The organism is Photorhabdus khanii NC19 (genome assembly GCF_000517265.1).
Lineage (GTDB): Bacteria > Pseudomonadota > Gammaproteobacteria > Enterobacterales > Enterobacteriaceae > Photorhabdus > Photorhabdus khanii.
On record NZ_AYSJ01000015.1, the window covers coordinates 51,905 to 146,825 of the forward strand.

Below are 94,921 nucleotides of genomic sequence, written 5' to 3' on the forward strand. Positions count from 1 at the left end.
CAGAGAAAGTGCAACCCATCGTTCATAGGGACTCCTTATTTCGGGTGTTACTTTATGTATTGATAATCGACTTCTTGTATTCGTTTGGACTGCATCATTGATAACAACCTGATATTAATGTGGCTAACAAAACCAATAAGCCTTGCTTGATATTTTTCATGGTCAGTTTCCCCGATAAAATTACTTTATATACCGATAATCGATTTCTTGGGTATTGGTTTCAATGTGCCCATTTGGATATTCAACCCACTCCTTTTCTTTAGTCACGGTGATTTTAGGCATTTTGGTTTCATCCAGTTTAGGCTTAAAGGTGATTTTCCATTCCGCTCCCGGAACTAACGTTAATCGAAAAGGGCGCATTCTCACTTCGCCCTGTAAGAATATTCTGTTCGGATGTTTTTCAACCATCTTCAAAACAGGGTAAATAATGGGACTGTAATGAATGGTATTCGATGCTGCCGTTTCGCTAAGATTTGTTTGGATTGCATCGTTGATAAAGGCGGTTAGACCCGTTCCTCCACCTCCCTCATATATAACAACATCTTTCATCAGATGACTAACATCGGTATAACCCACCGATACAAAGGCCCGGTCAATTTTCCATTTACACCAGCCTCCGCCATTGAAAGGTAATTTCGCCTGAAAGTAACCCGTTTTCGGATCGGCCTTCACACTCAGACGTAATCCGTGATAGGTCGGTACCTTATAAAGAGATATATCTGCATGCCATTGATATTTTAGACAATATTTTGATATATACACAGCAGACACATTCGGTTTTGTGTATTTCGGAGCGACGCCTTCTACCGTGATCCACTGATTCTTTTTAGGGGGAGAAAGCGGCTCATTTGGGTCAGCACAACCTGATATTAATGTGATTAACAACACTAATAAGAATTGATTGATATTTTTCATGGTAAATCTTCCTCAATACCTACCCCGTTATCCGTATAGCGTATTAAGGCTATATTTCCCCATTTATTTTTCTGGAAGCTTTGATGACGTTATTTTCCAGTAATCTATTGATTGCCGATTGAGATCGATTCGGCCATTTGGATATTCAACCCATTCACCTTTCTTTGTCACCGTCACCTTCGGCATTTTGGTCTCATCCAGTTTAGGCTTAAAGATGATTTTCCATTCTGCTCCTGGCGTTAATTTCAACCGGAAAGGATACATATTTACTTTGCCTTGTAAGAATATGCGTTTCGGGAATCCCTCCACTAGGTCCAAAACAGGATAAATAACCGGGCTGAAATCAATGGTATTTAAGGCCGCGATTTCGCTAATATTCGTCTGAACTGCGTCGTTGATAAAGGCAGTTAAACCTGTTCCCTCTGCTCTTGGATTCTGGATAGCATCTTCAACCAAGTGACGTACATCGGTATAGCCTACTGTCACGAAAGCCCGGTCAATTTTCCATTTGCATCGACCGCCACCATTGAAAGGTAATTTTGCCTGAAAATAACCGGTTTGTGGATCGGCCTTTACTTTCAGACGAAGGCCATTATAAGTTGGCACCTTATAAGGCGACATATCGGCGTGCAGCTGATATTCAAGGCAATCTTTTGAAATATACTCTGCTGATACATAGGGCTTTGTATATTTAGGTGCTACACCTTCAACTGTAATCCATTGATTTTCTTTAGGAGGAGAAAGCGGCTCATTTGGGTCAGCGCAACCTGATATTAATGTGATTAACAAAACCAATAAGCTTTTCTTGATATTTATCATGATAAATCATCCTCAATTCCTACAGCATTATCCGTATAGCGTGTTAAGGCCAAAGACCCTTGTTTATCTTGTTGAGTGCAAATCAGTGCTTGTTTCAACTGATGATCCATTTGTAAAAATAATGCATCGCGCTGCCGAATACCTTGAACAATATCGATTCTTTCATTCAGAGTTTTTTCAAATAATTGTTCCTGATCCCGGAAAAAATGGTATTTGTCCGGTGCAACCAGTTCAGCAAGTCTCGCACCAATATAACGAGCATATTTCAGAGAACTATGATCAGGAAAACCCAGCGCATCCTTTACGGTCGGATTCTCATTCGACGGAAACCATTTGGCCTTATCCGCATCATTTATCTGCTTAAAAAATCCTTTCTGAATCTCGCCAGCATCTTTCAGATTATTTTCTGTTTCACTGTTGAGTGACGGAATTAAATACAGTTTTGTTTTGGTGGGTAAGGTGGTCCTCAGCCGAACATGATTACTGGGGTTACGTTCTTCCAACCATTCAATAACCAAATTAATTTTACAAAAGTGTACTATTTTTCCGTGATGCAAGAAAATTTCACCGCTGCTGGTAAAATCGAGCAATTCAACAGGGCTAAATAAATAGCCTAGTGGCCCCCAGCAATCATACAGCCAGTTATCCAGATTTTTCTCCGGCGGTAAAGAGGGGATAGGATCATCTTCATTCACATGGCGGTAATGGGTGATATCTACCAGTTCCCGTACCGCACTAAGGGTTAACACTCGCGGCATTCCGTAGCTGTAAAAACACGGATCATATTCTTTCAGTTGCGCGCAATGCAGTAATGCCAGTGCACCGCCCAGGCTGTGACCACAGACAAATAACCGTTTGCTTGTAACCAGCCTGATAATATCAGGAAATACTTCTTGATTCTTATCACTGGGAACGCTTAGCTTACCAACCAGATTAAAGGCCTCCCAGAACCCTGCATGCACTTTGCCACTGTGAATAAACTCACTGCACAGTGTTTTCTCATCACAGCCCAACCCCAAAGGCTGGTACGTCGCATCCGTAATGGCATCCGTCATATTGGTTGTGCCCCGCCAGCTGACAATCACATCATGCTGACTGGCCGCATAAAACAGCTGAGTATTACCCTGTTTATTATCCTCTGTTTTTGAGTTAATAAACTCCACCCGGGTATAACGCTCACTAAACGGCACATCGTAAACAATGGGCGTTGCCGACAATTCCTCCACTTTATAGGGAAAGGTTGAAACATCCACCATTTGCCGGTTAAAAAAATGTTTAACAGAACCTTCAACATCAACATCCCCACCGGCATAAGCCAGCACACTCATTAAACACTGGTTATGTGCATTGACAATGGAATACTCTTTTTGATGATGTAGCTGTAATACCCAAGCCCGGAACGGGCATATTTCCAGAACATGCCGACAGTTTAGATGGCGGGAATAAAACCCTTTGGGTTCCGGATCTGGAAAATGATAGGGAGGTGGAATTTTTTTAGGATCATTCCAATCATCAATCACCGGCAGCCCATCACTGATCTGCCCGATAGTCACATAGTGATAGTAATGGCCTTCCGCTTCCGCTTTCGGCTTCACCATCGACGCCGCTTCACCGCGTATTTCCCGCAACGGGCGCTGTTCCATTTCATCGGCCAACGATTGGGCGTGGATATACAAGGTCACTGGATAAGCTGACAGGTCTTCTTCCCTGAGCACCCCGAAACCATCCGTCGTCCCCTTGCGCACATGATCCGGTAGTCCCCGGCTTATCAGGCCATAAGGCACATTGATGAGCGGTTTTCCCTGCTCATCCACCAACTGAAATTCCACCCAGTGTTTCAAACGCCTGCAATCAAGACATTCACGCGGATCTAATTGACTCATCAGTGTTGTTTCCTCTGCTTGCTATTAAAGGTAGCAAAAATCCTATTACCACAGACAGAAAACCCAGCTCTATGCGGTGAGTAATAACAAATTGAACGACAGGAAGACAGCAATGTATTCCAATCGATTAATCCCTTTGAATAAAGGGAACAGAAGTTGAAATTCCCTTCATATTGTTCATATGATGGAAATTAAAGTAATAGTTATTAAATTTTCATCAGATAGCAAGCGTTTTTTATAAATTTACAAAAATATAAATTTGTAAGGAAATGTTACAAACTCAGTACGGATTCAATTATTTTCAATCTAATAAGCTATAAAAAGGACAGTAATATACTATTTTATCAGAAAAATAATCCACGATAGATAAAACAGTTTCTCATTCATTTAAATTCCGTCAAATTATCATTTTGGTAGAATAATACATTGATTTTTAATCAAAAAAATATACTTTCCCCAACCTGTTGTGATAACCAATAACGTTATCTATTTAATTGTTTCACTAATATCTCATTATTCATTAAATACCGGGGGTAAGTAAGGATATTACCCTTTGGTGATGACAGTAGAAACAGGAGTAAAAATTATCCACCCTCTTGAAATAAAATAGCCGGCAGACGCCGAAAGTCATCCTGTCGGTAATAAGGATTCTGAGGTTATCTCATGTATTTTCGTGGAGAGAAATACAGATAACCTGAGATTGGTTGCCGTGCATAGCACAATTTACGCTGAAAGCAATGGCGGCTTGTAAGAAAAGTCATCGATGAAGCAAAAACGGATGCCAATGAATTCTCATCCCCGTGGACGCGAGGAACAGTATTTGAAGTCAATCGAATTATCACATCATTTATGGTTCATCTCCGTTGATTCGGATAACATGTCATTCATAATTCATATGGATTCCTTTATCGTAAATCTGATGAAGTATGAAAATGATAATAATAACCTATTAAGTAAAAAACAATCTGCGAGATATAAAAATCTTTTGTTGATCTAATGACGTCTCTTTCATGGTATTTTGATGAATCTGATTTATCTTTAATGATGATAGTAAAAACAATGAAAGTTATCGGCGATTTATACACTATTATTTAAGAAACTTTAACAATAGGTGAATTATGACATTATATGATATAAAACCAAAGTTTCAAAACTTACTCAGACCTTGGGTGATACGCCTTTATCAACGTGGTGTTACTGCTAATCAGGTGACGCTGTGTGCAATGATAACCTCGGTGATTGTAGGTGGAATTCTGGCATTTTTTCCTTATCCACATCTTTTTCTTCTCTTACCTCTTTTTCTATTTTTCCGTATGGCGCTTAATGCTATTGATGGCATGTTGGCAAGAGAGTTTAATCAGCAATCCCGATTGGGTGCCGTATTAAATGAAATAGGTGATATCGTGTCTGATTTTGCGTTATATTTACCTTTTGCTCTTTTAGCGAATACATCGCTTTGGTTAGTTATTTTTACTGTGATATTTGCCATATCTACTGAGTTTTGTGGTGTTGTTGCGCAGACCTTGACTGGTATACGCAGTTATAAAGGACCTCTAGGGAAAAGCGATCGGGCTTTCTTACTGGGTGTTTATGGGATATGTATCGCACTTTGGCCGCAATCATTGGTTCATTCCAATTATATTTTCATTGCAGCAATATTATTACTGTTCTGGACGTGCATTAATCGTTGTCGGGATGCGATTGGGCAGCCTAAACAAGAGGAATGACGATATATCTCTTTCACATCGCTATGGAAGGTATGACGCTGTGTAAAGTGCAGGTGCAGTTTGACTGGCAGTAATCTGAAAACACCACTGAAACTGCACTCGATACTGAATTATGTATCACCTATTCCGTGAGAAAAATAAGTTCAAATTAAGCACCAGTGTCCGTAGTAGTGATTCATCTGAAATTTTTCTCTGTGATGATAGGTTTATCCTATGATTAGGCTTCGTAGTTCCATAAGGGATAGTGACGGTCTCGTGACCAGCGATAATAGAGCGCTAAAAAGGCATTAATATTGTCCGGATAGAATTGCTCTGGGTCGAAATGTTCATTTTCAGGCAAACCAAGCGATTCATTTATCCATTGTAGTGTTTCTTCATATTCTTCATGGTCAGGATCATTAAGTATTTCTATTTGGTTTTCATAGCCATAAATACCACCGGTATCTTCAAGAGGACATGCGCGGGCACCATCCAGACAGTAAAAAGGCAGCGGAAGATCATTCTCAGGATAATGACTGTTTTCTAAAACAATTTCATGTTCCCAGTTATCGCCAAAATCATAGAGATAGGTAAACGCTCGACCTTTTTGTTTAATCAGATCAACCAAGCGATATAAACATTCTTCCTTGCTATCAGACGGGCTTTCTGGCATTTCTGTTAGTCGCAGTTTGCCAATACGAAATTCATGTAGATGGCTATCTTGCCATCCCATAACAATTTGTATCACATCATGCAGCCTGTCGAGTGAAATAGAGGCGGGAACGACAAATTGTCGCCAGATAGCGGGTTGTGAGTCTGTAAGCGTTATTTTTAACTGATAGAATTTCTCGTTCATTACTAATCTCCTATAGTTGTAGGATTATTCTTTCAATGTGTTCCATCTGTTGTCAATATTTCGTTGAATTTCTCTGGCTAAAATTGCTGGAATACCAACATGTTCTGCTTCTGTATGAAAATCTTTGGCTATGTCATAAATTTCAGCGGCTATATTCATAATCGCTTTTGCGCCTGCTAACCCGGCCTGACCTGCCATTAATCCCATTGTCTGTTTTGTTATTGTCGAGCCATAGCCATTGAAAGCGGTCATATGTTCATTATAGCGTGATGGACTATACATAATGTCGTAGAAAGGGGAAATACGCCAGTTATCATTATCGTCGGCCAGGAAAGCGAAGTTCTTTGCATGGTCATCTTGGTTTATCATCAGATAGTTAAATATGGCTCTGTAGAGAAATTTCTTGGCTTCATTAGTGTTACATAACATTCGGGTCGCTTTGATCAATTCGATATAATCCAGCGAAGGTTCTCTGAAAGGAGCATCCAGTAACCCGCAAGCAGAAATCATATGAAAACGCCTTTGTTCACCTATACAGTCAAAACGGGATTGCTGTAACCAATATTGCCCATTCCCGGCATCAAATAACTCAAAATCGGAAACTTCAATATTTACGCGTTCTGCTATTTTCATATAGATATATTCAACAAGGCTTTCATGATGCCCTAGCGCAAATTTTTCTGAGGTCAATTTGATAATCAGTTTTTCGCCAATAGCATCTTGTTTTGTGGTAAAAGTCCCATTTGCCAGTTTGGTTACATTAAGTTTTGGTCTTGCACCACCTGAACTCCCTGCGTTCATTAGGTGTGCTATTAGGTGAGATTCCGTTCCTTCAAATTCTTTAACGGCTTCTGTACCTAATGTAATGAGTTCTATATCTTGATATTTGTCTCTGTTTTCAATTTGTATTTCAGGCTCATAGGATAAAGCGCCAGGGCCACGATTGCCGATAAACGCCAGTCTTTCCAATGCTGTGATATTTTGGGGAATATAACCATTTTGGCGGAAAACGCGATTCATCAAATATAATCCCCATCCATCGGGCAAGCTATCACCAAAAACGCCATGTAATCCGTAGTGAGGTTGATAGGGTGCTTTTTGCAATGAATCATCGTACTCAAGATTAAATGGAGCAATAGAGCTTTTATGTGCTGATAAATAATTATCATCGTATTGAAAGTAAACTCCGCTGCTGTTTTCAGCTAATTTACCGACGTTCTCCACGTTTCCATTACTGAATCTGCGCTTTACCAGTAAAGGGATATTAAGCATGTTTTAAAACCTCTTCGATACTTTGGGGATGGGGTTTTATTTTGGTTATCTGATGAATATCATTGAGATTGCACAGTGCATCATAAAGCATTAAGAATTGTCTTAAAGAGATATTACCTGTTGCTTCAAACTTTCGAATCGTACTGTTAGGGACACCGGAATGTTGCGCTAGTGCCTCAATGGATAACTTACGGTTTTTGCGAACTTTCTTCAGATATGTCTTAAACGCAATCTGAGTGTCGTATGGGGTATTTAGTGATAGCATTTCAGCACCTATTGAATTGGAAATATTGCTACTATGATAGCAAAAATAGGGTATTTTTGCCATTTTTTGCTATCATAGTGGCAATTTTGTGATGGTGAACGCCAGGGCTTTTAGATCTTATGGATTAAGTACATTATTTATCTTTGATTTTGACCCTTTTTTCTACTATTTGCAGCTGTTTTCATAACACACTCCAGATCATAATTTATGTGCATAATTATAGCTCACAGATAATGAGCACAACCAGAAAATCCCAGAATTTTTGTTATTAATAGGAAAACGCAATTTATTTACATATTTTTAATCAAATATTGCAGATCAATAACTAAAAATCTTATATCCTAACTGGCTAAAGAAGTTCTGAACTAAACGACAGCGAGATGATAAAGTGTTTTTTAGGTATTCGTTTTACTATTTAGTATAAAAATCTGAGTGATGTCGTTTAAAGTTGCATAAAGAATAGATGATATGTGGAATATAATCGTGTTGAACAAAATATTAGCACAACGGATTGCATTCAAGCTGGGGATTGATCAACCATAGATATTTTAATTTTGCAAAATTATCCATATTGGTAAGAAAAAATTATAAATTTTTGAGTATCTCTTCTATAAATTAAGGAAACGAGTTAGTTATGTTATTAAGTAAAAAATTCCGAGAAGCGTTCACTTTGGTGTGCTTATTTAGCTTTCTCACCTTAGCCCATTTAAGTCTTGGGTATCAGTTAAAGTTTATATATGTATTCAGTGCTTTTTCGATTCTAATATTGTTATCTAATTTTAGCTTCTCTATATATTGTATCTTTATACTTGCTATTGGATTAACTGGTGTGGTTTATTCTCCAGTAGGGTTGACTTATGGTTATCCTGATATTAATTCAGTAGGATCTTTAATTTATACCAACAAAAATGAAGCTATTGAATTCATCAGTGGGCTTCCTTTGTTTACCTATTTAGTTGCGTTGGCAATCATTGTCTTAATGTTTTTTTCTTTCAAGCTAAAAATAACTTTTAAGCGAAATAGTGTCATATTTCTGTCTCTTTTTTTTGTATTGTCAGCTTTTTGGTCACCGGTGAGAGGATATATAAAGTCTGATTTTAATCCTGATTTTAGTATATTAGCTTCTGGTTTACCTGAAGTCAGGTTTTTTAGCGATCTGGTGGAGAGCTATAATGAAGTTAATTCTGAAAGGGTTAAATTTGCTGAAATAATAAAACAGAAGGATTCATGGCAGCCGGTGGTGGAAGAGGATAAATATGAAACATATATAATGGTAATTGGTGAAAGTGTTAGAAAAGATTTTATGAATACATATGGTTTTCCTTATAATAATACGCCGTGGCTGGACAAAGCCAATGGCAAGATATTTACAAATTATATTTCATCATCGGCGTCTACCCAGCTGTCTTTGACGAACTCACTTGCTCTGAAAGACGACAATACTATCAATTTAAACAACAGTGTCATAACGTTGGCGAAAAAAGCAGGGTTTTATACTTATTGGATATCTAACCAAGGTATGAAGAGTGCTTTTGATTCTCCGGTCGCTTTAATTGGGCAGCAGGCAGATAGTTTTAATTTTCTGAAAAGCGGCAGTTCTGATGACAGGCTTTATTTACCTGATGATAAATTGATGCCTTATATTAAAAAGGCGTTAATGTCAGAAAAGAAGAAAAAGCTGATTGTTATTCATCTGATGGGGTCTCATCCACAGGCATGCGTCAGAACTAATGGAAAATATGATCTGTTTTTACAATCGAAAGAAATTTCCTGTTATATAAAAAGTATCGCTAATACAGACAAGCTTCTTTCTGAAATTGTGTCTGAGGCGAATGATAATCATTTAAAATGGACTATGATGTATTTTTCAGATCATGGTCTTTCTCATGTTGATGAAGGAACCGAGCAGGAAAATCTGACACATAATGACAAGAATAAACAGAGTTTTCAGGTGCCTTTTTTTATTACCGGAAACGATTATTTTCATCGTGAAAAAATAACAGCGCAAAGAAGTGGATTACATTTTCTAACTTTATTTTCTCAATGGATTGGAATAAAGGAAAAAAAGATCCCCGATGATTGCAATATGATATCTAATAGCCAATGTAGTGGGCAAGGTAAGATTATTACATTTGAAAATGAAGTTAAAGATTATGATGAGTTGAATGAAGATTTCCTCGATACACAATTCGTCTCGGTGAAAAATAGTCATTAATCTATTTTTAATTATTTTAAATAATAATTTTATTGATTATTAAACTGTTGTGTAAAATTAAATGAGGTGAGCGGGTTTTCTCCTTGAATAAAATTCAGGGAGAAAAAGTCCTCTTACCATCATCCGCATTTTGTTAACACTATGACTTGAGCCAACTTTTCTTGCGTTAATGGAGATTAGTCGAGCCCTTTTGAAGGTGTTTCCCATATTCTGGAGAACCGTTTTACATTACTTGCTGTGTAAATAACGGTATGAGATATATTTCTGTGCCCGAGGTAATCTTGAATAAGGCGTGTATCTTTTCCCAAATCAGCGAGAGCATAACCGCAAGCATGTCTTAACATATGTGGGTGAGGTGAAATATTAACTAATGCTTGCTTGCCATAACGTTTTAATAAACCGTAAACTTGCTGGCGTGAAATCGCACCTGATTTTTGCGATAAAAAGACCCACGATGTATCTGATTCTCTCCACTGCTTCCTTATGTTAAGCCATTGATTTAACGCGCTGATTTCTTCTGGAACCAGTGGATGTGTTGTTGATAATCCTCCTTTTAGCCGCCTTACATGAATAATTTCCGAGTTAAGATCAAGATCGGATAGCATTAGATTACAGAGTTCACTGACTCTAAACCCATGAATGAAGCACATGAGTATCATGCAGTAATCTCTCTCAGCGTGACGACCTTGACGTGCTTTTTCTAAAATCGCATTAATTTCATGTCTTGTTAAGAATTTACGCTTCTTCATGAAAATAGTTCCTGTGAAATTTGAGCAGATAGTTATTGGTAGAAAATAATATTAATCTACCGGAATATATCAATTAATAGAGCTTTTATAAAATTATTGGCTGGTAATTCTATTTATTTTGGACAAAATCTATAAATACCTTTTTCAGATAGTTATAAATCGTCATTTTTTAATAGAAAATATCAGCTTGTAAACTTTGTAATTATATATTTGGAAACTATTAGACAATAAAAAGAAACTAAACAGAATGCACCAAACTGTAAATATGTTCCTACAAAACTACCTCTTAAGTCAAATTTAGTGTAATTCCAGATTGCCAATATTTAACTATTTATAATATATATATTTTCTTAGATATTTTTTACTATTTTCAGTAAGTAATTTAAATTACATTGTAAAATATCAGTCAATTCATCTGAATTCAGTCAGATATTAATTAATTACTTGGGTTATTAATTTTAAATAATATGAAATTTTGAATTTTTACTCTAAATTATTATGTCTTATTAGTATTTTTAACCAAATAAAACAGTTTGGTGCATTTTGTTTGGTTTTAAAAAATATTAATCCGAAATTTTGAAACCCTATTTTGTGCCGGATATCGGGTGCATGGATCGGGAATCCTGCGCTGCTATTTTTTTATGGTTATGGGTATTTTATCCTTAAATTCAAGGAATTAATTTACATGAAATTGAATAAATTGGTTATGGCTCTGGGATTGGGCATGGCTTTGGTCGCGGGTTCTGTAAATGCGGCTAATCCTAGCCAAGGTCATGGGACTGTGACTTTTACGGGTTCTATCATTGATGCGCCTTGTTCAATCACCCCGGAAACGGTTGATCAGATTGTACCATTGGGTTCTATCTCTAACGCGTCTTTGAAAAACGGCGGTCGTTCTTCTTCTAAGTCGTTCAAAATTTCTTTAGAGAACTGCACGACTGAAACGATAAATACAGTAACAACCACGTTTACCGGTGCTAAATCCAGTATCACTGGCGGTGATGATCTGCTGGGTATTGAAGGATCGGCTAAAGGCGCAGGTATTGCGATCACTGATGGGGGTGGCAATAAGATTAAACTAGGTACCCCTTCTCCCGCAGTAGCACTGCATGATGGTAGTAATGATCTGAACTTCGCTGCTTATCTTCAGGGTGATACCGGGCCTGATGCAGTTGTTCCGGGTGATTTCACCGGCATTGCCAATTTCCAACTGACTTATCAATAACTCTTTCATGCATGGAAACGCCTACAGGGAGGCAGGTGTTTCCTAATCAAAAATTTTGAATAAATTTGGTCGGAGAGAAGTCATGAGCCGATATTCTGCCGTTGTGGTGGTGCCCTGCCTGCTAATGTTTTCCTGCATTGCTGTCGGCGCTGAAGCGACTGTACCACGAGGAACACAAGGGCATGGTCGCGTTAGCATGCAAGGTGCCATTATTGATTCGGCCTGTGCGATTGACGCAGGTAGTCGTGACCAGACGATTGAGTTAGCCACGGCCCCAGTAAGCCAGATGGTCCTTGATGGACAGGGACCAATGAGCCCTTTTTCCATCCACTTGATTAATTGCGTACTGACCTCTGCCACATTGGGTAAGTCTGACTGGCATCGCTTTCAGATGACGTTTGACGGCATGCCGGATGGGAATAATTTTCGATTGGATGGTGTGGCACGAGGTGTCGCGTTGCAAATTACTGACATATACGGCAATCAGGCCTATCCGGGAACGCCATTACCTGTGGGGGATTTACAGGAAGGACATATGACTCTTAGTTACGCGATGCGATTGGTGGGTAATCACCAGTTATTGCAGGCGGGGCAGTATCGAACCACTGTCCGGTTCAAGCTGGATTATCACTAATCATCGATCAGAGAATGTTATGGTTTTGTTTTTTGGTTTGACCGCCGAACATGACAGGGTGGTCCCGGTTCGGCGTGTCCTGAATTCTTTTACTGTTTTGGGATTGCTTGCCTTGGTTGGGACTCATGTTGCGTATGCGGAAGAAGAAATTGAATTTAATACCGATGTATTGGATGTTCAGGATCGTTCGCGGATTGATTTAAAAGAGTTTTCCCGTGCTGGTTATATTATGCCGGGGGATTACCAGATGATGATACGCCTGAATAAAAACGAGCTGTCTGAGATGCCGGTGACTTTTATGGTGCCACCGGATGATCCGAAGGGCAGTGTGGCCTGTCTGCCGCCTGATATGGTGAAGCAGCTAGGACTGCGGGCGGAATGGGAATCAAAGATTACTTGGTGGAACAATAATCAGTGTCTGGAAATTAACACGCTGCCAGGAATGATGGTGCGCGGCGATTTGGGCAGCGATACGTTATATCTGAGTGTGCCGCAAGCTTATCTTGAATACAGCTCATCAGACTGGGATCCGCCATCACGTTGGGATGAAGGGATTTTGGGAATGATGTTTGATTATAACGTCAACGCTCAGGTATCTAAGCCGGCTAAGGGAAATGAGAATCATAATATCAGTGCCAACGGCACAACCGGGATAAACTTTGGGGCGTGGCGTCTGCGGGCAGATTGGCAGTCACAATATAACCACATCACTGGACGGGAAGGGAGTACAGAGAGAAATTGGGATTGGAGCCGTTACTATATGTATCGGGCGATACCGCATTGGCAGGCCAAACTGACACTGGGTGAGGATTATCTCAATTCAGGTATTTTTGACAGCTTTCGTTTTACCGGGGCGAGTCTGGTGACGGATGACAATATGTTGCCGCCAAACCTGCGTGGTTATGCGCCGGAGGTGACTGGCGTGGCGAAAACCAATGCCAGAGTGACCATTCGTCAGCAGGGCCGGGTGTTATATGAGACTCAGGTTGCGCCTGGCCCATTCCGTATTCAGGACATCAATGATGCGGTCAGTGGCAAACTGGATGTCCGGGTGGAAGAACAGGATGGTGGCATACAGGAATTTCAGGTCGATACAGCGAGCATTCCTTATCTGACCCGTCCGGGCCGGGTGCAGTACAAACTGGCGGCGGGTAAGCCGACCAATTGGAAGCACCATAGTGAGGGGAACGGCTTTGGGTTGGGCGAATTTTCCTGGGGGATAAACAACGGTTGGTCACTGTATGGTGGGTTATTGGGGGCCGGAGATTATAACGCGCTGTCGTTGGGGGTAGGGCGTGATCTGATGGCCTTCGGTGCGTTGTCGTTTGATGTGACTGAATCCCGTGCCCGCTTACCGGATGAGGGTAAAACTTTGACCGGCGGCTCTTATCGTCTCAGTTATTCCAAGCGTTTTGAGGAATATGACAGTCAGGTGACGTTTGCGGGTTATCGCTTCTCGGAACGTGACTTCATGAGCATGAGCCAGTATTTGGATCGCCGTTATCACGATGGGGATGCGGAGAGTAATAAAGAACTTTATACCATTATGTTGAATAAACAGTTCACGGATTTAGGGATCAGTACTTATCTGAACTACAGCCACCAGACTTACTGGAACCAGTCGAACAATGATCGCTACAACATATCGGTATCACGCTATTTCGGTATTGGAACCATTAAGAATATTAACCTGAACCTATCGGCTTATCGTAATAAATATGAAGGTAAGAATGACGATGGCATGTATATGACGTTATCCCTGCCGTGGGGGAATTCAGGAACGATCAGTTATAACGCGATGGTCAACCGCAAAGGTAATTCCAATACGGTAGGTTATTACGACCGGATTAATGAAAACAGCAGCTATCGTTTAGCGGCGGGTACCAGTATTGACGGTAAGGCAGCGGCTAACGGCTATTTAACCCATTATGGTGATCTTGCCCAACTGACGACAAGTGCGAGTTATCAGGATGGGCGTTATACCTCGGCGGCGCTTGCTGTTCAGGGGGGGGTGACTGTCACGTCAGAAGGTGCGGCATTGCATCGCATCAATACGCCGGGTACGACGCGTCTGATGGTAGATACCGATGGTGTCGGGGGTGTCCCGGTGAAAGGCTTCGGTGCGATTACCCATACCAATATGTTCGGTAAGGCGGTGATCTCTGATGTAAACAACTATTACCGCAACAGTGCGAGTATTGATTTGAATAAGCTACCGGACAATGTGGAAGCAATACGGTCGGTACAACAAGCGACGCTGACGGAAGGGGCGATTGGCTACCGTAAATTTCAGGTGATATCCGGTGAGAAAGCGATGAGCATGATCCGTTTGTCGGACGGGAGTATACCTCCGTTTGGGGCCACCGTATTGAATCAGGATAAACGGGAGATTGGCATCGTCAATGATGGTGGGAATACCTACCTGAGCGGGATAAATCCGGGGGAGAAACTGGATGTACGCTGGGATGGGGAGTTGCAGTGTGTGATTGAACTGCCGCATGAATTATCAATAGTCGAAGAGATGGCCTCGTTATTACTGCCTTGCCAGTTGGCTGGCGGTAATAAGCAGCCATAGTTTCAACTAACAGGCAGCGTGAAAACCTTGTTGCTGTCACCAGAACTTATCGCGGTGACCCGTAATGACGCTGAAATGACATATTCTGAGAATGAGTAATTGAGCATGAAATTGAAGAAAACAATGAATGCAGTAACGATCGCAGCCCTGAGTTTGTCAGTGGTCAGTGAGTCAATGGCGGCCATTGCACTGGATCGTACCCGGATAGTGTTTAACGGTGAGGATAAATCCACCAGTATGGATATCAGCAACCAGAACAAAGAGTTGCCGTACCTGGCTCAGGGCTGGATAGAAGATGAACAGGGTAACAAAATCAATGGTCCGTTAGTGGTGACACCGCCGGTGCAGCGAGTGGAGCCGGGGGCAAAGAGCCAGGTGAAAATACAGTCACTGCCGGCAATAGCACAGCTGCCACAGGACCGGGAAAGCCTGTTCTATTTTAATTTGCGTGAAATACCGCCGCGCAGCAAGAAACCGAACACATTGCAAATTGCGCTGCAAACTCGGATAAAATTGTTCTATCGGCCAAAGGCGATTTTTGCCAGTCGCACTGATCTGGATAACCCGTGGCAGGAGAAGATGACACTGACACGTCAGGGGGATCAATATCAGGTGAACAACCCGACTCCGTATTACATCACCGTGGTGGATGCGTCGAATCAGCTTAAAGGGAAAACTGTGGCGGATTTTAAGCCATTGATGGTGGCGCCAAAAAGCAGTGCGGTGCTGAGTGGGAGTGCGGGGGCTTTGGGAAGTGCGCCGGTACTGACCTACGTCAATGATTTTGGTGGCCGGCCACAACTGACTTTTAGCTGTGCAGGAAACCAGTGTCAGGTGGCTGAACGTTCGTCGTAACGGGCGAAGCCGCGAGGAGCGACGATGAACATAAAGCGGGCAGGTTGCGCACTGGTGTTGGCGATCTTACTGATACCGGTGACGGTGAGTCAGGCGGTGGAGAACCGGGTTGCGGATATAGATAGTCACCACGGTGAACTGCATGTGTTTGGTATGTTAACTGAGGCGGCGTGCCGTCTGGATATGACTTCTGAGTGGCAGGAAGTGAGTTTGGGCACGACGCTGAACAGTGATTTACGCCAGCCGGGAGATAAAGGCACGCCGATACCGTTCACCCTGAAATTCCGCGACTGTTTACGGACCAAAGGGGCGGTGCGAGATACCCGGACAGGCAATCTGACGTGGAGTAACTTGCAGCCGGTGGTGACCGTCAGTTTTGTGGCTGCGGCGGATCGGGATTATCCCCATCTGGTACGGGTGGCGGGCATCACCGGGTTGGGATTGCAGATCACAGATACTGCTAACAATGATGTCCGATTGGGAGAACGGGGACGCCCGCATTTTGTGACAGCGGGGCAGGATAGTCTGGTGTATTACGTGACGCCGGTGCGAACGTCGGGAGCATTGGAGGTCGGGCATTACTGGGCAGTGGTGGATTTTAGGGTGAATTATGACTAAGCCTCTGCGAATAAGAAAGCCATACCGCAGGCGAAAAAAATGGGTTGTATTACTGCTGGGTTGTTTGCTGAGTGCTGGTGTTCAGGCTGATTTACCGACAAAAAGGGTAAACGTCGCAGCAACGCCAGTGAGTAGTCTTTCGGGTAAAACGCCGGTCAATATTTATGGCGTTGTTATCGCGCCTCCACCTTGTGTGATTAATAATGGTAATACTATTGATGTGGATTTTGGTGAAGTGATGATTACTCGTATTGATGGGGTTAATTACATGAAGCCGGTTAAGTACACGGTGAAATGTGAAAAAATGCCGGCCAATGCGATGAAAATGATGATATCGGGTAACACTGCCAGTTTTGACCGGGCAGTGTTACAAACCAATCACTCTGGGCTTGGTATCGCGGTTATTCATAACGGACAGAGATTACTCGTCAATGACTGGATGAAATTTACCTACCCGGATTTTCCTGAGTTACATGCGGTGCCGGTAAAAAATATGACGGCAGTATTGAAAGGTGGTGGTTTTGGCGCAGCTGCCACGATGATGGTTGAATACCAATGAACAGGAGACACTGATGAAACATTTGATTTATCGTGCTTTCTGGACGGTTTTCCTGGGATTGATCAGCGTGATGCCGGGGCAGGCGGCAGAGAATATGTGGTTTCATGGCACACTGCTTGAACCGCCCCCTTGCATTATTAATGACGGTAATATGATTGACATCTATTTCGGTCATAACGTTGGAATACATCAGGTGGATGGGGTGAATTATACCCAACCGGTGAATTATCAATTGGTGTGTGCGCCTAATGTTTCAGGCTGGAGTTTAGGATTGACGGTGATTGGCCCACAGACTTCATTTGATGCTGCTGCTTTGAAAACGAATATCACCAATTTGGGTATTCGTCTGACTTTGGATGGTAAAGCATTCACTCTTAACAAACGTGTTCCGGTGACATCACAGAAACTGCCGGTGATACAGGCTGTGCCGGTGAAAAAACCGGGAAGCACGTTACCAGAAGGGGCATTTGAAGTGACGGCGACATTACTGGCGGAATACCAGTGAAAGGAAAGCCAATGAACTATTTCAAGTTATTCGTGTTGCGCGTTAGTTTTATGATTGTTACTACGGCGGTTTATGGCAATCAGCTGGTACAGGCTGCGGATAATATGCGTTTTTACGGCGCATTGGTTGAAGAACCCTGCACGATTAAACCGGGTGATGAAGATACCCGGCTCGATTTGGGCACGATTGCTGAAAAATATTTGTATATGCATGGCAGGACCCATAGTGAGCCTTTTCAGCTAAAGCTGTCTGGCTGTGATATGAGTGTGGGGAAATCTATTAAACTGACATTCAATGGGGTGGAAAATACACAACTTCCGGGTTTATTAGCATTAGGCGCGGGTAGCCAGGCTTCCGGGATTGCCATTGGTATCGAAACGGCTGAAGGCAAACGGTTGCCGTTGAATAAAGACGGGGATGCCTATCCGCTAAAAGAGGGTGAAAACGTGATTATCCTGAAAGCGTATGTGCAGGCTGAACCAACGGCGTTGGTTAACCAGACGATAAAACGGGGCGTGTTTCATGCTATTGTGACATTTAATCTCAACTATGACTAATCGCACAGTTTTGGTTTTATTTTATTAGGTAAGTAAATGAAAAAATTATTCTCTGCTTGTCTGGTATTTTTATCGCTGTTCTCATCAGGTGCTGCGGCATCAATATTTTCATATATCACTAAATCTGAAGGTGTTCCGACAAATGCCTATTATACTTTTGTGATTGAACGTTGGGACGAAGAAAACGATTTTACGCCAAATCCTTGTTATGGTTATTCTGCGTGTTGGGTGTCTGTTAACCATCGTCATAGTGTAGACGGTTATTCAGGGCAGCCATATAAACTATTCAATATCCGTGTAGAGAGATACAGGACGATGAAACAAGTTCAGGCTCAGATATTGAAACAAACCAGTTTTCCAATTACCGGAATTGCAAAACATGTTGGCCCGGCTATTCAGTTTCATCAGGAATGTGTGGGGTTGTTTTATGAAACTGATCGAAATGGTTTTAGAGGGAGACTATTGCCGGGATCTTTATGTGGTGTTGCACCCCCTCCGATAGGTTTTTGTCAAGTAAGTGAGGGGTCAGTTGAACTTAATTACGGTAATATTGATGAAGCAGAATTGGAAGGCGCAAGCAGAACTGAGAATATTAATGTGACCTGTAATAGAGATATAGAGATTGTTGTGACAGCGACGGGTCCTGATAGGGGATTCGTACCGTTGAGAAGTGATGGTAGTTTAAAAGCCCAGTTGTTATTAAATAATAGAAGAGGCGAAGAGGGTGTTTCTGTTTTTGTACCGGCTGGAGGAAGCGTACCAGTTATGGTGAAATCAGTTTTACAGAAAAATGGCAAAGTAGAAGCCGGTCCTTTTTCTGGATCAGGGGCAATAATTTTGGCAATGCCATAAAATAGGGTGTTATTTTAAGCTAAAGGTTGGGATGAAAATGAGACAAGATCATCTATTAGTAGGGAAGCGTATTCAGAAAAGAAGGAAAGAATTAGGCATAACCGCAGTAAAATTGGCGGAGCAAATAGCTATCAGCCAACAACAACTTTCACGCTATGAGAGAGGGATAAACCGCATTAATTTATCCCATTTGGTGCAGATTGCTTCAATATTGGATACACCGATAAACTGGTTTTTCCTTGATTGTTGTTATCCTGCAACCAATAACAGCGTCAGTAAATTAACAGACCAATATATTCCTATTGCGGAAGCGACATTGGGTAAATTTGGATGTTAACTGATTATGGCTTAAATAGGGGGAAGATATAAACCGGTTGATGGCTGAGTTTCGTGACCGACGGAACGGTCACTTTAATGGTTTTTTGTCAGTGATATCGCCACAAGAAATGAATAGTTTATTCTTATCTATTTATTTTATTTTTTTAACAATCATTAATGCTATAACTGAAATATTTATTGAAATTTTAGAATAAAGTCACCACCAACGTGTAACTCTCTTGCGCCTTCCCATTCTGCTCCTTTTAACTCATGATCGAGATATTTTTCCGGTAACTCTTTATCTGAAAAAATCAGTTTCATAACCTCAATCATATCGTTCATATTTCTACGACCAGCCCGATTATAACGTTCCCAAGACTTTGCAAAAGTACGTGTATACTCTATCCGTCGGGGTAATTTACTCCGTTTGTTGTTTATCATTCAGTCCCTTGAGCATGGTTTCTACAGAGTGATAACGATGTTCTGCTTTTATTTCCAGTTCTTTGGCTTCTTGTAAGGCTGCCAGTGTCTTAGTAGAGGGGCGTCGTTTAACTTCAAAGGGTAACCCTTGAGATTGCACAACTTGTTCTAAGAATAGACGAATGGCACTGCTGACGGTGAGGCCACAATCATTCAGGACAGTCATAGCGTTGTTTTTCAGCTCTTCGGAGATCCGTGTCTTAATACTTGTTTGCATGATATCCTCCTCATTATGTTGTGAGTACATTGTGCCCACAAATAAACTTGAATTCAACTTTTTCTTACTTGCCAATGGTGAGGAAGCAGTTAAAGAGTATGATACGGATGTTGATTTATTTAATGATATAACTGAAAGATTCATTGAGATTTTACGACACCCTCTTTACGGCGGGGAGCAGTCACAAGAGTGAAAAAATTAAGAGTATTATCAATTTTTTTTAAATTCATAGAAGCAATTATTGGTTTTTTGTTGGTTGTTCTATTTTATTGAAATTCCACGATAAAATTAGAAAGCTTTTAGTTTTAAAGGTTTTTTGTGATGAGTGATACTCAGCGTGTTTATCTGACATTCCCATCATTAAAAAATGTGTTCTCTGACTACGGAAGCACCCATTTCAGATACAGGTGCTTCCGTATTTGCAACAGTATTAATTACATAAAATATACATTATACCAATAACACCGCATCTAACCCCGCATTTCTGTTATTTCAATTTCTTTATCGAAACGTAAATGCTCATCGGCAGCCATTGGAATTAACCAACGTAAGTTATAGATAACATTATCGGGTAATGCATTTGTTTCATAGATATTGACGATCTCTTTTTCAATAGATTTTGCAGAATAAACCCGATCATCACACATAGAGAGAAAATTTACCCGATAAATGTCAGGGCGAGTTAAGATAGTAAATAGTCGCCATTCTTCAGGGCGTGTTTCAATTCCTGCTTCTTCAGCGAATTCTCTTGCCATTGCCTGTTGAGGGTTTTCACCTGCCTCTATTTTACCGCCAATCCCGTTAAGTTTCCCTGTTTGCCAACTGGGTTGTAATTTTGAGATTAAAGCGACATGTTTTTTATCTTTAGAAAACATAAATCCAGTTACATAATGAATCATTATTTTTTCCACTATTATTATTGAATGACTAATGTCTGATTTCTATCTGGTCCATATGAGACATACTTGATAGGAACTCCAGCATAGTCTTGAATAAAAGACAAGAAGTTAATCAATTCGGTGGGAAGCTCTGCCAAGTGTGTATATGATCCGTTAAGCTCTCCCCAGCATTTAAAGGTTTTATAGATAGGTTTTGCTCTGTCTAACTGTAATAATGCGTTATCACAACTCACGATTTCATCGTCAATGTCATATGCAATAGCCGCTTTTATTTCGTGTAAGCCAGCAAGAACATCAACATTCGTGATTGCCAGTTCTGTTACCCCATTGAGTTTTACCGCATGTTTAATCAGAGATAAATCCAACCAGCCACAACGTCTTGGCCTTTTTGAAACGGTACCATATTCGTTTCCACGCTCCCGAATATAATCAACTTTTTCGTCAGATAATTCTGTGGGGAATGGCCCATTACCTACGCGGATCATATAGGATTTCATCACACCGACAATATGTATTTTCTGCGCCGGTATACCTATCATAGCAAAACAAGTTTGAACTAATGTTTGATACGCTACGGTATAAGGATAAGTACCGAAACTATTATCTAAGAAAGTGGCTTGTGATGTTTCAAGTAAAACATCTTCTCCAGCATTCAGTAAATCACCGATAACTTCATTGGTGAATGTGAAATAAGGCTCTATTCTCTTGCCATATTGATACGTTTTTTCTAGCATCTCCTCAAAATCTAATGTGGCTTCTTCATTAAAAACATGATTAATCTGTTTCTCCCTGATATCCCAAAGAAATTCTAATTTAGTTCTTAATTTCTCTTTATCTAAGGTATCAATAAGCCGGATACCATGACGATTAGATTTATCTTCAACACAGGCACCGACGCCGATACCAACCGAGCCTATTTTATTTTTACCTTTATATTTCTCTGATGCTTTATTTAGCTCGGCATGTAATGGTAAAACAATATGGCAGCGGGGATCGATAAATATGTTAGAGTTAATGTTTTCTTTTTGTATGAAATCAATCTCTTTAATGAGTATCGGTAGGCTAATTAACGCTCCTTGACATATATATAAATTTTTTTCATTCAATGATGAGGGTAATTGGGAGAATGATCCTCTTATGTTTCCACATTGTACACTATGGCCGGCATTTGCTCCGCCATTAAATCTGGCGACGTTATTAATATTAACGGATAAATAGTCAACAAATTTTCCTTTCCCTTCATCTCCGAATTGGAGTCCAACGACAGAAATTAACATAAATTTATTCCTTTTATTTATGGAGTTAGCATAGATAATAGTTAAACTTTATCTTTAATCATTTATTTTTAAATGACCAAACAGATTTCTTTTTATTATGGTTATTTTGGGCAGTTATTTTTAATAAATCCCTTTTTATTGTTTATATACCAGCGAATCGGCTATTAATAATGCTTCACTTAAGGTATCAACAATGGGGACACCTGCGGTTTCAAGACTTATACGGCTGTGGGTTCCCCCGGTATATAGAATGGCATGAGTACCTGCCGCTAATGCCGCAATGGCATCATCAGTAGCATCACCAATAACAACACTTTGCTCAGGGGAAATATTGAGGTTTTTTACGTGATTAGCCAATTGCACTGATTTGCCGGTTGTCAATAATGGCGTATTTCTGCCATCTATACAGGTAAAGAATTTGCCAATGCCATGATTGTCAATCATAGGCAACAATTCATCATGTTGCATCAGTGAGCATAATGATTGAGTAGCACCAGCTTGATAGCGGGAAGCAAGTAACTGGCTTACGCCTTCAGTTAAACTGGCTTTTTGCAGGCCCGGTCGATAGTGAAGATTAAATGTGTTTCCGATCACTGACCATTCAGAGGATGAGGGTTCACGCCCAATCACTTGTTTATAGAACGCTTGTACCGGAACACAATAATATTCCCGATATTGTTCCAGCGTCAGTGGTCCAATGCCAATTTCAGCAAGTGCAAAATTCGTTGCATTTAACGCTGCGTTGACGTCATTAAGCAATGTTCCATTCCAATCCCAAATAATATGTGCTGTTGCCATAATCAATTATTTCCCTTTTCCAAACTAATTTTCCGAGCAGAACATTCAGGGCATTGATGTGCCAAGGTCTTAAATGCATCTATTGGTTGCTCACAATTCAGTGGTGTTTGTGATTCCAGATTCGATAGAAAACGCAATAATTTTGTTGCCCATGTTGAGTCTGCCAGGGTGTCATGAAGGACAGATAACAAACTGTATGAATAGGCGACCCAATCCGCAGTGGTTGTATGAGCATATTTACCATCAGTTAAGAGCTGGGTAACCAAACTGTTTAGTACCCGATGATGTCTGAAACACCAAGGTGTCAATACATCTAAAGTTTCGGGGCTAAATATACGATCAGGATGCCCATAAGTACGGGTACGTAATAGTTTTTCCCAGTGTAGTTCGATGGCTCGTGCTTTCGGACGTTGCCCGGTTTCCGTTATCACCAAGTCGATCGCCTGACGTAAGGTATCTCCTGTTCCACAATTATCATCAATAATCGTCACTGTTTGCCCAGACGGAATGTCATGTCCCCACAGACGATTGCTCTTATTAGATGCATCGTCGTAGCGTGAGATTTTCACTAAATTGAGATCGCTGCCCCATGCCGCTGCGGTGACTGCTGCTGCCGATGATCCTCCCAACATAATGCCAACAACCGAGGCGTTTGGGCATGCATCAATTTGTGCCGCGGCTAACGTTAACAGGTGATTATCCCCTTCAATATACGGTCTGGGCACTTTGTGTTCCGAAGAAAACGGCAATTTCAGGTCACGGATCGAGGAGGATGAAAAAGTGAATGCTGTGCCTGTCAGTGTTGAGCTGACGACTTTAGCGCACTCTTTGACCCCATCAATGAACGGCACAATATCTTCGTTAACAGTTTGCGGAGAGCTTAATAAGCTATCAATAACTCTGAGCAACTTTGCCAGGATATGATCGGCTAATATATATTTTGATGGGGTGGCACACAGCTCATCTGTACACTGGAGTTGAGTGATGTGCTCCGCGTAATATTTCGCTGTCGCTAATAGGTCCTGGCAAGATTTTTGTTCGTAATAGGCAACGCCGCGGGAACCGACGAATTCCGATGTCTCTGTGAGTAAGCCCGGAAGCGACACGACTTCTTTTGCTAAATAGCCTGCTTCAGGTATGCCGCGCAACTCACCCAATAAACCAATAGCGCGAAGATTCAAAGCCGGAGATAAAGAGAATGTCCAGGACATATTCAACTCCTCGGCGATTGCGTTGCGGCAAGGGCGTCTTCGAGAGAAACTTTACCGATATGTAAAGCCTGACCAAGAATTGCACCTTCAACACCCAGCGTGTACATGTCCGCTAAAGCACGCAGATCATCTATGCTTGATACCCCGCCGCCGGCAATCACGGGTGATGAAGTTTGCGCACAGACTTCACGTAATAGGGTGAAATTTGGTGAACTCATCATGCCGCCCCGCTCAACATCGGTCACGACGTAGCGCTGACAACCTTGTCTATCAAGGCGTTCAAGTACATCCCAGAGATTGCCATTGTTGACATTCCATCCGTGGGTTGTCAGTTGATAACCTTCTGATGTGCTTCTTACATCTAAGGCGATTGCGATTTTATCGCCATGCTCTGCAATAGCCCGGGCACACCAATCTGGTTTTTCTAATGCGGCGGTTCCCAAATTAACCCGCTGGCATCCGGTTGCTAATACTTTGCTCAAAATCGCTTCATCTCTGATCCCGCCACAGACCTGGACATGAATATCGACTGCGGCAATAACATCAGCAATCAAATGGCTGTTTGAACCTCGCCCTGATGCCGCATCAAGATCAACAACATGTATCCATTTCGCCCCGGCATTTTGCCAGGCCAGTGCGACCTCTACCGGGGTACCTAAAGGTCTCCGCAATGTTGAATTTTCACCACGGGTTAATCGAATCGCAGAATTCGATGTCATCGCTATGCCGTCAACAATATCAACAGAGGGAAAGACCTCAAATGTTTCCTTACTTATCATTAGATTCACCTAAATAATCCCAAATATATAATTTATAAACTAATAACAATATGTGATTAATTCAATTATAGGTTGTAACTTAATTAACAGAGATTCTTCTTGGTTCTTTGAAAATGAACAGATTAATTAATGATTCAAGCTAATCGTTCATCAACTCATAGTAATGAAAAGAAAAAATTTCTCAACATAGTTATAACGAATTAAATAAATTATATGGTTTTATTCAGTTGCTGAATCTCATGTTTAATTAATAATTTACTTAATAAGAGTTAGTTTGTCATTGGAGAAATATAAGTTCGGTTGAAATGTGCTGAAAATCAACACTGACTTTATTTTAAATAGGAGGATTGATTACTCTTAATCAATATGCTGATCACCTAACAATAAGTAATACTGTTTTTTTAGGTAAATGTTTTATATATTGTAGTCTGTATTAAATAAATGAATCATATTGACTGTAAGTGAATAAATTTAAATAATTTAATTCTGCTGGTTGCTTTGTCTGTTTATATTCATATATATTATGACAGGTGTCTATTTTATCATTAATATTAATATAATTACGAATATGTAATTTCATTAATCACTTTGTTGGTGGTTTATATTTTTAATTTCATTAATTTGAAAACATATAATGTGAAATAATCTTATTGGAAAGATTAATTATAAAGGATTAAAACACAGGGTAATTGAGTAAACGCAGTCTGGTAACAGACTGCGATTCACCCAATTAATATTTTTTTAATTCAGGAAAATGCCAACAATGGTGAGATACACAATAGGAATCCGGTAAAGATAATCAGGATCAGCGATATTCCTTTATATTTGTGCAACGCTGGCACTTTGTAGACCAAATAAGCCGGGATTAGGCAACCAACCATACCGAATATTGGGCTACAGATTGATGTAAAACTCAGTACCGGTGCATTCAGAATAATCGCTCCCCAAGCCAGCAGGATAGCGAAAATCATGATGCCTTTTTGTACCCAGTTTTTATTGATTCTTTCTGCTGGCATGATACGCGCCAGAATATTCATCACTATGCCTTGGGTTGCTTCACGGAAGCCAAGATAAACGCCAAAGAAGGCGGTCATCACAGCAAAGATATTCAGCAAGACACTGATAGCCGTTACCCAGCCCCCGGGAAAGAATTTTGCCGCAATCGCCAAAGCAGAGATATTTTGTTCATAAGCTTGAACCGCTTCATCATGTCCCATTGCTAAGGTGAATGAAACTGCATAGAAGAAGACCGTACAGAACAGGACGCCAAAGGCGATATTCATCGCTCTTAATGCCTTATAGCGGGCGACTTCACGATTTTTCTGGTGATGGCGATAAGAGATAACCATTGGGCTTAAGGTTTGAATAAACAGAATGGAAGTCAGGGTAAATGGCAGCGTAATGATCGCCTGTTTTATCAGCGTTCCTGCTGGTGGCAGCGCGCCGATATTATATAAGTGCCACATACCTATCATGGATAAGCCAAGCGTCGCGACGACAAACAGTTTGGACAGCACCATAAAGCTGGATAATTTGAACAGGAATCGCTCACCACAGGATGAAAGCGCAACCAGAATACAAATCAGTACCAGTCCGTAGAGAGGATTGTCGGATAATAAACCTTCAGTGACGCCGAAAGTTTGCAGGTAGGAAGCGCTGTCATTGGTGATGGCTGTTGAGTAAACAAACATCCAAATTACCAGCATAACAAAGTAGAGCGCACCCAGCAGAATGCCCCAGTTTTTACCGAGATAACCGCTGATAACGCTAGGGTAATCTTTGCATTCGGGGGATTCCGCCAACGTATTGATAAACAGACGTTGGAACAGGTACATCGCCGGATAACCAATCACCGATGACAGCAGGAAAACCCACAATCCCATCAAACCAACCTGAACCGGCAGGAAGACAATACCGGCACCGATTGCCATGCCGATGCTCATGATGATCCAGCCAACATCAAGATTGTTGAATTTGATAGCTTCCCGCCATTCATTTTCAGTCATGTTTGCCCGCTTTGCCGCAGGAGAATCTGCGACCATGATAGGGTTATTTTTTGCCGTTTCCAAAATGGCTCTCGCTTATTATTTACGTTAAAAATGTAAGTGTTATAGGGAAGAGATGCAGCATGATGATGCCAACCCTATTTTTTGAGATTCGTATATATCAGTGTATTTCACTATGCAGATTAGTCGTCAGTAAGAAGATAACGGGTGTACATTTTCGCGTTACAGAATAATCGATCAGGTATAAGTGAAAAATAGAAATTATTTTTTAATGACATAAATTGATAGATCATAGTGAAGTATTTTAATTAACTGATTTTAGTTTCTTTTTATTCTGTTATAAACAGTGAAAAGAAGAAAATTGAGCAAAAAAAACCAACAATTATAAAAAATAATGGTAAGTGGCTTTCACATTAGATAGTTTAAACAGAGATAACAGAATAAGATAATGATTTATGTCAATTAAATATAAAATATCAAAATGTTTCACTGCCGGTATCGGGTATTGTTGCAAATAAAGAACCATGCTGGAATATCTCTGTCAGTTATTCACATGGCATGGTTCAGGTAAATTCAGCAGGAAAATGGGCTAAGAGTTTTTCTCTTCCTGCTGCTCTTTTTGACGAATTTCTCTATACCAGCGAGGATGATGTTTCTTCGCCCAGCCGCGGGTTACCCAGCCTTCCACCATCGATCGGATAGAGCCTTTCACCCAAAATGCGGCGTAGGCATGTATCATAATCAGCAGGATTAGGCCAACTCCGGCCAGAGAGTGCACCAGAAGCGCAAGCCGGATCAGCGGGATAGAGAAGAAATCGGCAAAATAGGGACGCCAGATAATCACGCCACTGATAGCCAGTAAGATCAGGCAGCCGCTGATAGACCAGTAAATGCCTTTTTGACCCAGGTTATATTGGCCGATATCGCCGGCTTCCTCATTTTTCAGGACCTTATGGATGTTTTTTAGCCAGACAATGTCTTCTTTGTCGATAAAGTTATGCTTGAAGTATCTGAAAAACATAAAGATAAACAAGAAAAACATCATGGAGCCGATAAACGGATGTAATATCCGTGCTAACTGAGGTGTGCCGAAAATATTCATTAACCAGTTAAAGGATGGGAAGAAGAAACCCAACCCACTGATCCCCGTAAACAGAAAACAGAGCACCACTGACCAGTGATTCACCCGTTCAATCGGTGAGTGGCGGAGAATCGTATCCTTCTTTTTCATTACAACTCCTCCCGATTAGCTGATTTTGTCGGTACCTCATCATCTTGACGGGCATGTTCTTCGTCTTCTTCGCTGGTGCGGTTTGGACCAATGCCGACATAGTGGAAGAGGCTGGCGGCGAATGTTGCGGCAAAACCCACCGCTGCCAGTGGTTTCCAGATACCTTTCCAGAAAGTCACGGTTGGGCTGATGGTCGGATTATCCGGCAAACCGTGATAAAGCTGCGGTTTATCCGCATGATGCAAGACGTACATAACGTGCGTACCACCAACACCTGCGGGATCGTATAACCCGGCGTTCTGATAACCACGGCCTTGCAGTTCAGTTACCCGTTCGGACGCCAGATTTTTCATATCTTCTTTGGTGCCGAAATGGATTGCTCCGGTCGGACAGGTTTTCACGCAGGCAGGCTCTTGGCCAACGCCAACACGGTCAACACACAGGGTACATTTATATGCCCGGTTGTCTTCTTTATTGATCCGCGGTACGTTGAATGGACAACCCGCGATACAATAACCACAGCCGATACAGTGTTCTGACTGGAAGTCCACAATGCCGTTCGCATACTGGATAATCGCACCTTCTGACGGACAGGCTTTCAGACAGCCCGGATCCGCGCAGTGCATACAGCCATCTTTGCGGATAAGCCACTCCAGTTTGCCGTGCTCTTCCACCTCAGAGAATCGCATCACGGTCCATGATTTAGCGGTCAGATCGGCTGGGTTATCATAAACACCGACATTAAAACCCACTTCGTCACGGATATCGTTCCATTCTGAACAGGCCACCTGACAGGCTTTACAGCCAATACAGGTGGTGACATCGATCAATTTTGCCACTTGTTCCTGATGATCACGCACACCAGGTGCTGGGGTAAAGGAATGGGTGGCAGATTTACGAATAATGTCTTGAGATTGCATTGCCATAATTCGCTCCTGTTAGACTTTTTCCACATTCACCAGAAACGCTTTGTATTCTGGTGTATACGCGTTGGCGTCACCCACGGAAGGTGTGAGAGTGTTTGCCAGAAAACCTTTCTGGGTTGCCCCGGCGAAACCCCAGTGGCAAGGAATACCAATGGTTTCAACTTGCTTACCGTTAATAGTCAGTTGCTGAATTCGTTTGGTGACAACGGCTTTGGCTTTGATAAACCCGCGTTTGGAAGAGACTTTGACTTCATCCCCCTGAATAATGCCTTTTTCTGCCGCCAGTTTTTCACCGATTTCAATAAATTGTTCGGGCTGAACCACGGCATTAAGCTGAGCGTGTTTTGTCCAGTGACGGAACAGTTCGGTAATGGAATAAGTCGTTGCGACATAAGGGAATTCATTCGCGTCTCCCATATAAGCCACATCGGCATGAAAGATGCGGGCAACCGGATTGGAGATCACATTCGGATGGAGTGGATTGGTGCCGATAGGGGATTCAATCGGCTCGTAATATTCAGGGAATGGCCCATCAGCCATTTTATCAATGGAGAATAAGCGAGCGACGCCTTCTGGCTGCATGATAAACGGCCCGACATGGGTTCCCGGTGCGGCGTTGCTGTAATCAACAACATCAAAGCCATGCCATTTGCTGCCATCCCATTTGATCAGCTCACGGTTCGGATCCCACGGTTTGCCTTGTGGATCAACCGATGCGCGGTTGTAGAGCACCCGGCGGTTTTGTGGCCACGCCCACGCCCAGCCTGGAGTACAGCCCAAACCGGATGGATCTGAGTTATCACGGCGGGCCATCTGGTTGCCTTGTTCGGTCCAGCAACCGGTGTAGACCCAGCAGAAACTGGATGTGGAACCATCATCTTTCAGTTGAGAGAAACTGGAAAGTTGCTGACCTTTTTTCAGCATGATATTGCCGTTTTCGTCTTTAATATCCGCTAATGCTTTACCGTTAGCTTCACGGGCAATCTCTTCTGGTGTCGGATCTTCAGGATTTTGGTAATCCCACGACAGATTCATAATAGGATCGGCATAAGCGCCGCCTTCTTCACGGTAGAGTTCACGCAGACGCATCAGCAACTTGCCAAGAATTTTACCATCGTGCAGGGCTTCTCCCGGTGGATGAGCTCCAGCCCAGTGCCATTGCAGCCAGCGACCTGAGTTAGCAATCGATCCATTTTCCTCGGCAAAACAGGAAGAGGGCAGGCGGAAAACTTCGGTTTGAATATCAGCCGGATTCACATCATTCATCTCACCGTGGTGTTGCCAGAAGTTAGATGATTCTGTGACCAGCGGATCGATCACCACCAGATATTTCAGTTTAGCTAATGCTCTGCTTGATTTATTTTTATCCGGGAATGCTGCCAGCGGATTAAAGCCCTGAACGATATAGCCGTTCATTTTGCCTTGAGTCATTAATTCGGCTTGAGTCAGGATATCGTAGCTTTTATCCCATTTAGGCAGCCAGTCGTAACCCCAGTCATTTTCTGCTGTGGCGTGTTCACCCCAGAAACCTTTTAGCAAGCTGATAAAGAAGTTTGGTGTGTTTTTCCAGTAATTAACCTGATTTGGCACCAAGGCTTTCGGTGTGGTTTGCGCCAGATAGGTTGCCAGGTTCTGCTGTTTTTCACTCGGCAGAGGCAGATAACCGGGCAGATTAAGCGATAATAAACCAAGGTCACTGTAGCCCTGAATATTGGAGTGACCGCGCAATGCGTTAACACCGCCGCCCGGCATTCCCACGTTACCTAACAGTAACTGGACCATTGCGGCGGCACGGATAATCTGAGCACCGCCAGTGTGGTGAGTCCAGCCCAGTGCATAGAGAATGGTTGCGGTGCGGTTGGTGACTGAGGTACTTGCCAGTTGGGAACAGATATAGAGGAAATCCTCTTTTGAAGTCCCACACAGGCTGGAAACTTGTTCCGGGGTATAACGTTCAACGTGATTTTTCAACAAGTTCCAGACACAGCGTGGATGAGACAAGGTGTCATCCCGTTTGGCATAACCTTGTTCATCGGTTTCATAATGCCATGAAGATCGGTCATAGCTTTTGGTGGCTTGATCAAAACCGCTGAATAAACCGTCTGTAAACTGATAATCTTCACGAACAATCAAACCCGCATTGGTGTAAGCCTTAACATACTCAGACTGGATTTTGTTGTTGAGTATCAAATAGCGGATCACACCCAGTAAGAAAGCGGTATCTGAGCCGGCACGGATCGGCGCGTAAAAATCAGCTACGGCGGCACTGCGATTGAAACGCGGATCAACCACGATCACTTGAGCATTGTTTTTGATTTTTGCTTCAATCACCCATTTAAAACCTACCGGGTGCGCTTCAGCGGCGTTTCCGCCCATGATCAAAACAACGTTAGCGTTTTTGATATCGACCCAGTTGTTGGTCATAGCACCACGGCCAAATGTTGGCCCCAGGGCCGATACCGTTGGACCGTGGCAGAGGCGTGCCTGACAATCAATGGCGATCATGCCCATGGAGCGGGTGAATTTCTGATCGAGAATACCGGTTTCGTTACTGGCAGCGGAGGAGCAGAGCATACCCGTAGTCAGCCAACGGTTGACGGTGACATTGTTTTCATTCTTCTCAACAAAGTTGGCATCACGATCATCTTTCATCAGACGGGCAATACGTTCAATCGCTTGATCCCAACTGATACGCTGCCATTTATCAGAACCTGGAGCGCGGTATTCGGGGTAATGAAGGCGGTTTTTACTGCGAATATAATCGAGCACTCCAGCCCCTTTCGGGCAGAGAGAACCCCGGCTGACCGGATGATCCGGATCACCTTCGATATGAAAAATGCTTTCTTTGGCGTTTTTCGCACCATCGCCCAGGCTGTACATCAGAATGCCACAGCCAACGGAACAATAAGTGCAGTTATTACGAATTTCACGTGAGCGCAGTAGTTTGTACTGACGAGTTTCAGCCAGCGCTACGGCTGGAGCAAATCCCAGCGCGGCAATTGTTGTTCCCGCCATACCACCCGCGCAGATCTTGAAGAAAGCTCTTCTGCTGATCTGCATCGGTCTTCTCCTTATTTTTTTGAATGACGACATTGCTTTACTTCTGATGCAATAACACCTTGACGAATCAGGCGAAATTGCTTTCATAGCCCGGCTCGTTTTTCATTCAAAACATTCCTGGGTATCGCGGAGAACCCACTGCATTGATGAGTTATAAACTACCTGAGGTTATCATTATTCATAATATCATAAAGCGTATTATGTTGCTAAATATGGATAAAATAGTTTCAATATGAGCGATAATATTAACAGTATTTTATTATTATGTTATGAAGTTATTGGTGACAAGGTTGCGATATATTTGAGTTAGAAGCTCGTGTTCCAGCGTACGCCAAACCCCTTTTGTTTACTGGATCTTGGGGTAGTGACCGGGTAGCTGGTCACTACCCCATCTTAGCGCAACAGCTAGAAATGTAATAGCGTAAAAACTAATTTTGCATTCTCATAACAGCTAATTATTAAGCATCTGGCGGGGAAAGAATATGGCAAAAACTGGAAACGAAAGGTTAGCAGAAGCACTGAAAGCGGCGAGTAATGCGGCTGTGGGTAACGTATTCAACTCCAGATCAATCACTGATAAGCAACGCACTTTTCTCGTCAAGAAAGGCTATCTTAAGCAAATTATCAGGGGATGGTATCTCCTGGATGCAGACCTCACGACTGAAGAAAGCTGGCGATTCAGTGCTTACCCCTGGACGGTAATTAAGCTTAAAAATAGAACTCAGTATCTATCGGCGCTGGAATCGGCTTCGGTAGGAAAGAACGTAAGCCATTTTCGGAATTTGTGAAGCAATCCATGCAGGAGATAGCCGGGTAGCACTTGCTCCCGGCTGTGGTGAACTGCCCCAAAAAAACTTGGGCAGTTTAACTAAGTGAGTTGCCAGATGTTTATCGTCCAGTAAATTATTCTGACTATATCGAGAGAATTTGCATTATATATCCGCTCCTGGAGCAAACCGGGCTACCGTTAATTCCACTATCGTTTTCACAACTTCGCTGGCTGCATGCAGGGATTTCACCGGCAAATATTCATAAATTGAATGGAAATTATGTGCGCCGGTAAAGAGATTCGGGCAAGGTAAACCTTTTTGGGAAAGAACGGTGCCATCATCGCCACCGCGCATCGGAATCGGGTGGGGGGTAAACGTGGTATTGATTTTGGTATAAGAAATAAAACGATCAACAATATTCATGTTTTTCTCCATTTTGTTTGCTATATATAGAAATATTCCTGTTTTACTTGTTTAGCTTAATTAATTGGTTATTTTTGAACGATATTTAATCATCAACAAATAGATTTTTTGATATCAAATACCAATAATTTCATTAACAGTATAAATATTAATAAAATATTTAAATTATAATTTAAGTTAATGTGATTTTATTCGCTAGGGAAATAAAATTTAATAATGAAAGTGTGATATAACGAATGGTTTTTTATTTTTTTAGCATAAAATTCTGGTCACATAGCTCAGGCTTATTCATAATAATTTCTGATATAAATAGATTTTTAATGGAATATGTCATCTGCCTATTTTTGCATTTTAGGTGGATAGGCTAATAATTTTATGTAGGAATATGTTTTATGCAGAGTAAGTTGATTTTATCTTCAATTTGTTTGGCTTCGGCAATATTAACAGGGTGTGCAACTGAATCTTCCAATACCGTTCAGGTGCAAAAAGTGAATTCTTATAACACTGTATATCAAGGTGTGCGCAGTCCAATTGCTATCGGTAAGTTTGAAAACCGTTCCAGTTATCAAAACGGGATTTTCTCTGACGGCGTTGATCGTCTCGGTAATCAATCTAAAACGATTTTAATCACCCATTTACAGCAGACCGGGCGCTTTACCGTTCTGGAACGTACCAACATGGCGGAACTGAAAGCGGAAGCGGGTTTACAGGGTAAATCACAGAAGCTGAAAGGTGCTACTTACGTCATTACCGGCGATGTGACTGAATTTGGCCGTAAAGAAGTCGGCGATCATCAGTTATGGGGCCTGCTTGGACGCGGTAAATCACAGGTGGCTTATTCAAAAGTCATGCTGAATGTGGTGAATGTGGAAACGTCCGAAGTGGTTTTCTCTGTGGCAGGCGCGGGTGAGTATAAATTATCCAACCGTGAAATTATCGGCTTCGGTGGCACTGCCAGCTATGATTCCACGCTGAATGGTAAAGTGCTGGATCTGGCAATTCGTGAAGCGGTAAATAGCTTGGTCGAAAATATTGAAACGGGTGCATGGAAACCTTCTAACTAAGAAATATAGGGATATATTCTCATGGTATTAATGAAAAAAGCGGGCTTATTACTGGCTACGATGGTTTTGGCGGGTTGTATCAATCAGCCGAAAACGATTTATGAATGGGATGAATACGAACCTACAGTTTATCAGTATTATCAGCAGGATAAGATGGGGTTTGAAGAACAGCTACAGGCTTTGCAGAAAGTGATTGAAAAAGCGAAAGCGAAAGATAAATCTGTACCGCCTGGGTTGCATGCACAGATGGGTTTGCTGTATAGCAAAACGGGTCGTGTTTCAGACGCGTTCCATCAGTTTGAAGCAGAGAAAAAACTGTTTCCTGAATCAGCGCCATTTATGGACTTTTTATTAAGTAAAAATAAAGGAACTATGCAATGAACCGTATTCTTATGGCGTTAAGTTTATTAGCTACGCTTGTGCTGACTGGGTGTAGCAGTAAATCTGTTCCTTATGATTACACAGCATTTAAAGAGAGCAAGCCAAAATCCATTCTGGTATTGCCGGCGGTGAATAAATCTTTGGAAGTAAAAGCAGGTCACAGCCTGATATCTCAAGTGACTTATCCATTAGCAGAATCTGGCTATTATGTTTTTCCGGCTGCGGTGGTGGAAGAGACATTTCAGCAAAATGGCGTGACAGTGGCGCAGGATATTCAGAATATCAGTTATAAAAAACTGCATGATATTTTTGGTGCAGATTCCGCGCTCTATCTGGATATTGAAGAGTACGGCACGCAATATCAGATTATCAACAGCGATACCCGCGTAACGGCTTCCGCGAAACTGGTGGATCTGCGTAGTGGTAAACAATTGTGGAATGGCCGGGCAGTTGCCTCATCGACTGAAAATCAAGATAACTCGAATAGTAGTCTTATTGGAATCTTGGTGTCTGCGGTCGTTTCACAAATCGCGAATACCATTACGGATAAAGGCCATGAAATTGCCGGCATTACAAGTAATCGTTTACTGACAGCTGGCGGTAGTCGCGGTTTACTTTATGGTCCCCGTTCTGAGCATTATGGTAAAGAAGAGCATTTAATTTCGAAGTAATGGGTACAAGGTGATAATGGGCAGGTAAATATCCTGCTCATTATTATGGTTGTATTTTTACTATTTTTTGCTGTTATTTCGTTTAAGTTTTTTTACAGAAGTATCCTGTGCTTCTTTAATATAAGTCGTAAATAAGCTCGGTTAATAGATGTAGTTTTATCGCCTACCTGTAATTTCGTTATTTTTTTAAATTAACCATCGTTAAGACAGTTATTATTCATAAAACCATGCGATACGAGAGAATTATTTTAAAACGTATACTTATAACCTTCCAAGACTTTAGCCGTCATAGGCAGCCCTTGTTTAAAGAGCATATTCAGAAACTCGTCGGCATCCATTGGGGGATGCTTCAACGACTTACGCTGTCTTCTGACTGCTTCTAGAGCAAACGCAGGATTTAAATCGAATAGATCAGAAATGAAGGCATCAGGATGCAAGGCTTCAATGTCAAAAGCAGCTAATACCTCTGCCGGGAAGTCTTTCAGATTTACCGTTACAATCACTTCGGCTTTAGCTCGGATCGCAGCAGCTAGCACATGGCGGTCATCCATGTCAGGAAGTGTCAGACCCGTAATCAAAGGCTCGTATCCCGCCACGTTGGCATCGGGCAGTGCCCTATTCATCAATTGAATAGTTCGGGTTAAAGCTTCCGCTGTAATTTCAGGCCGTTGTTTTAAAAGGTTTCGTTGCCATTCATCGTGGATTTGAGCACTCCATTTAGGTTGATAAAGGCCGATTATCCCCAGATGCATTAACAGATCACGCAGTCTGGCCGGATACAAAACACAGGCGTCTAGAAGGACAGGATAGGGCGAATGTCTCATTAGTAACCCATCCCCAGTTCTTGAGCTTGCTCTGCTAACGCTTGCATAGCTTCTAGGCTGTTCTGATCACGTTGACGCTTGTAAGCCATTAGATCGGCAAACAATACGCGACGATGCCGGCCTGTTTTATGAAAAGGCAGCAATCCTTCTTCCAGTAATTTCACCATATGTGGACGTGACACATTCAAGATATTTGCCGCCTCTTGCGTCGTCAGTTCTGCATGAACTGGCACGATCTGAACCGCATTGCCAGCAGCTAGCTCACCTAAAATTTCCATCAGCAACATCATCGCTGAGGTTGGAAGCTCGATTGTATGAGATTGCTGGTCTTCGCCCATAATCTCGATTTTCTGGGTTTCCAGTTTCGTTGACAGATAGGCCGCTAATTCGCGTTGGCTTTGCTGGGCTAATTCCGTTTCGAATTTGTCCGGCAGATTAACATTGGTCAGTTGCTTGGTTGTCATCGTTATCTCCTAATTAATTGTGTTGCCTTGATTGTAAACGAAATAATCGAAATATACAATAAACGAAATAATCGAAAATCAATGCATTTGAGATGTATTAGGTTTTACTCCTAGACCATCTAATCCTCGACTTTCTGCTTGCCTCGTTGATATTAAAAACAAAGGTGTCTTCCATTGTAGAGGGTAGTGGAATTATAAAATCATCAATTGGGAAGGATACAACATTGGGGCTCCCGATGAAGGGGACCCCAGGAGTGGGGGTTATATGGTGACTTCAATCACCAATAATCTGTATTAAATATCTAATCGCTTGGTTTGCCATCTTTTAGATTTCCAACGCCAGGTATTAACGAATCCACGCAGCCATTCATCACAGAAGAAACCGATCCAAATACCTAAGATCCCCATTTCCATCTTGATGCCTAGAAAGTATCCCACAGGAATAGCAACACACCACATAAAGAACATAGCGGTATATAACGGGAAACGGGCATCACCGGATGCTCGTAATGCGTTCACCATAACGATATTAGCGGTACGAATTGGCTCCATAAAAACGGACAGCAAGAATAATGGCAATAGGAGTTTAATAATGGCTTCATCTTGCGTCAGGAAATGCAGAATCGGTATTCTGAACAGCCAGAAGATGGCGACAACACCAATGGTTACGACACAACCAATTTTCAAGCTGTTAAAGCCGCGAATATAGGCATCTTCAAATCGTTTGGCCCCGACCAGATGGCCAACCATAATTTCGTTACCAATACTGATAGAAATTCCAAACAACATCACAAACAGTGACAACTGGAAATAGAGGGTTTGTGCTGCCAGTGAGGTTTCACCCATCAGTCCAATAAATGCTATGGCAGTCATATATTGCAGGACCCACACCACGTTTTCACCCGCGGCGGGTAATCCAATATGTAAGATTTTGCCCAACATATTCTTCGACCAGCGCAGGAAACCTGACAACTTAAATTTAATCCGCAGGCCATAACTGAGCAGACAGAATAACAGGATAACGGCAACAATCCGGCCAAAGACGGTAGACCAGGCAACACCTTCCAGACCATATTGAGGTAATCCGAAGAAACCATACAGGACAATCATATTACCTAATATCGTCAGCAAGTTAGCAATCAGCGTGACATACATTGCCGGCTTGGATTTTCCGTAAACCCGTAAACAAGTCGCCAGGATAAGCGACATGGCTTCCGGGATCAGACAGATCCCCAGAATGTGCAGATAGCTGAAACCGTCTTCCATCAGGTGTTCTGGCATGTTCATGATATGTAATATCTTATAGCCGAAGAAGAGGGTAATCAGTGCACAGCTAAGCCCAAGTAAGAAGTTGAATGCGATAGAAATATGGATTGCCTGACTGGCCTTATTCTGTTTGCCAGCACCAATGTATTGCGCAATAACAACACTGCAACCGACACTGATAAAGCTGAAAATAGTGATAAACAGGTCAAAGACCTGATTACCTACTGCCATGGCAGCCAGATAAGAAGTAGAAACATGGCTCACCATATAGGTGTTAATTAATAAAGTGGCCAGATGGAGGAGAATATCAATAAAAATCGGCCAGCTTAATGAAAAGAGCGAACGCTCAGTAACATCAGTTTGATGCATTTGAAAAACCTGCTTATTGAAAAAGGTAAAATAAGTAATTTCTTGAGATGCAGCGTACTCAGAAAATATTCATACATTGTACATGGTTTATTCATCTGTTAACAGCGAGAGGATAAGAATAAAAAGGTGAATGCTATTTTTCAATTTGTCTGTATCTGACTGTTGAGATACCAGGTAGATTTGTGAATAATTTCAGATCTATATCAAGTAGATTGTTGTCTGATAACAGTAGAAAGTAAAAAAATTTATATGTTTTATTTGATTGTTTTGGTAACGTTTTCATATGATTAACACTGATATAGAAGTTGGTACAATTAGAGATTGTTATTTTTATGTTTGATAAATTTCCCAAATAATATCTGTATTTTTGTGTTTGGGTAATATTTAAAGTTTAACTTATCTAAATAATTTTATTTCTTCATTAAAACTTAAACGCTTCATCAACGAAAAGATAAAAAAATTTACCTGGTTAAATTTTGTTCTATAATCAGTTGCAGGAGTAAAATATATGGAAATAAAAATATACCATTTAACGAGGTGATATGATGATAAATAGACTACAGCGTCGATTAATAATGACTATTTTGATGTTGACTTTTTTTTCTACTTTTTCTGCATCTACCTATGCTTGTGTATTAAAGCCACATTTCCCTATATGCGCAATAAAATGTGTTATTTTTTCATCCCATACGGCGACATGTATTATCGGTTCTGATAGTCCTAATAATTCAACTCCTGAACAATCAACCCCTGTTGTATTTAAGAATAAATAATTAATCGAGACTGGAATTAATTAATTTTCAGATAGCACAGTTATTGTGCTATACAGAATTCTATTTCTGTTATTTCTATTCCGCCCTTTAATAAGGGCGGGTTTTATAAATAAATCAGACTCTAAGGTGTTCTATTTAAGCTAATGAAAATAATCTAAATGAGTTTGTTTTAGATTTAAGTAATTAGAACAATTTATTAAACTGAAATATAATTAATCAATAACAAGTAATGTGTTTATTGGTATATTGTTTATGTTTTCTATGAATTGGCTGAAACGTAGCAGATAGCCATCGGGATCTTGCACCAGGAATTCTCTTTGGCAGGCCAGTATTTCATCAACACGGTAATGATTGTCTTTAACTTCTCGATATAGTTTTATGCCATTAGCTTTTAAGTTGTTAAGTAGAGGAGTTAAATCATCAACTTCAATTTGAAAATTCACACCTCTTCCCAGAGGATAATTTAGTGAGGCAGTATTCCAGCCATCATCATGTAGTGCTTCAAGCATTAGTTGTGCTTCGCCCAATTCTAGATACGCGAAATCTGGGGTATCTCGGCGAATAAGTAATTGGAAGCCGAGGATTCTTTGATAAAAATCCAGAGATCGAGAAAAATCAGTGACGGTCAGTTCTGGGACCATACGATTCCAATAGGGTTTATGTTGGCTCATACGTTATTCTTTAGCTCTGTGATATTATAAGTATTTTTCACTCTATGAACAGCTCTGTTTTTCGTAGTAATTGCTATACTATATAGGAAAATGCAGAAATTAAAAATATTCTTATTGTGTTAACTTTTAGTTTTATTGATTTAGTTTAATTGTGTTGTTATATTTTTTTCATTGGTTTTTATACGATGTTTATTAACTGTTTTTTCTTGAGTATATAATCGATTTACTGAGGTGTATATAAATTTCTATTTTTTATAATTTTTGTTTTTTGCGTGATTGGTCACGGATAATTTAAATATTATCTATATCTTATTGAACAGTTTTAACTGGGGGATAAGTTCATTTTATGATTTCTATATTTTTACATTATCATTTTATTTATTCTTGTAATATACAGGCATGGTTTAATGTCGATCACCGTATTTCTAACTATTTCCCTAATTAATTCCTCTAATTGTATCTTTAATTAAATCTTTATTTTTAATCACTGCATTTATTGTGGCGTATTTCTGTGTGTTTTTCAGGGGCTTTCCTGAATTATGCAGTATAGACAATTATTGGATAAAATATTTATGAAACGTATTCCAGAGCCTTTCCGTATTAAAATGGTAGAAAATATCCGCATGACTACGCGTGCGGAACGTGAAAAAGCATTAGAAGAGGCTGGATATAATCCATTCCTGTTGCCAAGTGATGCTGTTTATATTGATTTGCTGACAGATTCCGGTACCGGTGCAATGAGTGATCGCCAGTGGGCGGGAATGATGATGGGTGATGAGGCTTATGCGGGTTCCCGCAACTATTATCATTTGTGTGATAAAGTTAATGCGCTGATTGGCTATCAATATACTATTCCAACCCATCAAGGCCGTGGCGCAGAGCAAATTTTATTCCCATCATTGATTGCCCGCAAAAAAGCGCAAGGGGGCGCAACACATCCGGTCTTTATTTCTAATTTCCATTTTGATACCACGGCTGCCCATGTTGAATTAAATGGCGCAAAAGCGATTAATGTTGTTACGCCAAAAGCCTTTGATACAACCACCTATTACGACTGGAAAGGTAATTTTGATATTGATGAATTGAAAAAAACGATTGCGGAACAGGGTGCTGATAATATTGTAGCGATTATCACAACTGTGACTTGTAATAGTTCTGGTGGTCAACCTGTCTCTATCGCTAATATGAAATCTGTGTATGAGATTGCGAAGCAATACGATATTCCTGTAGTGATTGATTCGGCTCGTTTCTGTGAAAATGCCTGGTTTATTAAGCAAAGAGAAAAAGGTTACGAGAATAAATCAGTCAAAGAAATTGTCAGGGAGATGTATCAATATGGTGATATGCTGACAATGTCAGCTAAAAAAGACCCGATGGTCAATATTGGTGGTCTTTGCTGTTTCCGTGACGATGAAGATCTATTTAACGAAGTGCGTACCCGCTGTGTGCCAATGGAAGGGTTTGTTACTTACGGCGGCCTTGCCGGGCGTGATATGGAAGCTCTGGCAATTGGCCTTGAAGAGGGTATGAATGAAGATTATCTGGCATATCGTATTAATCAGGTGGCTTATTTAGGCAACAGATTAAGAGATGAGGGTATTCCTATTCAGTATCCTACCGGTGGTCATGCTGTATTCGTTGATGCTAAATTATTATTGCCACATATTCCAGGAGAGCAATTTCCTGCTCATGCATTGAATAATGAACTGTATCTGGATGCAGGAATAAGGAGTGTCGAAATTGGCTCTTTATTGTTAGGTCGTGATCCGAAAACAGGAAAGCAAAAAGAATCACCAATGGAACTTTTGCGTTTAACTATTCCTCGCCGGGTGTATACCAATGATCATATGGATTATATTGCAGAGGCTTTTATTTCCCTGAAAGAGAGAGCGACTCAAATTAGAGGATTAACATTTACTTATGAGCCTTCAGTATTACGGCATTTTGTTGCAAGATTAAAGCCAATTAAATAATAAAAAACGGGGTGCTTCTATCTGCAAGCATCCCAAATTTTATTTCGTATATCATAAAGCCACGCTAGGATTACGCACATGGCTACTTTACTAATAAAAAAATCGTCTCCCTCTTTACTTGGCGGCGCAATGATCATTGGCGGAACGATTATTGGCGCAGGCATGTTTTCTTTACCCGTTGTCATGTCAGGAGCATGGTTTTACTGGTCAATCGCTGCTTTGGTCTTTACCTGGTTTTGCATGTTGCATTCAGGATTAATGATATTGGAGGCCAACCTTAATTATCGGATTGGCTCAAGTTTCGGAACGATAACAAAAGATCTTTTAGGCAACGGATGGAATATCATTAATGGTATTACGATTGCGTTTGTCTTATATATTCTAACTTATGCTTATATTTCTGCCAGTGGATCGATTATTCAGCATGTCATAGGGGATATGGAGATAGATTTTTCGCCGCGACTGGCTGGTTTTTTGTTTGCTTTTGCTGTTGCGTTTGTTGTCTGGCTAAGTACAAAAGCGGTTAGCCGGATAACCTCTATTATTCTTGGTGCCAAAGTATTAACTTTCTTTATGACTTTTGGTGGCTTGATTTATAACGTTGAACCTGCGGTTTTATTTAATACTGTTGAGATTAATCCGACTTATTGGCCTTATGTATTAGCAACTTTGCCTTTCTGTCTGGCTTCTTTTGGATATCATGGCAATGTTCCTAGTCTGATGAAATATTATGGAAAAGAACCTCAGAAAATAAAGAAATGTCTGTTTATTGGGACGTTAATGGCGTTAGTTCTTTATCTAGTCTGGTTGATTGGAACAATGGGAAATATTCCCCGGTCAGATTTTATTAAAGTTGCGGAACAAGGGGGAAATATTGATGTTCTGGTCCAGTCATTAAGTGGAGGCTTAAACAGTTCAACATTGAACTTATTGTTGACCCTTTTTTCTAACTTTGCTGTTGCCAGCTCATTTCTTGGTGTCACGCTGGGACTGTTCGATTATTTGGCCGACTTGTTTAAATTTGATGATACCAAACTGGGGCGTTTTAAAACCGCATTGGTAACGTTTCTTCCGCCAATGGTTGGAGGGATGATTTACCCGAATGGTTTTATTTATGCGATTGGCTTCGCCGGCCTTGCTGCGACAGTTTGGGCTGCTATCGTTCCCGCTTTACTCGCCAGAGCATCCCGTAAACGGTTTGGTAGCCCAGCCTATCGGGTTTGGGGCGGCAATGCGATGATCGGCTTGATTTTGCTGTTTGGCGTATTGAATGTCACTGCTCATATCTTATCAAGTTTTAATCTACTGCCCGTTTATTCATAAAAAAACTCCTGCGGTGGGTGCCGCAGGAGCCTGGTGTTGACGGAGATAAGCTCCGAAAAGGAAGAAAACAAAGCAGGTGTATTTATGTTTTAATTTAGTTTGTTAACTCCCAACATCTTACAGCAAGGTTATTAACAGGAAGTTCTTATGGCTTCCCTTTAGAACATGAGCACCTGACTGCTTTATTTAGTACAACTCCTGACAGACATATCGTAAGAAGCTGTGACTAATAGAACAATAGCATCAGAATGCACTATTTTGACAACTTTTTGCTTAGTCATTAATTAGTTGTATACAATCTTTCAGTGTAAGTACTGCTTCTGAACCGGTATTATCGTTGCTGGTCAGGCCCATTAATGTTTACTCCTGTTTCAGTGGTTGTTCGTGTTGAGTCACAACTTAAGTCATCATCATCTGTTGGTATTCGCTAATCACCTGTTGGCAGAATTCAGGTGAATTCACATGATGAGAGTTTTTAATTAGTTGTCTGTTTTCCGTTTCTATAAATGTAGACTCAAAAGCGTTGATAAAGGCTTGAGTCGCATCAGGATTCCAGAAGGGGCCACCTTCAATGTCCAGAGCGGAAAAACCGCCTTCAGGAATAATAAATTTTAATTTTCCTTCGCACCGATTAAGTTTTTCCGCAATCCAAATTCCCATTTGGCGGTTCTCTTCTGGTACGGTGCGCATTAATGTTACCTGAGAGTTGTGGCGGTAAAATTGCCGGTATTTGTAGCGTTCCGGGATAGTATTCAGATGCCCGAAATTTACCATATCCAATGCGCCGCAAGAGCCAATATAAGGTATTTGTGTGCGTGCTATCGCCCCCAAACGGTCTGCATCACAGGGTAGAGCACCACCAAACAGATAGTCACAGACTTCAGTTGTGGTGATATCCAGCAGGCTATTTAGCAGACGGCTTTCGGCCAGTTTTTCCATTGTTTTGCCGCCGCTGCCGGTTGCATGGAAAACCAGACAGTCATACTGTTGCTCTAACTCTTTGGTCAGTAATTGTATGCAAGGTGTTGTGACGCCAAACATTGTCAGACCGATAGCCGGCTTATCTTCAACATTGTTCTCCTGGTAGAAATAAACTGCGCCTGCAATTTGATTGGCCGCGTTTTTCAATACCTGACGGGAGATACGGTTAAGGCCGGACACATCAGTGACTGAATAGAGCATGGCGATATCACTGACACCGACATAACCTGAAACATCACCGGAAGCCATAGTAGAAACCATCAGTTTTGGTATACCGACAGGCAAAGATTGCATCGCGGGTGTAATCAGTGCTGTCCCGCAGGAACCCCCCAGACCTAGAATCGCTAAAACATCAGTTTGTCTTGATAAAAAAATATTAAAAGCGACTGACATTGCGGATATCGCTTTCCCCCTATCACCACAGAAAACGGCATCTTTGCCTTGTGGATGATGCTCTGCTACTGTTAATGCAGTGATGTCCGCACCTCTTTCGAGCGGGCCAGATTTAGTAGTTAAATCCACAGTACGAACGGCAAGGCCAGCTTTTTCTATCAGATCCCTGACGTAGAAGATTTCTGCGCTCTTGGTATCAAAAATAGTGGCGATATAAACACAGCCTTGGCTTTTTTTCATTATAATTATGAATACTTCCCTGGTGCTGACTACTAATTCATGGACAGATTATAGACAAGATGAGACTCTAGTATCACTATTATATTACCAAATTGAGACTATCATCTCATTTTACCCATAAATAAACTGAATCAATTTGGGTGTTTTGTAGATAGTTAAGTAGAGTGATGATAGCGAAGAAGAATTTTAACCATAAGCTTTATCTAGAGATTTTTATTGTGAAAGAGTTGTGGCAATGATGGATTCGAATACTAAACCTCACTTTACCGGGACCCGGAAAAAAACGTATGCATTGCTGATAAATGCTGCACTGGAACTTTTTGAGCAGAGAGCGATACCTTCGGTTTCCGAATTGGCACTGTATGCTGGTGTTTCCAGAGCAACGGCGTACCGCTATTTTCCGACCCAAAGCGATTTAATTGACGCAATTGTTGGTGCCAGCCTTGGGCCGATTCTCACCTGGAAGCCTTCCGGTGAAAAAACTGAAGAGCGGATTATTGAGCTATTGGATTTTGCCTATCCCCGTATGTTTCAACATGAAGGCGCATTGCGGGCGGCTCTGTTGGTTTCCTTACAGCAATGGGCTCAGGGGAGTGATTTGTCTGCGCATAAACAGGAGAAGAAACTGGTACGCGGGCATCGTAAGGAGGTCCTTGCAACGGTTGTTGAACCATTAAAAGGGCATTTCCCACCGGAGACTTTGGAAAATGTCATTCGTTCTTTTTCCCTGATTTATGGCTCTGAAGTCTTTCTGGTAATGAAAGATATTTGGAATATGGATAACGAGAAGGTTATTGAAATCACTAAATGGATGGCAAAAGCCATTATTAATCAGGCGTATAGAGATTTTGAGTTATAGTTGTTTCAGATAAGCCATTTAATAACTCAGTGTTAATTGGCGAATTTCACAGGGCGGATATTTTGCATAGATTTCATATAACTTATGATTATTCTTATGCAAAATATTCCTATTAAATACTTTAAAATCTAACAAATCGATTATCAATATAACTATTTCTGGTTGATCATGATGGAAGTCATAATTAATCATTTAATTACACCTATATTTTTGTTTTTCTGACTAATCAGAACCTTACGGCTAAAAATAATATTTTGAAAAATAGGACAAGTATGAAAACACAGTTTAATTACAATGTGTTATTTTTAATTTAACCTTTAAATACAATCAGTTAGATTAATTTAAATGGTTTTCGATATTATATTTAATCCCGTAAAATGTTGCATTAAATTAATATGTGTGAGAACTTATTTACCAGCCGACCCCTGGTGGTTTTTAAATATCATTAAATGTGTCACAGCATATTAGATTGCTATAAATAGACGTTAATTTTTCTCTTCGTTTATTTCATCTTATTCGGTTATTTAATCAGGCTTGGTGTGGTTTAACGTAAATTTGACACTTTCATTGGAATTTCAAGTTGAAAGTGCGCTGCCTGGGCTGCACGGATCAAAAGCTAACTCGACCAGTTTCTGGCCGAAGTGACCTCAGGTTTGCTGGTGGTTTACAATATTAATCATAATAAAACAAATATTAACATTTTGTTAAAGTTAAAAAATAAATATATGTAATAATTAAACTAAAATAACAATTTATTAAACCGAATATATTTATTTGTTTTAAAATGATTTAATGAAAAAAACAGCATCAAAATCAAAAAATATTTCAATTTAAATTGACAAGCTACATATTTAACATTAATAAGTTACGATGATTTTTTAATTTATTATGTTATTGAATTTTTTTAATTTTAATCTTGATCTTGATAAGGTTTATCCTAAAAAACCAGGGGGGCGGTAGCATGGTAAATAACTATACGCGACACAACATCACCAAATGAAAAAGGAGATTTCAACTGTTTACCAGACGATTTTAGAAAAGAAAAGTATAACGAGTAGTAAACAAAAGAAATAGTTTTAATAAGGACGTAAATCGGATTTTTTACAGAATAAGGAAATTATAAAGGCAGGAAAAGTTTATTCTGAAAACTGCAAAAACTTTGGCAATCATTTTTCTCTGCCGGAGTCTTTTCTGATCACGATCGAACAGATCGCCCAATTAGGATTAAATTCCTTTAAGTAATCTATTATTTGTAACAGTTATTCAGAGGTTACATTATATCAGACAGAAATATTATCAGCTATTTTTCAACTAGACTTAATCACAAATATTGAATTTGAATTATAGTTTACAATCACTTTTTAATTTTCTTTATATTTAAAGGTAAAAACATGTCAGATGAATATTTAAGTGCTCTTGATGGGAGTGAAAGGGAGTTGTTTTATTCTTTGGTGAAAAATAAAGAGGGGCAACAAGTTATTCATAAGAAATTTGAAGCAGAGATATTCCCATTATCATTTTCGCAAAATAGATTATGGATGATTAGTCAGCTTGAAGAAGGGGGAGGCGCTTATCATATACCCATTATATATAAAATAACGGGGGCGTTAGATATTGATCTATTTGAGGAAGCAATAAATTTTATCTTCAAGCGGCATGATTCTTTGCGTTCTACGTTTGTTTTAAACGATGGGGTACCTAATGTGCGTCTTTTGCCTGTGGATACCCATGTGCCGCTGGTTGTTAGCGATTTGCGCAATTCAACCCTGCGAGATGAGGATATTTTAAGAATTATCGATAAGATAATTAATTTGGACTTTGATCTGAGTCTCGGCCCTTTAATTCGTCCTGAATTGCTCCATATCGATGAAAATAAATATATATTCATTTTAGATCAACACCATATTATTACTGATGGTTGGTCTATCGCCATTTTTCTCAAAGAAATGGAACATGTTTATAATAAGCTTATTAATAAGCAGTTAATTTCACTGGAACCTTTGCCATTGCAGTATTCAGACTATGCTGTTTGGCAGCGGGAGAGTATTACAGAAGAGAAGTTATCTACACAATTAGACTATTGGAAAGAACAGCTTGTTGATCTACCACCATTATTAGCGTTGCCAACGGATAGACCAAGAGCAAAACAGAAATCGTCAGAAGGAGAGATTGTTTCGATTACAATTGACAGTAATACGACAAAAAAACTTGAACAACTTAGCCAACAGCAAGGCGTTACGCTTTTTATGATGTTGATGTCTGTTTGGGGGATCGTCCTCAGCCGGCTTTCAGGGCAAAACAGTATTGTGATTGGGATCCCTTCGGCTAACCGGGGAATGGCCGAAGTTGAGAAGATGATAGGTTTTTTTGTCAACACGTTACCTATACGGATTGATGTTAACAATGATACTCAAATTACAGATTTATTCTTACAGGTGAAAGATAAAATCATTACGGCTCAGGATAATCAGGATGTGCCGTTTGAACGTATTGTTGAAGCGGTTAATCCACAGCGTAGTTCTGCCTATACGCCTGTTTTTCAGGTTATGTTTTCCTGGGAGTCACATAATGGAGAGCCTGTTTCTTTTGCTGATGTTGTTTTGGAACCGATACAGCCTGATAACGTTAAGTCCAAATTTGATTTGGAATTTGCGTTGCAGAAAAAGGACAACACGCTTGTTGGTGCAATTAATTACGCTACAGACTTATTTGATAAAGAGACCATAGAGCGACATTTAGGCTATTACTTAATGGCGCTTGAATCCATAGCGAATAACGTATCGCAATGTATTAAAGATATCGATATCTTGCCTATTGCAGAGCGTGAGCTGCTTTTGAATCATTGGAACTCAACCCGTAGTGACTTTCCAACTGAGTGTTTGATTCATGAAACATTTGAGCGGCAGGTGATCAAGACTCCGAATGCGCCGGCACTGGTGTTTAACCAGCAGATAATCTGTTATGACGAACTGAATCGTAAAGCGAACCGATTGGCACATCGTCTTATCGATCTTGGTGTTGTACCTGATAGCCGGGTCGTAATTTGTGTAAGCAGAACGCCTAATATGGTCATTGGCTTATTGGCGATTTTAAAAGCTGGCGGCGCTTACGTTCCCCTTGATCCGGCGTATCCGAAGGAGCGATTAGGTTATATCCTTAAAGATACTGAACCAGTGCTGATCCTGCACGATGAAATAGGAAAGCAGGCACTGGAAGATGTTTTAGTCGGATATCAGTGTGTAGATTTGAACAAAGCGTCATTTGGTGATTGTTTAGAGGTCAACCCGCACGTTCTTGGGATGAATTCGCGTCATCTTGCCTATGTTATTTATACCTCGGGTTCTACCGGTAACCCCAAAGGTGTTCAGAACGAACATCGTGGCGTCATAAACCGACTGCATTGGATGCAGCAAACCTATTTATTGACACAAAATGATGTCGTATTACAAAAGACAACGTTTAGTTTTGACGTTTCGGTGTGGGAGTTTTTCTGGGGGTTTATGGTTGGGGCGAGTATGGTGCTGGCAACTGAACATCAGCAAAAAAATCTTTCGCAGCTAGCCGATATTATCCGTCAAAATGGGGTAACGACGCTGCATTTTGTTCCTTCTGTATTCAATGCCTTCTTAAAACAGCCTAACCTTTCTGGTTGTGTAACGTTAAAACATCTGTTCTGTAGTGGCGAAGTATTACATCCCAGTACGGTTAAACAATGTCAGGCTTTGTTGCCCTGGACCAGGTTATATAACTTATATGGCCCAACAGAGGCTGCAATCGATGTGACCTACTGGCATTGTCCTGAAAATTTTAACGGCCAAACCGTTCCGATCGGAAAACCGATTGCGAATACGCGTATTTATTTGTTGGACGACCGTCAACAACCTGTACCGTTAGGTGGCGTGGGTGAGCTGTATATTGGTGGGGTGGGGGTGGCCCGCGGTTATTTAAATCGCTTTGATCTGACAGAACAACGTTTTGTTGCCGACCCTTTTAGCGCCCAACCCAACGCCAGAATGTACCGAACTGGCGATCTGGCTCGTTATCACTATGACGGTAATTATGACGGTAATATCGAATATATTGGTCGTAATGATCACCAGGTAAAAATCCGTGGTTTTCGTATTGAACTGGGTGAAATTGAAGCTCATCTTGAATCGCATCCTGCGGTGCAGGAATCGGTTGTGATTGCTTGTGAAGGTGCAGGAGGAGACAAACGTTTAGTTGCTTATCTGGTGCTGACAGCTGAATTGAATGCCGATGATGCAGCGGTAGTTTTACGCCAGTATCTGCTGTCTGGTTTGCCGGAGTACATGGTTCCCGTTGCTTTTGTGACATTAGCTCATTTTCCATTGACACCAAACGGTAAGCTTGACCGTCGGGCATTGCCGGCGCCGGATGCTTTGGCTTACCAGCATCAGTATTACGAAGCACCTGAGAATGATATGGAAATGTTATTGGCCGAAATTTGGGGGGAGCTGCTTGGAACGGATAAAATTGGTCGGCATGATAACTTTTTTGCTTTGGGTGGTCACTCTTTGCTGGTCATACAACTTATGGGCTTACTCAGAAAACACGCTTATACGGTGTCGGCTGGTGCTCTATTTTCTACGCCAAGATTGTTTGAACAGGCAGCGCTCATTAAGAAGAATGATAATTTACCCGTGATCCCGGCGAACCAAATTACCGGGGATATCGAATGCATTACACCAGAAATGCTGCCACTGGCTGAAATAAATCAGTCTGACATTGATAGGCTTATCAACCAGATAACGGGAGGGCTCCAGAACGTTCAGGATATTTATGGACTTTCGCCGTTGCAGGATGGAATTATGTTTCATCACTTGTTGGAAAATCAGGGTGATTCATATCAAGTGATATTCCGTCTGGCATTTAACGATCGGGCGGGTTTGGATGCTTATATTGATGCGCTGCAACAAGTCATCAATCGTCACGATATTTTGCGAACGGCTTTCTTTAGTGAAGGGTTATCCGGTGGCCCAGTACAGATTGTGTTAAAGAAGGCGTTATTGCCGGTCAATGAAATAACACTCTCAACCGATAAATCTAAACCGTTTATCGAACAGTTAGCTGCGCATCATACGCTGTCAGATCATCGTCTGACGCTTTCCGATGCACCATTACTGCGTTTATTCGTGGCACAGGAACCGGGCAGTGAACGCTGGCTGGCGCTGGAAGTTATGCACCATCTCATCGGCGACCATACCACTTTGGACGTTATGCATCATGAGATAGGGTACATTTTATCAGGCCGTGCAGAACAACTTCTCCCTGCGGTGCCTTACCGTAATCTCATTGCTTATGTGCGTAGGGCTAACCAGCATAAAACCTATGAATCTTATTTTCGGCGTATGTTGGCGGATATAGATGAACCTACAGCACCGTTTGGTCTTTATAACGTCGTGCAGGCGAATAGTCAGATTGATGAGTATCATCTTGCGCTTTCCGAAGAATGTAATACTGAGCTGCGTGGGTTGGCACGTCGTTATGGCGTTAGCTTGGCAAGCCTGATTCATTTAGGTTGGGGAGTGGTATTGGCGAAAAGCAGTGGGCGAACCAACGTGGTGACCGGGACGGTAATGTTTGGGCGTTTAAACGGTGAGAGTGGCGCTGAACAAGGAATGGGGCTGTTTATCAATACGTTGCCGCTGCGGTTGGACATTGACAATAGCAGTGTGGTGAAAGTGTTAGAACAAACCCACCAGCGTTTGTCGGAATTACTTAACTATGAACATACTCCTCTGGCCGCTGCCCAGCGATGCAGTAGTGTAGCAGCGCCGGCACCACTGTTTACGGCCTTGCTCAATTATCGCCATAACCGGGCAATCAACACCGAAGATACCGCGTCTGAAGGATGGAAGAATATTGAAATGCTGGAAGGTGGAGAGGAGAAGTGTAATTATCCTGTCGGGCTTTCCGTTGATGATGATGGTCAGAGTTTGGCATTGACTGCTCAAGTGATAGCGCCGCTTTCGGCTTCTCGTTTATGTGGTTATTTACAGCAATCTTTAGCACAGTTAGCGTGGGCGTTAAGAGAGCAGCCGGATAAGCCGGTTTGTCTGATCGATGTGTTACCGCCTGTGGAACAGACGTTATTGCTGGAGACGTGGAATCCGCCGGTGACCAATGATTATCGCAAATGTGGTATTCATTTCCTGTTTGAACAGCAAGCCGCTGCTGTGCCGGATGCTGTCGCTCTTGCTTTTAAAGATCGGGTCATCACTTATGAAGAACTGAATCGCCGGGCAAACAGGCTGGCACATCAACTCGTTGCCCGAGGCGTCAAGGCTGATAGCCGGATAGCGATTTGCGCTGACAGAAATCCGCAAATGGTGATGGGTTTATTAGCTATTTTGAAAGCAGGTGGAGCGTATGTTCCCCTTGATCCTGATTATCCACAGGATCGACTCAATTTTATCGTTAAGGATGCGGCTCCAGTACTGATACTGCACGATAAAGTCGGTAAAAGCGCGTTACAGTTGCTGGAACATGGATTGCCAATGCAGTCGCTTGATGATCATGCAGAAACCACCGAATTAGAACATAACCCTCAGATTGCTTCATTTTTGCCGCATCATCTGGCTTATGTTATTTACACTTCGGGCTCGACCGGACGGCCTAAAGGCGTCATGGTTGAACATTCGTCTATAGTGCCAAAGTTGCTGACGTTGAGTCACACGTTGGGTATCAACCGGGCCAGTCATATCCTACAGTTTTGTCATTTTTCGTTTGATGTATCCGTTTCTGAGCTGTTTTGTCCGTTAATCAGTGGTGCGACGCTTCACCTGATTGATAACGAGTCGCGTCAGAATGTGACACAATTTTGGGCGTTGTGTAAGCAACAGGGAATTACTCATATGTCGTTGCCGTTTCAGTATTGGAATAGTCTTACTGAGATCGGGTTCCCTGATCATAACTCAAGCTTATTATCTATTTGTATTGGTGGTGAAAAAATTCCGGCTGATGCCATCAACAGGTGGATGGAGAGTCGTGCCGGCAGTATTAAATTGGTTAACTGTTATGGGCCGACTGAAACGACGATTACAGCAACATTATATTGCCCTGAGCGACACGATAAATATATCGACAGTATTGGCAGGCCCCTTGATGATACCCGTATCTATCTGTTAGACAAATATCAGCGACCAGTGCCATTGGGGGCGATCGGGGAAATCTATATTGGTGGAAACGGCGTCAGCCGGGGATATCTAAACCAGCCACAAATGACGGCTGAACATTTTATGGCAGATCCTTTCAGCTCTCAACCGGGGGCCCGCATGTATAAGAGTGGTGATTTAGCCCGTTATTATCCGGATGGTGGTATAGAGTATATTGGGCGTAATGATCACCAGGTAAAAATACGTGGCTTTAGGATCGAGTTAGGTGAAATCGAACAACTGTTAACTTCACATCCCGTTGTTTATGAAACTGCTGTTATTGCCCGTCGTGATATTGATGATATTCCTCGACTTGTCGCTTATCTTACGCTTAAGCAAGGAGAAGAAATACCACAACTTGCCGAAATATTGCGTCAATATTTGTCTGCATCATTACCGGATTATATGGTTCCATCGGCGTTTGTCGTCCTGGCGCATTTACCATTGACACCGAATGGTAAATTAGACCGTCAAGCGTTGCCGATACCCATTGATACTGATTATGAACAACAAGTTTACGCGGCACCGCAAAACGAATTAGAAGAAATATTGGCTGAAATATGGAGTGCACTGCTTAATATAGAAAGAATTGGACGTAATGATGATTTCTTTGTACTAGGTGGTCATTCCTTAAGTATGGTAAAACTGATATCTATTTTACAAAGTGAAATTGGATATAAAATTCCAATGAGTAATTTATTTAAATATTCCACGCTGAAAAGCATGTCTGAATATCTATATCGGTTGTCAATTGTTCATGGTGGTGAATAAGTTTTAATTATTAATTCATCGCACTCTTTAATTTGAAAAATAAATTATCCATTGGGTAAATGGATATTTATTACTATGTCAATTATGTTCTATAAGTAAGGTGTTTAATATTATGCAGAATGACGGAGTGAAGAAATTTAAACTTGGTGCGCTATTGAAAAAAGTACAGCAAGATCGCATTGAACTTTACGATGATAAAACCGATTTCAATATTGAACGTAATGAAATAAATATAATAAATAAAACAAATGTGGTCACTAATATTCCCTTGAGTTTTGTTCAAAAAAGGTTGTGGTTACTTTATGAAATGGATAAGCATTCAGTCGCTTACCATGTACCTTCAATCTATAAATTTGGTGGTAATCTGAACGTTGATGTTTTTAGGCGATCACTTGACGAACTTATTAAAAGGCATGATTCGCTACGATCTTACTTTAAGGTAGAAAAAGGTGTTCCGTTTGTTAACCTGTTAAATGAGAATATCTGTTTTCCTCTGGCGTTTACAGATCTAAGCCATGAAGAAAACAGACAGATGTTAGTAGAGGGAATTATTGAGAGGACGATATCAGAGTCATTTGATTTTACACAAGGGCCTTTAATCAGGACTCATCTTATTAAAGAGTCTGATGAGAATTTTCTATTTATATTAAACCAGCACCATATTATTACAGACGGCTGGTCTATCGGTATCTTCTTCAACGAACTTAGTATTCTTTATGATGATCTTATTCACCATAAAGAAATTTCACTGGCTCCGGTAGAATTACAGTATACAGATTATGCAATTTGGCAAAACCGTTATTTGACTGATGAACGATTATCAAGCCAACTGGAATATTGGCAGTCTCAACTTGCTGATATTCCTCCATTATTGACTTTACCTACTCACTCAGACCGGCCGGAGAAGCCTTCACAGCAGGGGGAAACACTTTCTTTTACTCTCGATAAGCACTTGAGCGAAGAATTATTGCAGCTTGGTCAGCGGCAGGGAATGACATTATTTATGATCATGATGGCTGCCTGGTCGGTTGTTCTTCATCGTCTTTCTGGTTTGGATAGTATTGTTATTGGCACGCCTTCCGCTAATCGGGGAATGAGTGAAGTTGAGAATATGATCGGCTTTTTTGTCAATTCTTTGCCAGTCCGTATTGATTTCAGTCAGGAAATGACGATAGGCACGCTTTTGCAGCAAGTGAAGGCTCGCATTATTAGTGCGCAGGATAATCAGGATGTTCCTTTCGATCGTATCGTAGAATTGATTAATCCTGAACGGAGCTTGTCTTTTTCACCATTATTTCAAGTACTGTTTTCCTGGCAGGAGTTTGACGAAGGCAAAATTACTTTTAGTGATATTGATGTCGTCGCGTGTGAAGATCGCGCTGAAAGCATCAAGTTTGATATGGAACTGTTTTTATCTCATCAGGCTGGTAGCATCAGCGGCGGCGTCAATTATGCTGTTGATCTTTTTGATAAGGGGATAATTGCCAGACATCTTGATTATTATTATGCGGTACTTAAGGCGATTACGCAGGATAGTCAGCAATATATCGAAAATATCAATCTTCTTTCCGATAAAGAACGCAATCTATTGTTAAACGAATGGAATCATGTGGTGAGCCATTCGAATGAACAGACTATTCATTCTTTATTTGAACAGCGTGTTGCTATTGAACCGGATGCAACCGCTTTAGTATTTAATGACACAACGTTAACCTATGCGGAATTAAATGATAGAGCTAATAAGCTGGCTTATATTCTGATTTCTCAGGGTATAAGGCCGGATGATCGGGTAGCGATTTGCGCTGACAGAAGTCCGGAAATGGTGGCAGGTCTGTTGGCGGTTTTGAAAGCGGGAGGGGCTTATGTCCCTTTGGAGCCGGAATCTCCCCAGGAACGGCTGGATTGTATTATCCAGGATGCGGCCCCGCGATGGGTGTTACATGACGATGCAGGCGCAAAAGCGCTGACATTAACTTGTGGGCGAGAGTTGCCCATGCTGGATCTGTGTCATTTTCCCGCAATACAAACGCCAACGAAAAACCCGGATATCAGCTTATTGACCCCACGCCATCTGGCCTATGTTATCTACACTTCTGGATCGACCGGGCAACCTAAAGGGGTGATGGTTGAGCATGTCTCTGCGGCGCAAAAATTGCTGACACTAGGAAAAGCATTAGCCATTAATCACTCTAGCAGCGTGCTGCAATTCTGTAATTTCTCATTTGATGTGTCTGTATCAGAGTTCTTTGGTCCGTTGATTGCTGGTGGCACACTTCACCTGATTGATAATCAGAATAGACGTGATTTGACACAATTCTGGCAGGAGTGTGAAAAATACGCTATTACCCATGTTTCACTGCCATTTCAATTTTGGAGAAAGCTGATTGAAACAGGATTTCCTCAAGAACACTCAAGTTTGCAGTGTGTCTGTATCGGCGGAGAGAAAGTTTCAGCCAGTGCGATCAAAGCCTGGCTGAGTAGCCGTGCCAGCCGGATAAAACTGGTCAACTGCTATGGGCCGACGGAAACAACAATTACAGCAACATTACACTTTCCCAAATCACAGGATAGACATATTGACTGTATTGGCAGGCCGCTTGCTGATACGCGTATTTATTTACTGGATAAACAGGAACGTCCAGTGCCTTTCGGGGTGATAGGAGAACTGTATATTGGTGGTAGTGGTGTTAGCCGGGGATATTTGAACCAGCCTGAGATGACAGCGGCAGGTTTTATGCCTGATCCTTTTAATCCGCAGCCAGGTGCCAGGATGTTTAAAAGTGGTGATTTGGCGCGTTACTGTCAGGATGGGGGTATTGAATACATTGGGCGTAACGATTATCAGGTAAAAGTACGGGGTTTTCGGATTGAATTGGGGGAGATTGAACATCGGCTGGTTACCCATCCGGCTATTCGTGAAGCGGCAGTTGTTACGCTTGCAAATGATAATATCCCTCGTTTAATTGCCTATATTACGCTTAAATCTCCTGAAGAAAGGGGGCCGATAGCGGGACTGATGCGCAATTACCTGTCAGCGACGTTACCTGATTATATGCTGCCGTCGGCGTTTGTGGTGCTGGAGAATTTGCCTCTGACGTCGAATGGCAAGTTGGATCGCCATGCATTACCCGCGCCAGCAGATACGGACTATGAACATCAAACGTATGAAGAACCGATCAATGATACCGAGCGCATGCTGGCAACGATTTGGAGCCAGTTGCTAAAAATACAGAATATTGGCCGGCACGATAACTTTTTCACGCTGGGCGGGCATTCCCTGTTGGTTGTGCAACTCATGAGCATGTTGAAGCAGCGGCACTATACTATCAATGCAGGCGATCTCTTTTTAACGCCGGTCTTGTTCCAGCAAGCTGCATTACTCAGGAAAGCGCAGCAGATATCCACCCCTCCGAATCAGATCGGGCCAGAGACCACGCATATCACACCGGAATTGTTGCCGTTAGTTCAGGTGACTCAAGCTGATATCGACACGGTTGTTTCTCTGGTGGATAACGGAATTAACAATATTCAGGATATCTATTCACTCTCTCCATTGCAGGATGGAATTCTATTTCATCATCTCTTAGCTAAACAGGGTGATCCTTATCAGGTCATCTTTAAAATGGAATTCAGTGATCGTCAGCGCCTGACCGCATATTTACAAGCAATTCAGCAGGTTGTCGATCGGCATGATATTTTACGTACCGGCTTTTTTTGGGAAAATTTAACGTGCGGGTCATTGCAGGTAGTACAAAGGACGGCGATTTTGTCGGTGACAGAAGTGACGCTTGATCCTGATGGTACTGAACCTTACATTGACCAATTAGCTGAACATTATGATTTGAACCGGCATCGAATGGATTTATCCCAACCGCCGCTGTTACGTTTTTTTATTGCTCGAGATCCCAAAAGCCAATGTTGGTTTGCATTGGAAATTTTGCACCATTTAATTGGTGACCATACGACGCTGGCGGTAATGCATAAGGAAATTAGCCTTATCTTGTCAGGAAAGACCGAAGCGCTGCCTCCAGTTATCCCTTTTCGCCATTTTATTGCTTATGTCAATCAGGCTAATGCAGAAAAAGCTTATCAGCCCTATTTTCAGCGTATGCTCGGTGATATTGATGAGCCGACAGCGCCATTCAATATCTATGATGAAAAAGGCGATATGGGAAAAGTTAATGAAGATCGTATTGCCCTATCTGAAGAGGTGAACCAGCAGTTACGCAATCAAGCGCGTCAATTAGGTGTCAGTCTGGCCTGTTTATGTCATTTAGCTTGGGGAGTCGTATTAGCTAAATGCAGTGCACGGGAGGCCGTAGTCACGGGGACCGTTTTATTTGGTCGTCTGTTTGGTGAAGATGGGAATGGACAGGGAATGGGGCTGTTTATTAACACGCTTCCCCTGCGTTTGGATATTGATGATATGACCGTCATTGATGCGGTTTACCGAACTCATGAACGGTTATCTGAGTTACTTTCCTATGAACATACGCCGTTATTAGAAGCCCAGCGTTGCAGTGGTGTCAGTGCATCAACACCACTATTCACGGCGTTGTTGAATTATCGCAATAATCGAAGTGACAGCGAGTTGGATGCTCAATCTTTACAGGGAATTGATATTATCGATGGTGAGGATAAAACTAATTACCCCATTATTCTTTCCATTGATGATGATGGCGATACGCTGGCGCTAACGGCACAAACAGTGAATTCTCTCAGTGCACAGAGAATTTGTCGCTATATGCAGCAGGCATTGACTCAGCTTGCCTTATGGTTAAACAGGGAACCTGCACGAGCAGTAAATACGCTGGATATTTTACCTCATGCAGAACGCCAGTTTCTGTTGGAAACACAAAATGTGACCTGTTTTGATAATGATTACGATGGCTGTGTACATCACTTATTTGAGCAACAGGCTGTTAAAACACCACAGGCGATCGCGGTTGTCTATAACGATGAGCGGTTGACTTACGCTGAATTAAATCAACAGGCTAATCGACTGGCCCATTATTTAATTGCACAGGGTGTGAAGCCAGAAGAGCGGATCGCGATTTGCGTTGATCGCAATGTAACAATGGTGATTGGTCTATTGGCGATATTAAAAGCCGGAGCAGGCTATATCCCTCTCGATCCGACTTATCCGCAAGAACGCTTACATTATATTCTTCATGATGTAGAACCGGTTTTGGTGCTATACGATGCACTGGGCAAAGAGGTTTTGGGGGAAGCTATTGATGATGTCGTGGCAGGTCTGGCGATCAACAGTCCGGCTATTGCAGACATGGCGGAGAGTAATCCGGTTTTGGCTGCGTTAACATCACAAAATCTGGCCTATGTGATTTACACGTCAGGATCAACTGGGCAGCCGAAAGGTGTCATGGTACACCATCAGGTCTTGAGTAATCTGGTGCAGTGGCAGCACCGGCACTATCAGAAAGTGAAATCCTCATCGCAATTTGCGGCTCAGGGATTTGATGTCTCTTTGCAGGAAGTCCTGACTGCACTTTCTTTTGGTTTGACGTTAGTCATGATCCCCTCTGAGATAAAACTGAATATCAAAACGCTGTTTGATTATTTAAATAAACATGCTGTTGAACGTGTTTATTTACCGGCTGGTTTTCTCAGTACATTTATTGACGCGCAGATCTCAATCCCAAGCCTGAAAGAGCTGATTGCTGCCGGCGAACAATTAATCATTTCGCCGGAAATCAAATCATTTGTTTTGCAGCACCAATGTTATTTATACAACCAATATGGACCTTCAGAAACACATGTTGCGACAGATTATCGATTGGCTGGGACTTTGACACATTGGCGTCATACACCGCCAATTGGCAGGCCGATAGACAATATGCGGGTCTACCTGCTTGATGTACAGGGGCAGCCCGTGCCGCTGGGTGCGGTGGGTGAGTTATATCTCGGTGGAACGGGTGTCGCCCGTGGTTATCTGAACAGGCCGGATCTGACCGCAGAACGTTTCCTGGATGACCCATTCTCAGCGATCCCGGGTGCTCGCATGTATCGGACAGGCGACCTTGCCCGTTATCTGCCTGATGGTAACCTGGTTTATGTTGGGCGCAATGATCAGCAAGTGAAAATTCGTGGATTTCGTATAGAGCCGGGAGAGATAGAAGCCTGTTTGATGGGATATCCTTCGGTTCGGGAGTCACTGGTTATCCTCCTCGGTGAAGGAGAGGATAAACACCTGGTGGCCTATGTGGTCGTGGAGGCTGAGGAAGAGCTTGCTCAACACTTGCGTCTGTATCTGTCAGCCCGATTACCCGAATATATGATACCGTCAGCGTTTGTCAGGTTGGATGCTTTCCCGTTGACCCGGAACGGCAAGTTGGATCGCCGGGCGCTGCCGGCTCCTGAGCAGACTGCCCTGACTCATAAGGTTTATGAGGCGCCACAGGGGGAAATCGAGTGCACATTGGCCGCTATCTGGCGTGAGTTACTGGGGGTAGAACAGATAAGCCGGCATGATAACTTCTTTGTGCTGGGAGGCCATTCATTACTTGCAGTCAGAATGTTGAATCGTGCCAATGCGCTGGGCATGGAATTACCATTAGCCTCATTATTTTCAGCGCCTTCTTTGGCTATGTTTGCTGAACTCTTTAGAAAACAACAGCAACCGACAGAAGGGATATTACCACCGATTAAGCCGGTTAAGCGAAGCGGCGTATTACCACTCTCATTTGCCCAACAGCGGTTATGGTTTCTGGCTCAACTTGAAGGAGGCAGCGGAGCTTACCATATTCCTCTGGCTTTGCGTTTACAGGGAAATATTGATGTTGAGGCTGTACAGTGGGCTTTAGATACTTTGTTTGCCCGGCATGAAAGTTTGCGTACTGTATTCGTCAGTGTTGGGGGGGAGCCGCAGGTTCAGATTCTGTCGCCGGATAGGGGTTTTCTTCTGCACCTGCATGATTTGCGGGGGGTAAAAGATACTGCAACTAAAATAACACATTTCATTGATGAAGAAGCCCATGCACCGTTTGATCTATGCCATGGCCCGCTTATTCGGGGCCGGTTAATCCTTGAGCATCAGAAAGAAAGTGTCCTTTTACTGACTCAGCATCACATTGTGTCGGATGGTTGGTCGTATGGGATATTGCTGCGGGAATTTAGCGTACTTTACACGGCTTTCTTACAGAGGGAACCTGATCCACTGCCATTATTGAATATTCAGTATCCGGACTATGCGGTTTGGCAGCGTGAATGGCTCTCGGTTGAACGTGGAAAACAACTGTCAGACTACTGGCGCAGTGAGCTGTCAGAGGTTCCTGCATTATTGGATTTACCAACGGACAGGGAACGTACTGTTGAGCAGTCATTTACCGGGAATATGGTTCCGATCAATTTGGACAGGGAACTGACTCAAGCGTTAAAACACCTGAGTGTAGAGCATGGATGCACATTATTTATGACACTATTGGCGGCATGGGGTGCAGTTCTCTCTCGTTTGTCAGGACAAGAGGCTTTGATTATTGGCACGCCGAGTGCGAACCGGTCTCGGCTGGAAACTGAGTCATTGATAGGTTTCTTTGTCAATATGTTGCCATTACATATAGATTTAACAGGTTCCCCAAGTTTCTCTGAGTTACTGAATCGGGTGCGGTGTACTGTGCTGGCGGCGCAGGATAATCAAATGCTGCCGTTTGAACAAATTGTAGAGGTGGTGCAACCCGTAAGAAGTCTGGCGCATACCCCGTTGTTTCAAGTTATGTTTGTCTTACAGAACAATGAGAGTGCGGAATTGCATCTTCCTGGTATCGCTATTTCTCCGATGGAGCAAGTGCATGATACTGCCAAATTCGATATTGAATTGGCTTTATCCGAGGAGGATGGTCGGATTGTTGGCGGTATGGGATATGCAACAGCATTGTTTGATCGCACAACAATAGAGCGGCATACCGGGTATTTGCAGACAATGCTGAAAGCGATGGTAGCAGAGCACGATCAACGGGTAGATGAAGTGGATCTTCTGACATCAGAAGAGCGCAGGTTGCAGCTGGAAACGTGGAATGCAACGGAGCACACCTATCCGGAACAGTTATGTATTCATCAGTTATTTGAACAGCAAGTGCAAAGGACACCGAATGCGACAGCACTTGTGTGTGGGGCTGAGACACTGAGCTATGCTGAACTGAACCGACGGGCAAACCGGTTGGCCCATGAGCTTATTGCACAGGGGGTGATACCGGAGCAACGTGTTGCGCTGTGTGTCTCCCGTTCTGCATCAATGATGATAGGGTTGCTGGCTATATTGAAGGCCGGAGGTGCTTATGTTCCACTGGATCCTGCGTATTCGGGTGACCGTTTGAGGGGTATTTTAAGTGATGCGACTCCTGTCATGGTGGTGGCGGATGCGATGGGGCGTACGGCTTTGGATCAGGATGCACTGAAAGGGTTGACGGTATTAGAACCGGATACTGATTGGGGACAACCGGACAGCAACCCTCAAGTGTTATCACTGAATTCAAGACAACTGGCTTATGTGATTTATACCTCGGGTACCACCGGTGTGCCCAAAGGGGTGATGGTGGAACATCGTGGCGTAATAAATTTGGCAGCANCGACCATGTTATGCGCTTAGGTGTTGGCCGGATAGCCGGGTTTTGCAATTTGCTTCGTGAGTTTTGACGCCTGCGTTGCGGATATTGTGATGGCCTATGGTGTGGGCGCTGCCCTCCTNANTCAGGCNAACGATGTTGNCTATCATATGCTTGCTTTGTGGCCTTANCTGGATGAACAACCTATTACTTATCCTCCTTTNNGCCTGCCGACCTCCAGAATGCCCTGAACTCCCGGGTATTNCANCGCATTTAACCTTGATNCTGGGGGGGGAGGCGCTGGGTTCTGATTTTTGCTGCTNATCATTGGCAGGTATAACACCTTTGTATTTATGGCCCAACCGAAGGCCCGGTGCGGTCATGGACTGGCATTGTCACCCCGATTATCACAGGGAAGAGATCCCTATCGGCCGTCCCATAAACAATNCCCGNNTCNCATGCTTGATGGGCGAGGTCAGCCGGNACCGANGGGTGNGGNNNGNGAACTCNNTCTNNGNGGNGTGGGNGTCNCCCNGGGTTATNTGAACCGGGNATTNTTGANNGNANNGCGTTTTCTGGATGNCTNCATTTTCAACTATTCCGGGTGCCCGCATGTATCGGACCGGTGACCTTGCCCGTTATTTGTCGGATGGTAACCTGATTTATGTGGGACGCAATGATCAGCAGGTAAAAATCCGGGGATTCCGTATAGACCCCGGCGAGATAGAGGCGCGTCTGATGGAATACCCTTCAGTTCAGGAGTCTCTGGTGGTCACTTATAGCAAAGGGGAGGATAAGCGTCTGGTCGCTTATGTGGTCGCGGATGATGAGGAAGAACTGGCTCAACATTTGCGTTCGCATCTGTCAGCCCGATTACCTGAATATATGATACCGTCAGCGTTTGTCAGGCTGGATGCTTTCCCGCTGACCCGGAACGGCAAGCTGGATCGCCGGGCGCTGCCTGCTCCGGATCAGATGGCATGGCCCGAGAAGTTTATAAAGCACCACAGGGTGAGATTGAGTATACGCTGGCGACTATCTGGCGTGAGTTGCTGGGGGTAGAGCAGGTAAGCCGGTATGATAACTTTTTTGCACTGGGCGGACATTCTCTGCTGGCCACTCAATTTATTTTTGAATTGAAGAAAAAAGGCTATTGTTCATCAATTCGTGATTTGATGTTAAATCCAACCCTCTCTCAATACGCTTTGGTGTTAAGAGGAGAGCGACATTTCAATCAACCCGCATTAATTCCTTTTAAAAAGGGTAATGCACAAGCTTGTCTCTTCTTCCTCCCGACCGGAGAAGGTGATCTGTGGTATGCCAATGAAATTTCGCAAGTGCTGCCAGGGGAGTATTCCTGCTTTGGTGTACCTTGGCCCTCCGTAGAGCGCGGGGGAAATATGGAACAGATTGTTAATGAGATGGTCACGTTAATTTTAAGCCAGCGCGGTTGTGAACGGTATCGTCTGGTTGGTTATTCGGCGGGTGGCATATTAACTTATGCTATTGCGGAAAAATTACAGCGAATGAATTTAAATGTAGATTTTATCGGGCTCATTGATGTATTACACCCACGTTTATTGCCAGAGGAAACGAGAAAGTACGGACCTAAGGAGCTTATATTACATTCACTCATTCTGGATGGCATTATTCGGCATAATGAACCGTTAGTTGAGGCGTTGCAGCAGCGTGAATTTGAGCATCTGGCTGATTTTATCTCCTGTTTAAAACAGTCATCTTATCTTGATGACGTGTTCGATGTACCGGGTGAAGCCCACCGTTGGGAGCAGAGGGATCGAATGATTAAAGCGATTGCTGACTATGTTCCTCCTGCCGTTGATGGTCGGATTCATATTTATCATTCATCGGATGAGTTTGTGACAAAGGGAATGTCCGGCGAAGAGAATGTTTGGCAACCGACTAAAACGCTGGGTTGGGAACATAGTATTACGGTAGACAAAATAGTTTCTGTCAAAATACCCGGTGATCATGCCAGCATGATGTCTGATAAAGCGCACAGAAGCGTATTGATTGATGAATTATCCCGGGTGTTTAATTGAGTAAATAAAATTGAAGCGGCTCCTCAGCTGAATAGGTTGAGGAGTTGTGAAGGTGATGTTTATTTTTGAGGTCTTAATGAAAAATTACCAGGAAAAGGTGAGTGTATTTTTTTACTCCCTGGCTATCTTATATAAAACGATGCCGGTTTATTTCTTTATATTTTTATTTCTTATTCTGATCCAAGCTGTGCTGCCAACGATTGGTGTCGTATTGAGTATTGATATTATCAATAGGATAAGCGATGGGTTTTTTGATGATTTGTATATAATGGTTTCTTTCTGGATGTTGTCGCTTATTTTACCAGGAATAATCACGCCTTTTGTGACAACAATACAAACCATGATGAATCAGCGGGCATCCTACGCGATACAAGTGAGAATAATGACGCTAACTGCCAATATTACTGATTTGAAAATTATGGAACAGCCGGAGGTTCATAATACATTTGACGTCTTATCGAAAGAGGCATCCTACAAACCACTTAGTTTTCTGATTAGTCTCATTGATTGTTTAAAAGGGAGTATTACGCTTATCTCACTGTCTATCATCTTGGCCTCATTAAGTTGGTGGTTACCTTTTGCACTTTTATTACCGATAATTCCTGTCACACTGTCGTTAACGAAAGCGCAGATTGATGTATTTGAAACGATGCTTGGCAAAGGGTTAACATCCCGGTTAATTATCTACTATTTAAGCGTTATGCTGAACATACATTTGATAAAAGAAATTAAGATGTACGGTCTTTCTGCTTTTTTTATGGGAAAGCATGAAAAGGAGTTTAAGAATCTTGAAAAAGAGTTGAATCATGTGAGGAAAAAACAGCTCTATATCCCTCAACTTTGGAATGCTGTTTATTTAGCGGTATCAATTCTCTCTATGTACTGGATTGTGAGTAACATTATAAAAGGGGAGATCTCTTTGGGCGGAATGGTTGGGATTATACAGTCGATTTCTCTGTTTTGCGCTTCTTGTCAATGGCTTGTTTTTTCATTCAGCAATCTTGGGGTATCTCAGCTTTTTTTCTATCGACTCAAAGAAATAGAAAATCTGGCTTCCAACCAAGAGCACAAATATGTGTTATCAGCCATGCCTGAAGACAGAACGATTAAGTTTGAGAATGTCAGTTTCTCGTATAATGATACAGATAAAACATTATCAAATATTAATTTGACACTTTATCCAAATGATAATATAGCTATCGTTGGTGAAAATGGTTCTGGAAAATCAACATTAATAAAACTACTGTGTCGATTATACAAACCGACTGAGGGTGTTATTACTATGGGAGGGGTTGATATATCAACTATTGATATTAATGTCTGGTATAAAGAATTTTCGGTTTTGTTTCAAGATTTTGGTAAATATAATTTATCTATTTCGGAAAATGTGACTATTGGTAATTCAGAACAGTCAAATAACAAAGCCAGGTTTATTAAAGCTTGTGAAGATGCTGGCTTCGAGCTCAATTGTTATCCATCCGCAAATCATATGTTAGGGCGAGAGTTTTACGGTAACGATCTTTCTGGTGGTCAGTGGCAGCGGCTTTCTTTGGCGCGATCTTTTTTCTCCGGTGGTTCTGTCATTATATTTGATGAACCTACCAGTGCTATTGATCCGAAAGCAGAAGCCTATCTTTTTGATACATTCTATGAACTTTCTAAAGGACAAACTTCGATTATGATAACGCATAGATTGGGTGGTCTTAAACACGTTAATAGAATCATTGTATTGGCATCAGGTGAATTAGTCGAGGATGGCAGCCCTGAAGAGTTATTGAAAAAAGAAGGTTATTATTCTTATTTATACAATACTCAGAAAAAACAATATTATTGATTTATTTAATTGGAGATTTTTAAAAATTAAGCATGTTAATTGACAATGGTTAATTGTTCTGAGTTATTGCGATTTATATTTTTAAGTAACCTGTCATTCAAATGGAAATATTTAATTCATTCAATAAAATTGGACGCCCTATTTATGTGTGATAAAAATAGAAATATTGTATTATCAGAAATGTCAATTGGTCATTGTTATCCTAATCTGTTCTTGACTGAGAATACTCATCAATTTGATGAGTATTGCCTGGAATTATCACCTCAATTCACGACTGAGTTGCGTTTTCAATGTGATAGTTTGGCAGTGAGTTTTGCCAGCCTCTTTCACCTTGCCTGGGGGGTTGTGTTAGCAAAATATAGCGGTCAAGAGCAGGTCGTTATTGGTATACGACAAAATACTCAAATCGGTGCCGACCAGCACAATCAGGCTGGTCAGTCTATTTTATCTTTACATTTAAGTTGCCATGATCAGGGTGTCAGTGATGCGTTACGGTTTGTAGAACAATGTCTGTCATCGCCGTCAGTTAATACTGAAAATGAATATACGGTTGCTGCGCCGCTTCTTGCATTCAGCGACTACCAATGCCAATCTGACAATAACCCAGCCTGTTGGAGAAATGGCCCGGGGAAAGAAGAGGATCACCGTTTACCGTTAACCCTGACCACTGTTGATGACGGTATACATCTAACATTAACGACATGTTTGATGGCAGCCTCTGTATCCGCCAAACGATTATCAGGTTATTTGCAGCAGACATTGGCGCAATTGGTATGGGCGCTGCATGAACAGCCGAATTTTGCTATCAACCAGCTTGATATATTACCTCCTGAAGAACGCACGTTATTATTGGATCTCTGGAACGATACTCAATCTGACTATCCGGACGATGTTTGCATTCATACGTTGTTTGAACAACAGGTTGCAACTCATCCAGAAGCAACGGCGCTGGTTTTTTATAGTGAAACCCTGAGTTATGCGGAACTTAACTGTCGGGCAAACCAGTTAGCTCATTTTTTAATTGCTCAGGGGGTTGTTCCTGACAGCCGGGTGGCTATTTGTGTTGAACGAAGTCCATTAGCTATTATCAGTCTGCTGGCAATTTTAAAGGCAGGAGGGTGTTATGTGCCGTTGGATCCAGATTATCCGCCAGAACGGTTGCACTATATTTTGGACGATGCTGCACCAGAAGTTGTATTGTACGATACACAAAGCAATGCAGTATTAACGGCTTATCTCAAAACCGGGAAGAAGAGTTTAGATATTAGCCAGTTAACATTGTCGGATTTATCGAAAGAAAATCCGAATATACCCGCTTTAACTTCACGTCACTTGGCTTATGTGATTTACACCTCTGGTTCGACGGGAAATCCTAAAGGAGTCATGATTGAACATCGAAGCCTGGTAAATCTATTGCTGGCAATGAGTAATAAACTGAATTTTACCCACAAGGAAAGGATATTATTTTCCAGTACGATTTCATTTGATCTTGTGGCGTTGGAAATATACCTGCCATTAATTAATGGCTCAGCGGTGTTTATTGCCCACAAAAAAATATTCCTCAATAAAGAGGCCTTAGTCAAAATGTTGCTGGGCAATCAGATCACAATGATCCAAGGCACGCCTTCGACTTATAGCCTGATTACCAATGAAGATACTCAGTTTTTAAACAATATAAAAATATTATGTGGGGGAGAAGCACTGCCAATAAGCTTGGCTAACGTTTTATCTGTAAATAGTCACTCTGTCTGGAATTTGTATGGCCCAACAGAAACCACGATTTGGTCTACAGCCCATATTTTAGAGGATGAAGAGCTTGCGGTTGCCAACTATCCATCGATCGGTAAACCTATCGCTAATACGCGTATTTATTTGTTAGATAACCAACATCAGCCCGTCCCTTTAGGTGCTGTTGGTGAGCTGTATATTGGTGGAATGGGTGTTGCGCGGGGCTACTTAAACCGTGAAGAACTTACGGCAGAACGCTTTTTCCCAGATCCTTTTCATTCAGAAGGGGAGAATCGTATGTATCGCACAGGTGATCTGGTGCGTTACAGAGATGACGGTAATCTTGAGTATATTGGCCGCAATGATTACCAGATTAAGATCCGTGGTTTTCGTATTGAACTCGGAGAAATAGAGGCTCGTCTGCTTGCACACCCATCGGTACTGGCATCGGCAGTAGTTGCTATTGAAAACGAAAAAGGTGACAAACAGCTGGTGGCATACCTGGAGTTATCACCTGAGCTAAATCAGCAATCAGTCGCTGCGGTTTTACGTCAGCACTTGTTATCCAGCCTGCCAGATTACATGGTTCCCGTTGCTTTTGTTGCCTTGAAACAACTTCCGCTGACGTTCAATGGCAAACTTGATCGTGCTGCGCTGCCTGTACCGGATGAATCCGCTTATTATCGTCAGGATTATGAAGCCCCGCAGGGAGTAAAAGAGTCTCTCCTGGCGGAAATCTGGGGGCAATTGCTGAGTATTGAGCGTATTAGCCGCCATGATAATTTCTTCTCGCTTGGCGGACATTCGTTATTGACGGTTAAGTTGATTAGTCAGCTGAGAAAAGCAGGATATACCGTTCAGGCTGGGTCTCTGTTTTTAACACCTGTTTTAGCTGAACAGGCCGAGTTGCTGCGTGATTCAGACAATACGATAACCATTCCACCGAATCGGATTGGCACCAAATGCCATAAGATTATCCCTGAGATGCTGCCTTTAATTGAGATGAGCCAGACGGATATCGATCGGTTAGTCGTTCAGGTTCCGGGTGGTGTCACAAATATTCAGGATATCTACGGATTGTCGCCGTTACAGGACGGAATTTTATTCCATCATTTGTTGTCTGGCGAAGGGGATATTTATCAAATGATCTTTCGTCTCGCGTTTGATAACCGATCCTGCTTAGATAATTATATTAAGGCGTTACAACAGGTTATTGAACGTCATGATATTTTGCGCAGTGCTTTCTTCCGCAATGGACTGGACTGTGGGACGGTGCAGGTTGTGCTTCGGGAAGCCCCGTTACACATTGAAGACGTGACACTTTGTGCTGAATCTTCCATGTCGTATAGCGAACAATTGGCGGCAAGGCACACGCTTTCGCACCATCAATTAGACTTAAGTGAAGCTCCGTTACTGCGTCTGTTTATCGCTCAGGAACCAGATAGTGAGCGTTGGCTGGTACTGGAAGTGATGCACCATTTAATTGGGGATAACACCACACTGGCGTTAATACATCATGAGATAGAAACACGGTTAGCAGGACACAATGCTGACTCTCTACCGGTGGCTGAACCTTATCGTAATCTCATTGCAACCGCTTCTATGGCGAATCAAGACCAGCGTTATGAAGATTATTTCCGCCGTATGCTTGCAAATATTGATGAGCCAACCGCCCCATTTAATCTGTATGACGCGGTGCAGAGTAATACTCAATTCGACGAATGTTATCGTGAGCTGCCAGATGAGCTCAATGCTTCCCTGCGTAATTTAGCCCGGCATTATGGTGTGAGCCTGGCGAGTTTAGTTCATTTGGCTTGGGGCGTTTTATTGGCTAAAAGCAGTGGCTTGCAAAAGGTTGTTACGGGAACGGTCTTATTCGGTCGCATGGGGGGAGAATTTGGTGCTGAACAGGGGATTGGACTGTTTATTAATACGCTGCCGTTACGGTTAGATATTGATAAAAGCAGTGTAGCTGATGCTTTAGTAAATACGCACAAACGGCTATCTGAGCTGCTTTGCTATGAGCACACACCATTAGTAGAAACTCAACGCTGTAGTTCAGTTGCCGCACCCGCACCGTTATTTACCGCATTACTGAACTATCGTCATAGTCAAACACGGGTAGAAGAAAAGACGGCAGCTTTTCGTTCGCTGGGAATTGAGTTTTTGGGTGAAGAGGAGCGCAGTAACTATCCACTTAGCTTGTCAATAGAAGATGACGACCTTAGCTTATCTTTGTCTGCACAGGTCGTAACTCCTTTGTCAGCGATCCAAATTTGTGACTATGTTCAACAGACATTGATACAGCTTGTTCAGGCACTGGAGCAACAGCCGACACGGCCTGTCTGTCAATTAGATATATTACCCACAGATGAACGGATTCGGCTGCTAAATACCTGGCACAATTCCCGAATTGATTATCCTCTTGCCTGTTGTATTCACACGCTTTTCGAACAACAGGCAGAAGCAAATCCCCAAGCTACAGCACTGATATTTAAAGGGGAAGTGCTGAGTTACGCAGAGCTGAATCGTTGGGCGAATAAACTGGCACATTGCCTTGTCGCAAAAGGTGTTAAGCCTGATATGCGGGTTGCGATCTGTGCGGATAGAGGTTTTGAGCTGATTATTGGTTTATTAGCCATATTAAAAGCCGGCGGTGCTTACGTTCCTCTTGATCCTGTTTATCCGCCAGAGCGTTTACGCTATATCCTTGAGGATGCTCAACCCACTCTGTTATTACATGATGCTGTAGGAAAAGAGGTACTGAAAGCAGTCTCTATTGAAGATAGTGCTTGCTTAATGCTTGAGTTGGCATTATTTGCGGATAGGAGTGAAGCTTCCCCGGTAATGACTGCGTTAACAGCTAAAAATCTGGCTTATGTGATCTATACGTCAGGTTCTACAGGGCGGCCGAAAGGGGTAATGATAGAACATCAGGCAATTTATCAGAGAGCGTGTTTTTTCAAAGATCAGTTTGCCATTTCCGCCGAAGATAGAGTGTTACAATTTTCTTCCATCTCGTTTGATGCTTCTGTAGAGGAAATATTTTCATCACTGTCTCATGGTGCAACCCTTGTATTGCGTGATGAGAGTTGGGTCACCTCTGCTCAGACGTTTTTGGATTGCTGTGACATTAACAAAATTACGACGATGTTATTACCTGCGGTTTTTTGGTCTGAGATTGCGGACAAAATGCAACAGTGCTCGTTGCCTGATTCCATTAGGTTAATGATTATCGGTGGGGAAGCGGCAAAGAAATCTGCTTTTGATTTATGGTTTAATGCTAAAGGCCACAGGCCGATGCTGATTAATGCTTATGGGCCAACAGAAGCAACAATTATTGCTACGACTCAGCAGGTAACCAGCGCAGAATATGGCAACTATATTGGGCGGCCCGTCACGAATGCACGTATTTATTTACTTGATGATCAGCAACTGCTTGTTCCCTCAGGTGCTATTGGCGAAGTGTATATTGGCGGCGAAGGGGTTGCCCGGGGTTATTTAAACCGTCCTGAGCTCACCGCAGAACGCTTTTTTCCTGATCCTTTTCATCCTGAACCTCATGCACGTATGTACCGCAGCGGTGATTTAGCCCGTTATAATGACAAAGGTAATCTTGAATATCTTGGTCGTAATGATCATCAGATTAAGATCCGTGGTTATCGTATTGAACCGGGCGAGATTGAGGCGTGTCTTGATAACCATCCCAGGGTTCTGTCATCCGCCATTATTGCCCGTGAAGACCGTACTACTGGTAAGCGATTAGTCGCTTATATCGTTATTTCCGCTGATGTGGCTAAAGAACCACTGGTGGCGACTTTGCGGCAATATCTGTTGGCTATGTTGCCGGAATATATGGTTCCTGCGGCTTTTGTTGTATTAGAGCGCCTGCCGCTGACACCCAATGGCAAGATTGACCGTAAGGCATTACCTGCTCCCGATATTTCTGCCTATGAACATCAGAGTTATCAAGCCCCTCATGGGGAAATCGAACAGATGGTGGCTGATATTTGGTGTGAATTGCTGGGTATTGAGAAAGTGAGTCGCTTTGATAATTTTTTCTCTCTCGGGGGCCATTCTCTACTCGTTATACAGTTGATGGGATTATTAAGAAAACGGGGTTATGTCGTTCCGGCTGGCTCTCTTTTTTCTACATCAAAGTTAGCGGATCAGGCTGCGATACTTAAAGAAGCGGATGAGGGATCATTAATACCCGCTAATTTGATTGGTGCTGACGGTGAGCGAATTGTGCCGGAAATGCTGCCGTTGGTTAGCATGAACCAGACTGATATCGATAAGCTGATTGGGAAAGTACCGGGAGGGGTGAGCAATATTCAGGATATTTATGCTTTAGCACCGTTACAGGATGGTATCTTATTCCACCATCTGTTGGCTCAGGAAGGCGACCCTTATCAGGTTATATTCAGGTTGGCTTTTAACGATCGGCAAAGTCTTGATGCTTATATCGACGCGTTACAGCAGGTGGTGAATCGTCACGATATTCTGCGCACCGTATTTCTGGCAGAGGATCTTAGCTGTGGGCCGGTACAGGTCGTTTTAAAATCAGCTTTGCTACAGGTGACAGAAGTCTCCCTCGCAGCGGGATCATCCATACCCTTTATAGAGCAGTTAGCGGCTCATCATACCCTTGCTCATCATCGTTTGGCATTGAATGAAGCGCCTTTATTGCGTTTGTTCATTGCACAAGAACCTGGCAGTGAGCGCTGGCTGGTACAGGAGGTGATGCATCATCTGATCGGCGACCATGCCACTTTGGATGTGATGCATAATGAAATCAGCCTGTTGTTGTCCGGACAGGCAGAACAATTATCCATACCTGTACCTTATCGCAACTTGGTAGCCTGTGCCCGCAGAGCGAATGAGAACCGAGCTTATGAAGCTTATTTTCGTGCTTTATTAGCTGATATTGATGAACCTACCGCACCTTTTGCTATTTATGATGTGGAACAAGATGGCGGTCAGGTAGATGAATATCACCTTGAGCTGCCTCATGAACTTAATGTTGCGTTACGTGGTTTAGCACGGCACTTCGGTGTCAGCCTAGCCAGCCTGATGCATTTGGGCTGGGGGCTGGTGCTGGCGAAAAGCAGCGACCGGCAACAGGTGGTTACCGGGACAGTACTGTTTGGCCGAATGGGAAGTCATACCGGCGCTGAACAAGGAATGGGGCTATTTATTAATACCTTGCCACTACGGATGGATATTGATACTCAAAACGTAGCTGATGCATTAATCCAAACTCACGAACGTTTGTCGCAACTGCTTGCCTATGAGCATACGCCGCTGGCGGAGGCGCAACGTTGTAGTGGTGTCGTTGCACCAACGCCACTGTTTACCACACTGATTAACTACCGGCATAACCGGCAAATGGATAGCGGGAAATCCGGTTTTTGCTCTTTACGCAATGTAGAGCGACTTGGAGAAGAAGAGAGAAGTAACTACCCTTTGAATCTCTCGGTAGAGGATAACGGCAACAGTTTAGGCTTAACGGTTCAGGTTGTGGCTCCCCTTTCAGCGGTACGGCTGTGTGGCTATATTCAGCAGGCGCTGGAACAAATTGTATGGTCGTTAAATGAACACTCAGAGCTGCCTGTGTGCCAGCTTAATATTCTGCCGCAGAATGAGGTTCAGTTATTGCTTGAGGAGTGGAACCGGACGCAAGCGTCTTATCCTGCTGAACTTTGTATTCATCGTTTGTTTGAGCAGCGGGCAGAAACAAATCCAGACGCTCCAGCGATTGTTTTTGATGGGGAAGTTCTCAGTTATATGGAGGTCAACCGCCGGGCAAATCAGTTAGCTCATGCCTTAATTGCTCAAGGCGTTATTCCCGATGCCCGGATTGCTGTTTGTGCGGAAATAAGCCCTGAGATGGTCGTGGGGCTATTGGCAATACTCAAAGCCGGTGGGGCTTATGTACCTATTGATCCCCGCTATCCGCATGAACGTTTGCGGTATATTGTAGAAAATGCAGAACCTGTGCTGGTTTTGTACGATAAAAGCGGGGAGGAAGCATTAAAAACAGAATATGACTTGGTTAAAAAAGGTTTTGATCTATTCCGCCCGATAGATTGTTCAGGCTTGAATCACAATCCAGAAATAGCCGGTCTGAATTCAAGTCATTTGGCCTATGTGATTTACACTTCGGGTTCAACCGGGCAACCGAAAGGCATCATGGTTGAACATCGTAATATCGTGAACCTCATCAATTGCATGATGAATAGCATAATGCTGCCTTTAGGTTTTGTGACCACGCCGACGGTCAGTATTTCCTTTGATGTCTCGGTCAGAGAGCTGTTATTTGCGTTATGCAGTGGTGCTCAGTTGCTATTGCCGCCACTGGAAGAGAGTAGTAACCCGATATTCAGCATGGACTGGCGAGCCAGTCAGCCCATTGATTTGATGTATCTGGTTGCGCCTCTGGCGTCGGAAAGTGTTAAAAGAGGCAAACTGCCTGCTTCATTAAAATACTTGATGACCGGGGGAGACAAATGCACTCTGGCTCATGCCGATTTGCCCGCAGGATGTACGCTTATTGATAACTACGGACCGGCAGAAACCACGGTTGATTCAACGTTTGGAGTGTTTAGTGCGGATGATATTAAGCATCACATTGGACGGCCTATTGCGAATACTTCCATTTATCTGTTGGACCGTTATCAGAATCCGGTGCCATTGGGGGCTGTAGGCGAAATTTATATTGGTGGTGCAGGGGTTGCCAGAGGTTATATAAAACAACCAGAATTAACGGCTGAACGTTTTCTTCATGATCCATTCTGTACTCAACCCGGTTCCCGCATGTATCGGAGTGGAGACTTAGCCCGTTACGATCATGACGGCAATATTGAGTATATGGGCCGCAATGATCGTCAGATCAAAATTCAGGGCGTTCGCATTGAACCTGGAGAGATTGAGCTGCTTATTGAGCAATATAACGATATTGAGCAAGTTGTGGTTATTGCCCGAAACGATGTGGGTGAGACTCCCTGCTTGGTTGCCTATTTAGTTTTATCTTCTGAGGCGAATAATAAGAACTTACTGGAAACGTTACGCCATTATCTGCGTGATCATTTACCCCCGCATATGATACCCGCAGCTTATGTGATACTTGACTCTCTGCCGTTGAGTCCAAACGGTAAAGTTGATCGAAAAGCGTTGCCGGTTCCTGACCAGACAGCCTACGCCGCCTCGCACTATGAACCGCCTCAGAATGAACTGGAAGAAATGCTTATCAGCCTTTGGCAAGAGCTTTTAGCGGTCAATAAGATAGGCCGAAATGATAACTTCTTCCAATTGGGGGGACAGTCACTGTTGGTTGTTCGGTTTGTCTTTCGGCTTCAGGAAGAAACCGGCTTTTTGCTGCCATTCTCCTCGGTATTTAAAACACCGGTACTCTGCGATCTTTCTGACAGCATCATCCTGTCCCTGATTAATAAGAACTAAGGGTTATTACGATGAAAGACATAAAAACTATTCTTGCCAAATTCAATGAGTCAGAACTGAATCGGATAAAAAACCTGGGGCGTTCTTCTTTATTGGAAAACCGTTCTGATGAAGAGGTGATTAAACCATTAGCCAGATTAGTACAGGGTGAGCATTTATCCGCATCACAGAAACGGATGTGGCTGGTACATGAAATTGAAGGTGGATCGGTTAACTATCATGTTCCCGTTGCCTATAAACTGGACGGGAATTTAAACACAGAATTATTCTGTCAGGCGTTGAATGCCGTATTTCGCCGTCATCAGGCGCTACGCTCCACCTTCATCGTACAGAACCTGACGCCGGTTGCTAAAATATTAAGTGAAGAGACACCGTTTCCCCTTATTTTTTCAGATTTGAGACCTGTTGATGACAAAGAAGAAATATTAGCTCAGTTGATCGAAGAAACATTTAATTTGCCTTTTGATTTTGTTCAGGGGCCTTTATTAAGAGCTTGTCTGGTTCAATTACAAAATGATGAATATATTTTTTTATTAAGCCAGCACCATATTATTACCGATGGTTGGTCTATCGGTATATTTATTAATGAATTATGTACCATTTATAATGACCTCATTCATCATAGAGCAATTTCGCTTCTTCCACTTTCATTAGATTATTTTGATTATACTGCCTGGCAGAATCGATACCTGACTGAAGAGAAACTTGCTTTACAAATGGCGTATTGGAAGCCGCAGCTTGCCGATATTCCGCCGCTCTTAACACTGCCCACAACCTACCCAAGACCTAAAAAGCCGTCACAGCAGGGTGATACATGTACGTTTACTATTGATCAACAGTTAACTGAACAGCTCAAATTGCTCAGTCAAAAGAACGGAATGACAGTGTTTATGACGGTGATGGCTGCCTGGGCGGTTGTGCTTAACCGGCTTTCTGGTCAGGACAGTGTGGTTATCGGCACTCCCTTTGCCAACAGAAACCGGGCAGAAATAAGAGAAATGGTCGGGTTCTTTGTCAATATGTTGCCGGTAAGGGTTGATATTGATCGTGAACTCTCCATTGGGGAATTGCTAAATCAGGTAAAAAATACGGTTATTAATGTACAAGATAATCAGGATATCCCTTTTGAACGCATCGTTGAGGTGATAAATCCTGAACGTAGTTTGTCTTATTCACCGATTTTTCAGGTTTTACTGGCCTGGCAGGATTTTTATGAAGGGGAATTGGCGTTTGCAGGTATTGAGGCGGCTCCGGTTAACTATGCGGCTAATAAGGTAAAGTTTGATCTTGAACTTTTTATGCACCAGCGTGGTGGCGAAATTGTTGGCGGCATAAATTACGCTACGGAACTGTTTGACAAACAGACCATTGAGCGTCATTTAAGCTATTACCTCATTGTGTTACGTGCGATGGTAGGCAATGTGGCACAACGTGTCAGAAACATAGATATTCTTCCTGAAAGCGAACGTAGTTTGCAATTAAATCAATGGAGTAAGATTTCAATTGATGGGCAGGTTGACTATTGTCTTCACCAGTTAGTTGAGCAGCAGGTTGCCAATACACCCGAGGCTGTAGCATTAGTCTTTCAGGATAAGACGCTAAGTTACGATGAATTGAATCGCCAGGCTAATCAATTGGCTCATTGTCTGATTGCGGAGGGGGTGAAGCCGGATGACCGGGTAGCCATTTGTGTTGACCGAAGCTTGCAGATGATTATTGGGTTATTGGCTATCCTAAAAGCCGGGGCCGGCTATGTCTCACTCGATCCGGTTTATCCTAAAGAACGGCTCCAATATATTTTACAGGATGCGGCTCCTATTCTAGTGTTACAGGATAATGCTGGTGCAGAAGCGTTGCAGGGGGTGCTAAGTGATAAGCAGAAGGGCATCCATTTTAGTCAGGTTCAAGACAAAGATTTGTCGGAAGAGAATCCTAACGTCTCGGCCTTGAAACCGCATAACCTGGCTTATGTTATCTATACTTCTGGCTCAACCGGGCATCCTAAAGGCGTGATGGTTGAACATCGTCAGGTTACACGACTTCTAACTACCACTGAAAGGCTGTTTTCTTTCAAACCGGATGATGTGTGGTGTCTCGCGCACTCATTTTCTTTTGATTTCTCGGTATGGGAAATATTCGGAGCACTTTATTTTGCTGGGCGTCTGGTGATTATTCCTTCGGATAAAATCAGATCGATTGATGATTTTTATCATATTGTTACTAAGGAAAAAGTTACTGTTTTAAATCAAACACCAAGTGCCTTTAATAGTTTTATCGAGGTTTATCAAAGTGCACAAAGTTGCCTGAGGTACATTATTTTTGGTGGCGAAGCGTTGATGAAAACAACGTTGGAGAAATTTAGGGCGAAAGAGCGTAATCACAATATCAAGCTGATTAACATGTATGGTATTACTGAAATTACCGTTCATGCGACGTTTAGAGAGGTCAATGAAGAAGATATTGATAACCGCGTCTTAATTGGTCATCCGTTACCTGATCTTTCAATTTATATTGTAAACGAGCAACTTCATTTACTGCCAGCGGGGGCAGTAGGTGAAATGTACGTTGGAGGAGCAGGGGTTACCCGGGGTTATCTCAACCGGTCTGAACTGACCGCACAACGTTTTATTACTGATCCATTTAATCCTGCATCAGATTCGAGGATGTACCGCACAGGTGACTTAGCGCGTTATGATCATGAAGGGAATATTGAATATATTGGTCGTAACGATCATCAGGTGAAAATCCGCGGTTTTCGTATTGAACTGGGTGAAATAGAGGCTTGCCTTGAAACCCATCCACGAGTACGGGAAGCTGTGGTGCTTGCCAGAGAAGGTAACGGTGGCGATAAACGATTGGTCGCGTATGTTGTCCTTTCTTCCTTACAGGTTAACGGGCAGATGTCGGCAACGCTGCGTCAGCATCTCTTGTCCAGTTTGCCTGAATATATGGTTCCTGCGGCTTTTGTTGTATTGGAGCACTTTCCGTTAACAACGAATGGTAAGCTTGATCGCCAGGCCTTGCCGGAACCCGATGAATCGGCTTATCAGCGACAGGTTTATGAAGCTCCCCGGGGTGAAATCGAACAGTTATTAGCACAATGCTGGTGTGAGCTGTTAGGTGTAGAAAAAGTTGGCCGTAATGATAACTTCTTCACGCTGGGAGGGCACTCTCTGTTGGTTGTTCAATTAATGGGGTTACTGAGAAAACAGCGTCATACAATACAGGCAGGCGCATTGTTTTCAACACCTGTATTTCATGAACAAGCCGCATTGCTTAAAGAAGCAAATGATGTTTCGGTTATTCCATTAAATCAAATAACGCCTGATACAGATTCTATTACGCCTGAAATGTTACCTTTGGCAGAGATGACACAGGTTGATATTGATACATTGATTAGCCAGGTTCCCGGTGGGATTCAAAATATCCAGGATATTTATGGATTGTCGCCATTACAGGATGGCATTTTCTTTCATCACCTTCTGGCAAAAGACGGTGATCCCTATCAGGTGATGTCTCAACTCGCTTTTAAAAATCGAGCTTGTCTTGATGCTTATATTAATGCTTTGCAGCAAGTCATTCATCGCCATGATATTTTGCGTACCGCTTTTTTCAGCGAACCACTTTCTTGTGGGCCGGTACAAGTCGTGCTGAGAAATGCCCGATTACAAGTCAAAGAAGTGAGTTTATCGACAGTTTCATCAGATTCATTTATTAGCCAGCTGGTGGCCAGCCATACCATTACGGGTCACCGTATGGCGCTTAATGAAGCACCTTTATTGCATTTATTGATAGCAAAAGAGCAGGAGAGTGAACGCTGGCTGGCGTTACAGGTTATGCACCACCTTATCGGCGATCATACGACGCTTGAAATCATGCATCGTGAGATAGAGCACATTCTGTCTGGACAGACGTCCCTATTGCCACTGACAGTTCCTTATCGGAACCTGATCGCATATGCAAACCAAGTCAATAGGGATAAAGCCTACGAGCCTTATTTCCAACGTATGCTGGCTGATATAGATGAGCCTACAGCGCCATTTGGTCTCTATGATGTGATGCAGGATGGTAGCCGGGTAGATGAATGCCATATTGAACTACCGGCAGAACTTAATGTTGCATTGCGTGAATTGGCGCGACGCCACGGTGTCACCCTTGCCAGCCTGGCCCATTTAGGATGGGGAATGGTGTTAGCCAAAAGTACCGGACGAGAGCAGGTCGTGACGGGAACGGTGCTGTTTGGTCGTTTAGGGGGAGAAACCGGCGTTGAGCAAGGAGTGGGGCTGTTTATTAATACATTACCACTGAGGCTGGATATTGATGAACGTAGTGTGGTGGATGTGTTGGAAGAAACGCATCAACGTTTATCTGATCTGCTGTCCTATGAGCAGACACCTTTGGTTGCCGCACAGCGTTGTAGCGGTGTGATAGCGCCGGCACCGTTGTTTACTGCTTTGTTTAATTATCGTCATAATGAGCAAGACATCTCGGAGTATCGTAAAAGTTATGAACAGTACGGTATCGAGATGTTGGATGGTGAAGAGCAAAGCAACTATCCGGTAAGTATCTCGGTAGAGGATTGTGGTACTCAACTGGGATTAACGGCTCAAGTTGTCTCCCCTTTATCTGCTTCTCGGTTGTGTGGCTATTTGCAACAGGCTTTAATACAGCTGGCTTGGGCATTGAATGAACAGCCGGATCTGCCTGTCTGCCAGTTGGATGTTCTGCCTGCGGCAGAACGTTCGTTGCTGTTAGATACTTGGAACTCAGTCCGGATAGATGACAAAACGGCACAGTGTATTCACCATCAGTTTGAGTTTCAGGCGGTTGTGACACCAGACGCAATCGCATTAGAATTTAATGGGTTAAAGATAAGCTACGCAGAGCTAAATAGTCAGGCAAACAAGCTGGCTCATCGGTTGCTGGCAGAAGGCGTTAAGCCTGATAGCCGGGTAGTGATCTGCGTAGCTAAAAGCCCTGAGATGGTGATGGGTATGCTGGCGGTTTTAAAAGCTGGTGGCGCTTATGTTCCTATTGATCCCGATTATCCTCAGGCCCGGCTGGCGTATATTTTGCAAGATGCTGCGCCTGTATTGGTGCTTCACGACCAGGCAGGTGAAAAAGCGTTGTCGGCACTGAACAGTGAATTTACCCTGTTGGATCTTAACCAACCATTAGACGTCAGTTTGTCAAAAAGTAATCCTGATATTCGAAATCTGACAACAGAAAATCTGGCTTATATCATCTACACCTCGGGTTCAACAGGACAACCGAAAGGCGTCATGGTTGATCATCAGGCCATTTATCAAAGATGGTTAGGGTTTAACGAACTGTATAAGGTGACACCGCAGGATAGGGTACTGCAATTTTCCTCTTTCTCTTTCGATGCTTCGGTAGAGGAATTTTTCTCGTCGCTATGCAATGGTGCAACATTAGTGATTCGCGATAATCACTGGTTATCATCTATTCAGGAATTTATCTCGCAGGTGAAGAAAAACTGTATCACGGTGATCTCTTTACCCACATTATTCTGGGCTGAACTGGCTGCCAGAGACAAAGCGCTACCGCTGTCTGAGGATCTCCGATTGATTATCATTGGTGGAGAAGCGGTGAAGAAGAGTTCAATACAAGCGTGGTTTTCACATGAAACTCACCGACCTTGTTTATTAAATACATATGGGCCAACTGAAAATACGGTTATTGCAACCTGTCAGGAAATCGCTTCAGCCGATCATGTATGTTCAATAGGTAAACCTGTTATGAATACAGCTATTTATCTGCTGGATCAATATGGTCAACCTGCGCCATTAGGCAGTATTGGCGAAATTTATATTGGTGGAGTGGGGGTTGCATGTGGCTATCTCAATTTGCCAGAACTGAGTGCGGAGCGCTTTGTCAGCGATCCTTTTGCCCGGCGGGCTGGTGCCCGCATGTATCGAACCGGAGATATGGCTCGTTATGACAATCAGGGGAATATTGAATATCTTGGTCGCAATGATCATCAGGTTAAGATTCGGGGTTATCGCATTGAGCTTAGCGAAATTGAAGAAAGACTGGAGAATCATCCCATTGTCAATAAATCGGTAGTACGGGCTCGTGATACTGCGGGAGGCAGTAAACAACTCGTTGCTTATTTAACGGTATTTGAAAAGGGAGAGCATCACCATCTTATTGAACAATTACGTGAATACTTATCGAATGATTTACCGGATTATATGATCCCTGCGGACTTTTTAATTCTGGATAATATGCCGATGAATACCAGTGGTAAAATAGACTATAAATCTTTACCACTAGCTAAAATACCCCAACAAAGCACTGATGATTTTTCCCCTCCGGCTAATATGGTGCAAAAAGTCATTGCTGAAATATGGATGAAAGTTCTTGGAGTTTCACGAATAGACCAGAATGACAATTTCTTTAATATCGGTGGCGATTCAATTTTAAGTATTAGAATGAATGGTATAGTTAAGAACGTGTTTAATATTGATGTTGAATATTCCAGGGTTTTTCTAAATCCCACATTAAAGCAGTTTTCTTCTTTTGTTTCTATGAAGATAGGAATGGACGCATGATTATTTTTTATTGATTTTTTAGCCTAAAAAAAGTTATATTTTAATATTGTCGATAGTCATAAATAGTTAATTATATTAATGACTGACTATGGCGATTTTATAATAATGGATAGGTAATGCCTTACCCCAACTATAATAGTTGGGGTAAGGAAAGTATTTTTTCTAATGAGTGGATGTATGCCCTAAGTTTCATAAAGTAATAAACGGACTTGTTCGATTTTATTTATCTACGTGAATAGACCGATTGAAGTAACAATTTGAATTTATTGCTGATTTTTAAAGTCAGGTTTGCCATTTTTAGCTCGCCATTCTTTTACAACTTTAAGTACACCTTCCGGACTATCTTCAGTACCATCTTCTGGATAAAATATTAGATCACCGCCAGAGGGGTGCTCTGAAATCCTTTTAAATTCATCGATAGCTTTTGATTCATCCTCTTCTGTTTGGAAATCCCCATTGAACATTTTCTTTATCAAAGATAAAAATTCGTTTTCAGTAATATCTATTACATTATTTCCCATAATTTATTCACTTCACTTATGTAATTCGCCATGCCTTTTTGGAGTAACAACTCTAATGTTGTCAACATCATAAACACCTCCACTTTGGGAAATAGGTTTTTTATGATGTAACTCGTATTTTTTCTTTTTCCCTCTCCATTCGTTTTCCCTTGGAGCGGGATCTTTTCCCTTTTTCATATTTCCCATGTTTGCAGCTTTTTAACTTAAATTTTAAAACCGGGTTTACCGTTTTTAGCTCGCCACTCTTTAATTTTTTTCACTATTCCTTCTGGTGAATCATCTTGGTCAGGTGATGGATAAAAGAGGATATCAGTACCATCTGGATGTTCTGATAAGAGGATGAAATTTTGAACTGCAACATCCGCTTCATCTTCAGTAGCATAATCTGCATTACACACTTTTCTAGCAAACTCTAAAAATTCGACTTCGGTATAATCTTCTAACTTTTCTTTTAGCTTCATTTTATTCCCCTTTATTTGAATGGATTTCGATATGTCTTTTTGGCGTTATCACACGAAGATTATCGAAATTGTAGACTTCACCACCATCTTTAATAAATTTAATATGATGGATTTCGTATTTTTCTCGATTTCCAACATGTTCTTTTTGTGGTGAATATGGTGAGTAACCCTTTTTCAAAAATGCTTTGTTATGTGAATTAAACTGCCGAGATAACTCCGTATCATTCCCAACCTCTTTCCAAAACGTTTTTCTGAAATCATCAAAGTTATTAAATTTTCGCCCCCGTAACTTATCTGTTATTTGACTGGGAATGGGGGACTCTTTATAATTTTTTTATTAATAATACATTTATGGCAATAGGCTGGATCGCTAACCTTTGCAGCTTTTTAACCTAAATTTTAAAGCCGGGTTTACCGTTTTTAGCTCGCCATTCTTTTACAACTTTAAGTACACCTTCCGGGCTATCTTCAGTACCATCTTCTGGATAATACAGCAAATTTGTACCGCTAGGATATTCTGAGGCTTTCACAATGTTGTTTACGATTGCATCGTGTTCTACTTCCGAAGAGTATTTCCCCTCGAAAATCATGTTAATTAATTCAAAAAATTCAGCTTCGGTATATTCTTCTATCTTACTTTTCAGCTCCATACTATTTCCCCTCTTTATTAGAATGAATTTCAATATGTCGTTTTGGTGTTATTATTCACAGATTATCAAGTTCATACACAGAACCATCATCTTTAATAAACTTAACATGATGTATGTCATATTTTTGTCGCCCACCTACTTGTTCTAACTTAGGTGGGTAAGGAGACAATCCATTTTTCATATCTTCTTGATTGGTTTTTCTGAATTGCTTAGACAACTCCGTATCATTCCCAACCTCTTTTAAAAACGCTTTTCTGAAATCATCAAAGTTATTAAATTTTCGCCCCCGTAACTTATCTGTTATTTGACTGGTAATGGGGGGCTCTTTATAATTTTTTTATTAATAATACATTTATGGCAATAGGCTGGATCGCTAACCTTTGCAGCTTTTTAACCTAAATTTTAAAGCCTGACTTACCGTTTTTAGCTCGCCATTCTTTAATTTTTTTTGTGATTGTTTCAGGAGTACACTCGCTATCAGAAGTAGCATAATAAATAATATCTGTTCCTTCTGGATGTTCTGTTAATTTTTCAAAATGAGATAATAATGTATCTAGTTTTTCATCTGTTTTCGCAATATTCTCTTTGAGAATTTCTTTTACAAATTCAATGAATTCAGCTTCTGTATAAAACTCTATCTTATTTTTCAATTCCATATTATCTCTCCTATTTATTAGAATGTATTTCAATATGTCGTTTTGGTGTAACCACTTGTAGATTGTCTAGATCGTAAACAGATCCTCCATCTTTCAGTGATTTTACATGATGGAGTTCAAAAGAACTTCGTTTACCAACAGCATCAATTCTACGAGATTTAGCAGCTTTACCTACTTTCATTCGCTCATAATTGGAAATGATAAATTGTTTAGACAACTCCGTATCATTCCCAACCTCTTTCCAAAAAGCTTTTCTGAAATCATCAAAGTTATTAAATGTTCGCCCACGTAACTTATCTGCTATTTGACTGGGAATGGGGGCGCCCATACCTTGTCCTGCACTGCTTAGCCAATTGCCTTCGATTTTTTGTCCCTGACCAGTTACTATCCCCGGTTGATTTCGAGGAGTGTTGAACATCACATAGATCGGTTTAATACCTGAATCGGCCGGAAATACCAGAATATAATCACGAAAACCTTTTTCTTCCGGCATCGGCAACGATTCAATATCGCTGCCTACTTTATCCGGTAGTGGTAATACGGTTATCTGCGACGGAATAAACGGCTCTTCTTCATTCCCGGTATGGGATGGAACTTTAAATTCTTGTTCGTTGGGTGTCCATAAAATCGTTGGCCGGTTTTCTCCCGGCTGCCAAAATTCATAATGACCTGTGGCAGAGTTCAGCGTCATCATCCTGACCGGAACCTGATCAAACCCACCATCTGGACTGGTATGGTAGCCGCGAGGGATTAACTTGCCTGTATTGGCGTCAGTTTCCCAACGGAAACGAACACGGGTTGGGGCGGTGCCGTGTTGTTTGGCAAGCGTCTCCAGTAGCCGGCTATCCAGATAATCGGATTCTCCTTCATTCAGTTTGGGTGAGTACAGGATCCCCATTACACCTACGCCTAACGGTGAGGTACTGACCAGCCAGCGTCCTGCGCTTGCCAGAGTGCCACCAATAAACCGCATTACAGCAAGGCCGGTTTCGCCTGATGCTGCCGTTCCGCCCGCAGATACAGGGACTGATGCAGCGGCCTGATAGAATGCCGTTTGCCCAAAATTGCCGACCGGCTCACTGTTTGTGCCAGCATCGGTACAGCCTTCACTCCGTAAACAGGATTTGGTAAAAACCGGCGTCATAGGGCGGGCATTGTTTTCGGTTATCGCGGTGGCTTGCGGTGCTGCGGCAGCCGTTGGCGTTTGAGTATTTGTTTCAGCATAACCGGCGATAAATTGACTTACCCCGCCATCTTCCACCTGAAAGAGTGCTTGTGAGGCAATTAACGTTGCACCACAAGAGGTTTTCATACCTTCCAGTGCCACCATTTGGTCGTCTGGGCATTTTACGCCCGGTGTTCCCTCAATAATGGTTTGATTGCCACCACATTTTGGGCAAGAGACCGGATCGCCGATTCTTGCTACCCTTTTGCCCAAAATTTTCAAGCTCTCTTCTCCTGCCAGGACCTTGCCACCGTGCGAGGTTGCATCACCTTCCCGAACGACACTGCGCAACATTGTTTATTCTCCTTAGAATCATGAGAATGCTTCTAACGAAATAATTAGAATTCAGTTGATTAAAATGGATTACGATCACCTATGGAAATAAATTTGATCATTTTTTCACATGTGTCAATCTAACGATAAAGAGTGATTAAGGAGAAAGAGGTTGGCAGATGCCAATGAAGGTGAATGATTGATTCTAGAATAGAAAGTTTAATTATTTCTTTTTTTTTTCAGTTAATTATGTAAATCTATGAGTAAGTATAAGAGATTAAACTAAAAAAGGGAGGCTGCTTAAAATAGCTTTTATCATATTGATTTTTAATAACTTAATTCACATACTAGATTTAGTGACTGAAAATTCCTAAATTATTCACTGTTTTATATGTAACAGGTTAAATTTAAAGTAAAAATTAATGCCTTTAGCAAAAAGTGCGATTTTTAATCATAATTAGTTTTTTTAAGTGTGAAACTCGAAATCTATATGATGACTCATCTGGCCGCCATCTGGCGGCCTCCTGATCTGAAAGTCAGGACTTTTTTAAATCAAATTAACGTTGGCTTTTCTCTTCCAACATAAACATCCCAAATGGATGAATTTCCAGATAATAATTATCGCCAATATTGGGTTGTAATTGAGTGGCATTAATCTGTAGCAGCAGAGTTTGATCTTGCCAGTTTACCGTGACTTCATATTGTGGACCCATATAAGCCACATGGCTGATGGTACAACGCTGGCTCGCATTTCCGTGACGGCTCAGGGTAATGGCTTCCGGCCTGACACCTACCGTTACCGATTGACGGTTGGTGGTAAAATTTTCTGGCCGTGGCAGGCGATAGTGGAAAATTTCCACATAATCAGAACCCAGAGTAGCAGGGAAGATATTGGCATCTCCCATAAAGCTCGCCATAAACTCAGATGCAGGTTGGCGATAGAGTGTTTGTGGCGTGCCAATTTGCATGATTTTGCCTTTATTCATCACCAGCACAGTATCGGAAACCGCAAACGCCTCACTCTGATCATGAGTGACATATAACGAGGTGATATTGAATTGTTGCTGCAATTCGCGGATCTTTTCGCGCATGCTGCGGCGTAGGTTAGCATCAAGGTTACTGAGCGGTTCATCAAAAAGCAGGACTTTTGGCTTAAGGATCAGAGCGCGGGCGAGTGCAACACGTTGCTGTTGACCACCGGAGATCTGATCTACATAACGATCTTCAAAACCAGCCAAGTCTACCAATTCCAATGCCTCTTTAACCCGCTCGCGTATCTCTGCTTTAGGCTGCCCCAGCATTTTCAGTCCATAACCAATGTTTTCTCCCAGCGACATGTGCGGAAACAGGGCGTAGGACTGAAATACCATACAGATATCCCGCTGCTGAATAGAACGGTCTGTAACATCTTCACCATCAATGAAAATTTTACCTTCGCTGGGTTTTTCCAGCCCGGCAACCAGACGCAATACGGTGGTTTTACCACAGCCGGATGGTCCTAACAGCGTTACCATATGCCCTTGTGGGATAGACAAATCCAGATTATCGATCACGGTGTTGCTACCGAACCGTTTGGTTACATTTTTCAGTTCGACAAAATTTTGTTGTGCCATGTCGTCACTCCGTGATTACTGTGCATTTTTGGCTTTGGAACGGGAAACCCGTGCTTCGCCAATCAGATAGTCAAATAGGAAAATAATGGCCAGCATGACCACAATCAGAATAGAGCCGTAAGCGATAGCGACGCCATATTCACCATCTTCCACCCGGTTCAGGATATAAGCGGTTGCTACGCGGGTTTCTGGTGTGACCAGAAATACAATAGCGCTGACGGTAGTAATGGCGCGAACGAAGCTGTAAATCAGGGCAGACAGGATTGCCGGGCGCAATAATGGCAACAGAATATGGAAGATGGTTCTCATCGATCCGGCGCGCAGGCTTAACGAAGCTTCATCCAGTGATTTATCAATCTGCCCAAGGCCGGCAATTCCTGCGCGGATACCTACCGGTACGTTTCGCATAGTCATAGAGATAATGACGATAGCCGCAGTGCCGGTGAGGTAAAAAGGTGAATCATTGAAGGCCAGAATGTAGGAAACCCCGGCAACGGTACCCGGTACGGCAAAGCACAGCATGGTGGTGAATTCGATCGTTTTCTTACCCCGGAATTCTTGACGTACAACGATATAAGCGATGAGCAGGCCAAGGATAGCGGTGATAGGGGCGGCGATACCGGCGTAGAGCAGGGTATCCAGTAATGAAGGCCATGCGCCATCATGCATCCCCTGACCAAACAGCTTGATAAAGTTGTCCAGTGTCAGTGTGTAATCCACACCCCAGTTTACGGTGAAACTGCCGTAGAAAATGCTGCCATACAACAGAACATTGAACACAACCCAGATAAACAAAATGGCACAGATACCCCAAACCAGCGAAGTCGGCAGCGGCTGTACATCACCACGATAGGATTTACCGGAAACCGTGACATAGGAGCGCTTACCAATCCACATATACTGAACGCAGAATATCAGCAGAGAGAAAACCAGAAGCGAAGCGCCCAGCGTACTGGCTGCCTGATAATCAAGTTGGGAACCGGTGATATAAAAATAAATCTGGGTCGCCAGTACATCAAAGCTACCACCCAGTACCAGTGGGTTACTGAAATCTGCCAGCGATTGAACAATCACGATCAGGAAAGCGTTTGCCAGTGCAGGTTTCAACAGCGGAATAAAAACATGGAAGAAAGTTTGATAGCGATTGGCGCGCAGAGTATAGGAAGCTTCTTCCAGTGAAGGATGGATAGTTTTGATGGCGCCATCAAGGATCATAAACGCCATTGGCGTAAAGGCCAGTACCTGAGCCAGCCAGATACCGGTAAAGCCATACAGCCAGTTGGTATTGGTGAGGCCAAGCCAGGTTGCCATAAACTCAGTGATATAACCGGAACGGCCCATCATTAGCGTAACACCCAAACCGACAACAAACGGGGGTGTGACGATGGGCAAGATAGAGAATACCCGGCCAATAATGGCGGAGCGGCGTGCGATTCTGGCGGTATAAATTGCCAGAGCCAGCCCGAAGAAGGTACAGCCTACACCCACTGCCAGCGAAAGCAGAATGGAGTTAGTGATAACCTGGATAATATGTGCCTGTCCCAAGATCGAGATAAAGGCAAATGGAGCAAATTGACTGGCATCATCCGTAAACATCGGTATAAAGATGGCTATACTCGGATAAAGGATAAATGCCCCGATCAGGGCAATAACCGCAACCAGTGAGCCGATAACAAAACGATCACCACCCAGCCATTCAAGGCGGGTCAGGGCGAGGGTAATAATTGCGCTCAGTGAGATAAACAGAATAATCGTCGAGTAGCCTAGTCCACGACCAATCATGGCCGCACTGATAATGACAAACAAGGCGCATAATAAGGCGTAACCCGCATCAAAATAGTGCCGGTTACGCTGATTGCGGTTTGCTGGTGTGAGTGGGCGCAGTAACAGCGCCGATGGGAGCAGGAACCACAATAAGCTGATGTTTAATCCGTTCCAGCCATAGGCGGTGAAAATTTCATCTTGAGTGGAGTCGAAAAGGCCATAGTCCAGGCTCCAGGATGGTAAAAGGGCAAAAGCCAGCCACGTCAGGGCAATCCACCAAAACACCGCATCCCGCTTTTGTCTGGTAGGCAAAGTCAGAGCGTAAGACATAATTTCCCTCTTTTATTATTATCGTGAGGTAACAACAGTAAGAATCTATCCTTGAGGCGTTATTAATATGGGAAAACAAGATAGCCCGATGGATAGTTTCTAAGGGCGGTGTTATCCGCCCTGGATAGACTTTATTTAGCCATCTTCACATCTGTCACCCATTCGGTAATGAGTGCTTTACGCATATCATTGGCGCCAAATTTATCCATGTCGTAATTGATCAGTTTCAGATCGGACAATTTAAGTGCCAGAGGAGACGCTTTTGCCGTGGTGTTGGTCAGGATCTGATAGGCTTTACCTTTCTTCCAGCTCAGTTCTTGTGCTTCTTTGGACAGCGCCCAGTCAATAAACAGTTTAGCGTTGTCCATATTGCGGGCATTTTTGATGATACTCACACCGCCGATTTCATAACCGGTGCTTTCACATGGTGCGATAAGTTTCAATGGTGCGCCGTTTTCCACTTCCAGAGAGTAATCATGCAAGAAACCGATGCCGATGGCGGATTCACCACGGGCGGCGTTACGTGCTGGTGCGACACCGGATTTGGTGTACTGGGAAATGTTGGCGTTCAGCTTTTTCAGGTAATCAAATGCCTGATCTTTGCCCCATAACTGAACAAAAGTTGCCAGTGCGGTGTAAGCGGTGCCTGAACTTTGAGGATCAGCGATCTGGATTTCACCTTTATAAATCGGTTTGGTCAGATCTTTCCAGCAGGTTGGAACAGGGATCTTTTTCTCTTTCAGACGTTCGGTATTGACGCCATAGCCAAGAATTCCGACGTAAACCGCAGAGGTGTAGTTGCCCTTGCGTTTGGCCGGATCACGGAACTGCGGCATGATTTGCGCCAGATTAGGGGATTTATAGGGGGCCAGCAGATCCATCTCACCCGCCTGAGAGTGTGGATCCAGCGTGCCGCCGTACCAGACGTCAGCTTGTGGATTGCGTTTTTCCGCTTCAATTTTTGCCAGAGTACTGCCTGAACCGTTACGGACAAAGGTGGTTTTCACATTATATTTTTCACCGAATGCTCTGGTTTCGGCTTCACACAAGGCGTTAGTCGCACTGCAATAAACGATCAAGCGGCCGGCGGCCTGAGCACTGTGGGTAAATGCAGCAACGACCAGACCTGCTGCGATAAGTGTAGAGAGAGATTTCAGTTTCATTATTTTGTCCTTTGTATTCAGAACGTCTTATCATTGGAAAGTAGCGATGCTACCCCTGCCATATGTTCCCTTTTACTGACGTCTGCCATTAACAGTGGCATCAACAGCAAACCCATCATGGCGGCTGCGATGGTGAGCAGGGCAAACATCCCTGACCAGCCATAGTGTGCAACAACCTGACTTAGCGGCCAGCCTGCCATTGCAGCGCCCAGGTAGGCGTACAACCCCAGATAACCAGTGACCGTTCCGGCGGCTTGTTTATGGCAATATTCTGTTGCCGCCAGCCCAATCAGCATTTGCGGGCCAAATACAAAAAAACCGATACTGAAAAAACAGACGGCCAACAGCGCATAGTGATGAATAGGCATTAGCCACAATGCGGTGACAGAGATAAACAACCCCAGTGCAAACAGTAAAATCATCGGGGCGCGTTGACCGCGGAACAGTAAATCAGATCCCCAGCCGGAAAAAAGTGCGCCTGTTAAACCGCCCAGCTCAAACAGCGAGAGTGTTGCGTTAGCACTGAGCAGATTGGCACCATGTGTTTCTGACAGCCACAGATTTCCCCAGTCATTAATCGCCATTCTAATGAGGTAGACCAGAATGTAGGAAAGTCCTAATAACCAGATAGTTCTGTTAATCAGAATTGAGTCCCGCAGTATCTGCATCATCGGCATCGGGGGCGATAACTGTTCGTGCCGAAGCTCCAATGGATCCTGTCGCCAGTGCCCTACGCTGGGTAAACTTTGCTTTTGCGGTATGTCACATAACTGATGGCAGAGCCAAATACCCAGTAAAATGCCAATAATTCCCGGCATCATCAGCGCTGCTTGCCAGCCGTAAGTCGTCGCCAGAAAAGCTGACAGTATCGGGATAGTGACACCGACAACATTGATGGAGATATTCCAGCATCCCCACCAGAAACCCCGTTCATTGCGGGAGTACCAGTGTGTCAGTAGCCTGGCGCAGGGCGGCCATCCCCAACCCTGAAAGAAACCGTTCAGTGTCCAGATAATCAGTAGTGCAGGAAATGATGAACAAAAAGCGAAAATAATGTTCAGCACGCCCGTCATCACTAATCCGGCACCCATAAACCCGCGATAGCCGGTGCGATCATGGAATACACCGGAGACAAATTTTGAGCCGCCATAAGCCAAATAAAACAGACTGGTTATCCAGCCGATATCCCCTTTATCCAGCCCCAGTTCCAACTGCATGACTGGCATAACAAAGTTGAAGCTTTTTCGTGTTAGATAAAATGTGGCATAGCCAATAATCATGGAAATCAGCAAACGGCTGCGCCAGTAGCGATAACGTTGTGAAACTTGTTCCTGGCTGGTGGTTTGCATATGCGGCTCCTCCATGAAAAGGGAATGTAAATAAACATTAATGAAAATGGATGGGATAAGGTTTTAGGTAACTAGGAGTAATTCTTAGTTATGCTTGATTTTCATCAGAATTTGTGGGCAGGTTAACAATTATGCGAGTGCCGTTATCGTTATTTAGTTGCCAGTCTCCCCCTAACGCCCGGATGCGCTCTTCAATCCCCTGGAGGCCAAATCCGCCTTTCCTTTTATCTTCAGTGATACCGATGCCGTTATCACTGATTCTGAGTTCGACCACATCCCGGCGTTGCCGCAGCGTGATATCGATGCGGGTTGCTTTGGCATGTTTGTTGATATTGTTCAGTAACTCCTGAACCAAGCGGTAAAGGGTAAAAACCACCGTTTCATTGGCTGGATTTTGGGGAAGCTGATAATTCAACTGGCAATCAATCCCCTGCTGCTGAAAAGCAAACTCATTGATTAAATGGTGGAGCGCTTTTTCTAAAGACATCTCTTCCAGCACCGGTGGTCGCAATTGGCGCAATAATTGACGGGTGGATTGATGGATTTGTTGGGCAAGATGATTGATTTGCTCTGCGATCATTGCTATTGCCGGGGTGGTGGCAGTGCGTTTTACCAGTGTCGCCTGAATTTGGATAGCAGTAATATTCTGACCAATTTCGTCATGTAACTCGCGGGCAATACTTTTGCAAATATCTTCTTCTGTGTGAACCAGTTTCTGCATCAGAATATGGCGGGCGGTTAACTCCTTCTCCAATAATTCACGGTAGCGTTGCAGGTTTTCAGCGAGTTGTTGTTGACGGCTGATGGCTATTCCCAGCCCTATTCCTAATAGCGCCTGAATGGTCAGGAACATCTCCAATTCGCGTAAGTCGTTAAAAGCGCCACTGAATTGCCGGGCTGACGTTATCATCAGGCTGCCCAGTAAAGCCGCCAAGACGCCACCTTGCCAGCCATAACGATAGGCCATAAATACATTGGGAATAAATACCAAAATCACCAAAAGCCTCTCAATTTCTGGTGACATAAAGATCTGAGCGCTCAACCCCAGTAAACAGAACAAACAGCACCACATCAGCAGTGAAGTACGTAACTGCGGATCCGGATGGTCAGGTTCCAGCATATTTCTCAGATGTTGCTGACGCAGATATTCATAGATCAGATAAACAAAAGGCGACAGTAAAACACCGCCGGTCAAAGAGGTAAGAAACAGATGATTGGCACTGGCAGTCAGAGAAAATCCCAGACAGACAGCCTGTAACACACTATTGGCGGCTACGGCTGCCAGCAAAATAGAGAGCCGTTGCCAATACAAGGTATAGCGCCACCAGATCCGCTGTACCATAAAGGTAGGTATCAGGCTGAGAAATGGCGATAGCAGAATAATATTGTTAGTCATAAGCTGCTCGCTATCGAGCCATAGCAAGATAATAACCTCGGTTGCTAACAGGGTTGGCAGGTAGCGACGTCCCAGTAGAACAAACAGCGCCAGCCGTAACCCTTGTGGCAGCAGCAATGTGGCTTGTTGCCCATTGTTATTCAGGTAGAAGCTGATGGTCCACAGAGCAAGCCAGCTCAACGAATAAAAAATCAGCAGGAATAGTGATAACAGGCCAAATCGTGATCCTCCGTTCATACGTTACCTGTCAGAATCTGATGTTGCAGGGCATAATGAACCAGTTCAATCGTACTCTCGCACTGCAATTTGCCAAGAATATTGGCACGATGAACATGAACAGTTTTATGGCTGAGATTAAGTTGTTCTGCGATAGCTTTAACCGTGATGCCATTGATGAGCAGATCAAATATCTCCCGTTCTCTGGGCGTCAGGGCTTGCAGTGCTTTAACTTCTTGTGGTACCTGACGCAGGGCTTTCAGAGCATCAGCACACAGATAACAACCGCCTTTATGTACGGAACGCACAGCCTGTACCAACTCTTCAGGGCCACATCGTTTGGTGAGATAACCGCAGGCTCCGGCATCCAACGCGCTTTGTACAAATGCGGTGGTGTCATAAATGCTGAGAATAATGGTGCGAAAATCAGGCCGTTTTTGCCGTAACCGGGTGAGCAGGTGCAAACCGCTCTCATCCGGCATAGCGATGTCCATCACCGCCACATCAATCGGGTTTCTGAGTAAATCCAGCCAGGCTTCGCTGGCACTGGCGTATTGCCCGGCAATTTCAAGATCATGTTCAAGCGTTAGTAATTGGGCAAAGCCGGAACGGACGACTACATGGTCGTCAATAAGTGCAACTTTAATCATAGCTTTTGTTAAGAAGTCATTATAAATACAATAAGTTCCATGATGTGCAGGAAAGGCAGGTTGTGCAAATTAATCAACTAAATCTGCAAGAAAGCTAACAGATTTAGCAAATTGTAGGGTGATAATTAAGTAGATAAGTGGAAGGGATTTCGGTGAAAGTGTGAATATGTTCCGGTTTTGGCGTCAGCTTACCTTTTTCAATTTTCACCATTTTCTCTGCACTGACTAACCAGTGCGAGATCTCACCTTTTTAGCATGGGCAGGCTTTAAACTGTTATTAAAAGTCATGTTTTTAACTTATGGTTTTAATCGGTATAAAGTTTTAACCGTTGTTTTTACCCCTTTTAACGCCTGCTTTTTTGTTAAGTTTAATCATCATCGGTATTGTGTTTTACGTTTAATCAATGTTAATCATACTTGCTTTTTATCTTCATAAACCAGCCAGTAAATGGCCTGATATCTAAAAATACCCCTGTCTGTTTTTTCGGATAATTAACGCCTTTTTCAGGGCTTAAATCCTGCTAAACTAACTGTTTTATCCCTTTTTTATTGCGTTAAATCCGTCCTTGATATAAAAGCTTTAATGCTTGTGTATTTGCATTTTTAAATGATTATGGCAGGTTAGGTAAATGTAAAATAAATGGAATATAGAATAGCTGATAAATGAATTAAACATGGCAGGGTAAACGAAATGGGATCGTGATACCATTCATTTGATTGTTCAAAGCACAGTTTTAAATAAAAAGTTTTTTTATTTTTTTTAAAGTAGATTTATTTTACATTGG

65 protein-coding genes and 1 pseudogene are annotated in these 94,921 nt (G+C 42.5%); 28 read left to right on the forward strand and 38 right to left on the reverse strand.

From position 1 onward, the window contains the following. Positions 1-180: 180 nt before the first annotated feature. From PTE_RS19105 to PTE_RS19115, 3 genes are all read right to left on the reverse strand, one after another. Complete coding sequence (locus tag PTE_RS19105; protein WP_036849658.1) at positions 181-915, reverse strand: hypothetical protein; 735 nt, start codon at positions 913-915, stop codon at positions 181-183. 63 nt (positions 916-978) lie between these two features. Further along, on the reverse strand, positions 979-1,734 hold the full coding sequence (locus PTE_RS19110) for a hypothetical protein (protein WP_036849659.1): 756 nt from the start codon (positions 1,732-1,734) through the stop codon (positions 979-981). Then, positions 1,731-3,617, reverse strand: coding sequence for a lipase family protein (locus tag PTE_RS19115; protein ID WP_036849660.1), 1,887 nt, complete (start codon positions 3,615-3,617; stop codon positions 1,731-1,733). The genes PTE_RS19110 and PTE_RS19115 overlap by 4 nt, the downstream gene beginning before the upstream one ends. A 1,118-nt stretch (positions 3,618-4,735) precedes the next feature. Between PTE_RS19115 and PTE_RS19125 the strand changes: the two genes are divergently transcribed. Then, positions 4,736-5,344 (forward strand): CDP-alcohol phosphatidyltransferase family protein, encoded by a 609-nt coding sequence (locus PTE_RS19125; RefSeq protein WP_036849662.1) that lies wholly within the window; start codon positions 4,736-4,738, stop codon positions 5,342-5,344. A gap of 217 nt (positions 5,345-5,561) precedes the next feature. On the opposite strand, the gene PTE_RS19130 is transcribed toward PTE_RS19125, so the two are convergent. The 3 genes from PTE_RS19130 to PTE_RS19140 are packed head-to-tail and all read right to left on the reverse strand — an operon-like array spanning position 5,562 to position 7,716. After that, on the reverse strand, positions 5,562-6,179 hold the full coding sequence (locus tag PTE_RS19130) for a plasmid pRiA4b ORF-3 family protein (RefSeq protein ID WP_036849663.1): 618 nt from the start codon (positions 6,177-6,179) through the stop codon (positions 5,562-5,564). Positions 6,180-6,203: 24 nt separating this feature from the next. Next, the gene (locus PTE_RS19135) at positions 6,204-7,451 is read right to left on the reverse strand and encodes a type II toxin-antitoxin system HipA family toxin (protein WP_036849664.1); all 1,248 of its coding nucleotides are present in this window, start codon (positions 7,449-7,451) and stop codon (positions 6,204-6,206) included. After that, positions 7,444-7,716, reverse strand: a complete 273-nt coding sequence (locus PTE_RS19140; RefSeq protein WP_036849665.1) for a helix-turn-helix domain-containing protein — start codon at positions 7,714-7,716, stop codon at positions 7,444-7,446. Before PTE_RS19140 ends, PTE_RS19135 begins: the two co-directional genes overlap by 8 nt. Before the next feature lie 829 nt (positions 7,717-8,545). Between PTE_RS19140 and PTE_RS19145 the strand changes: the two genes are divergently transcribed. Next, positions 8,546-9,931 (forward strand): phosphoethanolamine transferase, encoded by a 1,386-nt coding sequence (locus PTE_RS19145; RefSeq protein ID WP_157890163.1) that lies wholly within the window; start codon positions 8,546-8,548, stop codon positions 9,929-9,931. Between the two features lie 176 nt (positions 9,932-10,107). Here PTE_RS19145 and PTE_RS19150 read toward each other — a convergent pair whose 3' ends face one another. Beyond that, entirely contained in the window at positions 10,108-10,680 is a 573-nt protein-coding gene (locus tag PTE_RS19150; RefSeq protein ID WP_036849666.1) for a tyrosine-type DNA invertase, read from the reverse strand. A gap of 685 nt (positions 10,681-11,365) precedes the next feature. Here PTE_RS19150 and PTE_RS19155 point away from each other — a divergent pair. The 10 genes from PTE_RS19155 to PTE_RS19200 all read left to right on the forward strand — a co-directional run bounded on the left by PTE_RS19155 (position 11,366) and on the right by PTE_RS19200 (position 19,397). After that, positions 11,366-11,905 (forward strand): fimbrial protein, encoded by a 540-nt coding sequence (locus PTE_RS19155; RefSeq protein WP_036849667.1) that lies wholly within the window; start codon positions 11,366-11,368, stop codon positions 11,903-11,905. An 82-nt stretch (positions 11,906-11,987) separates the two neighbouring features. Further along, positions 11,988-12,539 carry a fimbrial protein gene (locus PTE_RS19160; RefSeq protein WP_036849668.1) on the forward strand — a complete coding sequence of 184 codons (552 nt, stop codon included), beginning with the start codon at positions 11,988-11,990 and terminating at the stop codon, positions 12,537-12,539. 19 nt (positions 12,540-12,558) lie between these two features. Beyond that, on the forward strand, positions 12,559-15,114 hold the full coding sequence (locus PTE_RS19165; RefSeq protein ID WP_036849669.1) for an outer membrane usher protein: 2,556 nt from the start codon (positions 12,559-12,561) through the stop codon (positions 15,112-15,114). A 123-nt stretch (positions 15,115-15,237) separates the two neighbouring features. Continuing rightward, positions 15,238-15,969: a fimbria/pilus periplasmic chaperone gene (locus PTE_RS19170; protein ID WP_198539188.1), complete on the forward strand. Its 732-nt coding sequence runs from the start codon at positions 15,238-15,240 to the stop codon at positions 15,967-15,969. Between the two features lie 24 nt (positions 15,970-15,993). Then, positions 15,994-16,587, forward strand: coding sequence for a fimbrial protein (locus PTE_RS19175; RefSeq protein WP_036849671.1), 594 nt, complete (start codon positions 15,994-15,996; stop codon positions 16,585-16,587). Beyond that, positions 16,580-17,146: a fimbrial protein gene (locus tag PTE_RS19180; RefSeq protein ID WP_036849672.1), complete on the forward strand. Its 567-nt coding sequence runs from the start codon at positions 16,580-16,582 to the stop codon at positions 17,144-17,146. Before PTE_RS19175 ends, PTE_RS19180 begins: the two co-directional genes overlap by 8 nt. A 13-nt stretch (positions 17,147-17,159) precedes the next feature. Further along, positions 17,160-17,651 (forward strand): fimbrial protein, encoded by a 492-nt coding sequence (locus PTE_RS19185; RefSeq protein ID WP_036849673.1) that lies wholly within the window; start codon positions 17,160-17,162, stop codon positions 17,649-17,651. Between the two features lie 11 nt (positions 17,652-17,662). Then, positions 17,663-18,208, forward strand: a complete 546-nt coding sequence (locus PTE_RS19190) for a fimbrial protein (protein ID WP_036849674.1) — start codon at positions 17,663-17,665, stop codon at positions 18,206-18,208. A 36-nt stretch (positions 18,209-18,244) separates the two neighbouring features. Then, positions 18,245-19,060, forward strand: coding sequence for an MrpH family fimbial adhesin (locus PTE_RS19195; RefSeq protein WP_036849675.1), 816 nt, complete (start codon positions 18,245-18,247; stop codon positions 19,058-19,060). A gap of 31 nt (positions 19,061-19,091) precedes the next feature. After that, a complete protein-coding gene (locus tag PTE_RS19200) occupies positions 19,092-19,397 on the forward strand; it encodes a helix-turn-helix domain-containing protein (protein ID WP_036849676.1) in 306 nt (101 codons plus the stop codon). A 176-nt stretch (positions 19,398-19,573) separates the two neighbouring features. Here PTE_RS19200 and PTE_RS19205 read toward each other — a convergent pair whose 3' ends face one another. Both PTE_RS19205 and PTE_RS19210 read right to left on the reverse strand, forming a co-directional pair. Continuing rightward, positions 19,574-19,819 (reverse strand): type II toxin-antitoxin system YafQ family toxin, encoded by a 246-nt coding sequence (locus PTE_RS19205; RefSeq protein ID WP_081738274.1) that lies wholly within the window; start codon positions 19,817-19,819, stop codon positions 19,574-19,576. Continuing rightward, on the reverse strand, positions 19,797-20,075 hold the full coding sequence (locus tag PTE_RS19210) for a type II toxin-antitoxin system RelB/DinJ family antitoxin (RefSeq protein ID WP_036849677.1): 279 nt from the start codon (positions 20,073-20,075) through the stop codon (positions 19,797-19,799). Before PTE_RS19210 ends, PTE_RS19205 begins: the two co-directional genes overlap by 23 nt. Positions 20,076-20,106: 31 nt before the next feature. On the opposite strand from PTE_RS19210, the gene PTE_RS25850 reads away from it, so the two are divergent. Further along, positions 20,107-20,268, forward strand: coding sequence for a hypothetical protein (locus PTE_RS25850; RefSeq protein ID WP_157890164.1), 162 nt, complete (start codon positions 20,107-20,109; stop codon positions 20,266-20,268). 277 nt (positions 20,269-20,545) lie between these two features. Here PTE_RS25850 and PTE_RS19220 read toward each other — a convergent pair whose 3' ends face one another. The 9 genes from PTE_RS19220 to fdnG all read right to left on the reverse strand — a co-directional run bounded on the left by PTE_RS19220 (position 20,546) and on the right by fdnG (position 32,262). Next, positions 20,546-20,974 (reverse strand): NUDIX domain-containing protein, encoded by a 429-nt coding sequence (locus PTE_RS19220; protein ID WP_036849679.1) that lies wholly within the window; start codon positions 20,972-20,974, stop codon positions 20,546-20,548. Between the two features lie 17 nt (positions 20,975-20,991). Next, a complete protein-coding gene (locus PTE_RS19225) occupies positions 20,992-22,251 on the reverse strand; it encodes an adenylosuccinate synthase (RefSeq protein ID WP_036849680.1) in 1,260 nt (419 codons plus the stop codon). Positions 22,252-22,386: 135 nt separating this feature from the next. Next, complete coding sequence (locus PTE_RS19230) at positions 22,387-23,049, reverse strand: HAD family hydrolase (protein WP_036849681.1); 663 nt, start codon at positions 23,047-23,049, stop codon at positions 22,387-22,389. 2 nt (positions 23,050-23,051) lie between these two features. Beyond that, positions 23,052-24,260 (reverse strand): phosphoribosyltransferase, encoded by a 1,209-nt coding sequence (locus PTE_RS19235; RefSeq protein ID WP_036849682.1) that lies wholly within the window; start codon positions 24,258-24,260, stop codon positions 23,052-23,054. 2 nt (positions 24,261-24,262) lie between these two features. Further along, the gene (locus PTE_RS19240) at positions 24,263-25,039 is read right to left on the reverse strand and encodes a HisA/HisF-related TIM barrel protein (protein ID WP_036849683.1); all 777 of its coding nucleotides are present in this window, start codon (positions 25,037-25,039) and stop codon (positions 24,263-24,265) included. 746 nt (positions 25,040-25,785) lie between these two features. Then, a complete protein-coding gene (locus PTE_RS19245) occupies positions 25,786-27,108 on the reverse strand; it encodes an SLC5/6 family protein (protein WP_036849684.1) in 1,323 nt (440 codons plus the stop codon). A 526-nt stretch (positions 27,109-27,634) separates the two neighbouring features. Continuing rightward, positions 27,635-28,276 (reverse strand): formate dehydrogenase cytochrome b556 subunit, encoded by a 642-nt coding sequence (gene fdoI / locus PTE_RS19250; RefSeq protein WP_036849685.1) that lies wholly within the window; start codon positions 28,274-28,276, stop codon positions 27,635-27,637. After that, a complete protein-coding gene (gene fdxH / locus PTE_RS19255; protein WP_036849686.1) occupies positions 28,276-29,202 on the reverse strand; it encodes a formate dehydrogenase subunit beta in 927 nt (308 codons plus the stop codon). Before fdxH ends, fdoI begins: the two co-directional genes overlap by 1 nt. A gap of 12 nt (positions 29,203-29,214) precedes the next feature. Further along, positions 29,215-32,262, reverse strand: coding sequence for a formate dehydrogenase-N subunit alpha (fdnG, locus tag PTE_RS19260; protein ID WP_071993007.1), 3,048 nt, complete (start codon positions 32,260-32,262; stop codon positions 29,215-29,217). Between the two features lie 482 nt (positions 32,263-32,744). Between fdnG and PTE_RS19265 the strand changes: the two genes are divergently transcribed. Then, a complete protein-coding gene (locus PTE_RS19265; RefSeq protein ID WP_036849687.1) occupies positions 32,745-33,050 on the forward strand; it encodes a hypothetical protein in 306 nt (101 codons plus the stop codon). A 144-nt stretch (positions 33,051-33,194) separates the two neighbouring features. On the opposite strand, the pseudogene PTE_RS19270 reads toward PTE_RS19265, so the two are convergent. Continuing rightward, positions 33,195-33,410, reverse strand: a pseudogene (locus tag PTE_RS19270) (peptidase T); the annotation flags it as partial. Positions 33,411-33,847: 437 nt separating this feature from the next. On the opposite strand from PTE_RS19270, the gene PTE_RS19275 reads away from it, so the two are divergent. Genes PTE_RS19275 through PTE_RS19285 form a run of 3 tightly spaced genes read left to right on the forward strand, consistent with a single transcriptional unit; the run spans position 33,848 to position 35,571 of the window. Then, complete coding sequence (locus PTE_RS19275) at positions 33,848-34,519, forward strand: CsgG/HfaB family protein (protein ID WP_036849689.1); 672 nt, start codon at positions 33,848-33,850, stop codon at positions 34,517-34,519. 21 nt (positions 34,520-34,540) lie between these two features. Continuing rightward, positions 34,541-34,900 carry a DUF4810 domain-containing protein gene (locus PTE_RS19280; protein WP_036849690.1) on the forward strand — a complete coding sequence of 120 codons (360 nt, stop codon included), beginning with the start codon at positions 34,541-34,543 and terminating at the stop codon, positions 34,898-34,900. Further along, on the forward strand, positions 34,897-35,571 hold the full coding sequence (locus tag PTE_RS19285; protein ID WP_036849691.1) for a DUF799 domain-containing protein: 675 nt from the start codon (positions 34,897-34,899) through the stop codon (positions 35,569-35,571). The genes PTE_RS19280 and PTE_RS19285 overlap by 4 nt, the downstream gene beginning before the upstream one ends. Before the next feature lie 248 nt (positions 35,572-35,819). Here the strand turns inward: PTE_RS19285 and PTE_RS19290 are convergent, their stop codons facing one another. From PTE_RS19290 to PTE_RS19305, 4 genes are all read right to left on the reverse strand, one after another. After that, positions 35,820-36,395 carry a PIN domain-containing protein gene (locus tag PTE_RS19290; protein WP_036849692.1) on the reverse strand — a complete coding sequence of 192 codons (576 nt, stop codon included), beginning with the start codon at positions 36,393-36,395 and terminating at the stop codon, positions 35,820-35,822. Further along, complete coding sequence (locus PTE_RS19295; RefSeq protein ID WP_036849693.1) at positions 36,395-36,859, reverse strand: helix-turn-helix domain-containing protein; 465 nt, start codon at positions 36,857-36,859, stop codon at positions 36,395-36,397. Before PTE_RS19295 ends, PTE_RS19290 begins: the two co-directional genes overlap by 1 nt. A gap of 294 nt (positions 36,860-37,153) precedes the next feature. Continuing rightward, positions 37,154-38,494 (reverse strand): MATE family efflux transporter, encoded by a 1,341-nt coding sequence (locus PTE_RS19300; protein WP_036849694.1) that lies wholly within the window; start codon positions 38,492-38,494, stop codon positions 37,154-37,156. A 985-nt stretch (positions 38,495-39,479) separates the two neighbouring features. Next, the gene (locus tag PTE_RS19305; protein ID WP_051477464.1) at positions 39,480-39,938 is read right to left on the reverse strand and encodes a bleomycin resistance protein; all 459 of its coding nucleotides are present in this window, start codon (positions 39,936-39,938) and stop codon (positions 39,480-39,482) included. 346 nt (positions 39,939-40,284) lie between these two features. Between PTE_RS19305 and tnaC the strand changes: the two genes are divergently transcribed. From tnaC to mtr, 3 genes are all read left to right on the forward strand, one after another. Beyond that, entirely contained in the window at positions 40,285-40,383 is a 99-nt protein-coding gene (gene tnaC, locus PTE_RS27360; RefSeq protein ID WP_071993008.1) for a tryptophanase leader peptide, read from the forward strand. Positions 40,384-40,510: 127 nt separating this feature from the next. After that, positions 40,511-41,911 carry a tryptophanase gene (gene tnaA / locus PTE_RS19310; protein WP_036850193.1) on the forward strand — a complete coding sequence of 467 codons (1,401 nt, stop codon included), beginning with the start codon at positions 40,511-40,513 and terminating at the stop codon, positions 41,909-41,911. A 78-nt stretch (positions 41,912-41,989) separates the two neighbouring features. Then, entirely contained in the window at positions 41,990-43,234 is a 1,245-nt protein-coding gene (gene mtr, locus PTE_RS19315; protein WP_036849695.1) for a tryptophan permease, read from the forward strand. A gap of 399 nt (positions 43,235-43,633) precedes the next feature. On the opposite strand, the gene PTE_RS19320 is transcribed toward mtr, so the two are convergent. Further along, positions 43,634-44,848 (reverse strand): Tm-1-like ATP-binding domain-containing protein, encoded by a 1,215-nt coding sequence (locus PTE_RS19320; RefSeq protein WP_036849696.1) that lies wholly within the window; start codon positions 44,846-44,848, stop codon positions 43,634-43,636. A 235-nt stretch (positions 44,849-45,083) separates the two neighbouring features. On the opposite strand from PTE_RS19320, the gene PTE_RS19325 reads away from it, so the two are divergent. The 8 genes from PTE_RS19325 to PTE_RS19350 all read left to right on the forward strand — a co-directional run bounded on the left by PTE_RS19325 (position 45,084) and on the right by PTE_RS19350 (position 81,869). Continuing rightward, a complete protein-coding gene (locus PTE_RS19325) occupies positions 45,084-45,707 on the forward strand; it encodes a TetR/AcrR family transcriptional regulator (RefSeq protein WP_036849697.1) in 624 nt (207 codons plus the stop codon). Between the two features lie 1,391 nt (positions 45,708-47,098). Further along, positions 47,099-53,653, forward strand: a complete 6,555-nt coding sequence (locus PTE_RS19330; RefSeq protein ID WP_051477465.1) for a non-ribosomal peptide synthetase — start codon at positions 47,099-47,101, stop codon at positions 53,651-53,653. 112 nt (positions 53,654-53,765) lie between these two features. Further along, positions 53,766-62,255: an amino acid adenylation domain-containing protein gene (locus tag PTE_RS19335; RefSeq protein WP_051477466.1), complete on the forward strand. Its 8,490-nt coding sequence runs from the start codon at positions 53,766-53,768 to the stop codon at positions 62,253-62,255. Between the two features lie 694 nt (positions 62,256-62,949). After that, entirely contained in the window at positions 62,950-63,273 is a 324-nt protein-coding gene (locus PTE_RS22960) for an AMP-binding enzyme (RefSeq protein ID WP_425339432.1), read from the forward strand. Continuing rightward, a complete protein-coding gene (locus PTE_RS22965) occupies positions 63,192-64,271 on the forward strand; it encodes a thioesterase domain-containing protein (RefSeq protein ID WP_071993009.1) in 1,080 nt (359 codons plus the stop codon). The genes PTE_RS22960 and PTE_RS22965 overlap by 82 nt, the downstream gene beginning before the upstream one ends. Before the next feature lie 55 nt (positions 64,272-64,326). Beyond that, the gene (locus tag PTE_RS19340) at positions 64,327-66,105 is read left to right on the forward strand and encodes an ABC transporter ATP-binding protein (RefSeq protein ID WP_241826156.1); all 1,779 of its coding nucleotides are present in this window, start codon (positions 64,327-64,329) and stop codon (positions 66,103-66,105) included. Positions 66,106-66,249: 144 nt separating this feature from the next. After that, positions 66,250-75,294 (forward strand): non-ribosomal peptide synthetase, encoded by a 9,045-nt coding sequence (locus PTE_RS19345; protein ID WP_165577101.1) that lies wholly within the window; start codon positions 66,250-66,252, stop codon positions 75,292-75,294. A gap of 11 nt (positions 75,295-75,305) precedes the next feature. Continuing rightward, positions 75,306-81,869, forward strand: coding sequence for a non-ribosomal peptide synthetase (locus tag PTE_RS19350; RefSeq protein WP_051477470.1), 6,564 nt, complete (start codon positions 75,306-75,308; stop codon positions 81,867-81,869). A gap of 263 nt (positions 81,870-82,132) precedes the next feature. Here PTE_RS19350 and PTE_RS19355 read toward each other — a convergent pair whose 3' ends face one another. The 14 genes from PTE_RS19355 to PTE_RS19415 all read right to left on the reverse strand — a co-directional run bounded on the left by PTE_RS19355 (position 82,133) and on the right by PTE_RS19415 (position 94,136). Next, positions 82,133-82,390, reverse strand: coding sequence for a bacteriocin immunity protein (locus tag PTE_RS19355; RefSeq protein WP_036849698.1), 258 nt, complete (start codon positions 82,388-82,390; stop codon positions 82,133-82,135). Between the two features lie 12 nt (positions 82,391-82,402). Further along, the gene (locus tag PTE_RS25260; protein ID WP_198539206.1) at positions 82,403-82,576 is read right to left on the reverse strand and encodes an HNH endonuclease signature motif containing protein; all 174 of its coding nucleotides are present in this window, start codon (positions 82,574-82,576) and stop codon (positions 82,403-82,405) included. A 17-nt stretch (positions 82,577-82,593) separates the two neighbouring features. Beyond that, entirely contained in the window at positions 82,594-82,851 is a 258-nt protein-coding gene (locus tag PTE_RS19365) for a bacteriocin immunity protein (RefSeq protein ID WP_036849699.1), read from the reverse strand. 1 nt (position 82,852) lies between these two features. Next, a complete protein-coding gene (locus PTE_RS27060; protein WP_071993010.1) occupies positions 82,853-83,164 on the reverse strand; it encodes an HNH endonuclease family protein in 312 nt (103 codons plus the stop codon). Between the two features lie 79 nt (positions 83,165-83,243). Then, complete coding sequence (locus tag PTE_RS19370) at positions 83,244-83,501, reverse strand: bacteriocin immunity protein (protein WP_036849700.1); 258 nt, start codon at positions 83,499-83,501, stop codon at positions 83,244-83,246. Positions 83,502-83,556: 55 nt separating this feature from the next. Continuing rightward, positions 83,557-83,817 (reverse strand): hypothetical protein, encoded by a 261-nt coding sequence (locus PTE_RS27065; protein WP_071993011.1) that lies wholly within the window; start codon positions 83,815-83,817, stop codon positions 83,557-83,559. Positions 83,818-83,896: 79 nt separating this feature from the next. Beyond that, complete coding sequence (locus tag PTE_RS19380; protein WP_036849701.1) at positions 83,897-84,157, reverse strand: bacteriocin immunity protein; 261 nt, start codon at positions 84,155-84,157, stop codon at positions 83,897-83,899. 10 nt (positions 84,158-84,167) lie between these two features. After that, positions 84,168-85,676: an S-type pyocin domain-containing protein gene (locus PTE_RS19385; RefSeq protein WP_036849702.1), complete on the reverse strand. Its 1,509-nt coding sequence runs from the start codon at positions 85,674-85,676 to the stop codon at positions 84,168-84,170. Positions 85,677-86,212: 536 nt separating this feature from the next. Then, a complete protein-coding gene (gene fbpC / locus PTE_RS19390; RefSeq protein ID WP_036849703.1) occupies positions 86,213-87,268 on the reverse strand; it encodes a ferric ABC transporter ATP-binding protein in 1,056 nt (351 codons plus the stop codon). A 15-nt stretch (positions 87,269-87,283) separates the two neighbouring features. Then, positions 87,284-89,362: an ABC transporter permease gene (locus tag PTE_RS19395; RefSeq protein WP_036849704.1), complete on the reverse strand. Its 2,079-nt coding sequence runs from the start codon at positions 89,360-89,362 to the stop codon at positions 87,284-87,286. 131 nt (positions 89,363-89,493) lie between these two features. Then, the gene (locus PTE_RS19400) at positions 89,494-90,525 is read right to left on the reverse strand and encodes an ABC transporter substrate-binding protein (RefSeq protein WP_036849705.1); all 1,032 of its coding nucleotides are present in this window, start codon (positions 90,523-90,525) and stop codon (positions 89,494-89,496) included. Positions 90,526-90,542: 17 nt separating this feature from the next. Then, positions 90,543-91,874 carry an MFS transporter family glucose-6-phosphate receptor UhpC gene (gene uhpC, locus PTE_RS19405; RefSeq protein ID WP_036849706.1) on the reverse strand — a complete coding sequence of 444 codons (1,332 nt, stop codon included), beginning with the start codon at positions 91,872-91,874 and terminating at the stop codon, positions 90,543-90,545. Positions 91,875-91,962: 88 nt separating this feature from the next. Then, entirely contained in the window at positions 91,963-93,507 is a 1,545-nt protein-coding gene (locus tag PTE_RS19410) for an MASE1 domain-containing sensor histidine kinase (RefSeq protein ID WP_036849707.1), read from the reverse strand. Further along, positions 93,504-94,136: a response regulator transcription factor gene (locus PTE_RS19415; protein WP_036849708.1), complete on the reverse strand. Its 633-nt coding sequence runs from the start codon at positions 94,134-94,136 to the stop codon at positions 93,504-93,506. The genes PTE_RS19410 and PTE_RS19415 overlap by 4 nt, the downstream gene beginning before the upstream one ends. Between the last annotated feature and the right edge of the window lie 785 nt (positions 94,137-94,921).

Bases quoted from the DNA above. Each gene is read 5' to 3' on its own strand.
- PTE_RS19105 (WP_036849658.1), bottom strand. From the start codon at position 915: ATGAAAAATATCAATCAATTCTTATTAGTGTTGTTAATCACATTAATA.
- PTE_RS19110 (WP_036849659.1), bottom strand. From the start codon at position 1,734: ATGATAAATATCAAGAAAAGCTTATTGGTTTTGTTAATCACATTAATA.
- PTE_RS19115 (WP_036849660.1), bottom strand. From the start codon at position 3,617: ATGAGTCAATTAGATCCGCGTGAATGTCTTGATTGCAGGCGTTTGAAA.
- PTE_RS19125 (WP_036849662.1), top strand. From the start codon at position 4,736: ATGACATTATATGATATAAAACCAAAGTTTCAAAACTTACTCAGACCT.
- PTE_RS19130 (WP_036849663.1), bottom strand. From the start codon at position 6,179: ATGAACGAGAAATTCTATCAGTTAAAAATAACGCTTACAGACTCACAA.
- PTE_RS19135 (WP_036849664.1), bottom strand. From the start codon at position 7,451: ATGCTTAATATCCCTTTACTGGTAAAGCGCAGATTCAGTAATGGAAAC.
- PTE_RS19140 (WP_036849665.1), bottom strand. From the start codon at position 7,716: ATGCTATCACTAAATACCCCATACGACACTCAGATTGCGTTTAAGACA.
- PTE_RS19150 (WP_036849666.1), bottom strand. From the start codon at position 10,680: ATGAAGAAGCGTAAATTCTTAACAAGACATGAAATTAATGCGATTTTA.
- PTE_RS19155 (WP_036849667.1), top strand. From the start codon at position 11,366: ATGAAATTGAATAAATTGGTTATGGCTCTGGGATTGGGCATGGCTTTG.
- PTE_RS19160 (WP_036849668.1), top strand. From the start codon at position 11,988: ATGAGCCGATATTCTGCCGTTGTGGTGGTGCCCTGCCTGCTAATGTTT.
- PTE_RS19165 (WP_036849669.1), top strand. From the start codon at position 12,559: ATGGTTTTGTTTTTTGGTTTGACCGCCGAACATGACAGGGTGGTCCCG.
- PTE_RS19170 (WP_198539188.1), top strand. From the start codon at position 15,238: ATGAATGCAGTAACGATCGCAGCCCTGAGTTTGTCAGTGGTCAGTGAG.
- PTE_RS19175 (WP_036849671.1), top strand. From the start codon at position 15,994: ATGAACATAAAGCGGGCAGGTTGCGCACTGGTGTTGGCGATCTTACTG.
- PTE_RS19180 (WP_036849672.1), top strand. From the start codon at position 16,580: ATGACTAAGCCTCTGCGAATAAGAAAGCCATACCGCAGGCGAAAAAAA.
- PTE_RS19185 (WP_036849673.1), top strand. From the start codon at position 17,160: ATGAAACATTTGATTTATCGTGCTTTCTGGACGGTTTTCCTGGGATTG.
- PTE_RS19190 (WP_036849674.1), top strand. From the start codon at position 17,663: ATGAACTATTTCAAGTTATTCGTGTTGCGCGTTAGTTTTATGATTGTT.
- PTE_RS19195 (WP_036849675.1), top strand. From the start codon at position 18,245: ATGAAAAAATTATTCTCTGCTTGTCTGGTATTTTTATCGCTGTTCTCA.
- PTE_RS19200 (WP_036849676.1), top strand. From the start codon at position 19,092: ATGAAAATGAGACAAGATCATCTATTAGTAGGGAAGCGTATTCAGAAA.
- PTE_RS19205 (WP_081738274.1), bottom strand. From the start codon at position 19,819: ATGATAAACAACAAACGGAGTAAATTACCCCGACGGATAGAGTATACA.
- PTE_RS19210 (WP_036849677.1), bottom strand. From the start codon at position 20,075: ATGCAAACAAGTATTAAGACACGGATCTCCGAAGAGCTGAAAAACAAC.
- PTE_RS19220 (WP_036849679.1), bottom strand. From the start codon at position 20,974: ATGATTCATTATGTAACTGGATTTATGTTTTCTAAAGATAAAAAACAT.
- PTE_RS19225 (WP_036849680.1), bottom strand. From the start codon at position 22,251: ATGTTAATTTCTGTCGTTGGACTCCAATTCGGAGATGAAGGGAAAGGA.
- PTE_RS19230 (WP_036849681.1), bottom strand. From the start codon at position 23,049: ATGGCAACAGCACATATTATTTGGGATTGGAATGGAACATTGCTTAAT.
- PTE_RS19235 (WP_036849682.1), bottom strand. From the start codon at position 24,260: ATGTCCTGGACATTCTCTTTATCTCCGGCTTTGAATCTTCGCGCTATT.
- PTE_RS19240 (WP_036849683.1), bottom strand. From the start codon at position 25,039: ATGATAAGTAAGGAAACATTTGAGGTCTTTCCCTCTGTTGATATTGTT.
- fdoI (WP_036849685.1), bottom strand. From the start codon at position 28,276: ATGAAAAAGAAGGATACGATTCTCCGCCACTCACCGATTGAACGGGTG.
- fdxH (WP_036849686.1), bottom strand. From the start codon at position 29,202: ATGGCAATGCAATCTCAAGACATTATTCGTAAATCTGCCACCCATTCC.
- fdnG (WP_071993007.1), bottom strand. From the start codon at position 32,262: ATGCAGATCAGCAGAAGAGCTTTCTTCAAGATCTGCGCGGGTGGTATG.
- PTE_RS19265 (WP_036849687.1), top strand. From the start codon at position 32,745: ATGGCAAAAACTGGAAACGAAAGGTTAGCAGAAGCACTGAAAGCGGCG.
- PTE_RS19275 (WP_036849689.1), top strand. From the start codon at position 33,848: ATGCAGAGTAAGTTGATTTTATCTTCAATTTGTTTGGCTTCGGCAATA.
- PTE_RS19280 (WP_036849690.1), top strand. From the start codon at position 34,541: ATGGTATTAATGAAAAAAGCGGGCTTATTACTGGCTACGATGGTTTTG.
- PTE_RS19285 (WP_036849691.1), top strand. From the start codon at position 34,897: ATGAACCGTATTCTTATGGCGTTAAGTTTATTAGCTACGCTTGTGCTG.
- PTE_RS19290 (WP_036849692.1), bottom strand. From the start codon at position 36,395: ATGAGACATTCGCCCTATCCTGTCCTTCTAGACGCCTGTGTTTTGTAT.
- PTE_RS19295 (WP_036849693.1), bottom strand. From the start codon at position 36,859: ATGACAACCAAGCAACTGACCAATGTTAATCTGCCGGACAAATTCGAA.
- PTE_RS19300 (WP_036849694.1), bottom strand. From the start codon at position 38,494: ATGCATCAAACTGATGTTACTGAGCGTTCGCTCTTTTCATTAAGCTGG.
- PTE_RS19305 (WP_051477464.1), bottom strand. From the start codon at position 39,938: ATGAGCCAACATAAACCCTATTGGAATCGTATGGTCCCAGAACTGACC.
- tnaC (WP_071993008.1), top strand. From the start codon at position 40,285: ATGATTTCTATATTTTTACATTATCATTTTATTTATTCTTGTAATATA.
- tnaA (WP_036850193.1), top strand. From the start codon at position 40,511: ATGAAACGTATTCCAGAGCCTTTCCGTATTAAAATGGTAGAAAATATC.
- mtr (WP_036849695.1), top strand. From the start codon at position 41,990: ATGGCTACTTTACTAATAAAAAAATCGTCTCCCTCTTTACTTGGCGGC.
- PTE_RS19320 (WP_036849696.1), bottom strand. From the start codon at position 44,848: ATGAAAAAAAGCCAAGGCTGTGTTTATATCGCCACTATTTTTGATACC.
- PTE_RS19325 (WP_036849697.1), top strand. From the start codon at position 45,084: ATGATGGATTCGAATACTAAACCTCACTTTACCGGGACCCGGAAAAAA.
- PTE_RS19330 (WP_051477465.1), top strand. From the start codon at position 47,099: ATGTCAGATGAATATTTAAGTGCTCTTGATGGGAGTGAAAGGGAGTTG.
- PTE_RS22960 (WP_425339432.1), top strand. From the start codon at position 62,950: ATGGAATACCCTTCAGTTCAGGAGTCTCTGGTGGTCACTTATAGCAAA.
- PTE_RS22965 (WP_071993009.1), top strand. From the start codon at position 63,192: ATGGCCCGAGAAGTTTATAAAGCACCACAGGGTGAGATTGAGTATACG.
- PTE_RS19340 (WP_241826156.1), top strand. From the start codon at position 64,327: ATGTTTATTTTTGAGGTCTTAATGAAAAATTACCAGGAAAAGGTGAGT.
- PTE_RS19345 (WP_165577101.1), top strand. From the start codon at position 66,250: ATGTGTGATAAAAATAGAAATATTGTATTATCAGAAATGTCAATTGGT.
- PTE_RS19350 (WP_051477470.1), top strand. From the start codon at position 75,306: ATGAAAGACATAAAAACTATTCTTGCCAAATTCAATGAGTCAGAACTG.
- PTE_RS19355 (WP_036849698.1), bottom strand. From the start codon at position 82,390: ATGGGAAATAATGTAATAGATATTACTGAAAACGAATTTTTATCTTTG.
- PTE_RS25260 (WP_198539206.1), bottom strand. From the start codon at position 82,576: ATGGGAAATATGAAAAAGGGAAAAGATCCCGCTCCAAGGGAAAACGAA.
- PTE_RS19365 (WP_036849699.1), bottom strand. From the start codon at position 82,851: ATGAAGCTAAAAGAAAAGTTAGAAGATTATACCGAAGTCGAATTTTTA.
- PTE_RS19370 (WP_036849700.1), bottom strand. From the start codon at position 83,501: ATGGAGCTGAAAAGTAAGATAGAAGAATATACCGAAGCTGAATTTTTT.
- PTE_RS19380 (WP_036849701.1), bottom strand. From the start codon at position 84,157: ATGGAATTGAAAAATAAGATAGAGTTTTATACAGAAGCTGAATTCATT.
- PTE_RS19385 (WP_036849702.1), bottom strand. From the start codon at position 85,676: ATGTTGCGCAGTGTCGTTCGGGAAGGTGATGCAACCTCGCACGGTGGC.
- fbpC (WP_036849703.1), bottom strand. From the start codon at position 87,268: ATGGCACAACAAAATTTTGTCGAACTGAAAAATGTAACCAAACGGTTC.
- PTE_RS19395 (WP_036849704.1), bottom strand. From the start codon at position 89,362: ATGTCTTACGCTCTGACTTTGCCTACCAGACAAAAGCGGGATGCGGTG.
- PTE_RS19400 (WP_036849705.1), bottom strand. From the start codon at position 90,525: ATGAAACTGAAATCTCTCTCTACACTTATCGCAGCAGGTCTGGTCGTT.
- uhpC (WP_036849706.1), bottom strand. From the start codon at position 91,874: ATGCAAACCACCAGCCAGGAACAAGTTTCACAACGTTATCGCTACTGG.
- PTE_RS19410 (WP_036849707.1), bottom strand. From the start codon at position 93,507: ATGAACGGAGGATCACGATTTGGCCTGTTATCACTATTCCTGCTGATT.
- PTE_RS19415 (WP_036849708.1), bottom strand. From the start codon at position 94,136: ATGATTAAAGTTGCACTTATTGACGACCATGTAGTCGTCCGTTCCGGC.